Below are 111,462 nucleotides of genomic sequence, written 5' to 3'. Positions count from 1 at the left end.
ATGGTCGTCACCACCGGCCGCTGAACCGCCCCACCTGGACAGCCCCCACCCCACCGGCGCTCCCCCGGCTGATGCACATCGTCGACGCCCCCCAACACACCACCGCCGGAAACCGGTTGGCGAACCGCACGGTCCTCACGGTCCTCCCGGTCCTGCGGGCGACTCCCGGGGCATTGTCTTCGACGGCGAACGCGACATGATGAGATTCAGCGCAGGAGCTGGGTCACGGTCCCCGTGCCGGCGGCACGACCGTGGTGCCGGAAGGCAAAGAACTGGCCTTCCTCCATGGCGACGGGCCGGTCGAGCGTGACCGTCACCACGCCCCCGTGAAGCGGCTGCAACGCGTCTGCTTCCCGGCTCAGCGCCACCACGCCCGGCACCGCAGCGGCGCGGACGTGGAACTGGAGGCGCTCGCCCGTGCGCACCTCGGCAGAGCCGTCTTCCTCGGACAGCAGTGCGATGTCGGCTTCGAAGCCCGCATGTGCGGTGAGCGAGCCGGGCGCCGCGAGGACCTGCCCCTGCTCAGCCGTGCCGGCCACCGTGCCCGGCAGCAGCAGACCCACGTTCATCCCCGCACTCGCCTCGCCGACAGACCGGCCACGGGCCGCCTCTATACCTTCGACGGGAACGATCGCGCCGCCACCGAAGCCGACGATCTCCACCTCGTCACCTGTACGGACCCGCCCTCGCTCGACCCGGCCCGCCAGCATGACCACCCGGCCTTGGTTCCGGGGGAAGACATCCTCGACACACATCAGGAACGACTCGTCCGCCGCGTTCACCCAGGACTCCCTTACAACCACCAGCCGTAATCAGATTGCCGAGGCTAGCAGCGGCTGCAATTGACGTGGCTCCTGCGACAAGGATGTCTCTTCCAGAGATGACCGCAGTTGTTCGTTCAGGGACGGGACGGATGCGGCATCGCACGACACGACCACCACGAGTCTGCCGATTTCTTGAAGAGCAGCCGACAGCCACTTCACATCGCGACGTCGAGAATCGCCCCCAGCAGCCCGCTGCCGAGCGCACACCAAAAGCTGCCCTTGAGGAGCCGTCCCTGGACACGGATGCGTTGCGCGTTCATCGAGCCGCCGTAGATCAATGCCGGGACGCCCACGCACAGGAAGGTCAGTCCGAGACACGTTCCCGCGAGCCAGCCGAATGCGTACGCGGGGTGGACCACGTAGTAGGTCCATGAGGCCTTGGCCACCTCGACCCGGCGCCCCATCGCGTAGTTCGGCTCGACCCTTGCGTGGTGATCCACGATTCGGCCGTCCGACGAACGGAAAGTTCCCTGAGTCGTCACATTGACCCCGCCGCGGCTGCTGGTCGTGTATTCGTGCGTCTCCACCGTGAGCGTGCCGTGGGTACCCGCGATGCCGGCCGCGAACGGGAGGCCGCACGCGCTGAAGCCGCCGACGAGACAGGCGAGCAGCAGCGCCACCACGCCGCCGAACCGCACCTTGGCGGGTGACGCATTCATTCTGGCCGTGTGCCTCATCGCGTTCTCGTTCTCGTTCTCGGGGTGGCCTCCCCCGTGTGCCCCTCATGTACTCAGCCGGCCCGATCGCGGTTCACCGTAGACAGCGGCCGCGGTGCCGCAGTCGCCCAATTCGTCACAAGTGGACGGCCGCATATGCAATCCATATGCAGCCTTGGCTGCACGCCGGTCGTTGATTGACCACTCCTTTACCCGGGCCGACCATCGGCAAAAGGAAAGGCCGCAACAGGTTCATCCCCCGCAGTCACCGGCTCAAGGGCGTCTTCGGCCGGAGCAGGCGACCTGGGCGAGCATGGAAGAATTCACCGAATCGGTGTGCGAGTGCGCTGGTCAACCGGTTCCGGACCCGGGTCAACTCGTCGATGCGCTGGCCGAGTTCGGCCACTCGCTGGATGGTGACTTCGGCGACCGGGCAGTGGCCCGGCCCGCCTTCACCGACCCTTGCGGAGGCCCTGGCCCCGGAGGGTGGCGTGATGTCGAGGACGTGGACGAAGTCCCGTACGTCACCGATCGTCAGTCTCGCGTCCAGCAACTCACGGATGGCACGCAACCGCTCGATGTCGTGCTGCCCGTAGTCGCGATGGCCTGACGGCATACGCCGCGCTGTGAGCAGTCCCCGTTGCTCGTAGTAGCGCAGCGCCCGCGGGGTGAGGCCCGAGGCCGCCGCCGCATCACCGATTCGCATCGTTGTTTCCTCCTCGGGGCCGGGTTCAGAGCTCTACCAGCACTGCTCCCGCATGACGTCCTTCGATCAGCTCGCACAACGCCCTCGGCGCTTGATCAATGCCCGACAGCCGGGTGTGCGGGAGGATGAGGGTGCCGTTGCGCAGCCCACGGCTGAACTCCCGGGACCACTCGGGGACCGCGTCCAGGTGATCGCTGCCGGATATGCCGCGCAAGGTGATGCCCCGCAGGATGAGGGCGCCGGTGTCGATCTCGACCGGTGCGCTCAGGTTGCCCGACATCTGGCCGGACAGCGCGCCGACGAGAGCGACGCGGGCGCCGCGGCGGGCGATGGCCAGCGCGGCCCGTAGCTGTTCTCCGCCGACGTTGTCCAAGACCGCGTCGATACCGCCGGGGGCCGCCTCGCGCAGCTGGTCCTCGATCGGGCCCGCATCGCGGGTGACGACGGCGTCGTATCCGAGTTCCTCGGCCAAGTACTGGCCCTTGCGCCGGGAGCTGGTACTGCCGATGATCCTCGTCGCGCCCCTCAGGCGGGCGAACTGCCCGGCCAGGGAGCCGACTCCACCGGCCGCAGCGGTGACGAGCACGTGTCCCCGGCCCGTACCTCGGCTCCCCGCACGATCCCCAGCCATGCGATCAACCCCTGTGACAGATACGCCGCGGCATCCGGCAGCGCCTCGGGGTCGATGCGCTGCGCCTCCGCCTCGTCGATGAGTGCGTACTCGCGCCAGCCACTGTTGTGGGATGGCTCCTTCGGGTTTGCTGTGCCCGTGGCGCTGGGGATGCCCCTGAGCCTCGAATGAAGGAGAGGATGTCCTCGATGCTCGGCTCGTAGCCGTTGGAGGTGTCGACCTCCAACGTGGGGACGTCAAGAGAGATCGGCACGAAGGAGTCGAGCGAGTACTCCCCCGAGGCGAGGGCCTCCAGGAGCTCGTGGTCCCCGTGGGCCCCTCGGTGGTCGCTCCGCTCAACGCGGTGGGCGATCCGCCGGTGCGCGATGTCCGCTGGGGTGTTGCAACGGATGACGCGGATGTCCGCGAGGGGGACGAGTGGTTCGAGGTGGGGTAGCCACAGCCGGTCCTGGAACGCGGCTTCGATGACGATCGTCACCCCGGCCTTCAGCAACACCCTCGTCATCTCGAAGAACGCCTTCAACGTAGGGTAGTTGAGAGGGTCGTCGCCCCCGGCTCGATATCCGGGGGTGGCCAGGACCATGCCTTGTTTGATCTCGTCACGGATGACGGCGGGGCACCCCAGCCCGCGGGCGAGTTCGTGGGCGAGCGTGGTCTTTCCCGTGCCCGGGGGGCCGCTCACGACGACGAGTGCCGGCGAGGTCATCAGCATGGGGGTGTCGTGGAGCCTGGGCGAGAAACGCGTTGGCCGACTGTCCGGATCGTGATGCGGGAGAACGGTGCCGAGGTCGCCATGGCCGTAGTATCGCGAGCGGGCGGCCGGAGCCGGGTGGAATCCGCGCAGGTTCCCGTCCACGAGCCGTGTCGCTGCCCGCTCCGGCTCCCTCCTCCAGCCCGCCGGGGCATGGCACCGGCACGCCGACATGTACCGGATCGAGGGGTTTGCGAGCGCCGTTCTCCCATGGATCTCCAGGGCGACGGATGCTCGTCCCATGAAGTCACGCAGGAAGACGTCCCGGATCCTCCTGACCGCCTGCGCCGCGTTCGCGCTGGCAGCCGCCCCGGCTGCCGATGCCCAAGCCGCCAGCGGCAGGCTCGACTACGACGCCACGGACGGAACCCACAACGTGATCGCCAACCCGCCGGACGGCGTGTGCATCGACCTCCCCAAGACAGCGGTCGGCGTGGACAACCAGACGGACACGCAAGTCACGCTGTACACCGGCAAGGGCCAGACCGCCCGCTGCACCGGCGCCAAGGAAGTCGTACCGAGGAACACGGGAATCACTTGGGGAAACTACCGCCCCAACAGCATGTGGTTCGGGCCCGGGGCACCGTAGCGGATGAGCGCCATCCCGGGTTCGCCGGCCGGCCGGTAGTGTCCGGCCGGCACTGCCCGGGCGCTTCTCCATGAGGAAAACCGTCGGCCGGGCAGCACCGGCCGACGGTTTGAAGCACCCATGGGCACAGGGCGGTTCAGGCCCGCCCCCAAGGGCGTCCGCTACTTGAACAGGCGGTCGCCGCTCGTAGCCATGCGGTGGGTGCTGCCGTGGCGGTTCACCCAGTCGGTGACGAGCTTGATCGCGTTGGCGCACTGCCAGCTGTTGTCGTACTCACGCACTCCGGTGAAGGCGCCGTAGCCCGCGATGATGCCGTCCACACGGGCGTCGCCCAGCAGTTTGTCGACGTACCACGGGTCGTTGTAGGTGGTCGTCCAGGACAGCGTCGCCGCCAGCCGTCCGGCGGCACGGTCACCGGCGCCCTTCTTCAGCTCCGCGCACGTGTTGTAAGTGGGCTCAGTGCAGTTGCCGAAGCCCTTGGTGATGTCGGAGTCGCCGTAGTCCATCACCCGGCGTCCGGCGGGGAACCCGGAACCGGACCTGTTGAAGGCGCCCACCACCTGGTCGCGGGTGCCGGTGGTCGTGATGCCCTCCAGGCGGCCGAGCTTGCCCTCCAGGCTCTTCCAGCCCCTGCCGCCGACGTCAGGGGTGTTGCCGCCGTGGTACTCGTAGAAACCGTAGAGCACCTGGATCCCGGCGGCCGTCAGCCGCTGCGCCTTGTCACGCAGCCCGGCGACGCTGCACCCGCGGTTCGACGCCTCCCCGCAGTAGTTCGGGTCCTTGATGTCCAGCCAGACCAGCGCCAGCCGTCGCCCCGCCTTGGCGTGGGAGACGATACGGTCGATCATGCCGTCGAAGCTGGGGCCGTGCCGGGTGTCACCGGCCGAGGAGCAGTCGTGATAGGCGCGCCATTCGTTCGGGTTCCACCAGGCGCAGACGTCGATCTCGATGGCGTTGGCGCCATGACCGAGCGCGGCGTCCACGCCGTCCAGGGTGTCGACCCGGTGCGCGATGGCGTAGACCGGGTGACGCTGATCGGCTGCCGCCGCCGGGGTCGTACTGAGCGCGGTGACGCCGATGATCCCGCACAGGGCCGCCAGTAACGCCAGCACCGTCCGAGGGCCCGCGCGGTGGCCGCGATGGCCGCGATGGCCGCGATGGCCGCGATGTCGAAGACGAGTGGTCAAGAAAGGTACTCCTTCATGTTCATGTCGGTGTCCTGAACGCTTGGACCACCTGAGCTTGTGGGGTGGGGCGTCCCGGACGCCACGAAAGCCCGGCACTCCGGGACGCAGGAACGCGAAAGTGGGCTCTGAACAGGGGAGACGCAAGCCGATTGGAACGCTCGAATGGAATGCCCGAACGGAACGCTCCGGGTCGCGGAGCCCTCGGTCACGGAGCCCCGGGCCCCACCGACGGCAGGTAGCGCGGTGCTCGCCACGCCTTCAGCCGGTGCTCCACCGCGGCCCCCAGTGCCAGCAGTTCGGCGTCCTGGTGGTCACCGGCCGTCAGCAGCAGTCCGACGGGCAGCTGGTTCACGGATCCGGCGGGCACCGACAGCGAGGGATAGCCGGCCACGGCCGCGGGGGTGGAGGACGGGATGACGTCGTTGTCGCCCCGCGCGCAGTCGGTGGTCCAGGCAGGCGGGTTCGTCGGGGCGGCGATGGCGTCCAGGCGGTGGGCGGCCATGGTCTCGTCCACGGAACGCCGGGACAGGGTCCTCAGCTCGGCGCGCTTCGCCCGGTACGCCGGGTCGGTGGTGGCGGGCGCGGTGAGGGCCTGCTCGAAGAGTTCCTGGCCTGCGAAGCAGGTGCGCTCCGCCGGGTGGGTCCGGTTGAACTCGATCAGTGCGGCAAGGTCCCGCGGCCCGTCGCGCGTGGCGAGGTAGGCGTTGATGTCCCGGCGGAACTCGCTCAGCAGCGCCGGGAATTCGAGCTCGGCGAGCCGCTGCTGGTACGGCGGCGTCACCTCGACGACCTCGGCTCCCGCGTCACGGAGCCCGGCCGCCGTGCGGGTCATCACGGCGTCCACCTCCGGCCCGAGCGAGGGCAGTCGCCACAGGCCGATGCGTTTGCCGCGCAGCCCGCCGGCACGCGTCGCCCCGTCCGGGAGGACGGGAAGGGTGGTGTCGTCACCGCTGAGGACGGCGAGGGTCAGCGCCGCGTCCGTCACGTTGCGGGCCATGGGCCCCGCGGTGTCCTGTTCGGCCGAGATCGGCACCACGCCCGCCTGGCTGACCAGTCCGAGGGTGGGTTTGTGGCCCACCACTCCGTTCGTCCCGGCGGGGCAGACGATGGAGCCGTCGGTCTCGGTGCCGATGGCCACCTGCGCCAGCGAGGCGGCGAGCGCGGCGGCCGAGCCGGAGGACGATCCGCACGGGTTGCGGTCCAGGACATACGGATTGCGGGTCTGTCCGCCCACCGCCGACCATCCTGATGTCGGTGTCGTCGCACGGAAGTTGGCCCACTCGGACAGGTTGGTCTTGCCGAGGATCACCGCCCCCGCGTCCCGCAGCCGGGTCACCAGGGCGGCGTCGGTGCGCGGCGGTCGTCCGGCCAGTGCCAGGGAGCCGGCCGTGGTCGGCATGTCGCGGGTGTTCACGTTGTCCTTGAGGAGGACGGGGATGCCGTCGAGCGGGCCGCGGGTTTCGCCCCGCCGGTGTCTGGCGTCGCTGGCGGCCGCCTGCCGGAGGGCCTCGGGACCGGTGCGCAGAACCGCGTTGATCACGGGGTTGACGGCTTCGATGCGCCGCAGGTAGACGGCGGTCAGTGCCGAGGAGGTCAGCGAACCGTCCGCCATGCGGGCCTGAAGCTCCGGGATCGTCACCGTGTCGAGGTCGACCCCCGGCAGCCCCGGCGGGGACGCGCTGCCCACGCCGGGGCCCCCGCCGGATTCGGCGGCGTCCGCACGCGGATCGGGCACGCCCGTCAGAAGGAATCCCGTGACCAGAGCGGCGACCAGTGCGGTGGTGCTCCTTTTCGTCATGTGAGGTAGCCGACTACATGCGGAGATCCCGGCGCAAGGGTGCCGCGAGACACGCACGCGCCGCATGTGTGGACACGGGGCTTGAAGCTGCCGCAACGGCAGCTTCTACCGTTCTCATCAAGGCCGGGGAACGACTCCGGTCCACGGTGAACGTTCGTGGGGGCGACGGGATGGCCTGGCCGATTGCGGAGATCGCCCGGATGTCGGGGCTGACGGCCCGTACGCTGCGGCACTACGACGAGATCGGCCTGCTGCGGCCCGCCTGGACCGGGGCCAACGGCCGCCGCCACTACGAGGAGCGTCAGTTGCTGCGGCTCCAGCAGATCCTCGTGCTGCGGGAACTGGGGGTGGGCCTGACCGAGATCGGCCGGATCCTGGCCGAGCAGGTCGACGAGCTGGAGGCCCTGCGCGGCCACCACCGCCGGCTGCTCGACGAGCGCGACCGGCTCGACGCCCTCGCCCGCACCGTCTCCCGCACGATCACCGAACTGGAACGGTCCAGGAAGGACGGTAGCGCCATGACCACCATCAACCGGCCGGAGAACCTGTTCGAGGGCATCCGGCCGCCCCAGCACCGGCAGACCCTGCGGGAGTTCCCCGGGCTCGCCGGAGCCATCGGGCGCCGCACCGCGGTGATGAGCGAGGCCGAGCTCGAGGCCGCGCACCGCGACCGCACGGCGAAGATGATCCGGCTGGCCGAGCTGATGGTCGCGGGCCTGCCCGCGGACGCCGACCAGGTGCGGGAGCACGTCGAAGCCCACTACCGGGAGCTGACCGCGCTGCACCCCGTCTCCGTCGAGGAGTACCGCGCGATCGGGCGCGCCTGTGTGGACAACGAGCAGTGGCACGCGGCGTACGAGGCGATCGCGCCGGGCCTGGCCGCGTACCAGCGCGACGCCATCGAGGCGCACGCCTCCCACCTGGGCTGAGCGCGCTCCCCGGAACGTGACGGGCCCACGCGCCGCCGGCCCGGGCCCGTCACACGATCAGGTGGTACGCGGTGGTGCGGGCGCCCTGCCGGGTCCGTCGGCCCGCGTGCAGACTGGACGGGAGGGCAGGAATGCCGCCGCGGCCAGGCCACCCGTGGCGGAGTCCCCCGGTCCGGGGCCCCGGACCGCCAACTCCTCCGAGGGGAGCCGTACATGAGCGAAGACCGTGCCGCACCGTTCGTCTGCTATCCCACGGCGATCCTCGACGCGCTGTCACACGACCCGGACCGGACCGCCCTGGTGGCGGCCGACGGGCGGCGCGTCACCGCCGGGGCGCTGTGCGACAGCACGTACCGGCTGGCGCGGGAGCTGGCCGGGCGGGGCGTCGGCCGTGGCGCGACCGTGGCCCTGCTCACCGGCAACACTCCGGAAGCCCTCGTCGCGCGCTACGCCGCACATCTGGCGGGCGCCCGGGTGGTCCACCTCTACGAGGGCATGGCCCCCACAGTGCTCGCCCTCATCGCTAGCACCGTCGACACCACTTTGCTGCTCATCGACGCCACCCGGCACACGGCGGCCGGGGAACTGCTGTCCCTCGCCGGGCCGGACGGGATCCCCACCGTGCTCGGACTGGGCGCCGGCCCTTTCGGCGAGGACGTCCTAGCGGCCGCCTCCCGGCACGCGCCGGCGCCCTTCCCGTCCGGGGTCGTCCCCGAGGACGACATGTCCATCACCTTCACCGGCGGCACCACCGGCATCCCCAAGGGCATCCGCTCCACGCACGGCCCGTACCGGCTGGGAATGGAACACCCGGTTCCGGACGCCGGCGACCCGCCCCGCTATCTCGCCGCCACCCCGCTGGCCCGGCTCTCCGGCCCGCTCAGCGACAACGCCCTGATCCACGGCGGTTCCGTCGTCCTGCGGCGTGCCTTCGACCCCGGTGACGTCCTCGCGACGATCGAACGCGAGCGGGTCACCCATATGTGGCTGCTGCCACCGCTGCTGCACCGGCTGCTCGACGACCCCGGCCTGACCGGAACCGATCTGTCGAGCCTCACCCGGATCACCTACGGCGGCTCGCCCGCCTCGGCCGTCCGGCTGCGCCGGGCCATCGACGTCTTCGGGCCGATCCTGTACGGCTGGTACGGCCAGACGGAGGTACCCGCCATCGCCGAGGCACGCCCGCACGACCACTCGGTGACCGGGCGCGGCGGCCGGATCACCACCGGCCGGCCACTGCCCTGGGTCGAGGTGGCCATCCGCGACGGCGACGGCCGGACCCTCCCGGCGGGCGAGGAGGGCGAGGTGCAGGTGCGGTCCCCCGGGATCATGCCCGGCTACTGGAAGCAGCCCGAGCTCACCGCCGAGGTCCTGCGGGACGGCTGGCTGTGCACCGGGGACATCGGCTACCTCGACGAGGACGGCTATCTGTTCGTCGTCGACCGCCTCAAGGACCTGATCATCGTGGTGGGCGGCCACGTCTACCCCACCGAGCTGGAGGAGCTGCTCCTGTCGCACCCCGCCGTCGCCCGCTGCGCGGTCTTCGGCACTCGCGACGCCGACGCCGTCGAGCACGTCCACGCCGCTGTCGTCCCCGCGGCCGGGCGCTCCCCCGGTCTGGACGAGATCCGCGCCTTCGTGACCGGCCGCAAGGGCGCCATGTACGCGCCCGAGGCCCTCCACCTGCTGCCCGACATCCCGCTCACGTCGGCGGGCAAGCCCGACAAGGCGCTGCTGCGCGCGACGCTGGGCGTCTGATCGTCCGGCCGGGGGAAGCCGTGCTGCTTCCCCCGGTTCTTGTCAGGGCTTACGGGGCCATCTCGTACGCGCCCGACAGCGCTTCGACGCGCTCCCAGACGCGTGCCGAGCGGGCCGCGTCGACGACCGGGCGGCGGACCGCGCCGAGGGCCCAGTTCTGCTGCTCCTCGGTGGCGGAGTCCTTGCCGTGCAGCTCGACGGCGTGGGCGGAGTAGTCGCGGACGAGGACGGCGAACAGCTCGTCCAGGACGTCCTCCTCGGTCCCCTTGAGGGCGGCCTGCTCAAGGATCAGCTGGCCGTGGACGACCAGGGCGAAGAGCTGGCCGACGGCCAGGAGCAGATCGAGGTCGCGGCTCTGCTCCTTGTCGGGGGCGGCGGTGGTGACGAACGCGCACAGGGCGTCGGCCTGCTCCCGGAAGCGGGCCACGTTCGGCAGGTGGGCGTAGGCGTCGAAGGCGGTGCGCCAGTCGTGGAAGCGGATGGCACCGAGGCCGCGGGCCGGGCCCTGCCGGAAGAGGAACGCGTCGTCGGCCGCGTCGAGGCGGGTCGGGACGGCCGGGTAGTCGGCCGGGTCCAGCAGGTGGTTGCGCATGAACTTCAGGATGAGCGCGAGGTTGACGTGGACCGTGCCCTCGAGCTTCGGCAGGCCGCGGATCTCGCTGGCGGCCTGGGCGAAGTAGGTGTCCTTCTCGAAGCCCTTGGCGGCGATGACGTCCCACATGAGGTCGATGACCTTCTCGCCCTCGGTCGTCACCTTCATCTTCGTCATGGGGTTGAAGAGGAGGTAGCGGCGGTCGTCGGGGCCGGCGGTGCGGAAGTAGTCGACGGCGCGGTCGCTGAAGAGCTTCATGCCGACGAGGCGGACGTAGGCGTCGGTCAGCTCGCGGCGCACGTGCGGGAAGGCGGTGACGGGGCGGCCGTAGAGGATGCGGTTGTGGGCGTGGGTGACGGCCTCGTACATCGCGTGCTCGCAGATGCCGATGGAGGCGGTGCAGAGGTTGAACTTGCCCACGTTGACGGTGTTCAGGGCGGCGTCGAAGGCGGCCTGTCCGGTGTGGAGGACGTCGTCGGCGGCGACGGGGTAGTCCGCGAGGCGGAATTCGCTGACGTACTTCGAGGAGTCGACCACGTTCTTGACGAGGTGGTACGCCTCGTGGCGGCTGTCGGCGGCGAAGAAGACGTAGCCGTCGGGGCCCTCGACGTCCGTGCGGCGGCCGAAGACGGAGACGAGGCCGGCGGCGTTGCCGTTGCCGATGTAGTACTTGGACCCGGTGGCCCGGAAGCCGCCCTCGCCGTCGGGCTTCAGGAGCATGTCGGTCGAGTAGATGTCGGCGCCGTGGGTCTTCTCCGACAGGCCGAAGGCGAACACCTCGCCCTGGCCGAGCAGCTCGGCGGCGCGGGTGCGGGCAGCGGTGTTGTCGCTCTGCCAGACGGGGCCGAGGCCGAGGATGGTGACCTGCCAGGCGTACCAGTAGTCGAGCCCGTAGAAGCCGAATATCTCGTTGAGGGCGGCGATGCGGGCGGTGTCCCAGCGCTTGTCCGCCGCGTCGGCGGCGGCCGCGGCGGGGGTGAGGAAGGTCGCGAACAGGCCTTCCTTGGTGGAGAATTCGAGGAAGTCGGCCAGCCAGGCGCGGGAGCGGTAGTCCTCGATGAGCCTGCGCTTGCCTCGGGTCTCGAACCAGTCGACGGTGGCGCGCAGCAGTCTGCGGGTCTCGGGGTCGAAGTGCGCGGGGTCGTAGGTGCGCGGGTTGAAGAGAAGCGGGTCGGCCATGGTTGTCCGCCTTTCCGGCTCGGAGTCGGGGGGTGAACGGTTCGGTGTCGCTGTCGGTGGGGTGCGCCCGGGACGCCCGGGCCCGGACACGGGGGTCGGACGCGGGTGTAGGGCGCGGGGATCGGGCGCCGGGAGTCAGCCGCCGGGGCGTTCGCCGGTCCGCGTTCCGGTGGCGTGGGCCGCCCGGATGCGGTGGAGGGTGGCGAGGACGTCGTCGAGCCAGGCGAGGGTCATCCGTTCGTACGCGATGCCGCCGCGCAGCACGACGTGCTGGAGCTCCCGCATCGCGTCCGGCCCGGATTCGTCCGATCCGGATTCGTCCGGTCCGGGTTCGGTGGGCGCGTCGGGCCCGGTGAAATCGCGCAGCTCGCCCGCGAGGTAGTGGGTCAGCCGATCGGAGTGCGCCTGGTGGTACCGCTCGACCTGGCGGATCAGGGCGGTCGGGTCGTCGAAGGCGGCGCCCCGGATCTTCACGGCGAGGTCGTGCCGGACGCTCTCGGGTTCGATGGGCTCGTGGAGCCAGTCGGAGAGGGCGGCCTGCCCGGCAGGGGCGACCGAATAATGCTTCTTATCCGGCTTGCCCTGCTGTGACACCTCATGGACGTCGACCCAGCCGTCGCTCTCCATCCGCTTCAGGACACGGTAGATCTGCTGATGGGTGGCGGTCCAGAAGTAGCCGATGGACCGGTCGAAACGCCGGGCGAGCTCATAGCCGGATCCCGGCTTCTCCAGCAAAGAGACGAGGATCGCGTGCTCGAGCGCCATACGCCGGATCCTCTTATGCAACTCGTTTCATAGGCAAGTGGCCCGAGCACGGTGAGACACGGCTCACGCCCGCGACCTGGAGGCCAGGTCGATCGCCTCGTCCAGGACGTCTCGGGCGCGGATCAGGTCCATGATCAGCCGGTCTGTCCGTTCGCGTTCCTTGGCGAGCTCCGCGACGAGCCGTTCGGTCGCCCGCGCGGACGGGCCGCCGTCCACGTCACGCATACAGGGGAGCAATTCGGCGATCTTCGCGCTGTTCAGGCCCGCGGCGAAGAGTGCCTGGACGCGGATGACCCGGTCGACGGCCCACTCGCCGAACTCGCGATGGCCGCCGGGCGTGCGCTCGGCGGTGAGCAGACCCTGCTTCTCGTAATAGCGCAGCGAGCGTTCGCTCACCCCCGTGCGCTCGGCCAGTTCCCCTATCCGCATCTTTCCCCCTGCCCCATGGCATCCGGGCGCACCCCTGCCCGGACTTGAACCTGACACCGGTGTCAGTTCCTACCGTACGGGCATGACGCAGACGACCGTACGCCCCGACCTCTTCCAGCCCACCCGTCTCGGCCCGCTCCATCTGCCCAACCGCCTGGTCATGGCCCCCCTCACCAGGAACCGGGCCGGAGCCGACGGTGTCCCCGGAGCCCTGATGGCCGCCTACTACGCCCAGCGGGCCTCGGCGGGCCTGATCATCGCCGAGGGCACCACCCCGAACGCCGTGGGCCGGACCTACCCCAACATCCCCGCGATCCACAGCGAGGCCCACGTGGCCGGATGGCGACGGGTGACCGATGCCGTGCGCTCGGCCGGCGGAAGGATGTTCCTCCAGCTCCAGCACGGGGGCCGGGTCGGCCACCCGCTCAACAGCGGGCTGGTGCCGCTCGCCCCCTCCCCCGTCGCGCTGCCCGAGACGATCCACACCCCCGACGGCCGCCGGCCCTCCGTCGTACCGCGTGAGATGACCGCCCAGGACATCCGGTCCACCGTGGCCGACTTCGCCCGGGCCGCCCGCAACGCCAGAGCGGCGGGCTTCGCCGGGGTGGAAGTGCACGCGGCCAACGGTCAGCTCCTCCACCAGTTCATGGCGCGCAACACCAACCACCGCACGGACGCCTACGGCGGCTCAGTGGCGAACCGCATCCGCTTCGCGGTGGAGGTGACCCGCGCCGTGGCCGACGCGATAGGCCCCGACAGGGTGGGCCTGCGCATCTCTCCGGCCAACACCGTCAACGGCATCGAGGAGGACGACACCGAGCGGCTCTACCCCGCGCTCGTCGACGCCCAGGCGGACGCCGGTCTGGCCTACCTGCACATCGAGTTCGCCGACCCGACCGACCCCCTCTTCATGACTCTCCGCGACGCGTGGCCCGGCACCCTCATGGCCAACCCCGATCTGGGATGGCCGGGCCCCCTGCCCGCCGACGGCGGACAGGCCGCCGGGGAACGCCTGCTGGCCTCGGGAGCCGACCTGATCTCGCTGGGCCGCGCGTTCATCGCCAACCCCGACCTCGTCGCCCGTCTGGACACCGGAGCGCCCCTCAACCCGGTGCGCGAGAAGTACACGATGTACGTGGGAGGGGCCACCGGATACACCGACTACCCCGCGTTGACCGCCTGACCGGCCGAAGGCGACGGGGAGGGCGAGGACGAAGCCGGCTTGGTGACCGCGTTCGCTATGCGCAGCACCATTTCCATCTGGGACTTGTCCCGGTGCGTGGGGGTCCAGGAGTACACCACCTTGCGCTGGAGGTCCCGCGTGGCGACCACCGCCGAGTTGTAGCCGTACCGCTCTCCCGACTTGCCCCACAGGGTCACGCCGTTCACCGTCACCGACTGGAGGCCCATGCTGTAGGAGGCCGGGGAGCCGTCCACCATGCGCACGTCGGCGCCCGGCAGCGTGAACATCTTGTCCAGCGTCGCCTTGGGCAGCAGCTTGCCGGGGGTGAACAGGGCCGTGACGAAGCGGTCCAGGTCACCCGTCGTGGAGATCAGCTCGCCCTCGCCCCAGGCCTCGGACTGGTCGAAGTCCGTCGCGTCCTTCAGCGTGCCGTCCGCCATCGCCAGGTATCCGTGGACGTGCGGGCCGTGGATCTTCGTGTCGTTGCCCGGGAAAGAAGTGTGGCGGAGGCCCACCGGGCGCAGGACGCGCTCACCGATCGCCTTGGCGTACGGCTTGCCCGTCACCTTCTCGATCAGCATCGCGGCCAGGACGTAGTTCATGCCCCGGTACTCCTGCTTCGTGCCCGGCGTGAACTTCATCGGGCCGTCGGGCAGGGTGGCCACGATCTTCTTGGGCGTCCACCGGTCGTAGCGGTGCTCCAGGATCTGCTCCGGGGTGTCCCGCCGCGGAATTCCGGCGTCGCTCTCGTTCGGCAGGCCGCTGGTGTGATTGAGAAGCTGCGAGACCTTGATGGGCGCATAGCTCTTGGGGAGCAGGCCGGGCAGGTAGTCCTGGATCGGCTTGTCCAGGTCCACCCGGCCCTCCGCCGACAGCTGGAGCACCACCGTGGCGACGAAGACCTTTGTGATGCTGCCCGCCCGGAAGGCGTCGTCCGCCCGGACCGGCGCGCCCGTCCTGATGTCCGCCACGCCCGCCGTGCCGTACCACTGGCCGGCCTTACCGCTGACTCTCAGCTGGGCGGCCGTCGCCTGGGGGTGCTCCAGGTCGGAGATGGCCGCGCGCAGGGCCGCCGTGTCGAGGGGCGGCACGGCGGGCGTCGCCTGCCCGGCCGCCGAGGATGCCTTGGGCGGCCGCGTGGCCGCGAACGCCGCGGGGGCGGTGACGCCGGCGAGGAGAGCGGTGGTCAGCGCGGCGCCCACGAGGGCCTGGGTGGTGCCCACGAGGGCCCGGCGGGAAAGGAATGTCGAAGTCATGACGATCATGATTCCGGCCCCCGGCCGGGCCCGGCATCCGGTAACGCCCCCTATCCGCCCCTGACACGCCCCTGACCCCGGGCCCGGGGCCCGACCCTGACGCCCTCTCAGGGGATCCCCGACTCAGGGGGCGACCTCGACCGTTCTCGAGGCGCACGTCAGTTGACGCAGGGAATACCGCCCTCCTTCACCGACTCGCCCGCGAAGCCGCCGTCCGGCGCCGACGACTCCGGTCCCGGCCCCGGCCTCGGCCTCGGCCCCGGGGAGGACGCCCCTCCGCCACTCCCACCCTGCGACGGGGACGGGGACGAGGACGAGGATGGGGGTGAGGAAGACGGCGGCGCCGAGGACGGGGCGGACCGGCCGATCTTCGCCTGTACGAGGGCCCGGATCTTGCCCTGGTCGACGAGTTCCACCTCCTCGCGGTTGCGCGTGGCGGATCCCTCGGTCGGCACGGTGTTGAACTCGACGTTGCCTCCGGTGAGGTTGCCCGCCTGCCGGGCGAAGTCGATCACGTAGAGTTTGCTGTCGACGACCAGGTCCTTCTTCATCACCCCGAACAGGCCCCGCAGCTTGCCCAGGTCGTCGAAGACGCCCTGGGTCTTGAGCTTGTGGGTGACGGAGGAGAGGAACGCCTGCTGCCGGTGGGTCCGGTCCAGGTCGCCGCCGTCCAGCCCGTGCCGCTGGCGGACGAAGGCCAGCGCCTGTTTGGGGTTCAGCTCCTGGAGGCCGGCGGGGAAGTCGGCGCCGGAGTAGCGGTCGCGCACCGGGTGCTTCAGACAGACCTGGATCGGCTGGAGCACCTTGGCGATGTCGTAGAAGCCCAGCAGGTTGACCTCGGCGAAGTGGTCGATCGGCACCCCGAGGAAGTTCTGCACGGTGGCCAGGGTCGCCTCCCGGCCGGCTTCCCGGCTCCCCGCCTCCAGATCGTTGCCGCGCACGCCGTCCCGGTAGAGCCGCTCGCGGGCGCCGGTGTAGGCGTTGGAGTACGCCTCCTTGATCTTGAAGTGTCCCTGGGACGAGCCGTCGCCGTTGAGGGTCTGGACGTAGTCGTCGCGGGGGATGGAGAACGCCTGGACCTTTCCGCCGTCGGCGGGGATGTGCATCAGGATCAGGGTGTTGGTGTTGTAGTAGCCGATGTCGCTCGATCCCGCGTGCAACTGGTCCTGGACGAATTCCTTCGGCAGGTCGTTGCCGTTCATGTCCTTGCGGGAGTCGAGGCCTATCAGCAGCAGGTTGACCGAGTTGTCGAGGTGTCTCGGCGCGTTCCGGCCGACCCTGTCGAGGGCATCGGAGGTGTTCAGGCCGCCTGTGACCCAGCGGTACGCGGCCCAGGAGACCCCGCTGGTCGCCAGGACGGCGGCGGAGGTGAGGCCGACGACGATCCGCGTGGCCACGACCGTGCGGGGAGTGCGCCCGCCACCCCGGTGCCGGGCCGCCGACCTGCCACGGGCGGGGCCATCCGTCCTCCGCCCACCGGCCCTGTCGGCGCCGTGCCGTGCGGCGCCCTGGTCCTCACGCATTGTTCCTCCTCGTGCTCCGCCGGGACCGGATCCATCGCGCGGCCAGCACGACGAGGAGGGCGGCCTCGGCCGCCGCCATCGCCGGGAAGGCGTCGACGGCCCAGTGCACCGCCGCGGTCACGGTCCCCTTGCCGTGGCCGTCCGCCGTGCCGCCGCCCAGCCCCTCGGCGACCGCCGTGATCGGCGCGACCACCAGCGGCGGGGCGTACGCCACCCACCAGGCACCCGCCCGTGAGCAGGTCATGGCCGCCAGAACCGCGCCGACGACCGCCGCGGCCACGAAGGCCCGGCCGGGCACGGAACCGGTCAGCCCGTCCACGGCGATCCCGGCCACTGGCAGCACCAGGGCGGCCACGGCGATCAGGGCCGCCCTGCGGGACCGCACCCGCGATCTGCCGCGTCTCCTGCCGTGCGCGGCCGCCGCCCGGCCCCTGGGGGCCGGCACCTGCCGCGCCTCTTCCTTGAGGGGGCGCGGCGCGGCCGGGTCGTGCGAGGGGGTGGACCGGTGGTCTGCCGTGGGCATTCCGGGTTGCATAGTTGCGCAATATAGCAAGTGTGAGTGATGCGGGAGCGTGCCGGGCCCCTGGTGGAGGTTCCCGGTGGAGGTCCCTGACGGAGGTCCCTGGCGGAGCCGATCCTGCCGCGTCCCGCGCCCGCGTCACACGGGGCTGATGTCCGGGGCGGCCGCCTCCAGGTCGTCGACGCTCCCCGACATGATCGTGCGCACATGCTCGGTGATGTGCTCGGCGGGCCAGTCCCACCAGGCCACCGCCAGCAGGCGGGCGACGTCCTCGACGCTGTAGCGGGTGCGGATGAGGCGGGCCGGGTTGCCGCCGACGATCCCGTAGTCGGGCACGTCCGCGGTGACCACCGAGCCTGCTCCGATGATCGCGCCGTGTCCGATCCGTACGCCGGGCATCACTGTCGAGCCGTACCCGAACCACACGTCGTTGCCCACGACCGTGTCCCCTCGGTTCGGCAGCCCGGTGAGCAGGTCGAAGTGCTCGGCCCAGGAGCCGCCCATGGTCGGGAAGGGGAAGGTGGAGGGACCGTCCATACGGTGGTTGGCGCCGTTCATGATGAACCGCACGCCCGTGCCCAGGGCGCAGAACTTGCCGATGACCAGCTTCTCCGGCCCGTAGTGGTAGAGCACGTTGCGCGTCTCGAACGCGGTCGCGTCGTCCGGGTCGTCGTAGTAGGAGTACTCCCCCACCTCGATCAGCGGGGACTCCACCAGCGGCTTGAGCAGCACCACCCGCGGCTGGCCAGGCATCGGATGGAGCACGGTCGGATCGGCGGGAACAGGCATGGCAGGCGATTCCTCAGGAGTTGCGGTTGCGGGCCGGCGATTCCATTTCATGATCGCAAACACTTCGTCGTCCGGGACAGCGGTTTACCGTCCGCCCGGCATACTCACAGCATGGCGGCCCGTCCCATGGCCGCCGGGGGAAGCGGGATCCGACGTCGGGGGGCTCGGAGATGGACGGTCACATACCGGAACGGCGAGGGCAGCGCTGGAGCCTGGAGGAGTACGAGAAGCTCGTGGCCGGCATCGTCGAGGGGCTGACCGCCGAGGAGTTGGCCGCCCGGCATCAGCGGAGCGTGGCCTCCATCGGGTGGGCCGCCCGGTCGCTGGTTCCGGCCGAGGAGGCGGTGGACGGGGCGACGGCTCTGGCCCGGCTGACCGAGCGGCTCACCGGCGGCGGGGCAGACGGCACGTACGACAGCAGGGCTGACGGCACATACGACAGCGCGTACGAGGGCAGGCCCGACGGCACGTACAACGCCACGTACGACTGGCGGGCCCGGCTCGCGGACGTCCTGCGGACGCGGGCGGCCACCCGGAAGACCAGGGAGGCACGCGGCCGGCGTGAACGCCCGCGACAGTGCGAGCCCGACACGATAGCGGCGTTGTGGCAGGAGGCGACCGCGCACCGCCTGTCGCCGGAGCGGCGGACCGAGTTCCTGGCCCGTCAGCCCGTCAAGGCACTGACGACGTACACGGAGGACGCGCTGCGCCCCGTCGCCGCGCGATTGTGGCGCGCCCACGGGCGGCTCCTCCTGGAGGAGTGGCTCCTGGAGGCCAAATGCCCCGGCCACACGGCGGCCGACCTGTCCTGGGAAGCGGTCGCCGAGGGTGACACCGATGCGACGACCGTGCTCCACGACCTTTCGGCAGCGGCTGTCGACGAGTTGCGCGACGTGCGCGCCCACGCGGTCCTGTGCCGCCGGCTGGGGCTCGACGGCCACGACCCCCGGACCCAGTCGGCGATAGGGCGGGAGTTCTCCCTCACGCGACAGCGCGTCAGTCAGCTCCAGGCACGGGGCTTCGTCAGGATACTCGGCAGCCGGGATCCGGCCACCGTCGCGCTTCGCGAGGCATTGCGCCTCCTGCTGCACGACGGGGCACCGGGAGAAGGGGCACCGGGAGAAGCGGAGAGCGCCGAACGGCTCCGGGCCGTGGCTGACGTTTCCTTCCCCGGTGCGCCGCTCAACCCCGCCGGCCTGCTGCTCGCCCGTCTCTCCGGCAAGAGCGACGACGAGGCCAAACGGCTGCTCGGCGTGATCAGCGCCCTGGACTCCCAGCGGCGCAAGGAGGAGCGGCAGCGGCACCACCTGGAGGCACGCGCCGCACGCGCCTCCGCACGCTGGACCGACCTGGCCGCGGCGGCCGACTGGTCCGGCACCCCGGGCCCGGCTCCCGCCCCGGAGGAGCTGTCGGCCCTGCGCGACGTCAACCCGCGCGAGCATTCCGGGTCGTGGTTCAGCACCAAGCTGGGGCGCGAGGTGCAGTACGAGTCGACGACCGAGCTGCAGGTCCTGCAACTCCTCGACCACGCACGCCAGATCGCCTACTACCAGGAGCAGCCGCTCGCCATCGGCTACACCTACAGGGGCCGCCCGCGCACCTACTACCCGGACTTCCTGGCCGTCACCACCCGGGGCCATGCCGTGCTGATCGAGGCCAAGCCGCAGTACGCCATCCCATTGGCGATCAACGAGGCCAAGTACCGTGCCGCCGCCGGTTACTGCGCGGGCCGCGGCTGGGGTCTCCTGGTCACCGACGGCTCACGCACCCGGGCCGGCCTCGCGCGGCACACGGTCGACTCCGAGCTGGAACGGCGATTGCTGGCCGCCGTGACGGAAAGGGAACTGACCTGGCCGGACATCCGCGAGATCGGGCACGGTATCCCCTTCACCTCGCTCGACATCGCGGCGCTGGTGCTGCGACACCGGTGGACGTGGGAGCTGGGCCCCTACCGGCTGCGCTCCACCTGAGGCGAGCCGGACTCCACCGGCTCCGCGTCACCCCGCTCCCCGCGCGTCGCGCGATACCAGCGCCCCCAGGCGTCGAGCTGGTTCGCGATGGCGTCCAGGCTCCGGCCCGTCTCGGTGAGCGTGTAGTCCACGCGCGGCGGCACCTCACGGTGGACGGTCCGTATGACCAGCCCGTCCGCCTCCAGCTCCCGCAACTGGCGCGTGAGCATCCGCTGGGTGATCCTCGGCAACGCGCGCTTGAGCTCGCTGAACCTCTTGGTGCCGTCCAGCAGTTTCTTGAGGATCGCCAGTTTCCAGCGGCCGCCGAGCACTTCCATCGCCGCCTCGACGTCGCAGTACTCCGGAGTGTCCTCGATGTCGCCCCGCACGGAGCCCACCTCCCCAACTCGGTATACAGAATGGCACTATGGCACATTCATGACCGTACTTGTCCTGTGCGTCAGTAGCGGCCCATAGTGCCGTCATGCCCCGAAGCCAGACGCCGACACGTACGGATCCCCCCACGGCCGTGGACCAGCCCTTCCCGCCCGCGCGGCGCTGGGCGGTCCTGGCCGTGCTCTCCACCAGCCTGCTGCTCTGCGGCATCGACCTGACCGTGCTCCATGTGTCCGTGCCGAGCATGACGAGGGACCTTCATCCCAGCGCGGTGGAACTGCTGTGGATCGTCGACGTGTACTCCCTGACGCTGGCCTCCCTGCTCGTGACGTGCGGGACGCTGGGCGACCGCATCGGCCGCAAGCGCATGGTGCTGAGCGGTTTCGCGGTCTTCGGCCTGGCGTCCGCCGGTGCCGCGTTCTCCGCGACCACGCCCCAGCTCATCGCCGCGCGCGTTGGGCTCGGGGCCGGCGCCGCGATGATCATGGCGTCCACCGTCGCCGTGATCCGCGTCGTCTTCACCGACGACCGGGAGCGGGCCGTCGCCATCGGCGTCTGGACCGCGGCGCACAGCGTGGGCGCGACCGTGGGTCCGCTGGTGGGCGGGCTCGTGACCGAACGCTGGGGGTGGGGAGCCGTCTTCCTCGTCAACGTCCCCATCGTGCTGGTCATCCTGGCCGTCGGCGCGCGTGTCGTCCCCGAGTCGAGGAACCCCGCGCCACGCCGCTGGGACGTGGCCAGCGTGGCCCTGTCGGTCGTGGGCCTGGCGGGGGTCGTGTTCGCGCTCAAGCGCGCCGGCGAGCACCTGACGGTCGACGCCTCCGTCGTCGTCACCGCCCTGGCCGGCGCCGGCCTGCTGGTGCTCTTCGTGCGGCGTCAGCGGCGCCTGGCCGAACCGCTCCTGGACGTCGCCCTGTTCAACGACCGCCGCTTCTCCACCTCGACCGTCTGCGTGATCAGCTGTTTCGGCTCCTACGTCGCCCTGCTGTTCTTCCTCACCCAGTGGCTCCAGCAGGTCGGGGGCTACTCACCGCTGGGCGCCGGGCTCGCCCTCGTGCCCCTGGCCGCCGCCAACGCGGTGGGAGCCGCGACCGCGCCCTGGCTCTCGGCGCGCTGGGGCAACCGCTGGTCGCTCACCGGCGCCCTCACCGCATGCGCCGCCGCCTTCGCCCTGCTCGCCCTGATCGGCGACGCCGGCCACTACGCCACCCTCGTCGGCACGATGCTCGTCGTCGGCTACGGGGCCGGCGTCGTGATGACGCTCGGCGCCGACTCCATCATGGGCGCCGCCTCCCCCGAACGGTCGGGTGAGGCCGCCGCGATCCAGGAGACGTCCTTCGAGCTCGGCGCCGGCCTGGGCGTGGCCGTGCTCGGCACGGTCCTCGCCGCCGCCTACCGCACGGGCCTCCCCGGCCTCCCCGCGCTGGGCCCGGACGACCGGTCCAGCGCCGGGCAGTCCTTCGGCGGGGCCGAGGACGTCGCCGACCGTGTCGGAGCGGTGGCCGCCCGGCAGGTCATGGCGGCCGCCCGGCACGCCTACGACCACGGGTTCACGGCCGTGGCCGCGGTCGCCGCCGCGGGGCTCGCCCTCACCGCCCTGCTCGCGGCCCTCGTCCTGCGCCCGCGCGGGACGGACGGCTGAGCGGCCGCCCCGAAGGGGCGCGGGACAGCGTCGGTATGCGGCTACCGCCGCGTGGGCGCGACCAGCCACGACGCACCAGCAGACGACCTACCGGACTTCCAGCGGAGCGCTCAGGCACGCGCCGAGGCCGACGCGTGCCCCGCCGCCGGCGGAAAGGCCTGCCGCATGCGTGCGAGGAGGGCCCTGGCCGCCGGGGCGGCCGGGCCGTCCGCCGGCCAGGCGAGGGCGACCCGGCCACGGAGGCGAGGGCCGGTGATGGGGAGGGTGCGCAGGCCCAGCGCCGCGGCGCCCCCGGGCGGCAGCTCGGGGAGGATGGCCACCCCGAGGCCACGGGCGGCGAGCCGGGCCAGCAGCTTCGGGGCGGCACCCTCGAAGGCTATGCGGGGCTTGAACCCGGCCTGCTCACAGGCGCGTTCGAGCACCGCGCGCAGGCCCGTGCCGCGCGGCAGGCTGATCAGCGAACGGCCGGCGAGCGCGCTCAGCGGGAGCGCGGCGCGGCCGGCGGGTGCGAGCAGCGGATCGTCCGGGGCCATGGCGGCGACCAGCGGGGTGTCGACGACGACCTGGAGATCGATGCCCGGCAGGGGTTCCCCGCCGGCGAGGCCGACGACGGCGAGGTCGAGTTCGCCGAGGCGCAGGGCCGCGAGCATCCGCTCGGAGGTGTCCTCGGTGAGCGCTATCTCGACCCGTGGGTGGTCCTCGTGGAAGTCGGCCAGCACGGTGGCCACGTCGAAGCCGTCGGCGACCGCGCCGGAGACGAGTCCTATGGTGACCTGCCCCCGTACGAGTCCGGTGAACTCGTCGACCGTCTGCCGCAGCCCCTCGACGGCCGCGAGTGCCGCCCGGGCGTAGGGGAGGACCGCCTCGCCCACGGCGGTCGTGGTCACGGTGCCGCCGGAGCGGTCCAGCAGGGCCTGCCCGAGCTCTCGTTCCAGTTGCCGGATCTGAGCGCTCACTCCCGGCTGGGCGAGGTGGAGACGGGCGGCGGCGCGGGTGAAGTTGGCCTCCTCGACGACGGTGAGGAAGTACTTCAGCTGGCGGAGCTCCATAAGCGGGGATTCTAGTGGCGAGAAATACCGGCTCTTGGACTTCTGGCGGGCGCTCGATCAGGCTGGTGGCCATGGAGAGCGCGACGGTGGATGTGCGTACGGCGATAGCGGCGGAGCGGCGTGAACTCGCCGATGTCCTCGACAGCCTGACTGAGACCCAGTGGAACGCGCCGTCCCTGTGCGCGGGGTGGCGGGTGCGGGAGGTCGCCGCCCACATGAGCCAGGGGTTCCGGTACTCGTTCGGCAGGACGGCGCTGGAGCTCGCCCGGGCGGGCGGCAGCCTCCACAGGATGACGGACCGGCTCGCGCGCCGCGACGCCGCTGCCCTGTCGCGGCGCGAGATCGCCCAGGCGCTGCGGGACAACGCCCACCACCCCTGGAAGCCCCCGGTGGGCGGGCTGCCGGCGGCGCTCGGGCACGACGTGGTCCACGGCCTGGACATCACCGTCCCCCTCGGGCTCGGCCGCCGGGTCCCCGAGGAGCGCCTGCGGATCGTGTTCCGGACCGTCCAGCCGAGCACGCTCCGGTTCTTCAGGGCGAGGCTCGAAGGCGTCGAGCTCCGCGCCACCGATCTGGAGTGGTCGTACGGCTCGGGCAGGACTCTGACGGGACCCGCCCAGGAGCTCCTGCTGCTCGCGTACGGGCGTGAACTTCCGGCGGGGCACGCCACAGTGACCCTGAACTGAACGGCCTTGTGCGAGCGCCTGCATGGCCGCCCACTCCTGGATGACAGAGCGTCACTTTCCGTTGCCGCCCCGGGTGATGGATGCCCTCAAGAAGGGTGGGTGAATGCCGTAAAGGTGACGCATCACATTTAACCCGTCACCCCTCCTCCGGTCGGCAGTTAACTCGAAGTGAAAGTACGCCGGTCATACGTGCGCCGGCGTCGACTGGAGGGGAATCCTGTGGGCATCATCCAGCGGGTCGCCGCGGCCGCCACGCTCGCCATCACCACCATCGGAGTGGGTTGCGGGACGGCCTCGGCCGCTTCGGGGCACGGCGAGGGTTACACGAACATCTACTGCAACAACCCGTACAACGCCAGCCTGGTCGACGCCTCCGGAGGAACCGCGGTGGTGCGGCAGGCCCAGGACCTGCTGGGTGTCGGCGTGGGCGGTGACGGGACGGGCGGCTCCGGCTCGGGAGGCACCGGCTCGGGAGGCAACGCCTCCAGCGGTGACGCCAGCGGTGGTGGGGCCGGGGCCGGCGGTGGCGGCAGCGTCTTCGGCGGCGGCAGCCCGGACGCCACGGGCGGCAGCGGCACCAGTGGCCCCGCCTCGGGCGGACCCGGCACGGGCGGCCTCGGTGCCGGAGGCACGGGCAGCGGCGGCTCCGGCTCGACCAACGGCGCTCAGCACCAGGGGGCGACGGCCAACGGCGGCAAGGGCGGCACGGCGGACCTCTCCAACGTGCAGCAGGCCAACCACAACCGTTGCGGGCAGACCTCGGAGTCCCAGGTCAGCACCACGGTCGACAAGAGCACCACGATCGACAACAGCACGTCGGTCGACAAGTCCGTCAGGACGAACAACCAGCGCTTCGACCGCGTCGGCCGGCACCCGCAGCACTGAATCGCGCTGAGGCGCCACTGGCCGAGGCGCGACTGACGGGCCGGTAGCGAGTCCTCGGGGGTGTTCCGCCGTGACGAACACGGTGGAGCACCCCCGCCCTCATCTCATGGCCGGGCGCCGTCGATCCGCCACCCCTCGTCCCCCGCCAGCAGCGTCGCCGCCCCCGCCAGGGCCGCGGCCGCGGCGAGGGTGAGGACGGGCAGCGGCGGCAGGACCGATCCCGCGCCGCGGCCGCCGTCCAGTTCGAGGGTGAGGGTGACGACGGCGATACCGAGGGCGGTACCCAGGGCCCGGGCCGTGTTGACCATGCCGCCGCCCGTGCCGGACAGCCGGCGAGGCACGGCCCGCATCAGGGTTTCGTTGTTGGACGGGGTGAACAGGCCGAGCCCCAGGCCCAGCACGGCGAGCCAGCCGATCAGCCACCGGTCCGCAGGGCAGGCGAACGCCAGTCCCACCAGCCCCGCCATGGACAGCGCGGCTCCGGCCAGGGCTCGGCGACGGCCGTCCCACCGCCGGGGAAGCAGGTGCTCCTGAAGGTTGGAGGCGAGCGCGAAGGCCGCGGGCAGGGCCCCGAGCAGCAGACCGGCCCGCATCTCGCTCTCCCCGTGCCGCGTCAGCACCAGGGGGACGAGCACCAGCGGCCCGAACAGGACGAGGTACCCGGCCAGGGCCCCCACCAGCCCCCATCCGATCCGCCGGTCCCCCAGCAGCGACAGCGGCACCAAGGGCTCGGGAGCGTGTGCCTCGCGCCGCGCGAAACCCCAGGACGCCGCCGCCGACACCGTAAGGAGCACCACGCCGGACCAACCGGGCAGCGGCATGCCGGAGAACACCGAGACCCCGCCGAGCAACGTGGCCGACGCCACCGCGAGCCAGGCCGTCCCCCGCAGGTCGAAGCGGGCGCCGCCGGCCCGTTCGACCGTACGGGGCAGCAGGTAGCGGCCGAGCAGCGTCGCCAGGACGCCGACCGGCACGTTGATCCAGAACACCCAGCGCCAGCCCACAGTCGACACCAGCACCCCGCCCAGCGTCGGCCCGGCCGCCAAACCCAGCGCCTGCCCTCCCGCCTGCATGCCCAGCGCGGTGCGCAGCTTCTCGCGCGGGGCCACCAGGCTGACCAGGGCCACGCTGTTGCCCGCGAGCATCGCCGCCCCCAGTGCCTGTACGGCGCGGAAGCACACCAGCGCCGTCAGGTCCGGGGCCAGGGAGCAGGCGGCGGAGGAGAGCGCGAACAGGGCGAAGCCGTAGAGGTAGACCAGTTTGCGGCCCACCACGTCCGACACATGGCCGACCGCGACCAGCACCGCCGCCGTGACCAGCATGTACACCAGTGACACCCACTGCACGGCGGCCAGCCGCTCGCCGAACTCCCGCTCAAGGCTCGGGTAGGTGAGGGTGACGATGCTCGCGTCCAGTTGGCTCATGAAGCCGCCGAAGCAGACCGTCAGCACCGCCAACTGCCAGGAGACGGGCGACTCCCGCACCCATCGCGGCCGCGCGCGCTCGCGCAGCACCCGGGTTCTCCATCCCGTGGGCCGGTCGTCCATGGAGAACACTGTCGGCGCGGGCGGACGGGAACGTGCGGCCGGGCGCACACACGGGGTGCCGGGTTCACCGGTTCGGCGCAGATGTCAGCCGAGGCGGGCGCGGGCCTTGAGGTCGTAGGGGCACTGGGGGCGGAGGCCTGCGCGTTCGCTCAGCAGGGTGCGGGCCAGGTCGTGGCGTCCGGCGCGCAGGGCGGATTCGACCAGGGTCTTCTGGAGGGCGTCGCGCTGGGCGTGGCTGCCGCCGAAGGCCTGGAAGCGGCGCCGCAGCGGGAGCAGCTCGTCGACGGCGTCGGCGTAGCGTCGTCGTCCGTACGCCACGAGGGCGCGGCAGACCGGGAGTCCGATCTCGGCGGTCATCGCGACGTTGGACACGCCCGCTCCGGTGCCGGCCCCTTCCAGCCAGGTCCGCCGGTCGTGGATGAGGCGTTCGGCGTCGGACAGGCGGTCGGCGCCGACGTAGGCCATGACGGCGTGGACGTCGTTGAAGGCGTAGTACGGGCCGTCGTGCCGTGCGGCCCAGGCGTCGGCCAGTGCGGGCCAGCGGCCGCCCGTGTCGGTGCCCGCCAGGTACAGCCGCCAGAGCAGCGCGGCGGCGTCCAGGAGTTCCATCGCGACCCCGGCGGAGCCGTCGTGGTGGAGGGCGGCGTCGTAGACGGCCAGGACGTCGTCGGTGCGGCCGGTTTCGAGGACGTAGAGGGCGTAGTGCCACCAGTTGTGCACGGTGAGGTAGTTGCCGGTCGACCAGTCGCCCGTACGGGTGTCGAGGAAGCGGATGCCGTCCTCGTACCGGCCCTGCATCTCGTAGGAGTGCACCACGGCGTGGATGCCCCATACGTCGCGCGGGTTGCGTTCGACGGCTTCCAGGCCCACGTGTTCGGCGCGGGTGTAGTGGCCCGCCTCCTCCAGGCCGAACGCGTACATGCCCTGGAGGAGTCCGTAGTGCGGATCGTGCTCGTCCCAGGCGGACAGCGCGCCGCCGATACGGTCGCGCAGCAGCGTGGCATTGCCGGTGAAGAAGTCGGTCTGGTGTCCGACCGCGAGGGCGAGGGCGTCCTTGGGGTACTCGACGACGAGCTCGGCGAGGAGGCGGCCGGCCTCGTGGAAGTCGCCGCCCAGCCAGGAGGAGGCCGCCTCGACATGGACGCGTTCACGCGGGGTCAACTCGGCGACCGGTACCTCCTTCCGGTAGGCCGCGAACGCCGTGGCCGCCTCGGCCGCGTCCTTCTCCTCCGTGCCCAGCAGTCCCAGATAGGCCCGGAGGACGTTCCCCATGGCGGAGCGGGGCGAGGCCTCGAGCGTCGCCCCGGCCTCCGTGGCCGCCTCCTCGCGGAAGAGGAGGAGGCTGTCCAGCGCCTTCTCGTAGTGCCGTACCGCTTCGGCGCCGGTGTGGGTCATCGCGTGGGCGTGCCGGTCCGTGGCCACTCGTCGTCCTTCCGCCGGGTCACTTCCGTCCGGCCGGGATCCCTGCCCCGATCAGGAGCGGTGGACACAGGCGTCCTTCCTCCCTTGGGGGGTTCCTTGAACCCGCAGGCCACGACCACCCCGACTCTTGCTACATTGCGCAACTGTACAACTGACGGGTGGGGCGAGCCGGCCGTTCCCCGGTAGCCACGCGGACGAAAGCGCACATATGACAGGCACATCGGTGGCCCCCCGGCGCCAGAGCCGGCAGGCCATCCGTATCCGGGAGCGCCGTCGCGGCCGGGTGCGGCTCGTCACCGCCATATCGGCGTCCACAGCCGTGCTGATGGTGGCCGCCGGGGGCTGGCTCTACTTCGAGTTCGACGGCGACATCGACAGCTTCGGCGCGGAGGGCCTGTCGAAGAACCGGCCCGCAGCCGGATTCGGGGGCCAGAACGTCCTGGTCATCGGCTCGGACTCGCGCTCCGGGGACAACGCGCGGATGGGCGGCGGAGGCGATGACTTCGGCCGCTCGGACACCGCCTTCCTCCTGCACGTCTACGGCGACCAGAAGCACGCCGTCGCGGTGTCCATCCCCCGCGACACCCTGGTCGACATCCCCTCGTGCCGGCTCCCCGACGGTACGTGGACGGCTCCCCAGAGCAATGCGATGTTCAACTCGGCCTTCTCGGTGGGGCGTACCGCGAAGGGCAATCCGGCCTGTACGCAGAACACGGTGGAGAAGCTGACCGGTCTGCGCGTCGACCACACCGTCGTGGTGGACTTCGTGGGGTTCTCGAAGATGACGTCCGCCGTCGGGGGCGTGAACGTCTGTCTGCCCAACGACGTCTACCAGGGCGACCTCAACCCCAATCTCGGCTCGAAGGGCCGGCTGATCTTCCCCAAGGGCCCCCGGACGGTCTCCGGCCAGGAGGCGCTGGACTATGTGCGGCTGCGGCACGGCATAGGGGACGGTTCCGACATCGGCCGGATCAAGCGGCAGCAGGCGTTCGTCGCGAGCCTCATCAAGAAGGTGAAGGGTCAGGGTTTCGATCCCACCACCCTGCTGCCGCTGGCGGACGCGGCCACCAAGTCCATGACGGTCGACCCCGGCCTCGACTCGGCCCGCAAACTGCTCTCCTTCGCCATGTCGTTGAAGGACGTCGACCTCCACAACACCAAGTTCGTCACGCTCCCCTGGCGGTACCAGGGCAACCGGGTCTCGATCGTCCACCCCGACGCGGACGCCCTCTGGGAGGCGATCAGGAACGACCGCACCATCGACGGACAGAACGCGCGCGGCAAGCAGGACGACAAGCCGCCCGCGCCGACCACCGCCACCCCGTCCCCCGTGTCCGGCTCGGGCATCGACGTGGCCGTGCACAACGGCACCACGACGCCGGGCCTGGCCGCCCGCGCCGCCGAGATGCTGAAGGGCAGCGGGTTCACCGTCACGGGGACCGCGAACAGCCGCTCCCACCAGGGGGCGGCCACGGTCGTCTCCTACGGCTCCGGGCAGCGCGACCACGCGCAGACCGTCGCCCGTCTGTTCCCCGGAGCCGAACTGCGCCCCTCCGGCACACCCGGCATCACGGTCATCCTGGGCCAGGCGTACGCGGCCGCCCCGGCCGGGCCGGCGCCGACGACGCCGGCCCCCGCGCCCACGGCCGTGCCCACCCAGGTGGCCGGCACCGCCCGGTCGGCGGACGACGACGTGTGCTCCAACCTGTCCTACGGATGACCGGGCGACCGGAGCCGAACACCCAGACAGGATTGCGGAGTTGCGCAATTGGGCAAATGTTGTGCGCCGGGCACACGACCGCACGAAGGGGGCGGCAATTGGCGCAGGGCAGGACGACATCGACAGGTGGTACCGACGTGCGCCTCGGGGCGGTCGTGTCCGAGATCGAGGGACTGTACACCGCCCTCCACGCCACACCCGCCGGGCCGCGCCGGGACCGGATCCTCGCCGACCTGGCCCGGGCCGGCCGGCGCCTCACCGCCCTCGCTCTCGATCCACGGCGCGACCGGGGCGGCGTACCGCCCCGCTCCCGCTGGGAGCGGCGGCGTCATCTCGCCGCGCGCGGGGCCGAGTTGGTCTCGGCGTTCCTCACGGGATGGGCCGAGGGCAGGCGGTCCGGCGAACAGGAGCCGGCGCGCACGGCGGGGAGCCGCCACGGCTGAGGCCGGTACGGGCCCCGACGCCGCCGTCGGCGCTCACACACCGTCGTCCGGGCGCAGGTGCCGGGCGATGAGGCCCAGAAGGCGCCGTACGGCCGCGTCCGCGTCGGGCCGGTGGACGGCGGCGACGGTCGTACGGAGGTAGGGCGAGGAGTCCCGGAGCGGCACGAAGGTGATGCCGGGGACCGCGAAGTCGCGCAGGTCCTCCGGCAGGAGGCTGACGCACAGGCCGGCGGCGACGTAGCCGACCAGGCCACTGAGATCGTCCGCCTCGGCCCGGCGGCGGGGAGTGAACCCCGCCTCCTGGCAAGCGCGTTGGGCCTGGAGGGCGAGCCCGGGCAGGGCCGTCGCGCTGAGGAGCACGAAGTCCTCGTCGCGCAGGTCCGCGAGGGCGATCGACGCGGCTTTGGCCAGGCGGTGCCCGTCCGGCACGGCGGCGACGGCGCGTTCGACGGAGAGGGCGTGGACTTCGAGGCCGTCCGGTATGGGTGACGGGTCACGGAGGAAGGCGAGGTCCAGGGCCCCGGTGCCGATCATCTCCACGAGCGCGGCCGTGGAGTCCTGGCGCAGGTGGACGCGCAGGCCGGGCAGCTCGTCGGCCGCGGCGCGCAGCAGCCGGGGCAGATGGCGGTGGCTGAGGATGCTCACGTACCCCACGCGCACATCGCCCTCCAGGCCGTGCGCGACGCGCCGCACCCGCTCGACGGCGGCGGCCTGGGCGTCGAGCAGCCGCCGGGCCTCGACGGTGAAGGCGGCTCCCGCCGGGGTGAGGCGTACACCACCCGGCCCCCGGTCCAGCAGCGTCACCCCGAGTCCCCGCTCAAGGCGCTGGATCGCCTGACTGAGCGGGGGCTGGCTCATCGACAGCCGCTCCGCGGCACGGCCGAAGTGCTTCTCCTCGGCCAGCACCAGGAACTGCTCCAGCAGGCGTTTCGTGAATTCCATATGGTCAACCATATCGAATGCTTAGGAAACATATATTGGACAGAATCGGTGCCGGAGGAGTGAGGTGGTTCCAGGCCCGGGTTCCAGGCCCTGAAAGGAAGCCACCATGCACATGAACGACGTCGCGCGGCTGTTCACCACTCCGCTGGACGCACCCGCTTTCGCCCCCACCCGGTACCGGTTCACCGACCGCGAGTACCTCAACATCACCTACCGCACCGACCCGGAGGCCCTGCGCCGGGTCGTCCCCGAGCCGCTGAAGGTTCCCGAGCCGCTGGTGCGCTTCGAGATCATGCGGATGCCGGATGTGACGGGGCTGGGCGACTACACGGAGGCCGGCCAGGTCGTCCCCGTCGAGTACGCGGGTGAGCGCGGCGAGTACAACCTGGCGATGTACCTCGACAGCGTTCCGGCGATCTCCAGTGGCCGGGAGCTGAGCGCCTACCCGAAGAAGGCCGGGTCGCCCAGGCTCTACACGGACTCCGACACCCTCGTCGGCACGCTCGACTACGGCTCGCTGCGGGTGGCCACCGCCACCATGGGCTACAAGCACCACCCGATGGACCTCGACGAGGCCCGCGCGGAGATCTGCGTCCCCACCTTCATGGTCAAGGCGCTGCCCGGCTACGACGGCCGGCCGCGCATCTGCGAACTGGTCCGCACCCAGATCACCGACATCACGGTCAAGAGCGCCTTCCGCGGCCCGGCCCGGCTGGAGCTGTTCGCCCACGCGCTGGCGCCGCTCGCGGACCTGCCGGTCCTCGAAGTCGTCGCCGCCAGCCACATCCTCACCGACCTCACCCTCAGCCCCGCCGAAGTCGTCCACGACTACCTGGCGGGCTGACGAACCCTCCCGATCGAGAAGAACGGGTGCACACACCATGAACACACATACAGCAGCCCCGCGTCCCCGCGGCCGCGTCGCGGTCATCGGCGGCGGCGTGATCGGGATCTCCTGGGCCGGGCTGTTCCTGGCCCACGGCCTGGACGTCGTCGTCAGCGACCCGCGCCCCGAGGCGCCGGAGCAGGTCCTGGCCGGGCTCGGGGAGATCGCCCCGGCCCTCGCGGAGCTCGGACTGCCCACCGAGCGTCTGACGGACCGGCTCCGCTTCGAGCCGGACCTGGCCGCCGCGGTCGCGGAGGCCGACGTCGTCCAGGAGAACGGCCCCGAACGCCTCGACGTCAAGCGGGAGATCTGGCGGACCGTCGAAGAGGCCGCCCCCGCCCACGCGCTGCTGGCCACGTCGACCTCCGGCATCCCCGCCACCGCGATCGCCACGGCGATGCGGCAGCCGGAACGCCTGGTCGTCGGCCACCCCTTCAACCCGCCGCACCTCGTCCCGCTGGTGGAGATCGTCCCGGGTGAGCGGACCTCCGCGGAGACCCTGCTGCGGGCCCGTGACTTCTACGCGTCGCTGGGCAAGAAGCCCCAGATCCTCCGCAAGGAGGTGCCCGGCTTCGTCGCCAACCGCCTCCAGGCCGCGCTCTTCCGCGAATGCGTGCACCTGGTGGCCGAAGGCGTGGTCACCGAGGCCGAGCTCGACGACATCGTCACCGATTCCATCGGGCTGCGCTGGGCGGTCGCGGGCCCCTTCCGCACCTTCCACCTCGGCGGCGGCCCCGGCGGTCTGCCGCACTTCCTCGGGCACCTCGGCCGCGCCATGGAGGCGAGCTGGCCCGGCCTGGGCGAGCCGTCGTTCGACGAGCCCACCGTCGCCCTGCTCACCGCACAGGCGCAGGAGGCGTTCGGCCGCGAGCCGGTCGGTGAACTCGCCGCCCGCCGCGACCGCGCCCAGATCGCCCTGATGCGCGCCCTCGCCGAGCCCGCCCACGCACAGCCCGTCCAAGCACAGCCCGCCCAGCACTGACAGGCAGCACCATGAACCTCACCGACAAGATCAAGGCCGCGCTCGACAAGCCGGTCACCGGCGAGTCCGGGGACGACTTCGACATCCACGCCGCGCTCGACGACGTCCTCGGCGGCGTCGGCATGAGCGAGCGGGACGCGGGCGGCACGGTCTCCTTCACCGGCGCCGACCCCGTCGTCCCCTCCACCCTGCGGCTGGCCGCCGCCCCCGCCCTGGGCCTGACCGCCAAGTCCGTCGCCCTGGCCAAGCTGTGGCAGCACCGCGGCGGCCCCGGCCAGGACATCGGCATGGACCTGCGCAAGGCTCCGCACCGGCTGTGCCCCTTCTACGACGGGAAGTGGGAGAAGCTGGGCGGCTACCCCGTCGTCGCCCCCGACGACCCCTTCGCCCTGTCCTTCTACCGCGCCGGCGACGGCCGCTGGGTGATGCCCCTGAACGTCTACCCCGCGCTCAAGTCCCGCACCCTGAAGCTGCTGGGCACGCCCGACGACGCCCTCGCCGTCGCGAACGCCGTCTCCCGCTGGGACGGCGCCGACCTGGAGCGGGCCGGAGCGGACGCCGGGGTCGTCATGCCCATGCTGCGCGGCACCCGGGAGTTCCTCGGCACCCGCCAGTACCGCGACGTCCTGGCCGACCTGCCCCTGATCGAGATCGAGAAGATCGGCGACAGCGACCCCGAGCCGCTGCCGCCCGGCGCCACCCAGCCCCTGGACGGTGTGCGCGCCCTGGGCCTGGGCCATGTCATCGCCGGCGCCGCCATCGGCCGCACCATGGCCCAGCACGGCGCCGACGCCCTCAACATCTGGCGCCCCGGCCAGTTCGAGAACGACATCCTCTACTACACCGCTCAGGTCGGCGTGCGCTCCGCCACCCTCGAATACGCCCGCGACCCGCAGGCCGCGGCCACCCTGCGCGAACTACTGCGCGGCTCCGACGTCTTCTACGCCAACCACCGAGCCGGCTACCTGGAGCGCATGGGTCTCAGCCCGCAGGAGGCCGCCGCGATCCGGCCCGGCATCATCCACACCACCGTCAGCCTCCACGGGCAGCACGGGCCCTGGGCGAACCGCGTCGGCTTCGACCAGACCGCCGGCTGCGTCGCGGGCATGATGAACCTGGAGGGCACCGACGACAACCCGGCACTGCCCCCGATCAAGGTCGTCAACGACTACCTCGTCCCCTGGCTCGCCACCACCGGCGTCATCGCCGCCCTGATCCGGCGGGCCACCGAGGGCGGCAGCTACCGCGTCCACGTCTCGCTCACCCGCGTCGCCCTGTGGATCCTCAGCCTCGGCGTCCTGGACAAGGACTACGCCCGTGAGCTCGCCGGCACCGGTGACCGCCACGCCTACCTCGACCCCGACACCTTCACCGCCGACACCCCCTGCGGCCGCTACCAGGGCGTCACGGACCAGGTCGTGATGTCCGAGACTCCCGGCGCGTTCCGCACCGTCCTCGTCCCGCGCGGCTCGGGCCGCCCCGAGTGGCTCGCGCGGTAACCGGCGCACCCCAGGGGGCCGGCGATGCCATCGCCGGCCCCCTCCCCGTGCCGCCCGCCCTGACCGGGCGTCATTCCCGGGCGACGGTCAGCTGTGCCACCGTGGCGGTCGTCAGCTCGGTGGCGAGCACGCTGTTCTCGAGCGGCAGCAAACGATGCGCCTTGCACATCTGCGTCGGCAGCGCCGCGTACTCCTCCTCGACGATCCGCGTCCACGACGGGTCGAACCGCACCCGGATGACGAGATCCCGTGCGTCGTCGGAGACGATCGACGACGCCAGCAGCCACAGCACGGGCTCCCGCCCGCGCCCCGTCGGCCCGAAGGCCAGGTGCAGCAGCGACGCCGAGCGGCCCAGCGGGGCGCGCAGCCGGTGCCAGGCGATCCCGCCGTCCTCGTCGATCCGGCCGAACGTGCCGGTCCCGGCCTTCTGTGTGCCGAGCAGCACCACCCAGACCCCGCCCGCTCCGCCGATCAGCCCGACCGGGGTGCTGCCCCGCTCGGCCGGGACCGGCAGTTGCGTGGTGCGCCCGCTCCTCGGGTCGATCCGCAGGATCGTGCTCGCGCTGTCCTGGCTGACGTAGAAGTCGCCGCTGGCGGGGTGCCGGGCGGCGAAGATGGGGTGCGGTTTCGCCTCGAACAGCCGGAAGCGTTCCGGGCTGGTGTGGTCCAGGGCCAGGACCTGGTCGCTCCCCTTCAGCGTCACCCACAGCGTGTCGCCGTACTCGTTGACGTAGTGCGGGCCGCGGCCGCCGCCCGGGATGCCGATCTCCCGCTCGACGCGCGGCGCGGCATCGGGCTCGTCCGCCCTCGGATCGACCAGCAGCAGCCTGTTCCCGCCCTCGTGCGTGGCCCAGATCCGTCCGGGGTGGCGCTCCGAGATCGCCAGTCCGTGCAGCATCGCGTCCTTCGGCCCCAGCGCGAACGCCTTGACGCCGGTCACCTGTTCGGTGCTCGGGTCGAGGCTCAGCTTCACCAGATGGCTGTTGGACATCTGCGACACCAGGGCCAGCGGCTCGCCGGGGATTTTGACGATCTCGTGCGTCTCCTCGGCGGGCGGCAGCTCGTACTCCACCACCGATCGCCGGGGTGGCACCTCCTCGCTGCCCGGCCCGGCCCGACGGACCGGCGCGGCGGCCGCGCTCCCCCACGCCCCCGGCAGCGCCCCGGCCGCCGTCAGGCTCCCCAGCGAAAAAAGTCGGCCATGAAACGTACGGCGGTCCAACCGGCCCTCCCGAATGCGCGCGCGACTTCCCGACGACGGGTCCATGGAAGCGGTATCGCCCGACAATCAGATGGCGGTTTTGACGGATTCATCCGTGTGGGCGACGGGATGGCCATTTCGTGTCCCTGGCCAGGCGGACGAGGGCGAGGGCGCCGAGGAGCCAGAAGGCCAGCCCCAGCAGGGGTCTCAGTACGGTCGGCAGGTAGTCGGCATGGGCCGAGTTGTAGACGAAGTGGGCCAGCATGAAGGGCCATACGATCCGGGTCCGCCGGTAGACGAGGAGGTATCCGCCCATCCAGATCAGGCAGAGGGCGAACGCGCCGTACCCGTAGTAGAGGTGGAACGGGACGCGCAGGGCGGTCAGGACCGCGAGCTGGGCCCACCACGGCCAGAGGAGCCGCGTCATCACCGCCATGGGCAGGGCGAGCAGGAGGGTCTCCTCGACGAGGGCGCTGTGGAGGTTGGCCAGCAGTTGCTCGCCGGCGCCGGTTCGGCCGGTGGGGGCATATCCGGGTGACGGGAAGAGCCGCATCACCTCGAAGCCGGTCCACATGCCGAGGTAGGCCGCCCCGGCGGCGCCGAGTCCGCCGTAGGGGAACCGGTGGCGGGGGCGTGCCGCCAGGCCCAGGTCGGCGGCGCTGTGGCCGAGCCACCGGTGGGCGAGCGCCATCGCGACGGCGGCGACCAGGAAGCCCGCCTTCATACCGGGGAGATGGCGAACGGCCCGGTCGGGGAGATCGATGTGCCCGGTCAGCAGGATCTGTACGGCGACGGCGCTCGACAGCCCGAAGGCGAGCAGGAACCCGGCGACGACCAGGCACCAGTCACGGGCGGCGCGGGGCGCCCGCGTGCCCCGGGCGCGGGAAGCGGATGAGGGGGAACCCATGGTTACCTCGTTCCGCGCGAGCGGGGATCGCCATCGGTACGCGGAAGGCCTCCACCGTATCGGTGGAGGCCTTCCGTCTCGGAGCCCCAAAACGGAATCGAACCGTTGACCTTCTCCTTACCATGGAGACGCTCTGCCGACTGAGCTATTGGGGCCGGCGACAGGAAAAAGCATACCCCATGGTCATACGGGTTTTTGACCGCCCGGAGGAGCCGCGCCGGGCGGTCATCGCGCTGCCTACCGCCGCACGCGCACGGTGGTCTGCCAAGGAACGACCGCCTGCGAGCACGCGTGGCCGGGCTCATTGGCGACACACCTCAGCTGGGAGTCCAGGGTGGTCGTCCCGTCCGCCTGGGCGTGGAAGACGGCCGTGGTGTCGCCGTTCGGGGCCGTGCCGGCGCCGCCGCGGCGCAGCACGGCGCCGTCGGCGGCCGTGGGCACGCTCCACGCCCAGGTCGAGCCGGGCGTCCGCTCCCCCGAGAGCCGGACGGTGATCTCGTCGCCCTTGTGCACCGTGAAGGACTGTCTGTTGTCCTGGTTGGTGATGCGCAGATGCCTCTGCTTCGGGGGCTTCGGGGCCGCGGACGGTGTCGTCGCGGACGCCAGGGGTGCGGTGGTCAGGGCAAGGGCCGCGGTCAGGGCAGCTGTCAGCAGCCGGGTCGTCGTCATCGCTCCACCTCGTGGCCGGTCGTGTCGGGTTCGGGGGCCAGCCTTCCTCCTTCCCGTCGCGCGCGGGTGCGGACCGTCGCGAACCTCACCGGTGTGGGTGATGGCCGCCCGGCGCCTCCTCCGTCCCCGGCCCGGCTTCCCGGGCCCGTCGGCGGGCCCGGCAGGCGCGCAGATTGGCCGCGTTGCCACAGGACTTGACCTCGTGCCAGACGCCGCTGTTGTTGCGCGAACGGTCGTAGAAGGCGATGTGGCAGCGCGGGGCACGGCAGGTCTTGAGGCGGCACCATGTGCCGTCCCGCTGCGCTTCGAAGACGGCCACCAGGACGAGGGCGGCCAGGAGCCGTCGGCCCGAGCCGCACGGCTCCAGGCGGACGACGCCGTCCTCGCCGAGCCGCAGCGCCGCCGAGCCGCGGTGCGGGACCGCCGCGCGGAGGGCCGCACCGGGCTCGCCCCCGGCGCCTTCGGTGATCAGCCGTCGCAGGTCGTCGCGGAACGCCCGCAGCTTGTCGGCCTCCTCGGCGTCGAGGCGCACGGGGGGCACCGGCTGCCCGGTGACGGCGGTCCACCGTGCGGTGGCCGCGTCGGCCCACGCCCGCGCGTCGTCGGGGGCGGCGAGGAGGTCCACGGAGCCGGGTGCCTCGACGGCGGCCGTGTTGAGCAGGTCCTGGACGAGGCCGAGGCCGCCGGGAGCCGCTTCCAGGCCGTAACGTGCCGTCGCGGGCCAGGTCATCGTGTGAACCGTCCTTCCGGGAAGCCGGTGCGCCGGCGGCGCCGGGGTCAGACCAGTGTGCCCAGCTGCGAGACGTGGTAGGGAACGGCCTCGTGGAGCCGGTCCGTGAGGGCCTTGGCGGGCCACTCGGCGTCAGAGATGAGGGCCCGGCCGATGGCGACGGCGTCGAACTCGTCGCGCTCGAGGCGGTCCAGGAGCGGCTCGATGCCGGTGACCCCCGCGTGGTCGGTGCTGTTGCGCGCGCCCCTGAACTCCTGGTCCAGGCCCACCGAGCCGACGGTGATGGCGGGCTTGCCGGTGAGCTTCTTCGTCCAGCCCGCGAGGTTGAGGTCGCCGTCCGCGAACTCGGGCAGCCAGTAGCGCCGGGTGGAGGCGTGGAAGGCGTCGACGCCCGCCGCCGCGAGCGGGGCGAGCACCTGCTCGAGTTCCTGCGGGGTCTCGGCGATCCGGGCGTCGTAGTGCTCGGACTTCCACTGCGAGAGGCGGAAGACGATGGGGAAGCCGGGCGAGACGGCGGCGCGCACCGCCGCGACGATCTCGGCCGCGAAGCGGGCGCGGGAGGTCACGTCGCCGCCGTAGGCGTCGGTGCGCTTGTTGGTGCCGTGCCAGAGGAAGGTGTCGATCAGGTAGCCGTGGGCGCCGTGGAGCTCGACGCCGTCGAAGCCGGCGCGTTCGGCGTCGGCGGCGGCCCGGGCGAAGGCCGCGACCACCGCGTCGATGTCGGCCCGCGTCATCTCCTTGCCGTGCGGGCGGCCGTCGAGGTCGATCCCGGACGGGGTGTCGGCCGGTACGCCCAGCGGTGCGGCGCCGTCGGGGCGGGCCACGCCGGTGTGCCACAGCTGGGGCATGATGCGGCCGCCGGCCTCGTGCACCCGTTCGGCCACCCGGGCCCAGCCCGCCAGGGCCTCCTCGCCGTGGAAGTGGGGCACGCTGTCGTAGGCCGCGGCGGCGTCGCGTCCCACGTAGGTGCCCTCGGTGATGATCAGGCCCACGCCGCCGGCCGCCCGTCGGGCGTAGTACGCGGCGACGTCCTCGCCCGGCACCCCGCCCGGTGAGAAGCGGCGCGTCATGGGCGCCATCACCATGCGGTTGGCCAGGGTGACATCGCCCAGGGCGAGGGGGCGGCCCAGCAGGCGCGCGGCTCGCGAGGGCAGCTCGGTCGCGCCGGAGGTCGCGGGTGTCGTCGTGGTCATGGGAGATCGTCCTCCACTCGGTACGCCATATCGATGACATAGCCGTAACCGGTGTTGGCTATGTCGCATTCCCGGGGCGCGGAAACGGCCGCACCCCTGAGCTCCGGGTGCGGCCGCCGTGTTCTCCCGTTCGCGGGACGTCAGCCCTGCGTGCCGTTCTGGTCGACGGGGTACAGGCCCAGCTTGCCCTCGGGGTCGGCGGGGTCCGCACCCTTGACGTCACCGACGTAGAGGCTGATGCGCGCCTTGAAGCGGTCCAGGGCGGCGCGGTCGCTCATGAACCGGCCGAGGCCGAGCGGGTTCATGTTGTCGTAGTCGAAGATGTTCTTGCGCCCGGCCGGGGTGGCGACGTCCGTCCGTGCGCTCCAGCGGCCCTCCTGCCCCTGCTTCGACAGCAGCCAGCTCAGGTACAGCTTGGCCGCGGCCTTGTGGGGGGCGTCCTTGAGGATGGCGCCGGTCTGCGGCCAGGCGACCCAGGGCGACTTCTGCGGGGTGCTCGTCTTCGACAGGCCGCTGGAGCTGCCCGAGCTGCCGAAGTTCGCCACGTAGCCGCCGGTGCCGACCGTTGCGGAGGCGTCGGCCGTGCCGCGGACGAACTTGGGGTTCTGGGCGAGGAGCTTCTTCAGGTAGTCGAAGCCGTACTTGTCCGTGAGCTGCTTGAAGTAGTAGAGGACGGCGTCGTCGTCGTTGGGGTAGGTGAAGACGAGCTTGTTCTTGAACTCGGGCTTGAGGAAGTCCGCGGCCTCGACGGGCGCGTTGTCGCCGAGCGTGGTGGCGGTGACGTTGGCGAAGGCGATGAAGAACAGGCCGGTGTAGTAGCCGTCCTTGTCCTTGATCTGGTCGTAGACCTTGTTCCAGCCCACCGGCTTGTACTGCATGAGCGCCCCTTCCTTCTTCCAGCGCGGGAAGTCGTCGAGGGTCTGGAGGTGGACGACGTCGGCCACGACCTTGTGCTCGGCTATCTGGTTGTCGAGGCGCGCGTCGTGGTTCTTGCTGAAGTCGACGACGGTGTCGACCTTCATCTGGGGGAACTGCTTGAGGAACGCGTTCTTGAGGTAGTCGGCCTGGCCGGGCTTGTCGCCGCCCGCGTAGACGACCAGGCGGCCGCCCTCGGCCAGAGCGTCCTTGTACAGCTTCTGGAGCTGCTGGTCCTCGCTCGCGCTCTTCGTCGTGGGGTGAGCGGAGGGGGTGGCGGCGGCGACGGTGGCTCCGCTCGCGGCGAGCACGCCGAGGGCGACGGCCGTGGCCCAGGCCTTCCGGGTGGACTTCACAACGACTCCTTCATGAGGGGGGAACGGGACTTCTTGAACTTTCAAGAAGTTGCCCGGAGCTCACCCTAGGCCGGTGTCATTGAACTTTCAAGAAAGCTGTTCGCCGCCCTCGCCGCGCTCCGCGACGCGGCGGCGGACCTGGTCCTCCTGCGCGAGCCGGCGCAGCAGCTCCAGCACCGGGGCGGAGAGGGCGAAGACGATGACCGCCCGTTCGGCCACGGCCTCCGGATCGTCACCGAAGGTGGCCGCGCGCTCCAGGTCCAGACGGGCGATGGAGTTGGCCAGTGCCGCGTAGGCGGCGAGCTCGCCCGGCCGGTAGTCCGCGTCGACCCGCCCGAGGGCCTTCAGCGCCTCGGTCAGCCCCCGTACGTGCGGGGAGGTCTCGGGCGTCTGCCAGTCCATGGCCGCGATCAGGTCCGCCACCTCCGCCTCGGCGGCCGCCTGGTCCGCCGCGGCCTGGCCGGAGTCCGCGACGGGCGGCTCGGCGACGGGCACCGGCAGGGCGTAGCTGATCGCACCGAGCTTCCCCTCGGTGGTGTGGGCCTCGCCGACGGCCGTCAGGACGTCCCGGGTGGCGGCGATGGACAGCCCTCCCAGCGTGGTCAGCGCCTTGATCAGCCGCAGCCGCTGGACGTGCTCCTCCCCGTACTCGGCCAGCGTCGCGGCCGTCGCCCGGCCGGCGGGCAGCAGGCCTTCGCGCCGGAAGTACTTGATGCTGGCGACCGGCACGCCGGCTCTGCGGCTGAGCTCCGAGATCTTCATGCGGCTTCCTCGCTGATGGTGCGAACCGGGTATCCGCATTCAACGATTGGACACCCCTGTTAGATACTGCCACTATCTAGCACCTGGATACCTTCGATATCTAGCTACTCTGCGTCATTACTCCGGAGCGCCCATGCCTTCCCTCCCGTCCCCGTCCGTGCTCCGCAGCCCACGGCTGTGGATCGGCACGGGCCTCATCCTCGCGGTGGTCTCCACCTTGTTCGCCCTGCTGTACGTGGGCGGCAACGTCAACCCCAAGGGCAACCTGCGCGACCTTCCCGTCGCCCTGGTCAACAGCGACAAGGGGCTCGACGCCAACGGCAAGCACCTGAACTTCGGCGAGCAGGTCGTCTCCGGTATCAAGAAGTCCGCCGAGGGCAACAAGAGCTTCGACTGGCAGGTCCTCAGCCGCCAGGAGGCCGACAAGAAGCTCGGCCAGGGCAAGCTCTACGGCGCGATCGTCGTCCCGCAGAACTTCACCGCCGCGGTGAGCGGGCTGACCAGCCCGCAGCAGCAGGCCCAGCCGGCCCGTCCCGCCCTGACGGTGCTCACCAACCAGTCGGCGGGCAGCTTCGGCTCGTCCATGGCCAGCCAGGCCACACAGAAGGCCGCCCACGGCGCCTCCGCGCAGCTCGGCAAGCAGCTCCTCGACCGCGCCGCCGCCCAGAAGGCGCCGCTCGCCCCGGCCGCCAAGCTGATGCTCGCCGACCCCGTGTCCGTGCAGGTCGCCGACGGCCACCCGCTCGGCACGCACAGCGCCATGGGCCTGAGCGCCTTCTACTACGCGCTGGTCCTGGTCGTCTGCGGCATGCTCGGCGCCAACGCGATCACCAACCAGGTCGACACCGCGCTCGGCTACCTCCACTCCGACTTCGGCCCCTTCCGCATGCGGCAGCCCCTGCGGCACACCAGCCGCGTGCGCACGCTGGCCATCGGCTCCCTCCTGATGCTCGCCTTCTCGGTGGTGATGGGCTCCATCGTCGAGGGCGCCACCGTCGGCATCCTCGGCATGGACGCCTCCCACCTCGGTCTGCTGTGGGTCTACTCCGTGGCCACGATCGCCGTCGTCGGCATCAGCGCCCTGACGCTCCTCTCCGTGTTCGGCGTCCCCGGCATGCTGCTCTCGGCCATCGTCTTCGTCGCCATGGCCGTCCCCTCCTCCGGCGCGACCGTGCCGCTGGAGGCGCTGCCCGGGTTCTTCCGCTGGCTCTCCGAGTTCGAGCCGCTCCGCCAGATCACCGGCGGTATGCGCTCCATCCTCTACTACGGCGCCCAGGCCGACGCCGGCCTGACCCGCGCCTGGATCTCCATGGGCATCGCCCTGGTCGTCGCCCTGCTCTTCGGCTTCGGTGTCACCCGGTTCTACGACCGCAAGGGCCTGGACCGCATCCCCCGTCCCACCGAGCCGGCCGACGAGGCCGTGCCGGCGGCCGCGGCGGCCTGATGTAGCGCCGAGGGCACACAGTGAGGGCGGGGTCCGAAAGGACCCCGCCCTCACTGTTTTCTCACACCAACTGGTGTTTTTTCCAAGGCAGTTGAGAATAGGCCAAGATGCGGCACCCACGGCCGGCTCCTTCTCCGCGCGTGTCCCCGCCCCCTCCTCGCTCCCCCGCGTCGCGGCCCCGCTCGACACGGCGGTTCACACCCGACGGCGGTGTCCTGTTCCCTGTCCCACCTCCACGACGCGGGGTTGAGCCGCCTCGGCGGGATCCGGGAACGTGGGCCGCCGCGAACCCGAGTGAGGAGGCATCCCATGCCCCGGAACACCGGCAAGACATGGACCGCACAGCAGCTCGAAACCCGCTACCAGAACTCGTTCGGACGGGCCGCCGGCTATCTGCCGAAGAACCGGGCGGCACTCGACGCGTGGCTGGAGGAGTTCAGCCGCGGCGTCCACGAGAGGCGCGCCCGGAACGCGATCGTCCGGCGTCGTTCCGTCGACGATCTGGCGCGGCTGATCGAGCGGGACGGGATCGTCCGGATGTATGTGAGCCGGATGATCGACGACGCGAACGAGAAGCACCCCGAGGCCAAGCACAAGGTGAACGACGTCCCCGACCTGCTCGATCACCTGGACTGTATCGTCACGTCGACTCCCCGGTACCTCCCGCAGGGCGACCCGGAACGCAACTTCTTCCCCATGTCGTCCCTGTTCGTCTACATGATGATGACGGAGCCGGGGTACGCGGTCTTCCGCGACCAGGGCTTCAACAGGGCGCTGCTCGGCATCCTGCGCGAGTGGTGCGCGCACCTGGACAGCGCGGACAGCCAGGACGTGCTGAACCGGATGGACGGCTGGCTGTCAGCGGCGGCCTGGGACGAGCTGGGGCTCGACCAGTTCCGGATCGACCCGGAGGACCCCCACGGCGGGTTCCCTTCCTTCAACGCGTTCTTCCACCGCGAACTCAACGACGGCGCCCGGCCCGTCGACGGCAAGGACGACCCCCGCACCATCGTCTCCGCGAACGACGGAAAGGTCGTACGGATCCGGCGGAACATCCAGCGCACCGACAAGTTCTGGGCCAAGGGGCAGTACTACTCCCTCTCCGACATGCTCGACGGCAGTGACCTGACCGACTCCTTCATCGGCGGCGACGTCTTCCAGTCGTTCCTCTCGGGCGGCGACTACCACCGCTGGCACGCTCCCGTGACCGGCGTCGTCCACAGTGCCCGCGTGGTCGAGGCCCTGATGTTCACCGAGCTGGAAGGGGTGGAGGAGCCCAACGCGGGCACCCAGTCACAGGTCTACGGGGCGTCGGTGAACACCCGGGGACTCGTGTTCATCGAGTGCCCCGCGCCGATCGGCATGGTGTGCGTCATGCCCCTGGGCATGACCGAGATCTCGTCCGTCACGCTCACGGTGCGCCCCGGCGACCAGGTCACCAAGGGCGACCAGCTCGGCTACTTCAGCTACGGCGGCTCCAGCCTGTGCCTGCTGTTCCAGAAGGGGGCCATCGGCGAGTTCCTCGTGCCGGACAACACCACCGGCGACATGGAGAAGGGTGCCCCGATCAAGGTCAACGCCAAGATCGCCCGCACCGGCGACAAGGCATGAGGGGCGACGAGAGGGGAGGTCAGGCCATGGAAGCGAACCTCTGCGGCCGGCCGACGACGGGCGAGGAGCTCCACGTCTGCATGGGCCTCAACTCCTGCGCGGGCCAGGACGCCGACAGGACCGCCACCATGGCGGGCACCGGCCAGTGCGCCACCGTGCAACACGTGTGCCACGGCGAGGGAGCCTGCCGGGGGCAGGGCGGATGCGGCTACGCCGGTGACGACTTCGAGCAGTTCCACCCCGGCGAACAGGCCTGCCGCTACAACGGCAGCTGCGCCAGCCCCATCAACGAGAGCCGGGTCTTCTCCGGCGGCCCGATGAAGGGCAAGAGCGTCTGGCAGCAGGCGCGCCGCCTCTTCGAGGCACGGATGTACGCGGCGGGCAAGGCGTTCGGCCCCGCCCCCGGGCAGGGCGTCCCGGACGACCGCTTCCCCGAGTACGACCGTCTCACCCCGCCCCAGGCCGGTACCTCCGACAAGGTCACCGCCCTGTTCCGGGCCTCCGCCGACAACCCCCGCGCCCACGAGGGGGTGCGTTTCCCGGACCTGGTGGCCATCGCCCGCAACAGCGTCGGCAGGCATCTGCCCGGCGCGCGGATCACTTTCACCATCCCGGCCGAGGACGCGGCCGTCCTGTACTTCAAGCCCGACGGCCGGCCACAGAGTGCCACTTCCACGGTCACCACCGACAGCGACGGGGTGGCCACCGCCGACCCCCTCTACGCCGGACACACGAGCCCCGGCGACCAATGGGTGACCGTGACGGCCGAGGACGACGACGCGCGGTGCGAGTTCCACGTGACGGTCCTGGCACCCCAGGGGCAGCAATAGCGCCGGGGAAGACGGACGGCACAGCGGCGCGACCCGAGCGCGCGACCCCTCACCCGGGGTTCGGGCTCGGGCTGCGGGGGCCGCACATCCCCTACATCCGCGCGCACCGGCCGCCCGTCGACTTCTTCGAGATCATCTCCGAGAACTATCTGGAACCCGGCACCGACCGCCGACGCGTCCTGGACGAGATCACCGAGCACTACCCGATCGTTCTCCACGGGGTGTCGCTGTCCATCGGCAGCACCGACCCGCTCGACCGCGACTACCTGCGCCGACTGAAGCGGCTGGCGGACGCGGTGGACACGCCGTGGGTGTCGGACCACGTGTGCTGGACCGGAGTGCTCGGCGTGCACACCCACGACCTGCTGCCGCTCCCCTTCACCGAGGAATCGCTGCGGCACGTCGTACGCCGCGCCCGGACCGTGCAGGAGGTGCTGGAACGCCCGCTCGTCCTGGAGAACCCGAGCAGTTACGTGGAGTTCCGCGCCTCCACCCTCACCGAGTGGGAGTTCCTGAGCCGGCTGGCCGAGGACGCGGACTGCGGGCTGCTGCTCGACGTCAACAACGTGCACGTCTCCGCCGTCAACCACGGCTACGACCCCGAGGTATACCTCAAGGCCCTTCCGCACGACCGGGTGAGGCAGATGCACCTGGCCAGGCACACCGACTACGGCACCCACCTCATCGACACCCACGACGCCGAGGTGCCCGACCGGGTCTGGGAGCTCTACCGGCTCGCCGTGGAGCTCACCGGGGGCGCCGCCACGGTCATCGAACGGGACGACAGCCTGCCGCCCTTCCCCGTCCTCCAGGCCGAGCTCGACAGGGCCAGGGCGGTGGCGGCGGCATGCGACGGCGTCCCGAGGGGCGGCGACCATGGCTGACGTCCCGCGATCGCTCGCGGAGATACAGCGATGGATGCAAGCGGCCCTGCTGCACCCCGGCAGGGCCGAGCATCTGGAGGAGGTGTTCACCGCCTCGGGACGCATGTCGGCCGAGGAACGCTTCCGCGTCTATTACCGCGGCTACCGGCTCCGGCTACTGGGGTGCTTGCGCGGCCAGTACCCCGCGATGGTCCACCTCCTGGGGCGCGAGCTCTTCGACGGGTTCGCCATGGAGTACCTGGACGCGCATCCGTCCCGCTCCCCCACGCTGGACGGCCTCGGCGCGGGATTCCCCGATCACCTGGCCCGTACCAGGCCGGACGCGGCGTCGGAGGGCACTCCGCCCGAGGCCTGGATCGATCTCCTGATCGATCTGGCCCGGTTCGAACGGGACTTCGCCGCCACGCTCGACGCGCCCAGCACCGGATCCGACACCGGACGGCTCTTCGAGGCCCGGTTCCCGGTCCACCGCTACGCGGCCGCCGTCCGCCGCGGCGAGGAACCGGAACCACCCGACGCCGAACCGGTGTTCCTCTCGCTCACCCGCCGCGACGGCACCGTGGTCGTCCACGACCTCGCCGCGTCCCGGCCGCCACCGGCCGCCTGACACGGAACCGAACGCACTGGAGGAAGCACATGCCCCACCTCACCACCCGCTCGGCCGTCCGGGCGATCGACGGCATCACCACCCGCGACGAGCTGGCCCGGCACCTGGCCGACGCGGCCCGCATCGAACTCTCCACCATCCCGCCCTACCTCTACGCCGCCTACTCCATCAAGACCTCCGGCTACTCGCAGTGGGCCCAGGGCGCTTCGGCGCAGCGCACCCTCATCGGCATCGCCATCGAGGAGATGCTGCACATGGCCCTGGTGCGCAACGTGATGACCGCGACCAAGTGCGAGGTGGTCGACGGGAAGGAGTTCCGCTTCTACTCCGAGGCCACGATCCCCACCTACCCCGGTGACATGCTCCACCGCGTCCCTCCCCTGACGCTGCACTTGCAGCGCATCTCGACGGCCGCCGTCGAGGGGTTCATGGAGGTCGAGCTTCCCGAGACCAGGCAACAGCAGGCCTCCAAGCCCTCCGACGACGAGTACCACACGCTGGGCGAGCTGTACGACGCGATCGGCAAGGGCATCGTCACCCTGAGCGACCAGATCAAGTGGGGGCCGGAGAACACCCGCTGGCAGCAGCAGTACCAGCGCGGCTACTGGAACCAGTGGGGCGGGCCGCCCAAGCCTCTCCCGGTCGTGGACGAGGGCAGCGCGCTGGACGCCCTCTACATCATCGTCGAACAGGGCGAAGGCGCCCCGGACGAGAACGAGGACTCCCACTACCAGAAGTTCACCCGCGTCCGCGATCACGTGGACGGCATCGGCGTCGTGTACGACGACTCCGGAAAGCAGAAGTACACCATCGACAGCGGGGACGACGCCGTCTGGCCGGTGGTGACGGACCCCAAGGCGACGGACTGCACCGGCCCGGTACAGACGCTGGCGCAGCTCTCCGACGCCGCCTACTGCTACGTCCTGGCGCTGCTCGACAAGCTCTACCAGACCCCGGCGGACGACCCCGCGCCCCACACGGCGGACCCGAAGTCCGTCCGCTACGGCCTTGAGCGCGGCTTCGTCGCCGCCATGCAGGGCGTCCTCTCGCCCGTCGCCGGACTCCTGGTCAGTACGCCCCTCGACGGCGGGAACGCCGGTCCCACGTTCGGCTACCACGATCTGGGAACCTCGCCCAAGCAGGCCCTCATCGACCTGTGCACCGACTCCAAGCTGATGGCCGCCTACCCGCAGCTGGGCGGCGCCGACGGAGTGCTGCACCAGATCAAGCTGCTGCCCGAGTTCACCATCTAGACAGCCCGCGCCGGCTCACGCCCCGATGTCCTCGCCGAACTCGACCACGGGCTCGTCGGGCACGATGTGCATCGCCGCCTCCTCCGCGGAGGCCGCGCCGCCGTCGATGCCCACGTCCCGGGCGAAGACGTCATTGCGCCGGGGCGGCATGGCGTCGATGGTGGCGGTGAGCCGGCCGGCCCGCGCGTCACCGACCTCCTCGTCGATCGGCTCGCCGTCGCCGCCGGGCTGATCGCCGATGCCGTCCCCGTCGGGCATCGTGATGTCGGGGACCTCCTCGGCGAGCCGCTGGTCGAGGCTCTCGCGCTCCCGCTGCTCCCGGGCCGTGGTGCCGTGGTGGCCCACGCCGAGCGGCCTCTCGGGGGGCGAGTAGCCCGCGTCGAGCACCTCGTCGAGGAGGTCACCGTCGAGGGCGTTCTCCAGGTCCAGGTCACCGGGGTTGTCCCGGCGGTCCGAACGGGCCGGCTGATAGACCTCGTCACCCATCACGTCGTCGGACATCGTCCCCTACCCTTCCTCCTCCCGCGCGCTCCCGGGACTACGGCACACCTCCAGTCTCCCCTGTCCGGCCGCCCCGCGCTCCTCGGAGGGCGACAGGGAGTAAGTATCACTTTCAACCACTGGTTGTTCTGCCGCGAAAGGTGCGGCGATAGGTGTCCGGGGGCACGCCGACCGTCCGGTTGAAGTGCCGGCGCAGCGAGGCGGCCGTGCCCATGCCGGTGGCCTCGGCGATGGCCTCGACGCTGTCGTCGGTGGTCTCCAGGAGCTCCTGGGCGCGGTGGATACGGTGGGTGCGCAGCCAGCGCAGCGGGGTGGTGCCGGTGACGGCGTTGAAGTGGCGGGCCAGGTTCCGTGAGCTCATGTTCGCCTGGCGGGCGAGGTCCTCGACCGTCAGCGGCCGGTCGAGCCGCGCCAGCGCCCAGGCGAACAGGCCGGAGAGCGCGTGGGAGCGGGGTTCGGGCGCCGGGGTGGTGACGAACTGGGCCTGACCGCCCTCCCGTTGGGGCGGTACGACCAGGCGGCGGGCCAGCGCGTTGGCGACGGCCGAGCCGTGGTCGAGCCGGACCAGGTGGAGGCACAGGTCCATGGCCGCCGCCTTGCCCGCGGAGGTGAGCACGCCGCCGTCGTCGACGTAGAGCACGTCCGGGTCGACCCGGACCGCGGGGTACCGGGCGGCCAGGGCGGGGGCGTGCAGCCAGTGCGTGGTGGCCCGCCGGCCGTCCAGCAGGCCGGCGGCGGCCAGCACGAACGCCCCCGTGCACAGCGAGACGATCCGCGCGCCGGCCCGGTGTGCCGCGCGCACGGCGTCGACCAGTTCGCCGGGCGGGTCCTCGTCGATGTCCGCGCAGGCCGGGACGATCACCGTGTCCGCGCGCACCAGCCGCTCGAGCCCTTCGTCGGGTTCGAGCCGGAACCGGCCGCCGACCCGTGCGCCGGCGGGCCCGCAGACGGTGAGTTCGTACCACGGGTCGGCGAGGTTGGACCAGTCGACGCCGAACACCTCGCAGGGCGCGGCGAGTTCGAAGTGGCTCACCCCGTCGGTGACGGCCAGCGCGACGGTAGTCATGTCCGAAACTGTACGAGGCGTGGCACTCCCGACACTCGCCGCCCCCGCCCGCCGCGGGAGAGCCTGTCCCGGTCGATGGATCACGTCGATGGATCACCGGAACATGAACGACGACGGGGAGCACTCATGGGAACGACGGGAACGAGCGGGAAGGTGGCCGTCCTCGGCGCCTACGGACACACCGGGCGCTTCGTGGTGGCCGAACTCCTGGACCGCGGCCTGCGGCCGGTCCTGTGCGGCCGTGACACCGGCCGGCTCGACGCGCTGGCCGGCCACCGTTCCGGCGTACGCCCCGGGCTCGACGTCCGGCCGACGGTGGCCGACGACCCGGCCTCGCTGGACCGCGCGCTGGCCGGCACGGACGCCGTGATCAACTGCGCGGGCCCGTTCGCCGGGACGGCCTCCCCCGTGATCGAGGCGGCGCTGCGCGCCCGGATCCCCTACGTGGACGTCGCGGGCGAGGTGGAGGCCGTCGCCGACACGTTCACGCACTTCGCGGAGCGGGCACGGGCCGCGGGGATCGTGGTCGTCCCGGCGATGGCGTTCTTCGGCGGCCTGGGAGATCTGCTGGTGACCGCCGCGCTGGACGGCCGGCGGTCGGCCGACGAGGTGTCCCTCGCCTATGCGCTGAGCAGCTGGCACCCCACCGCCGGGACCCGCGCCTCGTCCCGGGTCTCCAGGGAACGCCGCGGGGGCCGTCGTCTCGTGCACGCGGACGGCCGGCTGGAGCTGCGGACCGATACGGCGCCGACCGGCCGGTGGTCCTTCCCCTCGCCGGTGGGGAGCCAGGCGGTGGTGGAGGAGTTCACCACGGCGGACAGCGTGACGATCTCACGGCATGTCACCGTGCCCGTCATCCACACCTGTATGACCTCCGGCGCCGTCACGGACGTACTGGCCCCCGGCGCACCTGCTCCGGCCCCGGTCGACGACCGCGGGCGCTCGGCCCAGACCTTCCTGGTCGAGGCGGTCGTACGGTCCGGCGGCACCGAACGCCGCGCCGTGGCCCGGGGCCGGGACATCTACGCCGTCAGCGCGCCCCTGGCGGTGGAGGCGGTGAGCCGTGTCCTCGACGGGCGGACGAGGACGGCCGGGGTGGCTTCCCCGGGGGAGCTCTTCGACGCGCGGGACTTCCTGGTGTCGCTCGCCCCGCACGTCTCGGTCGAGTTCGCTCACTGACCGTTCGATCCCGCCGCCGTCGACGGCCGCACCGGATCCCGGCGCGGCCGTCACGCCCTGGTTCGCCTCTCAGCAGGCGCGGGCGATCTGCGATCGCGCGAAGACCGTCGGACCGTCGTCCGGGTGCGCGTGGGGGTCGTTCTGGGGAACGGTGAACTCGTCGACGACGCCCTGTTCGAAGACCAGGGCCATGCTGGACCCGCCGTAGCTGAAGTACCCCAGCTCCTGGCCCCTTCGCACCTCGTCGCCCACACCGACCGACCAGGAGACCGACGAGACCTCCTCCATGCCGATCACCACGGCGCAGACCATGCGCCGGCCGAGTTCCTCGCCGCACTCGATGAACGCCAGCCCGCGGGTGTTCACATGCGCCTGGTAGCTCTGCGAGTGGGTCCACGTCGTCGGGTCGGGCGACTCCTTCCAGGCGGCGCTGAACATCAGGCCCGGCACGATCTCCAGGTGCTTGACCGTCCCGTCCACGGGCACGGTCCACCGGTGGAAGCTGTTGACGGAGAGGAACGACTGGTACACGTCACCGCCGACGAAGGTGCCGACGTATTCGTCCCCGCACTCCGGCGCGCGCAGCATGTCGCTGAGCGAGTACTGCTCCTTGAGCCAGAAGTCCGTCTCCCTGGCCGCTCCGCGCTGGATGTTGTAGACCGTTCCGTCGTTCGGGGCGACGATGACACCGGGATCGCCGTTCCCGGCGAGCGGCCGGAGTTCGTCCTTGATGCGACGGTGGAAGAAGTCGTTGAAGGACGTGAACCCCCAGTGCTTCTCGTCGCGCCGGTCCCAGCATTCGTACTCGTACAGCTTGTTCATCTCGACGGCGGGCTGTGAGAACCAGCCGCTTTCACGGCTGTTCAGCACATGGGCGCTCTCTTCGCTGTTCAGGTAGGCGCACCACTTCCGGAGGACCGGCCGGAGCTTGTCGTTGAACTGCGGCATACGGAACACGACGGAACCCGACGGCGTCAGCCGCATGTACCCGAACAGTGCCGACAACGGCAGGAATATCTGGTGGAGCGGGTTGCGGTTGTACGCGGGCGCCCACCGGACGACGACGTTGAGGTGCTCGATGAGGTCGTCCACGGTGTGGATGTGGCGGTGCGCCTCCGGGACCTCGAGGAGCATGTTCTTCACATACATCCGGGTGGTGAGGTCGGAGTGGATGAAGTCCGCCAGCTCCTGCACGGTGGGGTCGAGGTCCTTCTTGAGGTCCGCCGCCCGCTGGGCGATGCCCCGGTGGAATTCGTCGATCGCCAGCGGGTTTCTCGGCAGATAGCCACCGGCCCGGCCGAAGGTCTTCTGGTAGCGCGTGTGGAGTTCCTGCGGGGTGATGACAGCGGTCATGGCCGCACTCCCTAGTGCTCCTGGGTCTCCGGATCAGCGGGACACATCCTCCAGGGCCGGGAATCGTCTGCGAATCGCTAATCAAGCCATCTCGGACATGGCTGTTTGCCTTCGAACACCGAGCCGGGAGAGGCCCGCCGCGACGCGGCGGGCCTCTCCCGCCCGCGTCAGCCGCCGAGGGCCCCGGGGGCGGGCAGGATCCGGGTGGCCGCGGTGGGGTTACCCATCAGGCCGGTGACCGTGTGGGTGAGCCCGGCGAGCACGCGGTCGGCGGGCGTGACCTCACGGTTCTTCCCCGTGCCGTCGGTGGACGTCGAGGACCCGTCGGCCGCACTGGCGCTCGTGGCCATGCCGCCGCACAACAGGCCGGCCGTGAGCGCGGTGAGGGCCAGCGCGCGGATGCGGCTCGCGCGCTTGGAGCTGAACATAGGAACCTCCGTGACATCGCCGGTGATTTCTTGGCTAGCGACGGTTCCACGGCACGTCCGGCCGTGTGCGGGCTTTCCCGGAAACCACCCTCAACGGCGAACGGACGGACACATGAGCTCCGCGGCGCCTGTCGTCGGCATCCCCATGACGGAAATACACGGATATATACCTGTAACACACCTCTACTACAGTCGCTTCCTCCAGAAGGGAGCGACACATGGAGCACAGCACCGCCGTAACAGCCGGAACGCGGATCCGGCCGGGGACCGAAAGCCATCTGAAGCAGCTCACCGACATCTACAACCACTATGTGACCAGCACCCCCATCACCTTCGACATCGAGCCCGTCACCGTCGAGGACCGGCGGCAGTGGCTGGCCGACCATCCCGCCACCGGGCGCCACAGGCTGCTGGTCGCCGAGGAAGCCGGCACCGTGCTGGGGTACGCCACCAGCGGCCCGCTGCGTGCCAAGCAGGCCTACGAGACGTCGGTCGAGACGAGTGTCTACCTCGCTCCGGAACACACCGGCCGCGGCCTCGGCGGCATGCTGTACCGCGCCCTGTTCGAGGCCCTGGCCACGGAGGACGTCCACCGCGCCTACGCGGGCATCACCCAGCCCAACGAGGCGTCGATGCGGCTCCACGAGCGCTTCGGCTTCCGGCCGGCGGGCGTCCTCCACGAAGTGGGGCGCAAGTTCGGCACGTACTGGGACGTCGCCTGGGTCGAGAAGCCGCTGCGCCAGGGGCCCGCGGGGGCCCCTGGCGTCCTATAGGCGCTCCGTCGACGGCTCTCAGCCGTCGTTGCGCTCCTGCCAGGAGCGGTAGACCTCCACCGCGTCCTCGCGGGGCTCGTACCGCAGGGGCAGCCGGCGCTCGTCCCAGTTCTTGGCGAACTCGTCGTAGAAGGTGCTCAGCTCGAAGTACTTGCGGTCGTCGACGTAGTACGGCTCGTAGGCGTCGCGGGTCGTCAGGAAGACGACCTCGTCCGGCGAGCAGTAATACAGCGAGCCCAGGCACATCGGGCAGGGGTGGGCCAGCACATAGATGGTGGTACCGGTCAGGTGCTCGGTGCCGAGCTTCGTACAGGCCTCGCGGACGGCGAGGATCTCGGCGTGCGCGGTGGGGTCGTTGGTCTGCGCCACCTTGTTGGCGCTCTCGGCGAGGATCTCGCCGTCCTTGACGATGACGGTCGCGAAGGGACGGCCGCCCTCGGCGACGTTCCGGCGGGCGAGGTCGATGGTGCGTTGCGCGAAGTCCATGGGGCTCCTTCGGAAGGATGTCACTACGGCTGCGTGACGGACCGGGGTCAGAAGGGCTTGGTCGGCAGGTACTTGCCGTCCAGGGTGATGACGGCGCGCTCGCCGCCCTCGGGGTCGGCGACCTTCTTCACGTCCAGCTTGAAGTTGATCGCGGAGATGATGCCGTCACCGAACTGCTCGTGGACCAGGGCCTTGAGGGTGGTGCCGTAGACCTGGAGCATCTCGTAGAAGCGGTAGATCGTCGGGTCGGTGGGGATGCCGCCGGGGATCGAGCCGCGCGTGGGGACGGTCCCGAGCAGCATCGCCGCGTCCTCGTCGAGGCCCAGCAGCTCGGCCACGGCCTCGGCGGAGGCCTTCGGCAGGGGGTGCTGGCCGAGGACGGCGGCGGTGGTGAAGGCGACCGACAGGCCGGAGGCGTCGGCGATCTGCTGCCAGGTGAGGTCCTTGCGGACCTTGGCCTCCACGGCCTGGACGGCCAGGGCCTGGCGGGCGGTGGGGTCGAACTGGGCGTGCACCATGAGAAGGGCTCCTTTTCGGGGGGGTGCCGGTCCTCGCGGGAGACCGCGGGAGCGGCGGGTTCTTGGGTGTGGCGGGTTCGTGGGTGTGGTGGGTTCGCGGGTGTGGTGGTCCAGGCCGCGGTCAGGACGCGAGGGCGGTGCCCGTGCCGGTGGGTTCGAGAGCCTCGACGCGCCCGGTGGCGATGTCGAAGACCCAGCCGTGCAGCGTCACCTTCCTCTCCGCCAGCGCCCGGGCGACCGAGGGGTGGGTGGTCAGGTTCGTCAGCTGCGCGTACACGTTCTGGCGGACCAGGGCGCCGACCTTCTCCGGACCGGCCGCCAGGTCGGCGGTGCGGGCCACGGCGGCGTCCGCGTGCCGCAGCCAGTCGGCGACCACCGGCGCGCCGGACAGGTCGTGGCCTTCGGCCAGGGCCGTCATCGCGCCGCAGGCTGCGTGCCCGCACACCACGATGTCGGTCACGCCCAGCACGGCGACGGCGTACTCGATGCTGGCCGTCACCCCGTTGGCACCGGGGGTGTAGGCGGGGACGAGGTTCCCGGCGGTGCGGATGACGAACAGCTCACCCGGCTCGCCCTGGGTGATCAGCTCGGGTACGACGCGGGCGTCGGAGCAGCCGATGAACAACGTGTGCGGTGTGTGGTGCGCGGCAAGGTGGGCGAACAGCTCCGCCTTGGCCGGGAAGACGTTCCGCTGGAAACGCGCGACGCCTTCGGCGAGGTCTGGCATGGGTCACTCCCTTCGGTGTGGCCGACCCCGTGGGGCCGACGGGATCCACCATGCACGACCTGCACCTATAGAGTCCAATAGTCATTGACCATGACTCTTATAGCTCGCATCTATAGTTGCTTCCATGGCCCTGGAACTCCGCCACCTGCGCTATCTGCTCGCCGTCGCCGAGCACGGCAACTTCACCCGTGCCGCCGAGGAGCTGCACATCTCCCAGCCCACCCTGTCCCAGCAGGTCAAACAGCTGGAGCGCACGCTGGGCGTGCAGCTCCTGGACCGCACCGGCCGCACCGTACGGCCCACCGACGCCGGTGAGGCCTATCTGCACCACGCCCGGCGGGCGCTGCGCGACCTCGCCGCCGCCGAACGCGCCGTGCACGATGTGCACGACCTCTCCCGGGGCCACCTCCGCCTGGGGGTCACCCCCACTTTCACCGCCTATCTCGTCGGCCCGCTCACCGCCGGGCTCCACACCCGCCATCCCGGTATCACCCTGTCCGTGACGGAGGCGCCCCAGGACCGGATCGAGTCCGCGCTGCTCGCCGACGACATCGACCTGGGCATCGCCTTCACCGGCTCCCATCTGCCCGGTGTCACCGCCGCGCCCCTGTTCACCGAAACCCTCGTCCTCGTCACCGGCGGCGCGCCCACCGCTCTCTCAGCTCCCCCCACGCCCATGCCGGCCGGGGAGCTGAACAGCCGTCATCTCGCCCTGCTCAGCGCCGACTTCGCGACCCGGGGCCATATCGACGCCTACTTCACCCACCACCGCGTCCACCCCCGTATCGCCGTGGAGGCCAACTCGATCCAGGCCCTCACCGAGATCGTCCAGCGCACTCCCCTGGCCACCGTCCTCCCGGACGCCATCACCCACGACCACCCCCACCTCACCCCCGTCCCCCTCGACCCGCCACTGCCCACGCGCACCGTCGCCCTGCTCACCCGCGAGGGCACCTACCGCAGCGCGGCGGCCGAGGCCTTCACCCGGCTCACCCACGACCTCGTGCGCAGCCGCGGGTACGCCCCCGCGACGTGACCCGCCATGGCTCCCCGTGGGCGCGCGCCGCACCCGTACGGCCGCCCCACGGCTGGCAGCCATGATCGGACCCGAGGATGCTGGAGCGTGACGTACGGCTCGTACTCGCGGGAGAGCGGAGCGGCCACGTGAAGGCACCGAGCACGGGGCGCACGGAGGCGCTGCGGTGGTTCCTGCGCCACCTCCAGGCGCTGCCGCTGCTCCTGCTGATCGGTGGTGCCGTACTCGACTACAACACCCCTCCCCGGTTCAGCGCCGAGGCCTTCTACACCGCCGCGCCGATGTCGGCCGCCGCGCTGCTGTCACTGCGCGCGACGATCCTGTCGGGCATCGGTGCCATCGCCGCCGACTTCGCCCTGCTCGCCCATTTCGGCTTCATCGGGGACGCCAGCGGGTGGAGCGAGCTGGCCACGGTGACGACCGTGTCGGCGTTCGCCGTCGTCGTCAACCGCCTGATGCACTACCGGAACGTTCGGCTGGAGTCGGCGCGGGAGGTGGCCCTCGCCGTGCAGCGTGCCGTGCTCCCCCACCCGCCGACCTCCATCGGATCGCTGCGGATCGCCGTGCGCTACCAGTCGGCCACGAAGGAGGCCCAGATCGGCGGTGATCTGTACGGAGTGCAGGACACCCCGTACGGCGTGCGCTGTCTGGTGGGCGACGTGCGGGGCAAGGGCATGGGGGCGGTCAAGGCGGTGGACGTGGCGCTGGGGGTGTTCCGGGAGGCGGCCGAGGAGGAGCCCACGCTCGCCGACATCGCGGCCAGGCTCGAAAGGGCGCTGATCCGGGAAGCGGCACGACGGGCGGGGCTCGAGCGCACGGAGGGTTTCGTCACCGGTGTGCTCGCGGAGATTCCCCACTCCGGCGACGAACTGCGCCTGTTCAACCGCGGCCACCCGCCGCCGCTGGTGCTGCGCCCCACGGGCGAGGTGCGCGGCGCGGAGCCTTCCGTGCCGGCTCTTCCCCTGTGCCTGTCGGAGCTGGGCCCGGGCGACGGCGTGACCGATACGGTGCCGTTCCCGCCCGGGTCCTGTCTGCTGCTGTACACGGACGGTCTCACCGAGGCCAAGGACCGTTCCGGGGCCTTCTACGACCCCGTCGCGGCGCTGACCGGGCAGGAGTTCTCGGGCCCGGACGACCTGCTCGACGCCCTTCTGGCCGATGTGGGCCATCACACGGGCGGCCGTATCACCGACGACATGGCGCTGCTGGCGATCGCCCGGGTGCGGGGCCCCGGGGGCCCCGCACCCGGGCGGTGACGATCGCGCGGTCGGTGAACAGGGGCGGCTCAGGCGGGCAGGACGGCTTCGATGGCGGTGGTGACCTCGGCGGCGTCCGGCTCGATCCGGGGCGAGAAGCGGGCGGCGACCGTGCCGTCGGGGGCGATGAGGAACTTCTCGAAGTTCCAGCGGATGTCCCCGGTGTGCCCCTCGGCGTCCGCGGTGCCGACGAGCCCGGTGTACAGGGCGTGGCGCCCCTCGCCGTTGACGTCGGTCTTCTCCGTCATGGGGAAGGTGACGCCGTAGGTGGCCGAGCAGAAGGTGACGATCTCCTCCGGGGTGCCGGGCTCCTGCCCCATGAACTGGTTGCAGGGCACGCCCAGGACCGTGAAACCGCGCGAGGCGTACTGCTGCTGGAGCTTCTCCAGTGCGGCGTACTGCGGGGTCAGGCCGCACCGGGAGGCGACGTTCACCAGCAGGACGGCCCTGCCCTTGTACTGGGCGAGGTCGGCCGGGCCGCCGGTCAGGGCGCCGATCTCCACATCGAAAACAGACATGCCGCTCCTTCTGATCCTTGAAATATGTGAAACATGTGCTGGGCAAGCAGAGTAGACGTGTGCCGGGTGTTTGGTGGCCCCGGCCCGGCCGGCCGGGCTACGGCCGGTGCGCGAAGACGTAGCGCGCGTCCCGGGCGGCGAACGAGGGGGACAGCGGGCGCCCGTAGTCCGCCGCGGCCTCCGTGGCCGCCACCTCGCGCACGCTCCAGCCGAGACCGGCCAGGCGGTCCGCCGGCGCGGGCCGTTGTTCGGTGTGGATCAGGTCGCGGACGTCGACCCCCAGGGTGCGGACGCCGTCGTTCGCCGCGGTGCCGGCGAGGCCGGCCGACAGATCGCCGATGGTCTCCACCGCGAGCCGGCTCCCGGGGGCGGAGATCCGGTGGATCTCCTGGAAGAGACTTTCCTCGGCCTCCGCGGGGAGGTAGGGCAGCAGGCCCTCGGCGAGCCAGGCGGTGGGCCGCGCGCGGTCGAAGCCCGCCGCTTCCAGCGCCGTCGGCCAGTCCTCCCGGAGGTCCGCTCCCACCGGCCGGTGGACGCCGCCGGCGGTCGCCCCGTGTTCGCGCAGGACCCGCAGTTTGAAGTCCAGGACGAGGGGCTGGTCGATCTCGTATATGACGGCGTGCTCGGGCCAGGGGAGCCGGAACGCCCGGCTGTCCAGCCCCGAGGCCAGCAACACCGCCTGGGTGACGCCGGCTTCGGCGGCCCGCCGGAAGTAGTCGTCGAAGGCTCTGGTCCGCACGGCGACGTAGGTGGTCGCCTCCAGCCAGTACCCCTGTCCGTCGAACGCCGCGGCTTCGACCTGGGACGTGGGCAGCTTCACCGGCGCCCGGGCCGCCTCGACGAAGCCGAGCGCGTACGGATCCTCGGTCAGGGCGTCGGGACGGCTGGTCTCGACGGCCCGGGCGGCCGCCACCGCCAGCGCCGTGACGCCGACTCCCGAGACCACGTCCCACTGCCGGCCCATGCTCACGAACGCCTCCCGCTCCCCTGGCCGCCGCTGCTTTGCGGAGGCACCCTCACCCTCCGACCCTAGTCACGCGCCCGGCCACCACGCCAGGCCGGTCCGGCAGTTGTCGGGAATCTCCTGGACGCTATTCTGGTACAACGTACGAGAACCAGCACGGGAATCATTCCCAGGGGGAGCGATGACAACCAACGCGCACACCACCGTTTCGAGGACCGCCTGGACGCCGCCCACCGGACGGCCTCCACTGTCCTCACGGATGATGAGAGCCACCTGGCGGCGTCTCCCGGCCGGGCGGTACCGGGCCGGGTGGGAGCCGGGGCTGGTGGTCCCGGCCGCCGACGGCAGCCCGCTGCTCACGGACCATTACTTCCCCCGCGCCGAGGGCGACTTCCCCACCCTCCTCGTGCGCTCCCCCTACGGCAGGGGACTGCCGTGGTCGTCCCTGTACGGCGTCCTCTTCGCCGAGCAGGGCTTCCACGTCGTGATCCAGAGCTGTCGCGGCACCGGCGGCTCGGGCGGCCGGTTCCACCTGTGGCGCAACGAGGCGGCGGACGGCCTGGCCACGGTGGCATGGCTACGGGAACGCCCCTGGTTCGACGGAACACTGGGCACGGCCGGCCCCAGCTACCTGGGCTACACACAGTGGGCCCTCGCCCAGGACCCGCCGCCGGAACTCAAGGCGATGGTGGTGCAGTCGGGCCTGCACGACCCCCATGGCTATTTCCACGCCCACGGCGCGCTCCACCTGGAGAACGCCCTCATCACCTGCCTCGGCATCACCCACCAGCACCGGGGCCCCGTCCCCTTCACCAAGGCCGTGCTGCGGCTCCGGCGCCATATGCGCCGCATCACCACCGCTCGGCCACTGCGCGGCGCGTACGCACCCGCCCTCGGGGACGAGGCGTCCTGGCTGGACGACGCGTTGGCACACCCGGACGCCGACGACCCGTACTGGTCGGGCGCGCGCCCGGACGAGGCTCTGGACCGGCCGAGCGTGCCCACCGGTCTGATCACGGGGTGGCACGACGTCCTGGCCGGCCAGTCCTTCGAGCAGTACGCGCGGCTGCGCCGGGCCGGGTGCGAGACCTCCCTGCTCGTCGGCCCCTGGACACACAACTCCGCCTTCCAGCAGGGCTGGACCGAGGTGTTCACCGAAACCCTGGCCTGGTTGCGCGCCCACCTGTGCGCCGACCGCTCCGGCCTGCGTCCCGCGCCCGTGCGCGTGCACGTCGGCGGTGAGGACGCCTGGCGCGAGCTCGACGCCTGGCCGCCGTCCACGGCCGCCGCGTCATGGTTCCCCTCCCCGGGCGGCCAGCTCATCCGCCAGGCCCCCACGGACTCCGCGCCGCTGGCGTCCTTCCGCTACGACCCGGCCGCGCCCACCCCGTCCCTCGGCGGCCCCCTCCTCTCCCCCACCGCCGGCTCCCGTGACAACAGCGCCCTCGAAGCCCGGGACGACGTCCTGACCTTCACCGGCCCACCGTTGACGGAGTCCCTGGACGTCCTCGGCCCGGTCTCCGCACGGCTGACCGTCTCCTCCGACACGGGCCACACCGTCGTCTTCACCCGCCTGTGCGACGTGGACGCACAGGGCCGTTCCGGCAACGTCTGTGACGGGGTCGCCCGGATACGGACCGCCGGGCACACCCCCACCGAGGTCACCGTGCCGATGAGCGCCACCGCCCACCGCTTCGCCGCCGGGCACCGGCTCCGCTGGCAGATCAGCGCGGGCGCCCATCCCCGTTACGCCCGCGACCCGGGCACCGGCGAGTCGCCGCTCGACGCCTCCGTGTTCGTACCGGTCGTGGTCACTCTGCACGCGGACTCGGCGTTGACCCTCCCCCTGGCCACCGGGCCCGCGCGCCCCGACGACGCGGAGCGCCCCGACGCGTAACCGGTCAGTGGCCGGCGGTGAGTTCGCCGTTCGCGGCGAACCGGTCGATGGCCGCGAGCACGTGGTCGCTCGTCGTGGCGCCGCCCAGGTGGCCCGCGTCGTCGACGACGATCAGCTCCGCGCCGGGCCAGGCCCGGGCGAGTTCCCAAGCCGTGTCGAGAGGGCCGGCCAGGTCGAGCCGGCCATGGATCAGGACGCCGGGGATTCCGGCCAGCCGGTGCGCGTCGCGCAGCAGCGCGCCCTCCTCCAGCCACGCGCCGTGGGAGAAGTAGTGGGAGCAGATGCGCACCAGCGCGATCCGTGCCCTGGGCGGCCGGTCGCCGTAGGGGCGGGCGGCACCTCGCGTCTCCCCCGACAGGACCGCGTCCTCCCACGCGCACCAGTCGGCCGTCGCCTTCTCGCGCACCGCCGCGTCGGGGTGCGCCATCAGCCGTGCGTACGCCCCGACGACGTCCCCGTCGCGCGGGGTGCCCGGGGCTCCGGCGAGGAAGCGCTCCCACGCCTCGGGGAAGAACCGGCCGGCGCCCCGGTAGAGCCAGTCGATCTCCGAGCGCCGGGTGGTGGTGACAGCGGAGACGACGATCTCCGAGACCCGTTCGGGGTGCCGCTGGGCGTAGGCCAGGATGAGTGTCGAACCCCATGAGCCGCCGTACAGCAGCCAGCGGTCGATGCCGAGGTGCCGGCGAAGCCGTTCCATGTCGGCGATGAGGTGCTCGGTGGTGTTGTGCCGCATGTCGGTCGTGGGGTCGGCGGCGTGGGGGGTGCTGCGGCCGCAGCCCCGCTGGTCGAACAGTACGACGCGGTAGCGGCCGGGATCGAAGTACCGGCGCGCCCCCGGGCCGCAGCCGGAGCCCGGGCCGCCGTGGACGACGAGCGCGGGCCGGCCTTCCGGGTTGCCGCAGACCTCCCAGTACACGAGGTTGCCGTCACCCACGTCGAGCATGCCCTTGTCGTACGGCTCGATCGGCGGATACAGCTCCCTCATGGCGGGACTCCCTCATGTCCGGCGTCAAGGACGTGCAAACGTTACGGCATCCCCGGCACACCGCCGGGCCCGTAAGTGACGCGCAGGCGCGGCGGGGACGGCGAGCCGGGCGGGCGGCCGCGTACGGGCACGTTCCACCCATGGGCGGGGGGCCTTCGGTGGCGTCGCGCCCGTATCCGGAGAGGCCCGGGCCGAGTCCTTCCCCGGGGAGGTACCGGCCGGGCAGGTGCAGGGGCTCGTTCACGACGTCCGGGGAACCGGCCGGGCGGTGGACGACGCTGCGGCGTTGCTGACGCTGATTCATACGGCGGTCGATGCTGTCGGCGGGCCAGTCGCGGCTGACCTTGTCGGCGGAGATGTTGCGGGCCGCCGCGATGTCGGCGACCTTGACGCCCCGGTCGCGGGCCTGCTGGACGATGGCGGCGTCCAGGTCCTGGAGGTCCTTGCAGGCCTCCGCGCTGCCCTTGAGGAGGGCGAGGGCCTGGGAGCGGGGGGAGTCGGCTCCGGTGAGCCCGGTGCGGTCGGCGTGGGCGAGGTCGCGCAGCCGGTCGATCCGCTGCCAGAGTTCATCGAGGATCTGCTGGACGTACCGGTCGTGGCGCTCGGCGTCGGGGGAGACTCGGCGTGCGGGGCTGATGCGGTAGTACGCCTTTCGGCAGGCGTCGCTGCAATATATCCGGGGCCTGCCGTGCCGGGTGGAGGGTACGGGTTCGGAGCACGCCGGGTTGCGGCAGATCGCCGTACTGCCCACGCCGTTGGTCATCTCGGGGGTAGCCCTTTCGGGGTGCTGTCCTGTGGAGTTCTGTCTCGCCGGTGGCGGTGCGCGGTGCCGCCCGGACCGTGCGTCCCCTCCCGTCGGCCCGGGCGGCTGACGGCATCTCACATACCGCTCAGCCGCCGGTAGCGGAGGCAGGAGCGGCCCGCGTACGGCAGCGCCGTGAGGACGGCCGCCGCGGCGGCGGGCAGGACGTCGGGCGAGAAGATGAGCACCAGTCCGGTCACCGCCAACGCCACGAACGCGCTCGCCTGGAGGTCCACCGTCAGGTCACGGACTTCCCGGACTCCGGCGACGCCGGAGCGCGGGGTGTTACCGTCGGTCGAGTGCCGCGCCGTGCCGGGAACGGCTTGTCGCGGCATGTGGTCAGGAGGCATGACGCCCTCCGGGGTTCGAAGTGAACAAGAAAAGGGGCTCTGGCACTGCTTGACGGCCAGCCAGGGCTCCCTCGTTTCCACGGACGCTACCGGGCCATCACTTCGATACGCCAACATTACGAACCGTAATGGGCAGCGTTGCCCGAACGAGCGAAAAATTCTCAAATCCGGGCAGGGTCAGGGTCGTTTTCGATCTCCGACCCACCACTTCATGCCAGTAGTGGCCATCCGCTCCCTCCCCGCCAGGGAGTCCCTGACGTGCCCGAGCCGCACACCGAAAGGGGAACTTAGGTTAGCCTAAGCTCTCTTCGGCCGAACGGCTCGCCGGATCCGCTTGTGAGGACGGACAGCATGCAGCGACAGCACAGCCAGGGCACCCCCGGTAGCGCACGCACCCGCGACGGCCGCGAACTCTTCTTCATGGAGCACGCGGGCCCCGCCGGCGCCGCCCCGTTGACGGTGGTGTTCGAAGGCGGTCTGGCGGCGACCCGCTCGTACTGGGCGCTCGTCCAGCGGGACGTGGCCCGTTCGGCGCGCGCGGTGGTCTACGACCGGAGCGGCCTCGGCCGCAGCGCCCCCGATCCGTCGGGGGTGCGCGACCTGCGGCGGCTCGCCGACGATCTGGGCGATCTCCTCGACCACCTCGGGCCGGGGCCCTACGTGCTCGTCGGGCACAGCTGGGGCGGGCCGGTCGTCCGCCTCGCCGCCGCGGACCGGCCCGAGCGGATCGCCGGGCTGGTGCTCGTCGACCCCACCGACGAGGCGTGCGAGCTGCTCTTCGACCGGTCCATCCGCAAACTGGAGAAGAGCCGTCTGCGGGTGGCCCTGCTGCTGGCGCGCCTCAAGGTGTTCGGGCTCCTCTTCCGCAAGGTCACCGCCGCCCTGCCGCCGGACGCCGCGGCCGACATGCGCGCGGAGGCCTTCACCGTCGCTGCGGTGCGCGCCATGGGCGCCGAACAGGCGGGCATCGAGGCCGACTTGCGGTACCTGCTGGAGCACCCGCCGGCCCTCGGCGACATCCCGCTCACGGTCATCTCCGCCACCCGGCGCACCCCCGGCATGAGCGACAAGGCCCGCGCGTCCATCAACGCCTCCCACGCCCACCGCGCCCGGCAGTCGCCGCACGGGCGGCACGTCCTCGCCCGGTGGGCCGACCACATGGTCCCGACGGCCGAGCCCGAGGTGATCGCCACCGAGGTGCGCAGCCTGCTCACCACCCCGGAAACCACCGCCGGGGCCTCCCCGGAGGCCGCCCCGGAGCGCTGACCCGGAGCGCTGACCCGGAGCGCTCACCCCTCCCGTGCAGGCTGCTCAGCCGGGCGCCGGGGCCGGGGTCCCCGGGGCGGCGGACGGGGGCACGCCGCCCCGGAGACGTGCGCGGGACCTCAGTGGCCGAGGGCGAGCTGCGCGATGCGGACGATCACCAGGATCATCGCGGCGAGCAGATAGACCCGCAGGGCGGTGAGGCCGATCTTGCGGCCGGTGGAGACGACGGGCGCGGGCAGTTCGTCCAGCGGCGGCATCCGCCAGTTTTCCTTGCCCGCGCGGTCGACGGGCGCGGCAAAGGCCCAGCCCTTGCGGCGGCGGCGCGTCTCGGCGTAGCCGAGGGCGAGGATGCCGGCGACGCCGCAGATCCCCATGATGTCGAGGATCGCCCCCGAGGTGATGCCGGGGAAGACGACGGCGGCGGTCAGGATGACGGACAGGGTGACGAGGACGGCGACGACGACGGAGGTGAAGATGTTCGTCGCGCGCCCGTTGACCCACGGGCCCAGGACGGACTTGTCGTTGCAGAGCAGGAGCAGGAAGACCGAGGCGGAGGGGAGCAGGACGCCGGCGAGGGTCTGGACCCCCTCGGTGAGCAGGCCGAGCGGTGAGCCGGGGATGACCACGATGACGGCGGCGGTGAGGATCAGACCGGCGAAGACCGCGTAGAACCCCTTGGCGCCCCGGATGCCGCGGTGCAGCGAGTGCTTGAGCCCCATGACGTCGCCGATGGCGTAGGCCGTCGACAGGGAGACGGCGGAGGCGCCGATGATCGAGGCGTCGAGCAGCGCGACGGCGAACAGCACGCCCGCTGTCCTGCCCGCGTACTTCTCCAGTCCGGATGCGACACCGGCGGCGTCGGTGAAGCCGCCGGATCCGGCGTGGCCGGTGAAGGCGGCGGCGGTGAAGCCCATCATGGCGGCGGCGCCGATGACGACGATGACAATGCCGAGCCACAGATCGGCCTTCTCGTAGCGCATGAAGCGGGGAGTGATGCGCTTGTCGATGACGTACGACTGCTGGAAGAACAACTGCCAGGGGGCGACGGTGGTACCGACGATCGCGATGATCAGCAGCATGACGTCGGACAGCTGCGAACCGTGCGGCATGCCCGGCACGACGAAGTCGTGCGCCATCCGCCCGGCCGGCGGGTGGGCGATGAAGTAGATCGGGATCAGCAGCAGCGAGCCCGCGCACAACAGGATCGCGGTGCGCTCGAAACGGCGGAACGAGCCGGTCGACGCGGCGGCGACGACGATCACGGCGGCCAGCAGGACGCTCGGTACCTTCGGCAGTCCGAGGTAGCCGACGGCCAGGGTGATGCCGATGAACTCGGTGACGATCGTCAGGGCGTTGAGGAGGAAGAGGTCGATGACGGAGAACGCGCCCCAGAACTTCCCGAACCGCTCCAGGATCAGCCGCGCGTGCCCGACGCCCGTCACGGCGCCGAGCCTGAGGACCATCTCCTGATTGACGTAGAGCACGGGTATGAGCAGAAGAAGCGTCCACAGCAGGCTGGTGCCGTAGTTCTGCCCCGCTTGGCTGTAGGTGCCGAAGGCGCCGGCGTCGTTGTCGCCGACCATCACGATCAGGCCCGGTCCGATGATCGCGAGGAGTGTCTTCAATTTGGCGGACAGGCCCTGGCGGGATGCCGTGTCGCCGCTTTTGATGGTGCCCAGGGCGCCGCGGATGTCGCCGACGTGGGCGTCGTCGAGCACGGCGGTGCGCGGCGCGGGGACGGCCGGTGCGGTGATGCCCACGGCGGTGGTGGTACTTGCGGTGGCGGTGCCTGCGGTGATGGTGCCTGCGGTGGCGGTGGTCAGGTCGGTCATGACAGCCTCCCGGTCCCCCGTCCGGGGGAGGTTCTGGGGCACGCGGCAGCGATCCTCCCTGCGAGCGGGCAGCACGAGGACCCGAAGCGGCGGATCGCCGCACGGGTGCCGGCTGCGAGGCTGTGGCGCGCGGCGCGCAGGGAAGGTGGTTACCGCGTACCGGTGGTCGACGAGGACATGCGGATACGGGGCCTACTGTGACCCGGACTGTGGCTGCTGCCGTCCATGTCTCTCGCCTCCTCCCGGCCGGGGCGCGCGCGGGCGCCGTGACGAACGCGGCAAGGGCGTCTCTCGACGTCGAACCATCGCGAACGTGGAGCAGCATAGCGCGTTACTTGCACGTTTACGCAAGTAGTTGACCCAAGCTTGACGCCCCACGACGGTGCGCCGCCTCCTCGCTTAATTCCGTTGCCGTGTCCACCGGTTCCCCGTATGTTGCTCCTGTTCCTTGTTGCCGCCGATCGGAGTAGGACGTTGCTCGTCTGAGGTCCGGAGACACCGCGCCACGCAGCCGCGCCGCCACAGTGCCGCCGCTGCCCGCGTTCGTGTGCGACCTCGACGCTTGAGCCGTCCCCCCGCCGGTCCCGGGTTCCTCGATCGTTCCCCCGCCGGCCCTGGTCGCCCCCTGGTGTCCCCACGCGTCGCACCTGACCGCATTTCCCAGCGACCACCGGAGGCCCGCATGGCTGCTCCGTCTTCCTTCATCACCTGCACCTCGCTTTCCTACGCCTGGCCGGACGGCACCGCCGTCTTCGACGACCTCCAGGTCTCCTTCGGCCCGGGCAGGTCCGGGATCGTCGGGCTCAATGGCTCGGGCAAGTCGACGCTGCTGAAGCTGATCGCCGGGGAACTCGCCCCGGCCGAGGGCGCCGTGCGCGTCACCGGCGACATCGGGTACCTGCCGCAGAACGTCACGCTCGGCACCGCGCTCCGCGTCGACGAGGCCCTCGGCATCGCCGCCACGCGCGCGGCGCTCCACGCCATCGAGGCGGGCGACGCGCGCGAGGAGCACTTCACAGAAGTCGGCGACGACTGGGACGTCGAGGAACGCGCTCTCGCGGCGCTCGACGGACTGGGCCTGGGCCGCATCGGCCTGGACCGCACCCTCGGCGAGCTGTCCGGCGGGGAGTCGGTACTGCTGCGTCTGGCGGCGCTGCTGCTGCGCCGCCCCGACGTCCTCCTCCTGGACGAACCCACCAACAATCTCGACCTGTACGCGCGCCGACGGCTGTACGCCGCTGTCGACGCGTGGCCCGGCGTCATGGTCGTGGTCAGCCACGACCGTGAACTCCTCGACCGCGTCGACCAGATCGCCGATCTGCGGGGAGGCGAGGTCACCTGGTACGGGGGCAACTTCTCCGCGTACGAGGAGGCGCTGGCCGCCGAGCAGGAGGCGGCCGAGCGGATGGTCCGGGTGGCCGGGGCCGATCTGCGCAGGCAGCGGCGCGAACTGGCCGACGCCCAGGTCAAGCTGGCCCGCCGCAAGCGGTACGGCCAGAAGATGTGGGACTCCAAACGCGAGCCCAAGGTCGTCATGGGCGAGCGCAAGCGGCAGGCCCAGGTCGCCGCCGGCAAGCACCGCATCCTGCACGAGGAGAGGCTCGCCCAGGCGAGGGAACGGCTCGACGAGGCGGTGGAGGCCGTGCGCGACGACGATGAGATCCGCGTCGACCTCCCGCACACCGCGGTGCCGCCGGGCCGGTCCGTCCTGACCCTGCGCGACCTCGTGCTCGCGTACGGGGCCCGGGTGGAGGGCGAGTTCGAGCTGCGCGGCCCCGAGCGGATCGCACTCGTCGGCCGCAACGGCGCGGGCAAGACGACGCTCCTGCGCACCGTCGCGGGAGAGCTGGAAGCGCTCTCGGGCGAGGCCACGGCCCATGTGCCGCTGCGGTTCCTGCCGCAGCGCCTCGACGTGCTCGACGAGGAGGCCACCATCGCCGAGAACGTGGCGCGGTTCGCCCCGGAGGCCACCGGCAACAGGATCCGGGCCCGCCTGGCCCGCTTCCTGTTCAAGGGCGACCGGGCCGGACAGCGGGTCGCCACCCTGTCGGGCGGCGAGCGCTTCCGGGCCACCCTGGCGGCCCTGATGCTCGCCGAGCCCGCGCCCCAGCTGCTGCTCCTCGACGAGCCGACCAACAACCTGGACATGGCGAGCGTCCGCCAGCTGACCACGGCCCTCGAGTCGTACGAGGGAGCGCTGATCGTGGCCGGCCACGACATCCCCTTCCTCGAGTCCATCGGCGTGACACGCTGGCTGCGCCTGGACGGCGAGCTCCGGGACACGACGGCGGAGGAGGTACGGGATGAGACGGCCGACGTCTGAGCGACCGCCCCTCCGTCACTTCGCACGACCCGTCACTTCACACGATCGGAACCCCATGACCGACGACACGTTCCTCGACCACACCGCCGACCGGCTCGCCACCCTGCCCTCCGTACGCGCCGTCGCGCTCGGCGGCTCGCGCGCCCAGGGCACCGGGACCCCGGACAGCGACTGGGACCTGGCCCTGTACTACCGGGGTGCCTTCGACCCGGCCGACCTGCGTGCCCTCGCCCGCGCCCAAGGGTGGGACGGCGAGGTGTCCGGCGTCGGCGACTGGGGCGGCGGTGTCTTCAACGGAGGAGCCTGGCTCAGCGTCGACGGCCGGCGCGTCGACGTCCACTACCGCGATCTCGACGTGGTGGAACACGAACTGGCCGAGTCACGGCAGGGCCGTTTCCACTGGGAGCCGTTGATGTTCCACCTCGCGGGCATCCCCAGCTACCTCGTGGTCGCCGAACTCGCCCTCAACCGCGTGCTGCGCGGTTCGCTGCCCCGGCCCGGGTACCCGGCGGCGCTGCGCGAGGCCGCCCCACGGGTGTGGCGCGACCGGGCGGCCATGACGCTCCGGTACGCCAGGGCCGCGTGCGTCCCGCGCGGGCAGGTCACGGAGGCCGCGGGCGCGGTGGCCACCGCCGCCATGGAGACGGCGCACGCGGTGCTGGCGGCACGCGGCGAGTGGGTCACCAACGAGAAGCGTCTCCTCCAGCGGGCGGGGCTGCGCGGCGTCGACGCGATCGTCGCGGGGCTGCGGCCGGATCCCGGGGCCTTGACGGCGGCGCTGGCCGAGGCGGAGGCGCTGTTCGAGAAGGCCGTCTGAGATCCGGCGCCGAGCTCACGGCACCGTCAGGGTCTCCGGCCCGCTGATCAGCTCGACGCCTGTGCGCGAGGCGCACTCCAGTGGGCTCGCCGAGAGCTGGATGCCGGGCGAGAGGACGGAGCGGCCCTTGTACCTGCCCGCGATCACCTTGCCGGGGGCGGGGGCGACGGTCTGGCCCGCCACCGCCACGGTGTCCGGCATCCCGTAGACGACCTTGCTGTGCTCGCCGGTGTTCCAGGTGATGTCCTCGACGGCGGAGGCGTTGTTCGACAGGCAGCCGACGAGGCCGCTGCCCTGGATGACGGACGTGCCCCATCGCAAGGCGGGGTCCGTGCCGGTACAGCTGTAGTGGGCGGCGCCCCGGACATGGGTGGGCCTGGCCTCCAACGTCATGCCGGGAGAGAAGCGGAGGGCCTGGGTACCCGCGCATACGACGAGGGCGCCACCGCCTCCGCCTCTCCCCTGCGCCGACGCGGGAAGCCCCGCCAAACCCGCCACCAACGCCGCGGACGCGGACGCACACGCCAGCTTCCTGCCCCAGGACCACACCATGCCCAGCCCCTCCCCAATCGGAACCACTCGGTCGACAGGTCATCGTGCCGCCTGACGCACAGTCGGCGGAAGTCGCCGCCGAAGCACCCGGCACAGCGAAGGCGCGGGAGGACGGTGCCCGCGCCCCCGTGGGACACCTGACTCTGACGGGTCGTCCGGCGGAGCGTCCGTGGCCGGATGCGGATGCCTGGTGCCGTCGGCGGTGGCTCGCCCGCGCCGCTCTGGGTAGCGTCCCGGCTCACCGGCACGGAAAGGTTTGCCATGCACGAGGGACAGGCCCGGGAAACGATCCGGGAAACGAACCGGGCAAAGCCCGCCCTGCGGCCCGTCGTCTGGCGGCCTCCGCGCCGCCCCGCGCGGGCCCGGGCCAGGCACAGCCGTATTCCCCTGCCGCCCGTCCACCGCGTTCCGCTCGACGGTACGGGGCCGGAGGACGTACGGGTCGACGCCGAGGGGCGGATCCTGACGGGCGTTTCGGACGGGCGGATCCTGCGGCTGGACCCGGCCGGGCGCCGTGCGGGCGCGATCGCCGAGACGGGCGGGCGGCCGCTGGGGCTGTGCCCGCTGCCGGACGGCCGACTGCTGGTGTGCGACGCCGATCGCGGGCTGCTGCGGGTGGATCCCGCCTCCGGGCGCGTCGAGACGCTCCTCCGGGAGGCGGCGGGCCGTCCTCTCCGCGTGTGCAGCAACGCGGTCGTGGCGCCGGACGGCGCCGTGTACGTCACCGACGCCAGCGGCCGTTTCCCGCTGCGCCACTGGATGGGTGACCTGCTGGAGCACTCCGGTACCGGCCGGCTCATCCGGTACGAGCCGGGCGCGGGAACGGCGGAAGTGGTGCTCGACGGGCTCCAGTTCGCCAACGGAGTGGCCCTCGCGCCCGACGGCTCGTTCCTCGTGGTCGCCGAGACCGGCGCGTACCGGCTGACACGGCTGTGGCTCACCGGTCCCAGGGCGGGCGCGAGCGATGTCTTCGCCGACGGTCTGCCCGGTTTTCCGGACAACCTCTCCACCGGTCCCGGCGGGCTGATCTGGGTGGCCATGGCCGCTCCGCGGCAGCCGGCGCTCGATCTGCTGCACCGCACTCATCCCGTGCTGCGCCGGGCGGCATGGGCGCTGCCGGAGGTGCTCCGGCCGGGCCCGGGGGCCACCGCCTGGGCGATCGCCCTGGACTCCGCCGGCCGCCTGGTGCACGACCTGCAACGCCCCGGCAGGGACTTCCGCATGGTGACCAGTGTGTGCGAGCACGACGGCCGCCTGTATCTGGGCAGTCTGACGGAGCAGGCGGTGGGCGTCGTACCGCTCAGCCGTGGCCGCTGACCACGCAGAACAGACCGCCCTCCGGGTCGCGCAGCGTGGCCGTACGCCCGAAGTGGGTCGGGCTGGGCTCTCCGATGGCCTGCCCGCCCAGCTTCTCCGCCAGCTCCATCGCGGTGGCGACGTCGGCGACGGAGAAGAACACATGCCACCGGGGCCGCAGCCGGGGATCGACCGTTCCCTCCACCGCTCCGCCGTACAACGTCGCCACCGTCCGGTCGTCGATGTCGAGGATGACGCGGTCCTCCTCCCAGCGGACGGTGTAGGGCGGGGAAGGCCTGCGGTCCCAGTCGAAGACGCCTCCGTAGAACATCGCCGCCTCGAACGCGTCCCGGGTGCGCAGCTCCACCCATACGGCGTTTCCTCCCACGCCGGACGGCCGGAGCCGTCCGGGTTCGGCCTGGCACTCCAGCACGCCGAAGGAGGCCCCGGCCGGATCGGCCGCGAGCGCGAGGCGCCCCTCGTCGGCCGACAGCGGCCCGACGGCGACGGTGCCGCCGCGCTCCTGGACGCGGCTGACGGCGGCGTCCGCGCTCTCCGTGCCGAAGTAGGTGGTCCAGGTGACCGGGAGCTCCCATTCGTGGGCCGTCGCGTTGATGCCGGCGACCGGCGTCTCCCCCGCCAGCGCGTGGACGTAGGAGCTCCGCATGCCGGGCACCGTCTGGAACCGCCAGCCCAGCAGCGGCCCGTAGAAGTCCTTCGCCCCGTCCAGGTCCCGCGCGGCCAGGCTCACCCATGAGGGAACGCCCGGCAGACACGCGCATCTCGTGCCGGTCATGCCCGTCCGGCCCCGGCCTTCGCCCTGCCCATGATCGCCACCTCCTGGAGGCGCCCTTGTCCCTCCAGCTCACTCCCCGTCCGCGGCATCCGCAACCGGGGCCCTTATCCCGTATCCCGGAAGACCGTCGACGGAAATCCCTTCTCCGTATTCCGCCTATAGCTTTCCTTCACTATTGTCCATTTTGCAAACATTCCACCTGTTCGTATTTTCAGTCGCCTTAAATGCAGGTATGTTCATGTCTCCACTCGACTGAGGAGACGTTGCGGCTGTGAGTGAAGAGAAAGCTCTGAATGTCGGCCCGTCAGCCATCGAAGTGGCCTACGAGCGCTTCGGCGACCCCAAGGCACCGCCCGTGCTGCTGGTGATGGGCGGTGGAGCACAAATGATCCACTGGCCGGAGGGGTTCTGCGCCGAACTCGTCGACCGCGATGTGCAAGTGATCCGGTTCGACAACCGGGACTCCGGCCGGTCGTCGCATTTCCATGACGCGCCGTCACCGGACATCCAGGCCGCGATGGCCGGGGACTACTCGTCGGCTTCCTACACCCTGTCGGACATGGCGGCCGACGCCGTAGGGCTCCTCGACGTCCTCGGCCTCGACAGCGCCCATGTCGTCGGCGCGTCCCTGGGCGGCATGATCGCCCAGATGATCGCCATCGAGCACCCGGACCGGATCCGTTCGCTGACCTCGATGATGTCCACCACCGGCGACCGGGCCGTGGGCCAGCCCGACTTCACGGTCCTGGGCGGGCTGGGGGCGCCGCCCGACGACCGTCAGTCCTTCATCGGCTGGCAGGTCCGGGCCATGAGGGCGATCGGGTCCCCCGGGTACAAACCCGACGACGCCAAGGTGGCCGAGCGGGCCGGCCGCGCCTACGACCGGGGCCACGACCGCGTGGGCATGCTGCGCCAGGCCATCGCCGTCCTGGCCTCCGGGGACCGCACCGAGCGCCTGCGGTCGCTCCGGCTGCCCACGCTGGTGATCCACGGCGCGGAAGACGTCATGTGCGACGTCAGCGGCGGGCGGGCCACCGCCGCGGCCGTCCCCGGCGCCACGCTCGAGATCTTCGACGGCCTGGGCCACAATTTCCCCCGCGAATTGTGGCCGGTCATCGCCACTCTGATCGCCGAGCTCGTCCACCGCGCCGAGGCGGCCCCGCCCGGCGACTGACCCGTCGGCCGCCCTAACCCCTGCCGGCGGCACCGCCGTCGGCGGCGGCGAGGCGGCCGTACTCGGGCAGGGCGATGTCCCCGGCCTTGGCGAATTGCGCGGCCATCAGGTTCTTCATCGGCCAGTGGTGCATCGCGCGCATCGAGAGGTTCCGCAGCCCGATGGCCAGCGCACTGGAGGGCGCGTACCCCGAGGCGCCGCCGGGGGGCAACTGCTGGGCCTGGCTGATGTACGGGCGCATGACCTCGTCGTACTTCCGGAAGGCGATCCGGTGGTCGCCGGCGGCGGAGGCGAGTTCACCGGCCAGCACATAGGCGCCGACCAGGGCCAGACTGGTGCCCAGGCCCGTGATCGGCGTCGCGCAGTAGCCGGCGTCCCCGACGAGCGCCGCCCGGCCCCTGGACCAGTGTTCGAGACGGACCTGGCCCATGGAGTCGAGGAAGAAGTCGGGCGCGGAGCGCATCGCCTTCAGCAGCCGCGGCACCTCCCATCCGGCGCCGGCGAAACGCCGGGCGATCAGGTCCTGTTGCGCGGAGACGTCACGCCGGTCGTAGGTGAGGGGTCCCGACCGGAAACTGAGGCCCGCCTTGACCTCACCGGGGAGCCGGCCCGGGCGGGCCGAGGCGACGAGTCCGCCGGGCTCGTTGTACATCTTCATCCAGCCGTCGAGCCCCAGGTCCTCGGTGACCGTGAACCAGGCGTTGTAGACGTTCAGCGGCCGGACGCAGTCCCGCTCCGGGCCGAAGGCCAGGGCGCGGACGGCGGAGTGCAGCCCGTCCGCGCCGACGACCAGCGCGAACCGGCGCGGGGCGGCCTTCTCGAAGGTGACGGTGACCCCGTCGTCGTCCTCGTCGAGCGCGGTGACGGTGTCGTCGAAGAGGTACTCGGTGTCCGGCACGGTGGCGTCGTACAGCAGACGGGCGAGGTCGCCGCGCAGGATCTCGATCTCGGAGATGATTCCCTCACCACCGAAGCTGTCCGCCGGCATCCGGGCGGTGATACGCCCGGAGCCGTTGACGAAGGCGAATCCTCGCTGGTCGACGCTGAGCTCCCGCGCCCGGTCCATCAGGCCCATCCGCGTGATCACGGTGCGGCCCGCACCCCGCAGATCCACGGTCTGGCCGCCCGGGCGGAGTTCCGGCGCGCGCTCGACGACGGTGACGGCGAAGCCCGCGCGACGAAGCCAGTAGACCAGGGCGGCGCCGCCGATACCGGCGCCGGAGATGAGTATGTCGGTGTTTCGCATGACACTGAATGTACGGCGTACGCAGCGCACTACGCAAGGGCAATTCCCATTACGAGCAGGCACTTTGCTCACCTGGCGCACTAGTGCCCCGGCGGCTCGGGCGCGCTGCCGGGATGCTGCGCGGGCGCGACGGCTAGGATGACGCGCGTCCAGGTGCACTAGTGCGGAGGGAAAACCGGTGAACGGGCAGGCAGCGCCCCGCTATACCCGGATCGTCGCCGAACTGCGGCAGCGGATCGAGACGGGCGAGCTGGCACCGGGCGACCGGGTGCCCTCGACCCGCGAGATCACCCGGCAGTGGGGGGTCGCGATGGCGACCGCGACCAAGGTGCTCACCGAGCTCCGCCGACAGGGCCTGGTCCGTGCCGTGCCGGGTGTCGGGACGGTCGTCGAACCCGGCGTACGACCTGAGCAATCTGAGCAGTCTGAGCGACCGGAACGTGTGGAACACCCGGGCCGGCCGGCTCCCGCCCACCGGTCTCCCACCGCCGCGCGCCGCAGGAGCACCGCGGACCAGGCGCTCACGCCGGAGCGGATCGTCGGGGTGGCCATCGCGGTGGCCGACGTGGAGGGGCTGGCGGCCGCCTCGATGCGGCGGGTCGCCGCCGAGCTCGAGGTGGCGACCATGTCGCTGTACCGGCACGTGGCCGACAAGGACGCCCTGTTGCTGGAGATGATGGACTCGGTGTTCCGCCAGTGGTCGTTCCCCGAGGAGCCCCCGGAGGGCTGGCGGGAGCGGCTGGAGCTCGTCGCCCGGATGCTGTGGGAGATGTTCCGCCGCCATCCCTGGCTCGCTCCGACGCTCTCGGTCACGCGGCCGCAGATGGTCGCCGGCGCACTGCCGTTCAGCGAGTGGACGCTCATGGCCCTGGACGGGCTCGGTCTCGATCCCTCGACGGCGTTCACCGCCCATCTCACGCTGTTCAACTATGTGCGCGGCACCGCCGTCAACGTCGAGATGGAAGCGGAGGCGGAGGCGCTCAGCGGCCTGGACGCCGAGGAATGGATGGCCAGTCAGGAACCCGCGCTCCACGCGATCCTGGCCACCGACCGGTTCCCGAGGCTCCGGCACCTCGCCACGACCGGGTACGACTTCGACCTCGACGGCCTGTTCGAGTTCGGCCTGCAACGCCTCCTCGACGGCCTGGCCGTGCTCTTCGAGGAGGTGGCCCGGACCGCCGCCCCTGGGAACCCGTACGGGTGAGGTGGGGTGTGCACGGGCCGGTTCCCGGAAACGGTGCCAGTGTCCATGCCCGCGCCCAGGTTCCGGAAGGTCGCTTCATGCGTACGCGCGCCGTCGTCGCCACCATGGCACTCGCCCTCACCGGTGGTGGGTTCCTCGGAACCCCCGCCTCCGCCGCCTCCGCCGGGTCTCCGGCCCAGGAGTGGGTGGTGAACAACCCGCGCGCCGTCATCGTGCAACGGACCAGTGGGCACTGTCTGACGTCACCGGGCGGTGCCGACAGTGCCGCCGTCACCCGGGGGTGCAGCAACGCGCCGGGCCAGCGGTTCGTCCTGGAAGGAGGGGAGATCCGCAACCAGTCCAGCGATCTGTGCCTCACGGCCACCGGCCTCGACAAGCCGACGGTCATGCGTCCCTGCAACGGCTCCGCCGGTCAACGGTTCTCCGTCCAGGGCCCGGACATCCGCAGTCAGGCCAGCGGACGGTGCCTGACGGCCACGGGCCCCGACAAGCCGGTACTGCTGACCCCGTGCCGGGCTTAGGCCCTCCGCTGGAAGTCCGGTACGTCATCCGCTGGTGCGTCGTGGCTGATCGCACAGTTCCCCTCGCCCCTTCGGGCCGCTACCGGACCGCACCGGGCTTCGCCAAGGCCATCTAGCGATCGAACGTGCCGGGCACGGGCAGGGTGGCCCACCGGGAGACCGGCCAGGCGACGACGACGGCCCTGCCGATCACATGGTCCACGGGTACGAACCCACCGCCCGGCTCGTGGACATGGGCACGGGAGTCCCGTGAGTCGTCGCGGTGGTCGCCCATCACCCACAGGTGGTCCTCGGGCACCTTCACCGTGCCGACCGGCATGTCGTCGCACGGGGTGGCGCCCGGGTGGATGTACGGCTCGTCCAGGGGCTTGCCGTTGACCTTCACCGGCTCGCCGCGCTTGCACTCCACCGTATCGCCGCCGACCCCGATCACCCGCTTGATCAGGTCCTTCTCGTCCGCCGAGGGCATCAGGCCGATAAAGGTCAGTGCTTTTCGCGTCCCTCGCTGAAAGGCGTTGCTCCGCTGTGGAGGCTGGTCGGACAGCCAGCCGCCCGGGTCCCGGAAGACCACGACCTCACCCCGGTGCGGTGTCCCTCCGAACCAGGGCGTGAGCTTGTCGACCAGGACCCGGTCGTCCGTCCGGAGGGTGTTCTCCATGGAGCCGGAGGGGATGGAGAACGGCTGTACGAGGAAGGTTTTGATCACGAGTGCGAGGACGATGGCCGCGCCGATCAGGAGGGGTATCTCGCGCCATCCCGAACGCTTCTTCCGCGTACGACGGGCGTCACTCCGCCCGTCCGGCGCCGTGCTGTCCCCGTTCTCCCCGTTCTCCTCGTTCTCCCCGCTGGTCATCGCTCGCCCCTCTCCCCTTGGCCGTACCGGGGCCGTGATCGGTTCCCGGCAGTGACTCAACGAACAGAGGTTCCCGTGAGTGGTGTCCGGAGCGCGTTCGCGGTGGCGCGGGCGAAGGCTTCGGGGTTGTCCAGCATGATGTTGTGCCCGCAGTCCGGAATCGGTGTCACGGTCACCCCGGCCTCGGCGAGCGCGTCGGTGCCGGGGAGCGGACCATCCGCCTCCGGCAGCAGAAAGGTGCGCGGAATCGTGAGTTCCATGAGGATTTCTCGTATGGTGGGCACGCTCCCCCGGGTGAGGTGGACCGCGCTGCGGTGCAGCGCTTCGAGGCCGGCCAGCCGCATGGTGGACCACCAGTGCGCGCCGGCCCGGTCGCGGACCTCTCGCCAGCCGCCGGCCAGGAATTCCTCCTCCGTGTAGGCGGCGATGCCGCGGCTTCCGCCGGAGCCGGGCGTGGGCGGGATCGGGTCGAGGTTCGCGTCCACGAGGACCAGCCGGGAGACCAGGTGCGGGTGGCGGGCGGCCAGGACGACGGCGACCGAGCCGCCCATGCTGTGCGCGATCACCTCCGCGCCGCCGGCGCCCGCGGCGGTCAGCGCCTCGGCGAGCGCGTCGGCGTGCGCCTCCAGGGTGTAGTCGAAGGTGACGGGCCGATCGCTGACTCCGTGACCGAGCAGGTCGACGAGCAGGGACCGGTGACCGGCCAGCAGCGGGTGGGCCGCGACGCCCGCGAAGTAGGCGGGCGACGTGGCACCCAGGCCGTGCACATAGACACGGGTGGGTTCCCGGCCCGGCAGTTCGGCCCAGCGGATCCGGTCGCCTTCGGTCGTCACGACGGCGTCGCGCACAGTTCTCTTCCCCCGGACTCGAGTTCGATGAATCGTCAGGTGGAAGAGAGTAACGGGCATCAGGCGAGGGAGACCAAGTCCCGGTATCCCTCGTTCCACAGGTCCTCGTTCGCGTCGGGCAGGAGCAGGACGCGGTCGGGGCGCAGGGCGTCGATGGCGCCCTCGTCGTGCGTGACCATCACGATCGCGCCGGGGTACGAGCCGACGGCGGCCAGGGCCTCGTCGCGGGAGGCGGGGTCGAGGTTGTTGGTGGGCTCGTCCAGCAGCAGGACGTTGGCGCCGGAGTGGACCAGCCCGGCCAGGGCGAGGCGGGTCTTCTCACCGCCCGAGAGGACTCCGGCGGGTTTGTCGGCGTCGTCCCCGGAGGAGAGGAACGCTCCGAGGACGCGCCGTATCTCACCGTCCGTCAGGTGGGGTGCCGCGTCGGCGAGGTTCTCGCGGACGGTGCGTTCCCGGACGAGGGTGTCGTGCTCCTGGGCGAAGTAGCCGAGCCGCAGCCCGTGTCCGTGCACGACCCGCCCGCTGTCCGGGCGCTCGACTCCGGCGAGGACGCGGAGCAGGGTGGTCTTGCCCGCGCCGTTGAGGCCGAGGACGACGAGGCGGCTGCCGCGGTCGAGGGCCAGGTCGACGCCGGAGAGCACGTGGTGGTCGCCGTAGGACTTGGTCAGGCTGATCGCACCGAGGGGCATCCGTCCGCAGGGCTCCGGTTCGGGCAGGCGGATCCTGGCGACCTTCTCCGCGTGCCGGGCCGGTTCGAGGCCGGCGAGCATGCGGTCGGCCCGGCGCGCCATGCTCCTGGCCATGACGGCGGTGGCGGGTCGCGCCTTCATCTTGTCGGCCTGCGCGTGGAGGGCGGCGGCCTTGCGTTCGGCGTTGGCCCGTTCGCGTGCCCGGCGCCGCTCGTCGGCGTCCCGCTGGGTCAGGTAGGTGGTCCAGCCGGTGTTGTGGATGTCGATGGTGGCGCGTCGCGGGTCGAGGTGGAAGACGCGGTTGACGACGTCGGCGAGGAGGGAGGTGTCGTGGCTGATGATCACCAGTCCGCCCTGGTGTGTTCGGAGGAAGGCGCGCAGCCAGGCGACGGAGTCGGCGTCGAGGTGGTTGGTGGGCTCGTCCAGCAGGAGGGTGCCGTCGTGTCCGGCGAAGAGGATGCGGGCGAGTTCCACGCGGCGTCGTTGCCCGCCGGAGAGAACGCCCACGGGTTCGCCCATGACGCGGTCGGGCAGCCCGAGCCCGGCGGCGACGCGGGCGGCTTCGGCTTCGGCCGCGTATCCGCCCGCCGCCTGGAAGGCGGCCTCGGCGCGGGCGTAGCCGTTCATCGCCCGGTCCAGCGCGCCGGGGCCGGTGGCCTCGGCCATGGCGGTCTCGGCCGCGCGCAGCCGGCGCAGGGTCCGGTCGAGGCCACGGGCCGAGAGGATGCGGTCGGTGACGGTGACGGCGGGGTCGGCGGTACGGGAGTCCTGGGCCAGGAAGCCGACGGGGCCGGTGTGCGTGACGCTGCCGGCGGCGGGGCGCGCCTGTCCGGCGAGGGCGGTCATGAGGGTGGTCTTGCCCGCGCCGTTGCGGCCGACGAGGCCGACGCGGTCGCCGGGCGAGACGGTGAAGGAAACGCCGGACAGCAGGAGGCGCGCGCCCGCGCGCAGGTCGGCATCACGAACGGTAATCATGGAATGACGCTCCGAAAAAGCAAAAGGACACACTTCTGGCGTGGAAGCGGGTCCTCAGCTAGGAAATTCGGGGCGTAGACATGGGGTCACCGTAACCGGCCGCCCATGACCGGCGCATCCGGTTTTCTCAGCGCGCGCCGGGGGTGGCACCCCGTACACGCCACAGAGGTGGCCGGTGCCGTCCGGGTGCGACGGTGCCGGCCACCTCTGCTCGGGTGGGGGGACGTGCTGGGCCGTGACCTTGGGAAAGGTCAGGGCTGCTTACTTGTTGATGAGCGCGTTGCCGTGGGAGCTGTTGAGGACTCCGACGACCGAGATGACGTTGCCACCGACGTTCGGGGAGACGCGGGGCGCGACCTGGGCGACGTTCCCGGCGGCGACGCCCGGGGACTTGGAGGCGGTGCCGTGCGCCTGGTCGGCGGTAGCGGCGGTGGCGCCGGCGCCGATCGCGGCGGCGGCCATCACGGTGACGGCGGCGGCGTTGCGGATGCTCATGTGCTCTCTCCTTGATGTGTGGGGGAGGCAGTGCAAAAGCTCTGGCAAGAGAGAGTCTTGCGTATGAAAAACCGCTGACGCGACAGATGGCGATATGTTCATCCGCTCTGATGATCACACGCTCGCCCTTGACCCCTTGTGGGTGTCCCTAGCCCTCAACGACGACACATATCAGGGGAGTTGAGCCACTGGAGCCAGGCTCCTCGCCCAGTCCCGCAGGTCGGGTGCGGTCAGGCCGGTGCCCAGCCAGTCGTGATCGAGGTCCGTTCCCGGGAGGGACGGCACGACCGCGACATAGAGCCCGGCGGCACGCGCCGCGGCGATGCCCGTCGCCGAGTCCTCGAAGGCGACGGAACGCGCGGGAGCCGCGCCGAGTGCCGCGCACGCCGTGAGGTAGAGCTCCGGCGCGGGCTTGGGGTGACGCACCTCGTCGGCGGCGAACGAGTGGGTGAAGCACTCGGCGAGGCCGGCCGATCCCAGTGCCGCGTCCAGCAGTTCCCGGGGGCTGTTGCTGGCCACGGCGACGGGGACGGCCGCCCGGCAGGCACGCACCAGTTCCGCCGCCCCGGGGAGCGCCGCAGCACCCTGGGCGAGCTCCTTGCGGACCCTGCGCAGGAGTTCGTCGGCGATCTCGGCGCCGGCGCCTGGACGCCCGAAGTACCCGGCCATGGCCTCGCCGGCGGCTTCCAGGGTGCGGCCGATGACCAGCGCCTTCTGTTCGGGACCGAAGGGGTGGCCGTGCGCCGCGAAGACGGCCGTCTCCGCGACGGTCCAGCAGGGCTCGGTGTCGACCAGCAGGCCGTCGCAGTCGAAGACCACCGCCTCGACGCCGGTGGGGAGCGAACGCATGCGGCTGTCCTTTCGCTTGGGCTCGAACACAAGCGATCACCCTAGGCACAGGGCCATGAAACATCCACGCTTCTGCCCGAAATCGGGCAGGAAACCGGCGGATGGAGGGCGCCTGGCGGCGTTCATCCACTTGGACGCCTCCGGGAGCCGACTCGGCGCGGAGGCTGTCCACTGTGAGGAAGAGCGTTCCGGCCGGATGGAGGGACTTCCCGTGGCCAAGGACAAGGACAAGGACGACAAGCGTCAGCAGCTCTCCGACGACGCCAGGTTCTTCCTGAGCGGATTGCCGAGAGCGGACCGTGAGAAGGCGCTGCGCGAGAGGACCCCCAAGCAGCTCGACGAGGCCGGCAAGGAGGTGCGCAGCGCCCTCACGGAGGAGCAGTAGCCCCGGTGCGTGTCAGACGCGGTCGGCGGCGATGAGCAGGTAGTGGAAGCTGCCTTCCTTGTACGCGGTGAGGAACGCCTCCTCGATGCCCGTGGCCACCTCCGACTTCGCGCGCAGCTCCCAGTACGGGATGGTCGCGGGGGTGAGGTCCACGACGTTGATCGGCGTCAGGCCGTTCGCGGCCAGGGCCTTGAAGTACGTGCTGCGCGGGTGGATGTTGCAGGTGTAGTGCTCGTCGATGCGGCTGACCGCCTTGGAGCGCAGGCCCTTGACGTCGTTGGAGCAGCCGGTGATGCACACGTACCGGCCGCCGAACTCCAGGAGCCGGGAGAACTCGCCGAACAGCTCGAAGAGGTCCACGTACATGGTGGTCTCGTTGGTCCAGATCGCCCGGCGGGAGGCGGTCGCGAAGCCGGTGTCGAGCATGTTGCGGAAGTGGAACTTCACGCTGTCGTCGATACCGCGCTTGCGCGCCTGCTCGTTGGCGAAGCCGACCTGGTACTCCGAGATCGACACGCCGTCCACCGCGCAGCCGAAGCGCTGATGGGCCATGACGCTGGTGCCGCCGCGGCCGGAACCGCCGTCCAGGAGGCGGTCCTGCGGGGTGACGGTACCGAGGTGGTCGAGGAGGACGTCGGCCTGGGCGGTCTCCAGGCGGTGCATCTCCTCGATGATCCGCTGCTCCCGGGTCTCCGCGGGCCCCTCCAGGACCGAGGGGTCGTAGTCGCCGAGCCCGTAGTGGTGGTGGTAGAGGTCGTCGACCTCGCCCAGGCGCAGGTTGACCGGGTCCTGCTGGTTGGTGTTCCAGTACGCGGCCACCGCCTTCTGGAACTCGGTGCGCAGGACTGCGGGGGCGGAGGGCGTGGTGGTCAACTCGTGTTCTCCTTAAGGGTTTGTGAATGGCGATGTACGGCCTTGCGGCTCGCCGCCTACGACGTGCCGTAGCGCGCGGTGCCCGCGTGCCAGGCCTTGTTGCCGCCGAGCCAGGCCCAGACGCCGGCCAGGAAGCGGCGCAGGGCCGGGGAGCCGGTGAGGCTGAGGGCGGCCGCCTCCCTCTCGAAGGAGCGCACGAGCTCGTCGTGGATCGCGGCGCTCCGCTCGATGGCCTCCCGGAGCGAGCACTTCTCCTCCGCGACGATGGCCGCGGGCAGGTTGAAGTTCAGGCCGGTGGCGTCCTTCTCCTTGGCCATCGAATAGAGGTCGTTGACGAGCGTGCTGGCCGTGCCCGCCATGGTGACGGCGCGGCGCACGCGCGGTTCGGCGTACTCGGCGGCGGACAGCGGGTGTCCGTCCATCACGTCGACGAGTGCGATGCAGGGCAGGAAGCTGTTGAAGCGGCGGTGGGTGAGGTATTCCCACACCGCGGGCATCTTGCCCGTGCTGCGCCAGGAGCCCTCCTGCCCGTACCCGACGAACAGTCCGCCGATCTCCTGGCGGACCCGGGCCAGCTGGCCGGGGTCGGCGTAGCGCGCGAGGTGTGCGAAGGCGGAGCGGAGGGCGGCGCGGACGGGGTCCGCGCGCAGGGCCGCGTCGAGTTCCGAGGCGTGGGGCTCGGGGAGGTGGGCGGGGTCGACGGCCGCGAGGGCGTTCCCGAGGTGGGCGCCGAGGTGGGCCGGGGAGGAGCCCATGGTCTCGTCGTCGCAGTAGTAGTCGTCTGTGGCCCATTCGGCGAGCGCGCACCGGGCGGCCGCGAGCAGCCGGTCCGGGTCGTCGGTCTGGGGGTGGACGAGCATCGTCATGCGCCCGAGGTCGGTGCTCCGGACGCGGTCGAGCCGATCCGGGTAGATGCCGGTCTCCTCGGCCCAGGCGATGAGCCGGTCGTTGACCTCCTCGCCGAGGGCCCGGTCGTCGCGGAGCGGCGGCGGGCAGTAGAGCTCGGGGACGAGGGCGCCGGACGTGCCGGGCGCCCCGGTCGGCGTCCCGGCGGCGGGCCGGGTGGCCGGGATCCGGAGGCCGGAGGTGCCGAGGCCGGTCGGCCCGGTGGGCACGGTACGGCCCGCCTCCACCGCGCGCCGCCGGGCGTCGCCGTGTGCGGCGCGGGCGCCGGGCACGAGGGGGGCCGTCCCGCTCCGGTGGGACAGCAGTGTGGCCACCAGCCTCGCCACGTCGTGGCTGGCCGAGGGTGCGGACATGCGGGACAGCAGCGACACCGGTTCTCTCCGTTCCTCTCCGTTCTCGGGTGCGGCGGTGTCAGGAAGGGGCGCCGGCGATCTGGACGTTCTCGAGCACGCCGAGGGCGTCGGGCACGAGCACGGCGGCGGAGTAGTAGGTGCTGACCAGGTAGGAGATGACGGCCTGGTCGTTGATGCCCATGAAGCGGACGTTCAGGCCGGGCTCGTACTCGTCGGGGATGCCGGTCTGCCACAGGCCGACCACGCCTCCCGCGGATTCGCCGGTGCGCATGGCGAGGATCGAGGAGGTGCCCTCGTCCGAGACGGGTATCTTGCCGCAGGGCAGGATCGGGACGCCGCGCCAGGCGGGGATGCTGTGGCCGTTGACGTCGGCGGTGTCGAAGGCGAGCCCGCGCTTGTTGCACTCGCGGCCGAAGGCGGCGATGGCCTTCGGGTGCGCGAGGAAGAACTTGGTCTGGCGGCGCATGCTCAGCAGCTCGTCCATGTCGTCCGGGGTGGGCGGGCCGGAGTGGGTCTGGACGCGCTGGCTGTAGTCGACGTTGTGCAGCAGGCCGAACTCGCGGTTGTTGACGAGCTCGTGCTCCTGGCGTTCGCGCAGGGCCTCGATGGTCAGGCGCAGTTGCTGCTCGACCTGGTTCATGGGGTCGTTGTAGAGGTCGGCGACCCTGCTGTGCACCCGCAGGACGGTCTGGGCGACGCTCAGCTCGTACTCGCGCGGTTCGAGCTCGTAGTCCACGAAGGTGCCCGGCAGCACCGGCTCGCCGGTGTGCCCGGCGGCGAGGGCGATGTCGGCCTCACCGCGCTTGTTGCGGGGCAGTTCGCCCTCCTCCTGGCGCCGCCGGACGTGGGAGCGCAGCGACTCGCTGCGGCCGGCCACCTCCTCGTACGCCGCGCGCGGCAGGGCGAGCACCGTGCACGCGGTCAGGGCACGGGCCGTGAAGTCCCAGCCGCCGGGCTCGGCGGCCACGGTCCGCCCGCCGAAGAAACCGCCGTCGGCCAGCATGCCCCGGCGGGTGTCCTCGCCGTAGTGGCCGGTGCCGAGCTTCTCCACCTTGCCGTGCGCGATCAGGTACACGTGATCGGTGGGGCGGCCGGCCTCCGCGATGACCTGGCCGGGCTCGTACTCGCGCTGCTCGAAGCGGTCGGCGAGGGCGCGCAGGACGCCCATGTCGGCGAAGCCGCGCAGCAGGGGCAGCTCGCCGAGCTCGGCGGGGACGACCCTGACGTTCGCGCCTTCCTGGACGAAGGTGACGCGGCCGTCCCCGACCTCGTACACGAGCCGCCGGTTGACCCGGTAGGTGCCACCGCTGACCTGGAGCCAGGGCAGCATGCGGATCAGCCAGCGCGAGCTGACGCCCTGCATCTGCGGCACGGACTTGGTGGTGGTCGCGAGGTTCCGCGCTGCCGCGATGCCCAGGCTGAGCTGTGCCTGGGCACCGGTGTACTCCTGCTGCTCCGGCTGGTCCGGCAGCGCTGCGGTCGACATCCCAGGTCCTTCCGTCTCGGGGCCCGTAACGGCCTGCGAGCGCCGGTGCCCACCTCGGTGACCTGCGGTGACGGCGCTCCGGCGGGGAGTGAACCAGGCCGGGGCGGCGCCGGTCGAAAGCGGGCGGCCGGGTACGGCGCATTCACGCCACTTGCGCATCGAAGGACCCTGTGGCCACTTGAGTCACTCCGGTCGGGGTGTCAAGGGCCTTTCGGGGGCGAATCGTTGGGCCGTACGGGCCCGTTGGTTCACCTCCGGCAGCGGGGTCGACGCGTCCGGGGCGACGACGTGGGGGCCGTGCGGGAGCTGGGGTGTGCGGTGTCCGAGGATGACGAGATCTCGTCGTCCGGCGGCGGGACGACCATCACCGGGCAGTCGCAGTGTCGCAGGCAGTAGCGGCTCACCGAGCCCTTCAGCAGGCGGTGCAGCGCCCCGTGCCCGCCGCCGCCCACGACGAGGACGTCCCCGTCCTCGCCCGACGCCTGCACCAGCAGGGGCGCCGGCGGTCCGAGGGCGATGGCGGGAGCGCAGCGGACGTCGGCGGGCAGACCGCCGAGGACGCGCTCGCAGGAGTCGACGAGGCGCCGGTACGCCGCGCGGTCGAGCTCGCGGGCCGTGCGGGGGTCCGGCGGCCAGAGCGTGTCGATGTAGTCGCCCATGGGGGACGAGTAGACGAGGACGGGACGGAGCGTGGCGTGGTGGCGCCGGGCCTCCTCCGCCGCCTTCCGCAGGGCGGCGAGGCTGTTGGCCGATCCGTCGACCCCGACGACGACGCGACGTATTGTGCGGCTCATTTCTCCTCCGTCCCTCCCCCCTCTCCCTCCGGATTCGTGCCGTCCACGCTACGAACGCCGTGCGGGGCGCGGTATCGGCCGATCGGCCCACGAGGCGGAGGCACTCTCCCCGGCCGCGACCACCAGCACCGGGCACGCCGCGTGCCGGAGGCAGTGGCGGCGTGCCGAGCCGTACCGGAGCCGGTGCAGCGGGCCGTGGCCACCGGTGCCCATGACCAGCAGGTCGGTGTCGTGCCGGGCGCAGGCGACCAGCGCCGGGCCGGCGTCCGCGCGTACGACCACGGGGACGACCCGCGGCCGGTCGCCGGTCTCGCGCAGCGTCCTGCCGCAGGCCTCCTCCAGCCGTTCCCGGGCCTGGCCCTCCCAGATGTGCCGGACGTCCTCGGGTGCGGGGTTCATGGCGTCGAGGGCCTCACCGCCCGGGGGCCGCCAGGCCAGTACCGGGCACAGCTCGGCACGGTGGCGGACCGCCTCCCGCACGGCCAGTTCCAGGGCCGCCCGGCTTCCCTCGGAACCGTCCACTCCGACGACCACGCGCTTGACGAGCCGCGACATCTTTCTCACCGGCTTCCTGTAGCGAGTGCCGAGTGCGTCGCTCTCCACACTGGTCACGCCGGTGGGCGTGAGGCATCCACCGTTCGGCCGGTTCAGCCTGTTCGCCGTTCCTGCCCCGCGGGCCGTCCGTGGCCGGTCGCGCAGTTCCCCGCGCCCCTTTGGGCGCGGGTCGTCACTCGACGACGAGCTCGACCGGGATGTTGCCGCGGGTCGCGTTGGAGTAGGGGCAGACCTGGTGGGCCTGCTCGACCAGCTTGCGGCCCGTGGCGGCGTCGACCGCGTCGGGCAGCTCCACGCGCAGCGTGACCGCCAGCGCGAAGCCCTCGCCCTCCTTGCCGATGCCGACCTCGGCGGTCACCGCGGCGTCGCCGAGGTCGACCTTCGCCTGCCGGCCGACGAGGCCGAGGGCGCTGGCGAAGCACGCCGCGTACCCGGCGGCGAACAGCTGCTCCGGGTTCGTGCCCGCGCCGTTGCCGCCCAGCTGCGCCGGGAGGGCCAGCTGGACGTCGAGGAGGCCGTCGGAACTGACGGCGCGGCCCTCACGGCCGTGGGTGGCGGTGGCGACGGCGGTGTACAGGGCTTCCATGGGAACCATCCCTCTCGAAGATCGCGGCGGTGGCCGGGTCCGGACCGCCTGACGACCATCACGGTAGTGCACGATTAAGTTGTGCGCAATTAAATGCCCGTCGAGATACCCTGGGGCCCATGACGAAGCCGCCGACCGCCCCGACGCCCGGGAACGCGCCCCACGAGGACTACCTCCGCCTGGACCGGCAGCTCTGCTTCTCCCTGAACGCCGCCTCCCGCGCGTTCGGCGCCGTCTACCGCACTCTCCTGAAGGACCTCGGCCTGACGTACCCGCAGTACCTGGTCATGCTCGCCCTCTGGGAGCACACCGAGCTGCCCGTGAAGAGGCTGGGCGAGCTCCTGCGCCTGGACTCCGGGACGCTCTCCCCGCTCCTCAAGCGCCTGGAGGCGGCCGGGCTCGTGCACCGCGAGCGCAGCGCGCAGGACGAACGGTCCGTCCTCGTCCGCCTCACGCCGGCGGGCACGGCACTGCGCGAGGAGGCGGCCCTCGTGCCGGTCCGGATCGCGGCGGCCACGGGCTTCACCGCCCAGGAGGCCGGGGAACTGCGCGTGCTCCTCGAGAAGTTGACGCTCGCGCTCGACGGCGCGGCCCTCGACGGCGCATCGCTCTGCGACTGACCCGGAGCCGGCCGGCTCGATTCCGCACCCGGCCGGAGCCGGGTGCGGCGGCGGAGCGGCTCAGCCCCGCGAGTCGGTGCGCAGGGTGGCGAAGAGGCCCCGGGCGCGGGTGCCGTCCTGGAGCTGCCACCAGCCCAGGACATGGCCGGCCGCGCCCTCGGGCGGGGTGTCCGGACCGGGGCGCAGCACCCGGTGCAGACGGAGCGCCACACCGTGCGGCGCGTCCGTCAGCTCGGTGGACTCCGCGTCGTCGGTGACGGAGGCGAAGGCCGCGGTCACGGGGCCCCGGCCGCTGAAGGAACGGGCGATCTCGTGGTCGGGGGTGTCGTTGACGCTCTGGGCCTGGGCCTGGGCCCGGCCCTCGATCAGGGCGAGGAGCCCGGCGGTGAACACCGGGTCGTGGCAGCCGTCGTAGGCCCAGCGCTTGCCCAGCACGCCGTGCTCCATGGTCCCGACGAGGGCGTCCTCCGCCCCCTCCAGCGGGGCGCCCCGATAGGTGAGCGGCACCAGGTAGGCGACCGGTTCCGGGCCCGCCGTGTCGGTCGTCACCATGAACTCGATCCCGACCTCCCCGGCCGGGTCGTCCAGCCGGAAGCCGCCCGCCTTGCTCAGCCGCGGCGCGCCGGTTCCGGGGCGGTACCACGGCCGGGAGGGCAGCCAGGAGGTGAGCAGCTCGTCCTTGGTGGGGGTGAGGGTGGTGCGGTGGATGACAGCCATGCCTCTGGGTTCTCTTTCGTCGAGCGGTGGTTGAGCGGTGTATGACTCCTCATCATGTGCGACGTCAGTCGTCGACCGGAAGGCCTCGCGGCTCCTTGATCCGCTTCATGATGATCTGCGAGTTGACCTCGGTGATGCCCGACAGCGTGGTGAGGCGCTCGATCCACAGCCGCTCGTAGGCGGTGATGTCGGCGACCGCGATGCGCAGCAGACAGCCCGGGCTGCCGAAGAGGCGGTACGCCTCGATCACGTCGGGGATGTCCTGGAGCGCGGCCTCGAACTGCTCGACCGCCTCGCGGTCGCGCTTGACCTCGATGGAGACGAGCACTTCGAAGCCGCGTCCGACGGCCTCCGGGTCGATGACCGCCCGGTAGCCCTGGATGACTCCGTCCTGTTCCAGCTGGCGGACGCGGCGCATACAGGGGGACGAGGTGAGACCCACGCGCTGGGCGAGGTCCTGGATGGTCAGCCGCCCGTCGTTCTGGAGCTCACGCAAGATATTCCTGTCGATCTGATCCATTGCGCAATTATCCACCACGCAATGGGCGTCACCGCGCTCGACATGGCAAACCGATTGCGCCCGATTCGTCATATCGTTGCCCCGTCCAGAACCGGCGTACGCCCCCGGCGCGCGCTGCGGTGACGAACTACGAGCAGAAGTGAGCCGACGTGGGACAGGTCGTCGTCATCAGCACAGGCGGAACGATCGCCAGCCGCTGGCAGGGGTCGGGCTTCGCCGCCGACGCCAAGGGCGGGGACGTCCTCGCGACGGCCGCCGTGCCCGACGGCGTGACCGTGCGGGTCGTGGACCTGATGAGCGTCAACAGCGCCCGGCTGACCAGCGCCGACCAGCTCGCGCTGCTGCGCACGGTGCACGAGGTGCTGGCCGACCCGGACGTGGACGGCATCGTCGTCACCCACGGCACGGACACCCTGGAGGAGTCCGCCTTCTTCGTGGACCTCCATCACGGCGACCCCCGCCCGGTGGTCTTCACCGGCGCCCAGCTGCCCCTTGAGGACCCCACCGGCGACGGGCCGCGCAACCTCCACGACGCCCTGCTGACCGCCTCCTCGGTCCGCGGCCTCGGTGTGCTCGTCGCCTTCGACGGCCAGGTGCACGCCGCGCGCGGCACGATCAAGGTGCGGACGCTGGCCGCCGACGCCTTCGCCGACCCGTCCGGGAGCCGGATCGCCGACGTGGGCACCGGCGGTGTCGTCGTCCACCGGCGGCCCGAGCGGCCGGAGCCCCTCCCGCTGCCGGCGGCGGACGGGCCGCTCCCCCGGGTCGACGTGGTCATGCACCACTGCGACGCGGACACGCTTCTGTTCGACACCGCCGTCGGCGCGGGCGCCCAGGGCATCGTCCTGGTCGCGACCGGCGCGGGCAACGCCACCCCCGAGATGGCCGCTGCCGTCGCCGGCGCGGCCTCGCGCGGTGTGCTCGTCGCCGTGTCCACGCGTGTGCCCAGCGGGCCGGTCGCCGAGATCTACACCCACGGCGGTGCCGTGGACCTCGTCGCCGGCGGAGCCGTGCTCACCGGCACCCTGCGCGCCGGCCAGGCCCGCATAGCCGTCCTCGCGGCGACGCTCGCCGCCACCGACCCGGCCGCGCGCGACCGGGCCCTGCGCCAGGCCCTCGGCTCCCCCGCGCCGGCCGCCGAGGCGCACGCCGGACCGGCGGCCGAGGCGCACCCTGCGCCGTACGCGAACGCCTGATCACCCCCACCCCCACGGTCTCCCCCCACCGCCACCGCACCCGATCGGACCCTGATGACGGCCTCCGTCCCCCACCCCGCCACCGCACCCGACAGCGCCCCGTTCCGCAGCGAGCACGACCTCCTCGGCGACCGGGACGTCCCCGCCCACGCGTACTACGGCGTCCACACCCTGCGGGCCGTGGAGAACTTCCCCATCACGGGGACCCCGATCGCCGTCTACCCCGACCTGGTCACCGCCCTGGCCGCCGTCAAGCAGGCCGCCGCGCAGGCCAACCGCGACCTGGGCCTGCTGCCCGGCGACAAGGCGGACGCCATCGTGCGGGCCTGTGAGGAGATCCGCGCGGGCCGCCTCCACGACCACTTCGTCGTCGACGTGATCCAGGGCGGCGCCGGCACCTCCACCAACATGAACGCCAACGAGGTCATCGCCAACCGGGCGCTGGAGCACCTCGGCCACGCCAAGGGCGACTACCGTCGCCTCCACCCCCTGGAGGACGTCAACGCGGGGCAGAGCACCAACGACGTCTACCCCACCGCCGTCCGGCTCTCCCTCCAGCTCGCCGCCGACCGGCTGCTGGAGGCCATGGAGACCCTGCGCCTGGCCTTCGCCGCCAAGGCGGAGGAGTTCGCGGACGTCCTCAAGATGGGCCGCACCCAGCTCCAGGACGCGGTGCCCATGACGCTGGGCCAGGAGTTCGCCGCGTACGCCGTGATGCTGGCCGAGGACCGGGCCCGCCTGGAGGAGGCCCGCGCCCTGCTCCGGGAGATCAACCTCGGTGGCACCGCCATCGGCACCGGCCTCAACGCCCACCCCGAGTACCCGGAGCTCGCCTGCCGCCACCTCGGCGCGATCACGGGCGTCCCGCTGAGCGTCGCCGGTGACCTCGTCGAGGCCACCCAGGACATGGGCGCGTTCGTCCAGCTGTCCGGCGTGCTCAAGCGGATCGCCGTCAAGCTCTCCAAGACCTGCAACGACCTGCGGCTGCTCTCCTGCGGCCCGCGCGCCGGCCTCGCCGAGATCAACCTGCCGCCGGTGCAGGCGGGTTCGAGCATCATGCCCGGCAAGGTCAACCCGGTGATCCCCGAGGTCGTCAACCAGATCGCCTTCGAGGTCATCGGCAACGACGTGACCGTCACCATGGCCGCCGAGTCCGGCCAGCTCCAGCTCAACGCCTTCGAGCCGGTCATCGCCCACAGCCTCCTCAAGAGCATCGCCCACCTGAGCTCCGGCTGTCTGACGCTGGCCGAGCGGTGCGTCACCGGCATCACCGCCAACCGCGAGCACCTGGCCCAGCTGGTCGGGCAGTCCATCGGCCTGGCCACCGCCCTCAACCCGCACATCGGGTACGAGAAGGCCACCGCCGTCGCCCAGGAGGCCCTGACCACCGGCGCCTCCGTCCGTGACCTCGTCCTGGCCAAGGGCCTGCTCACCCCGGAGCGGCTCGAGGAGATCCTCCACCCGGACAACCTCGCCCGCCCCCACTCCGTGGCCGTCCACGGCTGATCGCCGCGGCCCGCTCCGTACTCCGTCCCAGAAACAGAAAGAAGAAGTACCCCCATGGCAACGGCGCCTAGCGTCTCGTATTCGATGACGGTCCGGCTGGAGGTTCCCGTGTCGGGGACCGCGGTCAGTGAGCTGACCACGGCCGTGGAGTCCTCCGGTGGGTCCGTGACCGGTCTGGACGTGACCGCTTCCGGGCACGAGAAGCTGCGTATCGACGTCACCATGGCCACCACCTCGACCGAGCACGCCGACGAGATCGTCGAGAAGCTCCGCGGCATCGAGGGCGTCGTCCTGGGCAAGGTCTCCGACCGCACCTTCCTGATGCACCTCGGCGGCAAGATCGAGATGGCCTCCAAGCACCCCATCCGCAACCGCGACGACCTCTCCATGGTCTACACCCCCGGTGTCGCCCGCGTGTGCATGGCCATCGCCGAGAACCCCGAGGACGCCCGCCGCCTGACCATCAAGCGCAACAGCGTCGCCGTGGTCACCGACGGCTCCGCCGTCCTCGGGCTGGGCAACATCGGCCCCAAGGCCGCCCTGCCCGTGATGGAGGGCAAGGCCGCCCTGTTCAAGCGCTTCGCCGGCATCGACGCCTGGCCGATCTGCCTGGACACCCAGGACTCCGACGCCATCGTCGAGATCGTCAAGGCCATCGCCCCCGGCTTCGCCGGCATCAACCTCGAGGACATCTCCGCCCCCCGCTGCTTCGAGATCGAGGCGCGGCTGCGCGAGGCGCTGGACATCCCGGTCTTCCACGACGACCAGCACGGCACCGCCATCGTCGTCCTGGCCGCCCTGACCAACGCGCTGCGCGTGGTGGGCAAGAACATCGGTGACGTACGGGTCGTCATGTCCGGTGCGGGCGCGGCCGGTACGGCGATCCTGAAGCTGCTGATCGCGGCCGGGGTGCGGCACGCGGTGGTCGCCGACATCCACGGCGTGGTCCACACCGCCCGCCCGGACCTGGTCTCGGCCGGGCCCCAGTCGGCGCTGCGGTGGATCGCGGACAACACCAACCCCGAGGGCGTCACCGGCACCCTGAAGGAGGCCGTGCGCGGCGCGGACGTCTTCATCGGCGTCTCCGCCCCGAACGTCCTGGACGGCGACGACGTGGCCGCGATGGCCGAGAACGGCATCGTGTTCGCGCTGGCCAACCCGGACCCGGAGGTCGACCCGGGCATCGCCCGCAAGACCGCGGCGGTGGTGGCGACCGGGCGTTCGGACTTCCCGAACCAGATCAACAACGTGCTGGTCTTCCCCGGCGTCTTCCGCGGCCTGCTGGACGCCCAGTCCCGCACCGTCAACACCACCATGATGCTCGCCGCCGCCCGCGCCCTGGCCGACGTCGTCGCCGAGGACGAACTCAACGCCAACTACATCATCCCCAGCGTCTTCAACGCGAAGGCGACGGAAGCCGTGGCCTCGGCGGTCAAGCGCGCGGCGCTGGCCGTCGGCCAGGAGCGGTAGCAAACGCAACGGTCCCGGGACCGGCCACATGGGCCGGCCCCGGGACCGGATCAGCGGATCAGGCCTCCACTCCGTAGTACTGGGCGAGGAATCCGGTCACGTCCGCCGCGTGGGGGCTCAGCTCGGGCAGGTGCGTGGCGAGGGCCGTGCGCACGGCCTCCGTGAGCCCGGCCAGGCTGGTGGCAGCGCCCTTGACGTACGGGTCGAGGCGGCGGACGAGCTCGTAGTTGCTCTCCACGTCGAGCTGCCGCATGGCCCGCTCCAGCGGCGGGGCCTCCGCCCCGGCCACCGGCGGCAGCAGCCGGCTGACGAACGTGACGCGGTGCATCACGCGCCAGCACGGCGGCTTGCGGTCCGACTGACGCGCCTGGCGCAGCGCGGCCGCGTTGGGGTCGGTGCCGTTCTCCAGCCAGGTGGGGTCGACGACCTTGTGGAAGAAGGTGTCGAAGTGCTCGGTGTCCTCGCCCAGGTAGAAGCTGAGGAACCGGTAGGCGTCCACCTTGCCGGCCGCGTTGACGGGCTTGCCGTCGGCGTCGAAGACGGGCTTGCGGTTGGCGTCGTACTGCTGGACGTTGCCGGACGGTGAGCAGGTGACGTTCAGTCCGAAGGAGCGGGTGGCCTCCTTGCCGCGGGCCCGGGTGACGGACATGCCGCCGCCGACGGCCGCGTCGAGCTGGGCGTTGATCCCGACGCCCATGATGTCGAAGGACGTGCCGACGGACGCGCCCACCGAGCCGGACAGTGAGTACGAGCCGGAGGTCGTCTCGCTGACCGCGTCGGTGGTCTCGGTGGTCTCGGCGAAGAATCCGCCGTCGGCCGTCCAGACATAGGTGTTGACGAGATCGCGCCGGGAGAAACCGTCGCCGGTGGTGTTCCCGGCGGTGTCCCGGCCCTTGCCCGGCGCGGTGTCGCCGCCGATCGCGCCGCCCAGCACCCGGCCCGCCCGCTCGGCGGTGGGGTCGGGGGCGTGGGTCTCGGTCGACACGGACTCGTAGTAGCCGCGCAGCCGCTGCTGTTCGCGCTGGATGCGGCGCTTGACGGCGTAGGCCTCGCGCGGCTTGTAGTAGCTGTACTCGCCGTGGTCCCGGGCGCCCGCGTAGTCGGGATCGAGGACCTTGCCGCGCTCGTCGTAGCCGACCGCGCCGTCCAGCGTGCCCTGCTTGGTGTAGCGGGGGTTGATGGGGAAGGGGACGACGTTCCAGTCCTTGGGGATGTCCGGGTTGGGCTGGATGCGGTAGGCGACGAGGGAGCCGCTGTGCGCCAGGCGCAACGCGAAGACGTCGGCGGTCTGGGACTGGACGAGCGCGAAGCCGGTGTTGACGGGGATGTAGCGGCGGCCGAGCGCGGCGTTGAGGGGCTTCAGCGGGTCCTCCCAGCTGCCGGAGAGGTCGACCTTCATGGCGCGGGAGGTGTTCTCGCCCTGGGAGACGGCGGTCTCGTCGGCCCAGCTGTTGGAGAACTCCAGGCTGCCGCGCACGCCCACCGACACCTTGGCCTTGGCCATGGACTTGGCGACGCCGAAGCCCAGCGGTGCGGCGATCATCCACATGTCGACGTCGACCTCGTTGGAGAGGGCGAAGCTGAACGCGGCGTCGACGCTGCGTTCCTTGGCCGACGACAGCGAGTGGACGACCTGTTCGGCCTGGGTGAACTCCACCGACGCCACCCCGTCGTAGGTGGCGCGGTCGGGGTCGACGGTGTTGGGGGTGAGGTTCTCCGACGGCACCGGGGGCGCGCCCTCGATGTAGCCGACGAGCTGGGGGGCGAACTGCACCTGGCTGACCCATTCGCTGACCAGGTCGCCGACCTTGTAGCCGGTGACCAGGTGCCAGCGGCCGTCGCGCAGGTAGCCGTACGCGCGCTTGAGCACGCCGAAGGCCTCGCCCTTGGCGGTGTACTGCATGTCCGCGTACTCGGCGACGGCGGGCGCGCCGGAGACCGTCTCGTGGAAGGGGGTGCGCATGGCGGCCAGGGCCGAGCGGACCTGGGCGGTGTCGCTGGAGACGGGCGCGGTGGACAGGACGGCGGCGGGGCGGCGAGGGGCGGCGGCCAGGGTGAGGTCGTTGCCGCGCAGGCCCTCGTCGCGGACCAGGTTCGCGCTCTCGTCGGTGGAGGCGCGGTCGAAGGACCAGTAGGCGATCAGGTCCTCCTTCTCGCCCTTGAGCCGGGTGAAGAGGTTGTCGAGGACCTGTTCCTGGGTGCGGGCGGTGCGCCAGAGGCGCACCTCCTCCAGGATGCCGTGGAAGGGCTGGGTGATCTCGCCGTCCTCGATCCGGGCGCCGAGGGAGAGCTGGGTGTCGCCGTAGTCGGTGAAGTCCTTGCCGTCGAGGGGGTCGCAGGCCACGGAGACGCCGTTGCGGTAGATCCGGAAGGCGCTGCCGCGCGGGTCGGGGTTGCGGGTCCAGCGGGCGCCGCGCAGCCGGGCGGGGTGCGAGCCGGTGGTGTCGGCTGCGGTGTTCCCGGCGTTCTCCTCGAAGCGCCATTGGGCGGTCAGGCCGCGGTCGCGGGCGGAGACGGGCGTGCCGAGCTGCGCGGCGTCACGGGCGAGGCCCCACAGCCGGACCTCGGCGACGACGCCGGTGAAGGAGTGGACGTCCAGGCCCGTGCGGGCCCGGCCGATGTCGAGCGTGCCGGTGTTGCCCTTGGCGCCGGGCCCCTCGTAGCGGGCGGAGCCGGCCTCACGGCCGTCGATGAAGAAGCGGATGTCCTGCCACTCCTGGACGTCGACGGACTCCACGAGCTCGACGGTCTGCTTGACGGGCTTGCCGTCGGCGCCCGCGCCCGTGATCTCCTTGTTGCCCTTGCGCTCCTGCATCGACCGGCCGCTCTTGCGGACGACGGCGAGGCGGTGGAACGTTCCGGCGGCAACGGCCTCGGTGGAGGTGAAGCGCACGAGCCTGCCGTCCGGCTCCTCGAAGCCGAACTCCAGCTTTCCGTCGGGCAGGACGAGCAGCCGGTACGGGACGCTGCCGCCGGAGCCGTCTGCCGTACGGCCCTTGGAGAGCAGGCCCTGCGTCGCGCCGAGGGCGGCGACGCGGCAGAAGACCTCGACGGTGAGGTCGCCGGCGATGTCGAGCGCGTCGTTGTCGGGCGTCTCCAGATACGCGCCGTCGGAGAGCTCGACGGCCCAGGACTGCTCGTAGGCGGCGGCGAGGTGGGTCCACTCGTGCGGGGCGAAGGTGTCGCGGGTGGCCACCAGCCGGTCACCGGCCCCGGCGACGACGCGGTACGTCGTGTCCACGGCCTGCTTGATCTCGGCGGTCGTGGTCGCGGTGGTGACGCCGCCGCGCAGGTAGACATGGCGGTTGTTGCCGGAGCGGTCCAGGACGCCGGGCTTGCCGCCCACCTGGTCGAGCGGGTCGCCGCAGGGCCAGTAACCCATCAGGCCGGGCTCCTTGCCCGTCAGTCGTACGTTCTTGCGGTCCCGGATCTCCGCGGCGGTGCGGGCGGTGCCCCAGAGCCGGACCTCGTCCATCTCCACGGCCGCGTAGTCGGGCACCCAGCCGCCGAAGTGGCTGCCGAAGCTGAAGAGGCCGTCGCCCTGGTACGTGCCCGTGGCGATGCGCCGGTCCTCGGCGACGCCGTCCCGGTAGATCACCTGCTCCCGGGTGGTCGCGTCGAAGACGCAGGCCCAGTGGTGCCAGCCCGCGTAGTCCTGACCGTAGGTGGTGGTGAGGTCGTCGCCGTAGAAGCCGAAGGTGAAGGCGCTGCCCTCGCGCCAGCCGATGTGCAGGGCTCCTCTGGTGGTGCCCTGCGAGGTGCCGTGGCCGACGACGTACTGCGCCTTGCCGTTCCATTCCGTGGTGCGCCGGGCCCAGAACTCCACCGTGAAGGACTGGCCGGCGAGGCTGAAGCCGTTCTCGGTCATGGCCACGCCACTCCTGCCGTCGAAGGCCAGGGCGGGCACAACGGTCGCCGCCGGGGCGAGCAGGCCGAGGGTGTACGGGACGTCGCCGGTGCCGGCGTGGACGATCCTGGCCGCGCCGGACACCGACTCGGGGTTGACCCACGCCTCCAGCGTCAGGTCGCGGGCCACGGCCACCCGGTCCAGCCGCTCCTGCGGCAGGGTGAGGACGTTCCGCTGCCCGTCGAAGGAGTACGCCCGGCCGGGCTTGTCGGCGCGCCAGCGGCAGCCGTGCCCGGCGACGAGGTCCGAGACCTCACCGAGCGGGACCTCCCGGGCCGTACCCGGGTCGGCCAGCACCAGCCGGGAGCCCGCCGAGAGCGGGACGCCGGGGCGGTTGGAGGAGGCGCGGCGGTGGTCGTGGCGCAGCCGCTGGACGGGCTCGCCCGGCTGCGGCTCGGGGCCGCCCTCGCCGGCGTCCAGCCGGAGCGTGGTGGCCCCGGACGCGTGCCGGCCCTCGGTGAGGTAGAGGTGGCCGCCGACGGTGACGGGCGTGCCGACGGGCAGGGCGACGGAGAGGGGTTCGGCGAGCCGGAGCTCACCGCCGATCACGTCGCCGGCCTTGCCGCCGGACAGGAGTCTGCTGGTCGCGTCGAACGACTTCACCGCGCCGATCGTGACGGGCTCCTCCGGCGTGCCGTTGACGATGGCGGCGAAGTCGGCCGCGTGGCGCGGCAGCCCCTCCCAGGTCTCGCGCTCCTCGCCCCGCTCGATGGTCATGTCGCACAGGCCGGGTCCGTCACCGGCGGTGACGCGGATCGTGACCGAGCCCAGGCCGGTGCCGGAGTCGCGGGCGGTGAAGGTGACACCCTGGCCGTCGCCGGCCGTCAGCCGGCGGGAGGAGCGCAGGACCGTGGTGTCGTAGTAGGTGGCGAAGAACTGCCCGTTGGTGCCGCGGAAGTACAGCACGACGTTGCCGGTGGCGCTGTCCAGGAGGTACGGCCGGTCGGCCGAGCGGGCGAAGGCCAGCAGCGCGCCGGAGGCGCTCAGGCCGGTGCGGTCGAGGGAGAGCTGGGGTACGGGCAGCGCGATGTCGTCGGCGCCCTTGAGGCCGCCGGTGAGGCGGGCGAGCTCGTCGCGCTTGGCGGTCAGCTCGGCCTGGTCGGCCTCGATCTCGCGGCGGCGCCGCTCCAGCAGTTCGCGCTGCGGGCGGAGCTCGGCGAGCTGGGCGTCGAGGGCCTCCACGCGCTTGCCCGCGTCGCGGATGTCGGGGCTGCCGAGGTCGTGGAGGCGGACGCGCTCGAAGGCGAGGAGCCCTTCGCCGGACTCGGTGACGGTGGCGGAGTCGTACTGGACGACGCGGTCGCCGAGCCGGTCGGGGGCGCAGACGGTCTTCCCGCTCTTCCGGTTGACCAGGGCGCTGTAGCCGTCGGGATCGTAATCGAGGGTGAAGAGGCTGTTCGAGGCACCGGCTTCCCGGCGGTAGATGATGAGCTCACCGTCGTTGGCCGTGCTCGCGCCGGAGACGTTCATGTCCTTGCCGGTGTGGAGGTTGAGCACGTGGTAGGGGGTCGGCCCGCTCCAGGACGGTGGGAACTGGAGGGTCCAGAGTGCCGACTTCGCGTCCTTGTCGCCGGTCCGGATCAGCGGCGGGTAGTCGCCCTGGCCCTGCCCGTCGCCCTTGACCGCGAGGTACTGCGGCTTGCCGTCCCGGGTGTTCTTGAAACGCAGGCGGAACGCCCAGCCGCTGAGGTCCTGCGAGTACTGGTAGTACATCTCGCGCTGGAGCTCCAGCTCCGGCACACCCGCGGTCTGCCGGCCGAGCTCGCCGACCTCGGTCTCCTTGGCCGTGATGTCCCGGACCAGCTCCCGTATCCGGGCGTCCAGCTCGCTGATCGTCTCGACGTCGGCGCTGCCCTCCGGCGCGGCGAGCACCGGCAGCGCCAGCTCGTCCGGCACCTGTGCGAGGCGACCGTCGCGCCCGACGCCGAAGTCGACCGTGGCGAGGTACGCGTCCCCGGTCTCCGCGCCCGTCCTCGGGTCGGGTCCGGTGGTGGCGTACGACAGCAGGACGCGGGCCTGGCGCTTGGCGGGCTTGGGCTCCTGGCCGTAGCCGGTGGTGGTCTCCTCCTGCTGGTGGTACAGGACGGCGGAGAGCCCGGAGACGGTCTTCCGGCCGGCGACGGCGAAGCTGTCGCGGCGCACGCCGGGGTGGTCGCCGATGGGGGCCTCGGAGGTCACCCACTTCGGGCCACCGAGGAGTTCGCCGTGGCGGGCGTGGTCGGTCTGGTCGTGGAGGCGGGTGCCGGAGCCCTCGTCGAAGCGGTAGTAGGCGACGAGGCCGGGGTCGTTGCCTATGAGGCGGACGCTCTTGTCGCGGTTGAGCTCGTCGGCGGTGCGGGCGCGGTCCCAGATCCGTACCTCGTCCAGCTCGGCGCGGGCGCCCTGGGCGAGGGCGCGGCCCAGCAGCAGGGCGCCGGTGCCGGTGTAGCCGCCGTCCATGGTGCGGCTGCCGGCCTGCTCGCCGTCGCGGTAGACGGTCTGCCTGAGGGCGGCGTGCTCGTAGACGCAGGCGTAGTGGTGCCAGGCGGTGTCCTCGGTCCGTACGTCGGTGTTGAGGTCCTCGGCGTAGAAGGCGAAGGTGAAGCGGTTGTCCTCGCGGAAGCCGATGTGGAGGGAGTTGCGCGGGCTGCCGGCCTCGTCGCCGTGGCCCACCAGGAACTCCTGGCGGCCGTGGGCGGTGCGCCGTGCCCAGAACTCGACGGTGAAGTCGCGCCCGGCGAGCTCGGGTCCCTGCGGGATTCGCACGTGGGCGTCGCCCTCGCCAAAGGCCAGCGCTGTCTCGGCGTGGCCCTCCGAGCTCACGACCGGAATCAGGGGCAGGCCGGTGAACGGGCAGGTGCCGGGGCCCGGTTCGTAGACGGCGTCCCGGTGGGCGGGGTCGGGGCTGGTCCAGGCCTGGGTGCCCTGGAGGTTGAACAGGCCGTCCTTGCCCTGCTCGACGTTGAAGGAGTCGACGCGGCCCGTGGCGTCGTTGTGCGCGAAGATCTGCCAGCGCTGCTGTCCGTGGACGGCGGTGGGGACGAGCAGGGCGGTGAAGCGCCCGCCGGTGAGGTGGCGGACGAACGACAGCTCCTGCGTGGGCTCGTGGAAGGGGCGGCCTTCCATGTCGGTGGTGCCCAGGCTGTCCTTGGCGGAGTCGGGCCGGGTGCGGTGGCGGCTACGGCGGTAGCGGGCCTCCAGGACGGGCTTGAGCTCGCCGCCGACGAGTAAGAACCGGTCGCACAGGAGGGTGTCGGCGACGAGGGGCACCTTGGCCCCGGTGGCGTCCTTGACGTAGTCGGTGCGGTCCGGGTCGCCGGAGGAGGCCCCGCCGGTCAGCTTGTGGACGGCGTCGGGGTGACCGGCGGCGACGGACTGGCGCAGGACGACGATGTGGGTGCCGTCGGAGAGGGCGTGGAAGGGGGCCGGGGCGGTGAGCCGGGCGGTCGTGGACAGGAAGGGGTCGGTCTCCTCGGCGTCCAGCCGCTCGCCGGGCGCCGCCTCCACTCTGCCGCCGTTCTTGACGACGGGCAGCGCGGTGGTGCCGACAGCGGCGAAGCCCACGTCCGTGATCTCGGAGGGGAAGCGGAGCGGGAGCGGGTTCTCCGACCAGTAGGCGGCGTCGAGCTCGCCCTTGGCCTCGTCGTGCCGGGCCAGGTCCAGCACGGTGTAGACGATGCGCCGCCGGTCGTCCATGGCCAGGGCGACGGTGGTGCCCTGGTGGCGAACGGTGGTGGTGTGGACGTAGGAACGGTCGCTGTAGACCTTCAGCAAGTGCTGCTCGCCGGACAAGAACTCTCCTCGGGAGGGCGTGCGGCCGTGCACGCCGGAAGTCGTGGGGCAAAGGGCCGACCGGCCCCTTGCGGCCTGCGCCCGCTCCCCCGGGCGTGCGCGGCCGTCACACGATTGACCAGCGGGAATTCCCCGTCAAGGGAGTCATCGCGCCACTGTGTCCGGAAACGGCGCCGGTAACGACGTCCGCCCGGTGCCCGCGAAGGCAGGCTTCGCGGGCACCGGGCGGAGTGGGGGTCGTTCCGGTCGGCTCAGTGGTCGTGGGAGCCGGGCCGGTGGACGGGGCCGTGGGTGTCCTCGGCGTGCGCCCGGTGGCCCGTCGGGGCGGCGGCGATCTGCAGGAGTGCCTCCTCGTCCCGGTCCTCGCCGAGGTGGTCGACCTGGAGGGTGGCGTGGGTGATGCCGTAGTCCTCGCGCAGCTGGTGCTGGAGGCGGCGGCGCACGGTGTGGCAGTCGCCGTCGGGGGTGACCAGGACGTGGGCCGACAGGGCTGGCTGGCCGGAGGTGATCTGCCAGATGTGGAGGTCGTGGATCTCTACGACCTGGCCGGCGGCGGCCATGCGGTCGCCGACCGCGTCGGGGTCGATGCCGGCGGGGGCGGCCTCCAGGAAGATCCGGCCGGAGGCCCTGATCAGGCCGATGCCGGCCTTGAGCATGAGGACGACGACGGCGAGGGTGGCGATGGCGTCGGCGCGGGCGAAGCCGGTGAGCATGACGACGAGTCCGGCGACGGCGGTGCCGATGAAGGCGTAGAGGTCGTTGAGGATGTGCTGGAAGGCGCCCTCGACGTTCAGCGAGCTGCGGTTGGCCTTGGAGATGCACCACGCGGCCACGATGTTGACGACGATGCCGACGAGCGCGGTGGCGAGTACCAAGCCGCCCTCGACGTCGGGCGGGTTGATCAGGCGGCGCACGGCCTCATAGCCGAGCCAGGCGGCGAGGAGGACGAGCGTGAGGCCGTTGGCCTGGGCGGAGAGTATCTCGGCGCGCTTGAGGCCGTAGGTGTAGCCGCCGCGGGCGGGCCGGGCCGCCAGCCGCATCGCGATGAGCGCGAGCACGATCGAGGCGGCGTCGGTGAGCATATGGGCCGCGTCGGAGATCAGCGCCAGGGAGCGGGCGAGGATGCCGATGGTGACCTCGGCGGCCATGAACACGGTGATCAGCGTCAGGGCGATGGTCAGCCACCGGCGGTCGGCGTCGGCGGCGACGCCGTGGCTGTGGCCGCCGTGCCCGTCGTGCCCGGAGCCGTGGTCATGGCTGTGGGCGCCTCCGCCGGGGGCGTGATCATGGGTATGGGTGTGGCCGGGCACGGTGCCTCCTGGCTGCCTCGTCGGGGGCTTCGCCAGCGAGTGAACAACATGGATCGCGGGGTGTGCAAAGGCTGCAACGGCATCGGTTTCCAATACCGTTAACACCCATCTGACCTGCGGTTTTATCCCCGAGAAGCGAGGCTTGCGATGCAGCTGGTAATCGCTTTCAGAACCATTCGGCGAACACCGTGCCGGCCACCCGCTGCCGCCCTCACCCCCGGCGGCCGGGCTTGCCGCGCTTGGCGGTCCGGGAGGCGGCGGAGCGGGAGCCGCCGGAGGCGCCCCGGGTGCCCTTGGCGCCCGCGCCGCTCCTGCCCGCCGTCTTCCCCGCCGTCTTGCCGGTCGCCGGCTTGCGCCGGGCGCCGCCCTGCTCCGGGCGCTTCTCCTTGCGCTGGTCCTTCGGCTGCTCGGCCGCGCCGGGGCGGCGGCCCCGGGAGCTGTTCACGGTGCGGCCGCGGACGATCCCGATGAAATCGTCCACCATGTCGGTGGTCCGCTCCTCGGGCCACGACAGCGCGACGCTCGACTGCGGGGCGTCCGTGACCGTCCGGTACGTGAGGTCCTTGCGGTGGTGCAGCCGGGCGAGCGACTGCGGCACGAGGAGCACGCCCACGTTCGCCGCGACGAGCTCGATGGCGTCACCCGTGGTGGCGGGGCGCTCGATCGCGGGGCGGCCCGGCAGCCCGTTCTCCCAGTCGAGGGTGTCGTCGAGGGGGTGGAACACGATCTCGTCGGCCAGGTCGGCCAGCGCCACCTCCTCGAACGCCGCGATGAGGTGATCCTTGGGGATCACCACCACCGTGGTCTCGGTGTAGAGAGGGATGGCGCTGAAGTACTCCCGGTCGACGGGCAGCCGGACGAGCCCCGCGTCGGCGTCACCGCGGCGCAGCACGTCCGGTACGTCGGCGGCGGGCGTCGCCATGAGGTCCAGCGGGGTGTCCGGCAGTCGCTCGTTCCAGATCCGCACCCATTTGGCGGGGGTCGCGCCCGGTACGTAGGCGAGCCGGAACGGGGTAGGGGGTACTTCCGAGCCTGTCACCCGGCCAGGTTACCGGGCGTGGTCGGAAGGGGCGCACACGCTCGATATCCTTGACGGCATGACGTCGCACCAGAGCACCCAGACCATGAAGCCCGCGACCGCGGCGAAGAAGCTGGGTGTGTACCTCGAAGCCACCCCCACCGAGTTCCAGGAGGGTGTCGTCACGCGCGACGAGCTCAACGCTCTTCAGGCCGACCCGCCGGAGTGGCTGCGCGAGCTGCGCCAGAACGGCCCGCACCCGCGTCCGGTGGTCGCGGCGAAGCTCGGTGTCTCGATCTCGGGTCTGGCCCGCGGCGGGATCACCGAGGCGCTCACCACGGAGCAGATCGAGGCGCTGAAGCAGGAGTCCCCGGAGTGGCTCCAGAAGGAGCGCGCCACCCAGGCGGACGTCCGCAAGGAAGCGGTCCGCATCAAGGAGAAGAACAAGCAGAAGCAGGAGCAGCAGGGCCGCTGACGGTCCTGGTCCATGCCTCCCGGAGGGCGCCCGGCCGTATGCGGCCGGGCGCCCTCCGCTCGTTCACAGCCAGCTGACGCGGGCGCTGGTGAGGTTTTCCCCGGCCGGCGGGCGGGCCAGCTCGCCCTTGGCCACGCCGTCGAGCAGCTTGCGCACGGCCGCGATGATGTCGGGCGTCGCGTTACGGAGTTCCGCCGCGTCGTGCGGGCCGGCCTCGTCCGCCGCCACCCCGGACTCCGCCAGCAGGGCGTCCAGGTTCGTCAGCTTCCCGGCGACCCAGTCCAGGGGCGCGGCCGACAGTTCCTCGTCGAAGACCCGCGGGCCCGGGCTCCAGCCGTCGAACCTCGGGTGGTGATGGGCGCGGTCCAGGCTTCCGGCGGGGCCGTCGGCCGACTCCAGGAGGTCGGCCCGCCATACGGGACGGTCGACGACGATGGGCCGCGCGGCGTAGATGGTTCCCGTCAGGGGCTCTCGCCGGAGCAGCCGGATCTCCAGGCGCACTCCGTGCTCGGCGCCTTCCTGCCCCGGCGTGGGGTGGGGGTCGATGAAGTAGAGGTCACTGGCCACGACGCCGATCCGCTCGAATCCAAAGGCGTACAGCACGAATCCTCCTCCGGCTGTTCCTGGCGACCTATCAGGTGGCTGCGCTTCGGTCAGCGTGCCACGGCGCGGCCCCCGGGGCCATGGTGAGGATGCCCTGGGCGACCGCGCGGTACGTCGCGGTGGGAGCTTCCGGTCCCCGGCGGCGGGCCGCCGGGGACCGGAGGAAGGCGGCCGGGGTCAGACGCGGTCGGCGGCGATCAGCAGGTACTGGAAGCTGCCGTCCTTGTACGCGGTCAGGAACGCCTTCTCGATGCCCGTGGCCAGCGGCGACTGGGCGCGCAGCTCCCAGTACGGGATCGTGGCCTCGGTGAGGTCCACGACGGCGGCCGGGACGAGCCGGTTGGCCGCCATCTCCTTGAAGTAGCTGCTGCGCGGGTGGATGTCGCAGATGTAATGGGCGTTGATCTCGCTGACGGCGCGGGACGGCAGTCCGTAGGTGTCGTTGTAGCAGCCGGTGATGGTCACGTAGCGGCCACCGTGCCGGAGCATCCGCGAGTACTCCGGGAACAGCTGGGAGAGGTCCACGTACATGGTGCTCTCGTTGTTCCAGATGGCCCGGAAGCGGCTGCTCTCGAACCCGGTGTCCAGCATGTTCTTCAGGTGGAAGCGCACCTTGTCGGACACGCCGTGCTTCTCGGCCTGCTCATTGGCGAACGCGACCTGCGTCTCCGAGATGGAGACGCCGTCGACATGGCAGCCGAACCGGCGGTTGGCGACGAGGCTGCCGCCGCCGCGCCCCGACCCGGAGTCCATCAGACGGTCGTCGGGGGTGACGGTGCCGAGGTGGTTGAGCAGGATCTCCGCCTGGGCGCACTCCAGGCGGTGGAGCTCGGCGGTGATCCGCTCGTCGCGGGTCTCCTCGGGCCCCTCCAGGACGGACCAGTCGACGTCGCCGACGCCGTAGTGGTGGTGGTAGATGCCGTCCACCTCGCCGAGCCGGAGATTGACCGGGTTCTTCTCCCGGTTCCAGTAGTCGGCCACGGACCGCTGGTAGGCACTGGCGAGAACCGAGGCGGGGCTGATCTCCTGAATGGTCACCGTGTCTTCTCTTTCCGCTTGCTGATTCCGCTTGCTGATGAACTGCTGGGGATTCACTGGGGCTGTACGCCGTGGTACCGGGGACTGGTCGCGTGCCACTCCTTGCTCCCGCCCATCCAGGCCCACAGCCCGGCGAGATAGCGCCGGAGCTCGGGGGAACCGGCCGCGCTCAGGACGGCGCACTCGGCCTCCACCGTGTGCATCAGCTCGTCGTGGATGCACGCCGCGCGGTTCACGGCCTCCTGAAGCGAGCAGTTGTCCTCCGCGGCGATGAGGTTGGGCAGATTGGTGTCGGTGGGGTCTTCCTTGGCCATCGAGTAGAGGTCGTTGAGCAGCACGTTGGCCGTACCGGCGTACAGATACGTGCGGCGTACGCGCGCGTCGGCGAACTCGGCGGCGGGGAGCTCGTAGCCGCCGACGGGGTCGATGAGGACCATGCACGGGTAGAAGGCGTTCTCGTAGCGGTGCAGCAGGTACTCCCACACGGCGGGCCGCCGCCCGGAGCCGCGCCACTCCCCCTCCTGGTTGTAGCCCACGAACATCACGGCCAGTTCGTGGCGCAGCCGGGCCACCTGGGTGGGGCTGGCGATGCGGGCCAGGTGGTCGAGGCAGGAGCGGAAGGCGCGCAGGACGGGCTCCTTGCGCACGATGTTCTCGAACTGCGCCAGGTAGCGGGCCGGGAGGCGGACGGGGTCGACGACGGCGTGGGCGAGGGCCAGGCGGGATCCGATCAACTCGGGCGAGGTGTCCTCCCCTTCGTCGACCCAGTGGTCGTCCACGGCCCATTCGGCCAGTCCGCAGCGGGCGGCGGTGAGGATCCGCTCGGGGTCGTCGGTGTCGGGGTGGGCGAGCATGAACAGCCGCCCGAAGTTGTGGGAGCGCAGCCGCTCCAGCCGGCCCCGGAAGATGCCGACCTCCTCGGCCCATTCGACGAGCCGGTTGTTCACCTCCTCGCCGAGGGCCGGGTCGTCGCGCTCGGCGTCGGGGCAGTAGAGCGGCGGTACGCGCACGGAGGCGCCGGAGGCGCCCGAGGAGTCCCCGGAGCCGTCGGAGTGCCCTTCCGCGGGCTGCTCGGGGGCGGGGGCGGAAACGGGCGGCGCGGGCGGGGTGAGGTCCGCGCGGAACAGGCGGGCGGCCGACGTGCCCAGCCCCGTCGGCCCGGCGAGCAGGCCGCGCAGCGCGTCGACGACGGCCGGTGCCGCCTCGGCGGCGTCCGCGGGGTCGTCCGGGCGGGGGGCGGTCGGCGCACCCGCACCGAGCGGAGCAGCGCCGTTGAGCCGGTTCATCCGGGGGTCCCTTCGCTACGCGTGCGGACACCGTGAACGACCGTTCGCGGTGCCGGAGTTCTCGGGTGCGACACCCCGTCCGACGGCGTGCGGACATGACCGTCACCCCCATCGGCCGCCGTGCCACCCCCCGACCAGGCCACGCAGCAGAGTGGCGGACTCATGGGCGTCCGCGCAGCATCGGCGGCGCACGTTCATCCGTACGTAGCTGAGTATGTTTATAGGGTCGAAGTGTGGTGCAGATACGGCGGAAGGGCCTCGCGCCCATGAGGGGCGCGGGCCCCTTCCCGCCGGGCGGGGTTCAGCCCGTGGCCTTCTTGAGGAGGCCGCGCAGCCGGATGGCGTGGAAGATCTCGAAAACGCCCATGACGACGAGGAACACCCCGGTCACCACGGTGAGCACGGCGATCGACCGGAAGGGCAGGTCGATCATCACGATCCCGGCCAGGACGTTGAGGAAGCCGACGAACACCTGCCAGCCCCGGGCGGGCATGCCCTTGGTCGACAGCGCCACGCCCGCCAGCATCACCCCGCGCAGCAGCCAGCCGAACCCGATCCACAGCGCGAGCAGCAGGATCGACCGGGCGGGCTCGCGGAAGCACAGCAGCCCGAGCAGGACGCACAGGGCGCCGCTGACGAAGCCCAGCACCCGCAGGGCGCCGGGGACGTACACGCTGAAGGCGCCGGCGAGCTGGAAGGCGCCGATCACCAGCAGATAGAGGCCGAAGAGGACCCCGACGACCAGCAATGACGCCCCGGGCCAGGCCAGCACGATCGCGCCCAGGGCCACCGAGGCGATGCCGGCGCCCAGCAACGTCTGCCAGCCCGCGTGCGCCAGCCGGCTGAGGTCTTCGCGGAGTCCTTGGGATTCGTTGAGGGGGAAAGTCATGACATACGCTCCCCAGTTGATCGTCCCTTCGTCCAGATTTGCACAGATATCGCATATCGACAACGCGACGGGGAGGGACCGGCCCTTTCCGGTTCCTCCCCGTACGGCCCCCGGCCCGCGGCCCGTCAGTCGCAGGTGTCGAGCATCGCGATCAGCTTCTCCCTCTCGGGCTGGGTGACGCTCAGCCCGTACACGCTCTTGATGTGCCCCCAGGACCGGGAGTAGGCGCACCAGAAGTCCTGGTTGGGCGGCGCCCACTGGTCCGGCGACTGGTCGCCCTTGGAGCGGTTGGAGGAGGCGGAGACGGCGTACAGCTGGGGGTTGTCCAGGTCGTTGGCGAACGCCTTCCGCCGGTCGGTGGTCCAGGTGTCCGCGCCGCTGCGCCACGCGTTGGCCAGCGGCACCATGTGGTCGATGTCCACCTTGGACGCCGAGTCGAGGGTCCTGTCGTCGTACGCGCTGTACCAGCTGCCCGTCACGGCCCGGCACAGCGAGTCCTGGGTGACGTTCGATCCGTCCCGCGAGAGGACCACCTCACGGGTGTCGCACTCCCCGTACTGCTTGATCCAGTGCGGGAACCTCGCCCGGGAGTAGCCCGCCATCGAATGCGGCGGTTCCACCTTGAGGCCGTCCAGCTCGGTGCGGACCGCGTCCGCCGCCGGGGGCTCCGGCGGTACGCGGTGGGTGGACACCGAGGGGGCGGAGACCGCCGGCGCGGCGACGGGCGGGGCCATGGCGGCGGCCAGGCCCAGGACAGCGACGGCGGCGCGCCGCCAGGCGCGAGTAGTGATCATGCGCAAACACTTAGTGGCCCCACCGCGCCCGCCCGGCCCATTCGCCCTTCCGAGGGCGCGCTGGCATGTTCAGACACATCGTCACACCGCGTACGATGCCGTCGTGATCGCGTATGCCCCCGCAGCTCTGTTCCTTCTCCTCTTCGGCATCGGCGTATTGCGCGACCGGCGACGCTTCAGCAACGCGGTTCATTTCGGGCTCACCTGTATATGCCTGCTGTTCGGCCTGCTGTTCAGCCTGGTGCGCGCGGCCGCGGCGGGTGGCGACCGCGGTGTGCACGCGCTGGAGTGGATCGCGGCCGGGCTCCTCCTGATCCCCTTCCTCGGTGCCTTCGTGCTGCCGGCGCTCCTGCTGGCCAACGGTGTGAAGATGATCCGCAAGGAGGGGCGGCGCCCCGCCAATCTGATGTCCTTCCTCACCGGTCTCGCCATCTTCGGCCTCATCGGCCTGACGATCGCGTCCGCCGCCACCCGCTCCCGGAACCTGACGATCGTCACGGGCACCACCCTGATGATCGCCGCCTATGTGTCGTTCCTGTTCTTCTGCTTCATCGGATACGCCTTCCTGTACGGCTGGATGCGGCCGCGCCGGAACGTCGACTTCGTGGTGGTGCTCGGCTCCGGCCTCATCGGCGGGACGAAGGTGCCGCCCCTGCTCGCCAGCCGGCTGGAGCGCGGACGCAAGGTGTACGAGCGGCAGGCGGCGCGCGGCAAACCGCCCGTCCTCATCACCTCGGGCGGCCAGGGCCCGGACGAAGAGCTCCCGGAATCCCACGCCATGGCCGACTACCTCACCGACCGCGGCTTCCCCGCCGAGCACGTCCGGCGCGAGGACAAGTCCCGTACCACCGAGGAGAATCTCCTCTACAGCAAGGCGATCATGGCGGAGGCCAGGCCCGGCTACCGCTGCGTGATCGTCACCAATAACTTCCACGCCTTCCGGGCCGCGCTCATGGCCCGCAAGACCGGCGTCAACGGCCAGGTCGTCGGCTCCCCGACGGCCGCGTACTTCTGGCCGAGCGCGACGATCCGCGAGTTCGTCGCGGTCTTCCTCAACCACAAGCTCGTCAACTTCACCATCTGCGGGCTGCTCGCCCTCTTCGGCCTCGCGGCCGTGTGGATCCGCTGAGCCGGCGGACCGCTTCCCGGGCGCCGGCGGTCAGCCCCAGTCCGTGGCGGGCCGGGCCTCGTGGAGGACGGCGTGGTAGTACCCCTCCGCCTCGCGTCCGGCGGGGTCCAGCCCGGCCGCCGCGAGGCTCTCCAGGGTGCGCCGCTGCTCGTCCGGGTCGGTGAAACGGCGCTGCCGGTGGGAGGCCTCGGACGGCCGTGTGACCAGTCCGTACCGTCGTAGCACTGCCTCGACGGGCCGGAAGTCGACGGGCCGTACCGCGAACGCCGCCACCCACGCCCGCCCGCCGGACGGGGCGAGGACGGTGTCGAACGTGCGCGGCCCGATGTAGCTCAGCCCGCCCGTGACGGTGATCAGGCCCGCCGGGGCGAGCGCCTCGGTCAGGGCGGCGCCCGCCGGCACGGTCTCCAGGTTCGCGGCGAAGGCGGCGTCCAGCAGGCCGACGGCCGCCGCGTAGCCGACGGCCCGGGGCGACGCGTCGATGCCGACGACGGGGACCGCGTCGGCGCGGCGGCGGGTGGCGTAGAACTCCTTGTCCACGGCGATGAGTTCCTCCAGGGACAGCCCGGCCGTCGGCGGGCTGGTGTAGTGCTCGTAGAGTTCCCGCAGCGTGAGGTCGTGGTTGACCAGGGCGGCGTTGATGCCGTACGAGCAGCACAGGTCCACCATGGTGACCGGCTCGCCGGGGTGGACGCGGGCCCGGTCGGCGAGCACGGCCCGGAAGACGGGCTGGGCGTGGTGGGGGATCTGATACCGCAGGGGTGCCAGCCGGGCGAAATACGACCGGGGGTCGGGCCGGTCGTAGATGTCGTCGAAACTGCTCTTGCCCCAGTGATCGGCTCTGCCCGCGATGTCCGACGCCATTCCCCGGCCCTTCTGATCGCCTTCCGGTCCGCGTCATGCTTCCCCCTGCCCGCACGGCGCGGAACACGATGGGGGGCGATTCCGGCCGTCCGGGTCATGCGCCCGCCGTCGTGCCGTCAGCCGTCCTCACCCGGAAGGCGGTCGGCGGCGCTCACCCGGTGGAGGTGGATCAGGGCGTCGAAGCTGCGGCCCAGGGCGACCTGGAGCGGCGGCGTCGGGTAGGCCGTGCCGATGCTGTAGGTGGGCCGGGCCCGGCGGAACCAGTCGCGGGCCGCAGCGGGCGCGGTGCGCAGGTCCAGGAAGTAGTCGCGCTCGCGTACGCGGTCGAGGGTGTGCTCGTTGCTCCCCGGGGCGGCGGGTCCCACGGCGAACTTCTTGACGTTCTTCCCCAGCGGCTGATCGTCCGGCCCGGTCGCGTTGAACGACCCCCGGCCGAAGGAGAGTCCGATGGCGACATAGCGTTTTCCGAGCTGGTCGTGCAGGAAGGCCCCTTGTGACTTCGGGTAGTTCACGGGGTCGTTGCTGACATAGCCGATGTGGCCGTTGTGGGCGGAGAGCAGGACCTTGTCGCCGGTGTTCCGCTGCCACCAGGTGGTGTTGTCGGCCATGACCTGGTCACGGAAGCGCATGGCCGCCGTGACGCCGTCCTGCCGGCCGAAGTCGAAGGCGTACTGGTCGGCGGTCTGTCGCAGCGTCAGCGCGTTCCGCACGGCCCATCGGTACGCCTCGCCCGCCTCCCGGCCGGGGCTCGGCCGCTGCTTCCGCAGCAGGTCCAGGGCCCGCTGGGCGCGGGCGGCCTTCTCCTTCCGTTCGGTGAGCGGCCGCTCCAGACAGGCGCGCATGTACGGGCCGGTGGCCGTCGTCGGGCGCAGGTCGCCGTAGAGCCCGGCGAGCTCGGGCAGCAGGGCGGGGTGGGCGGCGCGGACGTAGTCGAGGACCCGGTCGTAGAGGTCCGGGCCGGAGTAGGAGACGTCGTTGCCCATGAACCGGACGGGGTCGCCGGGGTGGGCGACGTTCCAGGAGCGCATCCACTGGACGAGGGAGAGGTACTCCCGGGTGTTCCAGAAGAGGTAGGCGTCCTGGAAGTCCTCGCGCAGAACGCGCTCCGGGTCGCCCTTTCCGCGCAGGACGTAGTCGTTGAGCCTGAGGCCGGTGCTCCAGGGGGCCTCCAGGGCGTAGGTCCGGAAGCCGCGGTCCTCCACGAGGTGGCGGAAGACGCGCTGTTTGAGGGCGAAGAACTCGTGGGAGCTGTGGGTGGCCTCGCCCATTCCCACGACGCGTGCGTCGCCCACCATGCGGTCCAGGGGGCGCAGGTCGTCCGAGGGGCCGGACGGCTCGGTGGACCGCAGCGGGTGTGCGACGCGCTCGACGGCCCGGACGACGCCGTCGTCGTCACGGCCGGTGTCCGCGATGGCCGGGGTGGTGGCCGCCGAAGCGCCCAGGCAGAGGAAGAGGGTCAGAAGGGCGGTCGCTTGACGGCGTTTCATTGGTTTCACGCGTCCCAGCCTCCGTTCCGAGGAGGGTCCGGGGCCATCGGGTACGTCCCCGTCTTCCGGGTGGGGCTGGCCCCACCTTGCCGCCCCAGTAGCCACGGAAGTCAACCTGTATAACAGCGTGTATGAGACACATGATCTTACGCCGTTCCGCGTCCCTGGCCCTCGCCGTCACCGCGATGCTGGGCCCGGCGACCGCCGCCACCGCGGTCGCGCGGCCGCAGGCCGCCCCGTCCTCCGCCACTGCCGCGGCCGAGGCGCCGGACCGTAAGGTGGTCGCCGGACTGGACCGGTACGCCCACCGGCTGCGCGGCACCCGGCCGGGCGGGCCGGACGCGGACCTGGAGGCCTTCGGGAAGGCGACCCGGGGCGCCACCGTTGTCGGGCTCGGCGAGGTCTCGCACGGCTCGGGGGACGTCTTCGCCCTCAAGGACCGGCTGCTGCGGCACCTGGTCACGCGCGAGGGGTTCTCCGCCTTCGCCATGGAGATCAACTGGTCCGCCGCCGCCAGGCTGGACGCCTACGTCCGCACCGGCGAGGGGGACCTGCGGCAGATCATGCGCGACGAGTTCCAGGACGCGTACGGCCTGGACGACACGGAGGAGTACCTGCGGCTGTTCAGCTGGGTGCGCGAGCACAACCGCACCGCCGCGCGGCAGGTCCGGATCGTCGGCATGGACTTCTCCGACGTCGACCCGGGGCAGTACGACGGCATCCTCGCCTGGGCCGGCAGGAACACCCCCGCGCTCGTCCCCGAACTGCGTGAGCGGTACGCGGCGCTCCGCGCCCTGCGCGGCGGGGTCGCCGAGCGGCTGGCCGCGTACGGCGCCCTCCCGCTCGCCGAGCGCAAGAAGATCGCCGAGGACGC

Annotated in this window: 103 protein-coding genes, 1 tRNA gene and 2 pseudogenes (2 of these 106 only partly in view); 40 read left to right on the top strand and 66 right to left on the bottom strand. The window is 71.6% G+C overall.

Annotated features, from left to right (window positions below):
• Positions 1-24, top strand: a pseudogene (locus tag ACFYZR_RS25470) (alcohol dehydrogenase catalytic domain-containing protein) (it extends 782 nt beyond the left edge of the window).
• Between the two features lie 182 nt (positions 25-206).
• Here the strand turns inward: ACFYZR_RS25470 and ACFYZR_RS25465 are convergent.
• The 5 genes and pseudogenes from ACFYZR_RS25465 to ACFYZR_RS25445 form a co-directional block, all read right to left on the bottom strand.
• The gene (locus ACFYZR_RS25465) at positions 207-782 is read right to left on the bottom strand and encodes a hypothetical protein (RefSeq protein ID WP_391914075.1); all 576 of its coding nucleotides are present in this window, start codon (positions 780-782) and stop codon (positions 207-209) included.
• A gap of 197 nt (positions 783-979) precedes the next feature.
• The gene (locus tag ACFYZR_RS25460; protein ID WP_391914073.1) at positions 980-1,483 is read right to left on the bottom strand and encodes a hypothetical protein; all 504 of its coding nucleotides are present in this window, start codon (positions 1,481-1,483) and stop codon (positions 980-982) included.
• A 262-nt stretch (positions 1,484-1,745) separates the two neighbouring features.
• Positions 1,746-2,186 (bottom strand): MerR family transcriptional regulator, encoded by a 441-nt coding sequence (locus ACFYZR_RS25455; RefSeq protein ID WP_391914071.1) that lies wholly within the window; start codon positions 2,184-2,186, stop codon positions 1,746-1,748.
• Positions 2,187-2,211: 25 nt separating this feature from the next.
• A pseudogene (locus ACFYZR_RS25450) lies at positions 2,212-2,927 on the bottom strand (MDR family NADP-dependent oxidoreductase); the annotation flags it as partial.
• A complete protein-coding gene (locus ACFYZR_RS25445; protein WP_391914175.1) occupies positions 2,822-3,523 on the bottom strand; it encodes an AAA family ATPase in 702 nt (233 codons plus the stop codon). The pseudogene ACFYZR_RS25450 and the gene ACFYZR_RS25445, both read right to left, overlap by 106 nt.
• A gap of 286 nt (positions 3,524-3,809) precedes the next feature.
• Between ACFYZR_RS25445 and ACFYZR_RS25440 the strand changes: the two genes are divergently transcribed.
• On the top strand, positions 3,810-4,157 hold the full coding sequence (locus ACFYZR_RS25440; RefSeq protein ID WP_391914069.1) for a hypothetical protein: 348 nt from the start codon (positions 3,810-3,812) through the stop codon (positions 4,155-4,157).
• A gap of 161 nt (positions 4,158-4,318) precedes the next feature.
• Here the strand turns inward: ACFYZR_RS25440 and ACFYZR_RS25435 are convergent, their stop codons facing one another.
• Positions 4,319-5,269 (bottom strand): phospholipase, encoded by a 951-nt coding sequence (locus ACFYZR_RS25435; protein ID WP_391914067.1) that lies wholly within the window; start codon positions 5,267-5,269, stop codon positions 4,319-4,321.
• Positions 5,270-5,549: 280 nt separating this feature from the next.
• Complete coding sequence (locus tag ACFYZR_RS25430) at positions 5,550-7,142, bottom strand: amidase (protein ID WP_391914065.1); 1,593 nt, start codon at positions 7,140-7,142, stop codon at positions 5,550-5,552.
• A 170-nt stretch (positions 7,143-7,312) separates the two neighbouring features.
• On the opposite strand from ACFYZR_RS25430, the gene ACFYZR_RS25425 reads away from it, so the two are divergent.
• A complete protein-coding gene (locus tag ACFYZR_RS25425; RefSeq protein WP_391914063.1) occupies positions 7,313-8,071 on the top strand; it encodes a MerR family transcriptional regulator in 759 nt (252 codons plus the stop codon).
• A 213-nt stretch (positions 8,072-8,284) separates the two neighbouring features.
• The gene (locus ACFYZR_RS25420; RefSeq protein ID WP_391914061.1) at positions 8,285-9,829 is read left to right on the top strand and encodes an AMP-binding protein; all 1,545 of its coding nucleotides are present in this window, start codon (positions 8,285-8,287) and stop codon (positions 9,827-9,829) included.
• Between the two features lie 49 nt (positions 9,830-9,878).
• On the opposite strand, the gene ACFYZR_RS25415 is transcribed toward ACFYZR_RS25420, so the two are convergent.
• The 3 genes from ACFYZR_RS25415 to ACFYZR_RS25405 all read right to left on the bottom strand — a co-directional run bounded on the left by ACFYZR_RS25415 (position 9,879) and on the right by ACFYZR_RS25405 (position 12,794).
• Positions 9,879-11,600 (bottom strand): acyl-CoA dehydrogenase family protein, encoded by a 1,722-nt coding sequence (locus ACFYZR_RS25415; RefSeq protein WP_391914059.1) that lies wholly within the window; start codon positions 11,598-11,600, stop codon positions 9,879-9,881.
• A gap of 135 nt (positions 11,601-11,735) precedes the next feature.
• On the bottom strand, positions 11,736-12,365 hold the full coding sequence (locus ACFYZR_RS25410) for a PadR family transcriptional regulator (RefSeq protein ID WP_391914057.1): 630 nt from the start codon (positions 12,363-12,365) through the stop codon (positions 11,736-11,738).
• Positions 12,366-12,428: 63 nt separating this feature from the next.
• The gene (locus tag ACFYZR_RS25405; protein ID WP_391914055.1) at positions 12,429-12,794 is read right to left on the bottom strand and encodes a MerR family transcriptional regulator; all 366 of its coding nucleotides are present in this window, start codon (positions 12,792-12,794) and stop codon (positions 12,429-12,431) included.
• A gap of 82 nt (positions 12,795-12,876) precedes the next feature.
• Here ACFYZR_RS25405 and ACFYZR_RS25400 point away from each other — a divergent pair, with 82 nt between their 5' ends.
• Positions 12,877-13,977: an alkene reductase gene (locus ACFYZR_RS25400; RefSeq protein WP_391914053.1), complete on the top strand. Its 1,101-nt coding sequence runs from the start codon at positions 12,877-12,879 to the stop codon at positions 13,975-13,977.
• Here ACFYZR_RS25400 and ACFYZR_RS25395 read toward each other — a convergent pair.
• The 4 genes from ACFYZR_RS25395 to ACFYZR_RS25380 all read right to left on the bottom strand — a co-directional run bounded on the left by ACFYZR_RS25395 (position 13,956) and on the right by ACFYZR_RS25380 (position 18,065).
• Positions 13,956-15,233 carry a serine hydrolase gene (locus tag ACFYZR_RS25395; RefSeq protein WP_391914051.1) on the bottom strand — a complete coding sequence of 426 codons (1,278 nt, stop codon included), beginning with the start codon at positions 15,231-15,233 and terminating at the stop codon, positions 13,956-13,958. The two genes, ACFYZR_RS25400 and ACFYZR_RS25395, sit on opposite strands and share 22 nt — an antisense overlap.
• A 158-nt stretch (positions 15,234-15,391) precedes the next feature.
• On the bottom strand, positions 15,392-16,756 hold the full coding sequence (locus ACFYZR_RS25390; RefSeq protein WP_391914049.1) for an LCP family protein: 1,365 nt from the start codon (positions 16,754-16,756) through the stop codon (positions 15,392-15,394).
• The gene (locus ACFYZR_RS25385) at positions 16,749-17,279 is read right to left on the bottom strand and encodes a DUF6542 domain-containing protein (protein ID WP_391914047.1); all 531 of its coding nucleotides are present in this window, start codon (positions 17,277-17,279) and stop codon (positions 16,749-16,751) included. The genes ACFYZR_RS25390 and ACFYZR_RS25385 overlap by 8 nt, the downstream gene beginning before the upstream one ends.
• A 135-nt stretch (positions 17,280-17,414) precedes the next feature.
• Positions 17,415-18,065 carry a CatB-related O-acetyltransferase gene (locus ACFYZR_RS25380; protein WP_391914045.1) on the bottom strand — a complete coding sequence of 217 codons (651 nt, stop codon included), beginning with the start codon at positions 18,063-18,065 and terminating at the stop codon, positions 17,415-17,417.
• Between the two features lie 170 nt (positions 18,066-18,235).
• Between ACFYZR_RS25380 and ACFYZR_RS25375 the strand changes: the two genes are divergently transcribed.
• The gene (locus tag ACFYZR_RS25375; RefSeq protein WP_391914043.1) at positions 18,236-20,035 is read left to right on the top strand and encodes a TnsA endonuclease N-terminal domain-containing protein; all 1,800 of its coding nucleotides are present in this window, start codon (positions 18,236-18,238) and stop codon (positions 20,033-20,035) included.
• Here ACFYZR_RS25375 and ACFYZR_RS25370 read toward each other — a convergent pair.
• Positions 20,014-20,403: a winged helix-turn-helix transcriptional regulator gene (locus tag ACFYZR_RS25370; RefSeq protein WP_391914041.1), complete on the bottom strand. Its 390-nt coding sequence runs from the start codon at positions 20,401-20,403 to the stop codon at positions 20,014-20,016. The two genes, ACFYZR_RS25375 and ACFYZR_RS25370, sit on opposite strands and share 22 nt — an antisense overlap.
• A 95-nt stretch (positions 20,404-20,498) precedes the next feature.
• Between ACFYZR_RS25370 and ACFYZR_RS25365 the strand changes: the two genes are divergently transcribed.
• The gene (locus ACFYZR_RS25365; protein WP_391914039.1) at positions 20,499-22,052 is read left to right on the top strand and encodes an MFS transporter; all 1,554 of its coding nucleotides are present in this window, start codon (positions 20,499-20,501) and stop codon (positions 22,050-22,052) included.
• A gap of 110 nt (positions 22,053-22,162) precedes the next feature.
• Here the strand turns inward: ACFYZR_RS25365 and ACFYZR_RS25360 are convergent, their stop codons facing one another.
• Positions 22,163-23,101, bottom strand: a complete 939-nt coding sequence (locus ACFYZR_RS25360; RefSeq protein WP_391914037.1) for a LysR family transcriptional regulator — start codon at positions 23,099-23,101, stop codon at positions 22,163-22,165.
• 71 nt (positions 23,102-23,172) lie between these two features.
• Between ACFYZR_RS25360 and ACFYZR_RS25355 the strand changes: the two genes are divergently transcribed.
• Together ACFYZR_RS25355 and ACFYZR_RS25350 are read left to right on the top strand one after the other, a co-directional pair.
• On the top strand, positions 23,173-23,787 hold the full coding sequence (locus tag ACFYZR_RS25355; RefSeq protein WP_391914035.1) for a maleylpyruvate isomerase family mycothiol-dependent enzyme: 615 nt from the start codon (positions 23,173-23,175) through the stop codon (positions 23,785-23,787).
• 219 nt (positions 23,788-24,006) lie between these two features.
• A complete protein-coding gene (locus ACFYZR_RS25350) occupies positions 24,007-24,672 on the top strand; it encodes a hypothetical protein (protein WP_391914033.1) in 666 nt (221 codons plus the stop codon).
• 104 nt (positions 24,673-24,776) lie between these two features.
• Here ACFYZR_RS25350 and ACFYZR_RS25345 read toward each other — a convergent pair whose 3' ends face one another.
• Both ACFYZR_RS25345 and ACFYZR_RS25340 read right to left on the bottom strand, forming a co-directional pair.
• The gene (locus ACFYZR_RS25345; RefSeq protein ID WP_391914031.1) at positions 24,777-26,219 is read right to left on the bottom strand and encodes an MFS transporter; all 1,443 of its coding nucleotides are present in this window, start codon (positions 26,217-26,219) and stop codon (positions 24,777-24,779) included.
• An 84-nt stretch (positions 26,220-26,303) separates the two neighbouring features.
• Entirely contained in the window at positions 26,304-27,641 is a 1,338-nt protein-coding gene (locus ACFYZR_RS25340) for a tetratricopeptide repeat protein (RefSeq protein WP_391914029.1), read from the bottom strand.
• A gap of 208 nt (positions 27,642-27,849) precedes the next feature.
• Between ACFYZR_RS25340 and ACFYZR_RS25335 the strand changes: the two genes are divergently transcribed.
• Together ACFYZR_RS25335 and ACFYZR_RS25330 are read left to right on the top strand one after the other, a co-directional pair.
• Positions 27,850-29,361, top strand: a complete 1,512-nt coding sequence (locus tag ACFYZR_RS25335; RefSeq protein ID WP_391914027.1) for an LCP family protein — start codon at positions 27,850-27,852, stop codon at positions 29,359-29,361.
• A 137-nt stretch (positions 29,362-29,498) separates the two neighbouring features.
• Positions 29,499-29,804 (top strand): hypothetical protein, encoded by a 306-nt coding sequence (locus tag ACFYZR_RS25330; protein ID WP_391914025.1) that lies wholly within the window; start codon positions 29,499-29,501, stop codon positions 29,802-29,804.
• A 33-nt stretch (positions 29,805-29,837) separates the two neighbouring features.
• On the opposite strand, the gene ACFYZR_RS25325 is transcribed toward ACFYZR_RS25330, so the two are convergent.
• The gene (locus ACFYZR_RS25325) at positions 29,838-30,746 is read right to left on the bottom strand and encodes a LysR substrate-binding domain-containing protein (protein WP_391914023.1); all 909 of its coding nucleotides are present in this window, start codon (positions 30,744-30,746) and stop codon (positions 29,838-29,840) included.
• 106 nt (positions 30,747-30,852) lie between these two features.
• On the opposite strand from ACFYZR_RS25325, the gene ACFYZR_RS25320 reads away from it, so the two are divergent.
• The 3 genes from ACFYZR_RS25320 to ACFYZR_RS25310 are packed head-to-tail and all read left to right on the top strand — an operon-like array spanning position 30,853 to position 34,113.
• A complete protein-coding gene (locus ACFYZR_RS25320) occupies positions 30,853-31,590 on the top strand; it encodes an acetoacetate decarboxylase (protein WP_391914021.1) in 738 nt (245 codons plus the stop codon).
• Positions 31,591-31,627: 37 nt separating this feature from the next.
• On the top strand, positions 31,628-32,614 hold the full coding sequence (locus ACFYZR_RS25315) for a 3-hydroxyacyl-CoA dehydrogenase family protein (RefSeq protein WP_391914019.1): 987 nt from the start codon (positions 31,628-31,630) through the stop codon (positions 32,612-32,614).
• Positions 32,615-32,625: 11 nt separating this feature from the next.
• Positions 32,626-34,113, top strand: coding sequence for a CoA transferase (locus ACFYZR_RS25310; RefSeq protein ID WP_391914017.1), 1,488 nt, complete (start codon positions 32,626-32,628; stop codon positions 34,111-34,113).
• Positions 34,114-34,183: 70 nt separating this feature from the next.
• Here ACFYZR_RS25310 and ACFYZR_RS25305 read toward each other — a convergent pair whose 3' ends face one another.
• The 8 genes from ACFYZR_RS25305 to ACFYZR_RS25270 form a co-directional block, all read right to left on the bottom strand.
• A complete protein-coding gene (locus ACFYZR_RS25305; RefSeq protein WP_391914015.1) occupies positions 34,184-35,206 on the bottom strand; it encodes a hypothetical protein in 1,023 nt (340 codons plus the stop codon).
• 217 nt (positions 35,207-35,423) lie between these two features.
• Positions 35,424-36,221 (bottom strand): CPBP family intramembrane glutamic endopeptidase, encoded by a 798-nt coding sequence (locus ACFYZR_RS25300; protein ID WP_391914013.1) that lies wholly within the window; start codon positions 36,219-36,221, stop codon positions 35,424-35,426.
• A gap of 82 nt (positions 36,222-36,303) precedes the next feature.
• Positions 36,304-36,376 (bottom strand) — tRNA-Thr (locus ACFYZR_RS25295).
• Positions 36,377-36,458: 82 nt separating this feature from the next.
• The gene (locus ACFYZR_RS25290) at positions 36,459-36,890 is read right to left on the bottom strand and encodes a hypothetical protein (protein ID WP_391914011.1); all 432 of its coding nucleotides are present in this window, start codon (positions 36,888-36,890) and stop codon (positions 36,459-36,461) included.
• 85 nt (positions 36,891-36,975) lie between these two features.
• Entirely contained in the window at positions 36,976-37,620 is a 645-nt protein-coding gene (locus ACFYZR_RS25285; RefSeq protein ID WP_391914009.1) for a CGNR zinc finger domain-containing protein, read from the bottom strand.
• A gap of 47 nt (positions 37,621-37,667) precedes the next feature.
• Positions 37,668-38,813, bottom strand: coding sequence for an NADH:flavin oxidoreductase (locus ACFYZR_RS25280; RefSeq protein WP_391914007.1), 1,146 nt, complete (start codon positions 38,811-38,813; stop codon positions 37,668-37,670).
• Positions 38,814-38,953: 140 nt separating this feature from the next.
• A complete protein-coding gene (locus tag ACFYZR_RS25275) occupies positions 38,954-40,084 on the bottom strand; it encodes an ABC transporter substrate-binding protein (RefSeq protein ID WP_391914005.1) in 1,131 nt (376 codons plus the stop codon).
• Between the two features lie 87 nt (positions 40,085-40,171).
• Positions 40,172-40,846, bottom strand: coding sequence for a MerR family transcriptional regulator (locus tag ACFYZR_RS25270; protein ID WP_391914003.1), 675 nt, complete (start codon positions 40,844-40,846; stop codon positions 40,172-40,174).
• Between the two features lie 133 nt (positions 40,847-40,979).
• Here ACFYZR_RS25270 and ACFYZR_RS25265 point away from each other — a divergent pair, with 133 nt between their 5' ends.
• The 6 genes from ACFYZR_RS25265 to ACFYZR_RS25240 all read left to right on the top strand — a co-directional run bounded on the left by ACFYZR_RS25265 (position 40,980) and on the right by ACFYZR_RS25240 (position 47,475).
• Positions 40,980-42,290, top strand: a complete 1,311-nt coding sequence (locus ACFYZR_RS25265; protein ID WP_391914001.1) for a YhgE/Pip domain-containing protein — start codon at positions 40,980-40,982, stop codon at positions 42,288-42,290.
• A gap of 309 nt (positions 42,291-42,599) precedes the next feature.
• Positions 42,600-43,901 (top strand): phophatidylserine decarboxylase associated domain-containing protein, encoded by a 1,302-nt coding sequence (locus ACFYZR_RS25260; protein WP_391913999.1) that lies wholly within the window; start codon positions 42,600-42,602, stop codon positions 43,899-43,901.
• A 26-nt stretch (positions 43,902-43,927) separates the two neighbouring features.
• A complete protein-coding gene (locus ACFYZR_RS25255; RefSeq protein ID WP_391913997.1) occupies positions 43,928-44,731 on the top strand; it encodes a hypothetical protein in 804 nt (267 codons plus the stop codon).
• Positions 44,686-45,615, top strand: coding sequence for a DUF692 domain-containing protein (locus ACFYZR_RS25250; RefSeq protein ID WP_391913995.1), 930 nt, complete (start codon positions 44,686-44,688; stop codon positions 45,613-45,615). The genes ACFYZR_RS25255 and ACFYZR_RS25250 overlap by 46 nt, the downstream gene beginning before the upstream one ends.
• The gene (locus tag ACFYZR_RS25245; protein WP_391913993.1) at positions 45,608-46,222 is read left to right on the top strand and encodes a DNA-binding domain-containing protein; all 615 of its coding nucleotides are present in this window, start codon (positions 45,608-45,610) and stop codon (positions 46,220-46,222) included. Before ACFYZR_RS25250 ends, ACFYZR_RS25245 begins: the two co-directional genes overlap by 8 nt.
• Before the next feature lie 29 nt (positions 46,223-46,251).
• Positions 46,252-47,475 (top strand): ferritin-like protein, encoded by a 1,224-nt coding sequence (locus tag ACFYZR_RS25240; RefSeq protein WP_391913991.1) that lies wholly within the window; start codon positions 46,252-46,254, stop codon positions 47,473-47,475.
• Positions 47,476-47,490: 15 nt separating this feature from the next.
• Here the strand turns inward: ACFYZR_RS25240 and ACFYZR_RS25235 are convergent, their stop codons facing one another.
• Together ACFYZR_RS25235 and ACFYZR_RS25230 are read right to left on the bottom strand one after the other, a co-directional pair.
• Entirely contained in the window at positions 47,491-47,976 is a 486-nt protein-coding gene (locus ACFYZR_RS25235) for a DUF5709 domain-containing protein (RefSeq protein WP_391913989.1), read from the bottom strand.
• A gap of 112 nt (positions 47,977-48,088) precedes the next feature.
• Complete coding sequence (locus ACFYZR_RS25230) at positions 48,089-49,042, bottom strand: GlxA family transcriptional regulator (RefSeq protein WP_391913987.1); 954 nt, start codon at positions 49,040-49,042, stop codon at positions 48,089-48,091.
• A gap of 126 nt (positions 49,043-49,168) precedes the next feature.
• Between ACFYZR_RS25230 and ACFYZR_RS25225 the strand changes: the two genes are divergently transcribed.
• A complete protein-coding gene (locus tag ACFYZR_RS25225) occupies positions 49,169-50,221 on the top strand; it encodes a saccharopine dehydrogenase family protein (protein ID WP_391913985.1) in 1,053 nt (350 codons plus the stop codon).
• 69 nt (positions 50,222-50,290) lie between these two features.
• Here ACFYZR_RS25225 and ACFYZR_RS25220 read toward each other — a convergent pair whose 3' ends face one another.
• Entirely contained in the window at positions 50,291-51,574 is a 1,284-nt protein-coding gene (locus ACFYZR_RS25220) for a phosphatidylserine decarboxylase family protein (protein ID WP_391913983.1), read from the bottom strand.
• Between the two features lie 167 nt (positions 51,575-51,741).
• Complete coding sequence (locus tag ACFYZR_RS25215) at positions 51,742-52,002, bottom strand: hypothetical protein (protein ID WP_391913981.1); 261 nt, start codon at positions 52,000-52,002, stop codon at positions 51,742-51,744.
• Between the two features lie 218 nt (positions 52,003-52,220).
• On the opposite strand from ACFYZR_RS25215, the gene ACFYZR_RS25210 reads away from it, so the two are divergent.
• Positions 52,221-52,775, top strand: coding sequence for a GNAT family N-acetyltransferase (locus ACFYZR_RS25210; protein WP_391913979.1), 555 nt, complete (start codon positions 52,221-52,223; stop codon positions 52,773-52,775).
• Between the two features lie 18 nt (positions 52,776-52,793).
• On the opposite strand, the gene ACFYZR_RS25205 is transcribed toward ACFYZR_RS25210, so the two are convergent.
• From ACFYZR_RS25205 to ACFYZR_RS25195, 3 genes are all read right to left on the bottom strand, one after another.
• Complete coding sequence (locus tag ACFYZR_RS25205; protein ID WP_391913977.1) at positions 52,794-53,261, bottom strand: nucleoside deaminase; 468 nt, start codon at positions 53,259-53,261, stop codon at positions 52,794-52,796.
• Positions 53,262-53,308: 47 nt separating this feature from the next.
• Positions 53,309-53,779, bottom strand: coding sequence for a cyanase (cynS, locus tag ACFYZR_RS25200; protein ID WP_391913975.1), 471 nt, complete (start codon positions 53,777-53,779; stop codon positions 53,309-53,311).
• Between the two features lie 121 nt (positions 53,780-53,900).
• Positions 53,901-54,506, bottom strand: a complete 606-nt coding sequence (locus ACFYZR_RS25195; RefSeq protein WP_391913973.1) for a carbonic anhydrase — start codon at positions 54,504-54,506, stop codon at positions 53,901-53,903.
• Positions 54,507-54,630: 124 nt separating this feature from the next.
• Here ACFYZR_RS25195 and cynR point away from each other — a divergent pair, with 124 nt between their 5' ends.
• Both cynR and ACFYZR_RS25185 read left to right on the top strand, forming a co-directional pair.
• Complete coding sequence (cynR, locus tag ACFYZR_RS25190) at positions 54,631-55,542, top strand: transcriptional regulator CynR (protein WP_391913971.1); 912 nt, start codon at positions 54,631-54,633, stop codon at positions 55,540-55,542.
• Positions 55,543-55,670: 128 nt separating this feature from the next.
• On the top strand, positions 55,671-56,798 hold the full coding sequence (locus ACFYZR_RS25185; protein ID WP_391913969.1) for a PP2C family protein-serine/threonine phosphatase: 1,128 nt from the start codon (positions 55,671-55,673) through the stop codon (positions 56,796-56,798).
• A gap of 29 nt (positions 56,799-56,827) precedes the next feature.
• On the opposite strand, the gene ACFYZR_RS25180 is transcribed toward ACFYZR_RS25185, so the two are convergent.
• The gene (locus tag ACFYZR_RS25180; RefSeq protein WP_391913967.1) at positions 56,828-57,316 is read right to left on the bottom strand and encodes a glutathione peroxidase; all 489 of its coding nucleotides are present in this window, start codon (positions 57,314-57,316) and stop codon (positions 56,828-56,830) included.
• A gap of 97 nt (positions 57,317-57,413) precedes the next feature.
• Positions 57,414-58,280 carry an SAM-dependent methyltransferase gene (locus tag ACFYZR_RS25175; protein ID WP_391914173.1) on the bottom strand — a complete coding sequence of 289 codons (867 nt, stop codon included), beginning with the start codon at positions 58,278-58,280 and terminating at the stop codon, positions 57,414-57,416.
• A gap of 262 nt (positions 58,281-58,542) precedes the next feature.
• Here ACFYZR_RS25175 and ACFYZR_RS25170 point away from each other — a divergent pair, with 262 nt between their 5' ends.
• A complete protein-coding gene (locus ACFYZR_RS25170) occupies positions 58,543-60,177 on the top strand; it encodes a CocE/NonD family hydrolase (protein WP_391914171.1) in 1,635 nt (544 codons plus the stop codon).
• Between the two features lie 4 nt (positions 60,178-60,181).
• Here ACFYZR_RS25170 and pip read toward each other — a convergent pair whose 3' ends face one another.
• The 3 genes from pip to ACFYZR_RS25155 all read right to left on the bottom strand — a co-directional run bounded on the left by pip (position 60,182) and on the right by ACFYZR_RS25155 (position 62,299).
• On the bottom strand, positions 60,182-61,162 hold the full coding sequence (gene pip, locus ACFYZR_RS25165; RefSeq protein ID WP_391913965.1) for a prolyl aminopeptidase: 981 nt from the start codon (positions 61,160-61,162) through the stop codon (positions 60,182-60,184).
• Positions 61,104-61,925: a hypothetical protein gene (locus tag ACFYZR_RS25160; RefSeq protein WP_391913963.1), complete on the bottom strand. Its 822-nt coding sequence runs from the start codon at positions 61,923-61,925 to the stop codon at positions 61,104-61,106. The genes pip and ACFYZR_RS25160 overlap by 59 nt, the downstream gene beginning before the upstream one ends.
• Before the next feature lie 116 nt (positions 61,926-62,041).
• Positions 62,042-62,299, bottom strand: coding sequence for a hypothetical protein (locus tag ACFYZR_RS25155; protein ID WP_391913961.1), 258 nt, complete (start codon positions 62,297-62,299; stop codon positions 62,042-62,044).
• 366 nt (positions 62,300-62,665) lie between these two features.
• Between ACFYZR_RS25155 and ACFYZR_RS25150 the strand changes: the two genes are divergently transcribed.
• Entirely contained in the window at positions 62,666-63,580 is a 915-nt protein-coding gene (locus ACFYZR_RS25150) for an alpha/beta fold hydrolase (RefSeq protein ID WP_391913959.1), read from the top strand.
• A 119-nt stretch (positions 63,581-63,699) separates the two neighbouring features.
• Here ACFYZR_RS25150 and ACFYZR_RS25145 read toward each other — a convergent pair whose 3' ends face one another.
• Positions 63,700-65,412: an NRAMP family divalent metal transporter gene (locus ACFYZR_RS25145; RefSeq protein ID WP_391913957.1), complete on the bottom strand. Its 1,713-nt coding sequence runs from the start codon at positions 65,410-65,412 to the stop codon at positions 63,700-63,702.
• Between the two features lie 682 nt (positions 65,413-66,094).
• Here ACFYZR_RS25145 and ACFYZR_RS25140 point away from each other — a divergent pair.
• Positions 66,095-67,735 (top strand): ABC-F family ATP-binding cassette domain-containing protein, encoded by a 1,641-nt coding sequence (locus ACFYZR_RS25140; protein WP_391913955.1) that lies wholly within the window; start codon positions 66,095-66,097, stop codon positions 67,733-67,735.
• Between the two features lie 55 nt (positions 67,736-67,790).
• A complete protein-coding gene (locus tag ACFYZR_RS25135) occupies positions 67,791-68,552 on the top strand; it encodes a nucleotidyltransferase domain-containing protein (RefSeq protein WP_391913953.1) in 762 nt (253 codons plus the stop codon).
• Between the two features lie 15 nt (positions 68,553-68,567).
• Here the strand turns inward: ACFYZR_RS25135 and ACFYZR_RS25130 are convergent, their stop codons facing one another.
• Positions 68,568-68,945 (bottom strand): hypothetical protein, encoded by a 378-nt coding sequence (locus ACFYZR_RS25130; RefSeq protein ID WP_391913951.1) that lies wholly within the window; start codon positions 68,943-68,945, stop codon positions 68,568-68,570.
• 420 nt (positions 68,946-69,365) lie between these two features.
• On the opposite strand from ACFYZR_RS25130, the gene ACFYZR_RS25125 reads away from it, so the two are divergent.
• Positions 69,366-70,421 carry an SMP-30/gluconolactonase/LRE family protein gene (locus ACFYZR_RS25125; RefSeq protein ID WP_391913949.1) on the top strand — a complete coding sequence of 352 codons (1,056 nt, stop codon included), beginning with the start codon at positions 69,366-69,368 and terminating at the stop codon, positions 70,419-70,421.
• On the opposite strand, the gene ACFYZR_RS25120 is transcribed toward ACFYZR_RS25125, so the two are convergent.
• On the bottom strand, positions 70,405-71,196 hold the full coding sequence (locus ACFYZR_RS25120; protein ID WP_391913947.1) for a VOC family protein: 792 nt from the start codon (positions 71,194-71,196) through the stop codon (positions 70,405-70,407). The genes ACFYZR_RS25125 and ACFYZR_RS25120 overlap by 17 nt on opposite strands.
• A gap of 271 nt (positions 71,197-71,467) precedes the next feature.
• Here ACFYZR_RS25120 and ACFYZR_RS25115 point away from each other — a divergent pair, with 271 nt between their 5' ends.
• Positions 71,468-72,370, top strand: coding sequence for an alpha/beta fold hydrolase (locus ACFYZR_RS25115; protein ID WP_391913945.1), 903 nt, complete (start codon positions 71,468-71,470; stop codon positions 72,368-72,370).
• A gap of 13 nt (positions 72,371-72,383) precedes the next feature.
• On the opposite strand, the gene ACFYZR_RS25110 is transcribed toward ACFYZR_RS25115, so the two are convergent.
• Complete coding sequence (locus tag ACFYZR_RS25110; RefSeq protein WP_391913943.1) at positions 72,384-73,616, bottom strand: FAD-dependent monooxygenase; 1,233 nt, start codon at positions 73,614-73,616, stop codon at positions 72,384-72,386.
• 178 nt (positions 73,617-73,794) lie between these two features.
• Here ACFYZR_RS25110 and ACFYZR_RS25105 point away from each other — a divergent pair, with 178 nt between their 5' ends.
• Together ACFYZR_RS25105 and ACFYZR_RS25100 are read left to right on the top strand one after the other, a co-directional pair.
• Entirely contained in the window at positions 73,795-74,820 is a 1,026-nt protein-coding gene (locus ACFYZR_RS25105) for a TetR/AcrR family transcriptional regulator C-terminal domain-containing protein (RefSeq protein WP_391913941.1), read from the top strand.
• A 77-nt stretch (positions 74,821-74,897) separates the two neighbouring features.
• The gene (locus ACFYZR_RS25100) at positions 74,898-75,341 is read left to right on the top strand and encodes an RICIN domain-containing protein (RefSeq protein WP_391913940.1); all 444 of its coding nucleotides are present in this window, start codon (positions 74,898-74,900) and stop codon (positions 75,339-75,341) included.
• Positions 75,342-75,453: 112 nt separating this feature from the next.
• On the opposite strand, the gene lepB is transcribed toward ACFYZR_RS25100, so the two are convergent.
• From lepB to ACFYZR_RS25075, 5 genes are all read right to left on the bottom strand, one after another.
• Complete coding sequence (gene lepB / locus ACFYZR_RS25095) at positions 75,454-76,194, bottom strand: signal peptidase I (protein ID WP_391913937.1); 741 nt, start codon at positions 76,192-76,194, stop codon at positions 75,454-75,456.
• A gap of 56 nt (positions 76,195-76,250) precedes the next feature.
• Positions 76,251-77,042 carry an alpha/beta fold hydrolase gene (locus tag ACFYZR_RS25090; RefSeq protein ID WP_391913935.1) on the bottom strand — a complete coding sequence of 264 codons (792 nt, stop codon included), beginning with the start codon at positions 77,040-77,042 and terminating at the stop codon, positions 76,251-76,253.
• A 59-nt stretch (positions 77,043-77,101) separates the two neighbouring features.
• A complete protein-coding gene (locus ACFYZR_RS25085) occupies positions 77,102-78,706 on the bottom strand; it encodes an ABC-F family ATP-binding cassette domain-containing protein (RefSeq protein ID WP_391913933.1) in 1,605 nt (534 codons plus the stop codon).
• Positions 78,707-78,967: 261 nt separating this feature from the next.
• Positions 78,968-79,201 (bottom strand): chaplin family protein, encoded by a 234-nt coding sequence (locus ACFYZR_RS25080; protein ID WP_391913931.1) that lies wholly within the window; start codon positions 79,199-79,201, stop codon positions 78,968-78,970.
• Positions 79,202-79,372: 171 nt separating this feature from the next.
• Entirely contained in the window at positions 79,373-80,050 is a 678-nt protein-coding gene (locus ACFYZR_RS25075; protein ID WP_391913930.1) for an HAD family hydrolase, read from the bottom strand.
• A 211-nt stretch (positions 80,051-80,261) separates the two neighbouring features.
• Here ACFYZR_RS25075 and ACFYZR_RS25070 point away from each other — a divergent pair, with 211 nt between their 5' ends.
• Positions 80,262-80,435: a hypothetical protein gene (locus tag ACFYZR_RS25070; RefSeq protein WP_391913928.1), complete on the top strand. Its 174-nt coding sequence runs from the start codon at positions 80,262-80,264 to the stop codon at positions 80,433-80,435.
• A 12-nt stretch (positions 80,436-80,447) separates the two neighbouring features.
• Here the strand turns inward: ACFYZR_RS25070 and ACFYZR_RS25065 are convergent, their stop codons facing one another.
• The 6 genes from ACFYZR_RS25065 to ACFYZR_RS25040 all read right to left on the bottom strand — a co-directional run bounded on the left by ACFYZR_RS25065 (position 80,448) and on the right by ACFYZR_RS25040 (position 85,988).
• On the bottom strand, positions 80,448-81,308 hold the full coding sequence (locus tag ACFYZR_RS25065; protein WP_391913926.1) for a geranyl diphosphate 2-C-methyltransferase: 861 nt from the start codon (positions 81,306-81,308) through the stop codon (positions 80,448-80,450).
• A gap of 56 nt (positions 81,309-81,364) precedes the next feature.
• Positions 81,365-82,585: a family 2 encapsulin nanocompartment cargo protein terpene cyclase gene (locus tag ACFYZR_RS25060; RefSeq protein WP_391913924.1), complete on the bottom strand. Its 1,221-nt coding sequence runs from the start codon at positions 82,583-82,585 to the stop codon at positions 81,365-81,367.
• Positions 82,586-82,625: 40 nt separating this feature from the next.
• Positions 82,626-84,053: a family 2B encapsulin nanocompartment shell protein gene (locus ACFYZR_RS25055; protein WP_391913922.1), complete on the bottom strand. Its 1,428-nt coding sequence runs from the start codon at positions 84,051-84,053 to the stop codon at positions 82,626-82,628.
• Positions 84,054-84,301: 248 nt separating this feature from the next.
• Complete coding sequence (locus ACFYZR_RS25050; RefSeq protein WP_391913920.1) at positions 84,302-84,847, bottom strand: universal stress protein; 546 nt, start codon at positions 84,845-84,847, stop codon at positions 84,302-84,304.
• Positions 84,848-84,895: 48 nt separating this feature from the next.
• Complete coding sequence (locus ACFYZR_RS25045) at positions 84,896-85,402, bottom strand: universal stress protein (protein ID WP_391914169.1); 507 nt, start codon at positions 85,400-85,402, stop codon at positions 84,896-84,898.
• Between the two features lie 172 nt (positions 85,403-85,574).
• Positions 85,575-85,988 (bottom strand): organic hydroperoxide resistance protein, encoded by a 414-nt coding sequence (locus tag ACFYZR_RS25040; RefSeq protein WP_189456210.1) that lies wholly within the window; start codon positions 85,986-85,988, stop codon positions 85,575-85,577.
• A gap of 119 nt (positions 85,989-86,107) precedes the next feature.
• On the opposite strand from ACFYZR_RS25040, the gene ACFYZR_RS25035 reads away from it, so the two are divergent.
• A complete protein-coding gene (locus tag ACFYZR_RS25035; RefSeq protein ID WP_391913919.1) occupies positions 86,108-86,608 on the top strand; it encodes a MarR family winged helix-turn-helix transcriptional regulator in 501 nt (166 codons plus the stop codon).
• Positions 86,609-86,668: 60 nt separating this feature from the next.
• On the opposite strand, the gene ACFYZR_RS25030 is transcribed toward ACFYZR_RS25035, so the two are convergent.
• Positions 86,669-87,325 carry a 1,4-alpha-glucan branching protein gene (locus tag ACFYZR_RS25030; RefSeq protein ID WP_391913917.1) on the bottom strand — a complete coding sequence of 219 codons (657 nt, stop codon included), beginning with the start codon at positions 87,323-87,325 and terminating at the stop codon, positions 86,669-86,671.
• A gap of 64 nt (positions 87,326-87,389) precedes the next feature.
• On the bottom strand, positions 87,390-87,845 hold the full coding sequence (locus ACFYZR_RS25025) for an Lrp/AsnC family transcriptional regulator (protein WP_391913915.1): 456 nt from the start codon (positions 87,843-87,845) through the stop codon (positions 87,390-87,392).
• A 149-nt stretch (positions 87,846-87,994) separates the two neighbouring features.
• On the opposite strand from ACFYZR_RS25025, the gene ACFYZR_RS25020 reads away from it, so the two are divergent.
• Genes ACFYZR_RS25020 through ACFYZR_RS25010 form a run of 3 tightly spaced genes read left to right on the top strand, consistent with a single transcriptional unit; the run spans position 87,995 to position 92,017 of the window.
• Positions 87,995-89,041: an asparaginase gene (locus tag ACFYZR_RS25020; RefSeq protein WP_391913913.1), complete on the top strand. Its 1,047-nt coding sequence runs from the start codon at positions 87,995-87,997 to the stop codon at positions 89,039-89,041.
• 54 nt (positions 89,042-89,095) lie between these two features.
• Positions 89,096-90,547, top strand: a complete 1,452-nt coding sequence (aspA, locus tag ACFYZR_RS25015; RefSeq protein ID WP_391913911.1) for an aspartate ammonia-lyase — start codon at positions 89,096-89,098, stop codon at positions 90,545-90,547.
• A 54-nt stretch (positions 90,548-90,601) separates the two neighbouring features.
• The gene (locus ACFYZR_RS25010; protein ID WP_391913909.1) at positions 90,602-92,017 is read left to right on the top strand and encodes an NAD-dependent malic enzyme; all 1,416 of its coding nucleotides are present in this window, start codon (positions 90,602-90,604) and stop codon (positions 92,015-92,017) included.
• A gap of 58 nt (positions 92,018-92,075) precedes the next feature.
• Here the strand turns inward: ACFYZR_RS25010 and ACFYZR_RS25005 are convergent, their stop codons facing one another.
• The 3 genes from ACFYZR_RS25005 to ACFYZR_RS24995 all read right to left on the bottom strand — a co-directional run bounded on the left by ACFYZR_RS25005 (position 92,076) and on the right by ACFYZR_RS24995 (position 102,044).
• Positions 92,076-99,695, bottom strand: a complete 7,620-nt coding sequence (locus ACFYZR_RS25005; protein ID WP_391913907.1) for a LamG-like jellyroll fold domain-containing protein — start codon at positions 99,693-99,695, stop codon at positions 92,076-92,078.
• 251 nt (positions 99,696-99,946) lie between these two features.
• Positions 99,947-101,005 carry a cation diffusion facilitator family transporter gene (locus ACFYZR_RS25000; RefSeq protein ID WP_391913905.1) on the bottom strand — a complete coding sequence of 353 codons (1,059 nt, stop codon included), beginning with the start codon at positions 101,003-101,005 and terminating at the stop codon, positions 99,947-99,949.
• Between the two features lie 211 nt (positions 101,006-101,216).
• Positions 101,217-102,044 (bottom strand): LysR family transcriptional regulator substrate-binding protein, encoded by an 828-nt coding sequence (locus ACFYZR_RS24995; protein WP_391913903.1) that lies wholly within the window; start codon positions 102,042-102,044, stop codon positions 101,217-101,219.
• Positions 102,045-102,102: 58 nt separating this feature from the next.
• Here ACFYZR_RS24995 and ACFYZR_RS24990 point away from each other — a divergent pair, with 58 nt between their 5' ends.
• A complete protein-coding gene (locus ACFYZR_RS24990; protein ID WP_391913901.1) occupies positions 102,103-102,498 on the top strand; it encodes a DUF5997 family protein in 396 nt (131 codons plus the stop codon).
• Between the two features lie 63 nt (positions 102,499-102,561).
• On the opposite strand, the gene ACFYZR_RS24985 is transcribed toward ACFYZR_RS24990, so the two are convergent.
• The 5 genes from ACFYZR_RS24985 to ACFYZR_RS24965 form a co-directional block, all read right to left on the bottom strand.
• Positions 102,562-103,101: a hypothetical protein gene (locus ACFYZR_RS24985; RefSeq protein ID WP_391913899.1), complete on the bottom strand. Its 540-nt coding sequence runs from the start codon at positions 103,099-103,101 to the stop codon at positions 102,562-102,564.
• Positions 103,102-103,278: 177 nt separating this feature from the next.
• Positions 103,279-104,139: a geranyl diphosphate 2-C-methyltransferase gene (locus tag ACFYZR_RS24980; protein ID WP_391913897.1), complete on the bottom strand. Its 861-nt coding sequence runs from the start codon at positions 104,137-104,139 to the stop codon at positions 103,279-103,281.
• A gap of 53 nt (positions 104,140-104,192) precedes the next feature.
• The gene (locus ACFYZR_RS24975) at positions 104,193-105,425 is read right to left on the bottom strand and encodes a family 2 encapsulin nanocompartment cargo protein terpene cyclase (protein WP_391913895.1); all 1,233 of its coding nucleotides are present in this window, start codon (positions 105,423-105,425) and stop codon (positions 104,193-104,195) included.
• A gap of 301 nt (positions 105,426-105,726) precedes the next feature.
• Positions 105,727-106,314, bottom strand: a complete 588-nt coding sequence (locus tag ACFYZR_RS24970) for an HdeD family acid-resistance protein (RefSeq protein WP_391913893.1) — start codon at positions 106,312-106,314, stop codon at positions 105,727-105,729.
• A gap of 125 nt (positions 106,315-106,439) precedes the next feature.
• Positions 106,440-107,108, bottom strand: coding sequence for a DUF1524 domain-containing protein (locus ACFYZR_RS24965; RefSeq protein ID WP_391913891.1), 669 nt, complete (start codon positions 107,106-107,108; stop codon positions 106,440-106,442).
• 103 nt (positions 107,109-107,211) lie between these two features.
• Between ACFYZR_RS24965 and ACFYZR_RS24960 the strand changes: the two genes are divergently transcribed.
• Positions 107,212-108,237, top strand: coding sequence for a YdcF family protein (locus tag ACFYZR_RS24960; protein ID WP_391913889.1), 1,026 nt, complete (start codon positions 107,212-107,214; stop codon positions 108,235-108,237).
• A gap of 30 nt (positions 108,238-108,267) precedes the next feature.
• On the opposite strand, the gene ACFYZR_RS24955 is transcribed toward ACFYZR_RS24960, so the two are convergent.
• Positions 108,268-109,101: a hypothetical protein gene (locus ACFYZR_RS24955; protein ID WP_391913887.1), complete on the bottom strand. Its 834-nt coding sequence runs from the start codon at positions 109,099-109,101 to the stop codon at positions 108,268-108,270.
• A gap of 116 nt (positions 109,102-109,217) precedes the next feature.
• A complete protein-coding gene (locus ACFYZR_RS24950; RefSeq protein WP_391913885.1) occupies positions 109,218-110,588 on the bottom strand; it encodes an erythromycin esterase family protein in 1,371 nt (456 codons plus the stop codon).
• Positions 110,589-110,719: 131 nt separating this feature from the next.
• On the opposite strand from ACFYZR_RS24950, the gene ACFYZR_RS24945 reads away from it, so the two are divergent.
• Positions 110,720-111,462, top strand: partial view of an erythromycin esterase family protein gene (locus ACFYZR_RS24945; RefSeq protein WP_391913883.1) — the 5' portion only. 634 nt of this gene lie beyond the right edge of the window; only the first 743 of its 1,377 coding nucleotides appear in the window; its start codon is at positions 110,720-110,722; the stop codon falls past the right edge of the window.

It is taken from the genome of Streptomyces sp. NPDC001678 (assembly GCF_042892945.1).
Lineage (GTDB): Bacteria > Actinomycetota > Actinomycetes > Streptomycetales > Streptomycetaceae > Streptomyces.
This window is presented reverse-complemented; position numbering and strand designations above follow the sequence as displayed.

Coding starts and splice junctions, on each gene's coding strand:
- ACFYZR_RS25420 (WP_391914061.1), top strand. CDS start 8,285: ATGAGCGAAGACCGTGCCGCACCGTTCGTCTGCTATCCCACGGCGATC.
- ACFYZR_RS25235 (WP_391913989.1), bottom strand. CDS start 47,976: ATGTCCGACGACGTGATGGGTGACGAGGTCTATCAGCCGGCCCGTTCG.
- ACFYZR_RS25455 (WP_391914071.1), bottom strand. CDS start 2,186: ATGCGAATCGGTGATGCGGCGGCGGCCTCGGGCCTCACCCCGCGGGCG.
- ACFYZR_RS24965 (WP_391913891.1), bottom strand. CDS start 107,108: ATGATCACTACTCGCGCCTGGCGGCGCGCCGCCGTCGCTGTCCTGGGC.
- ACFYZR_RS25375 (WP_391914043.1), top strand. CDS start 18,236: ATGGACGGTCACATACCGGAACGGCGAGGGCAGCGCTGGAGCCTGGAG.
- ACFYZR_RS25025 (WP_391913915.1), bottom strand. CDS start 87,845: ATGGATCAGATCGACAGGAATATCTTGCGTGAGCTCCAGAACGACGGG.
- ACFYZR_RS25225 (WP_391913985.1), top strand. CDS start 49,169: ATGGGAACGACGGGAACGAGCGGGAAGGTGGCCGTCCTCGGCGCCTAC.
- ACFYZR_RS25425 (WP_391914063.1), top strand. CDS start 7,313: ATGGCCTGGCCGATTGCGGAGATCGCCCGGATGTCGGGGCTGACGGCC.
- ACFYZR_RS25365 (WP_391914039.1), top strand. CDS start 20,499: ATGCCCCGAAGCCAGACGCCGACACGTACGGATCCCCCCACGGCCGTG.
- ACFYZR_RS25445 (WP_391914175.1), bottom strand. CDS start 3,523: ATGACCTCGCCGGCACTCGTCGTCGTGAGCGGCCCCCCGGGCACGGGA.
- ACFYZR_RS25045 (WP_391914169.1), bottom strand. CDS start 85,402: ATGTCGCGGCTCGTCAAGCGCGTGGTCGTCGGAGTGGACGGTTCCGAG.
- ACFYZR_RS25120 (WP_391913947.1), bottom strand. CDS start 71,196: ATGACCGGCACGAGATGCGCGTGTCTGCCGGGCGTTCCCTCATGGGTG.
- ACFYZR_RS25335 (WP_391914027.1), top strand. CDS start 27,850: ATGACAGGCACATCGGTGGCCCCCCGGCGCCAGAGCCGGCAGGCCATC.
- ACFYZR_RS25030 (WP_391913917.1), bottom strand. CDS start 87,325: ATGGCTGTCATCCACCGCACCACCCTCACCCCCACCAAGGACGAGCTG.
- ACFYZR_RS25400 (WP_391914053.1), top strand. CDS start 12,877: ATGACGCAGACGACCGTACGCCCCGACCTCTTCCAGCCCACCCGTCTC.
- aspA (WP_391913911.1), top strand. CDS start 89,096: ATGACGGCCTCCGTCCCCCACCCCGCCACCGCACCCGACAGCGCCCCG.
- ACFYZR_RS25135 (WP_391913953.1), top strand. CDS start 67,791: ATGACCGACGACACGTTCCTCGACCACACCGCCGACCGGCTCGCCACC.
- ACFYZR_RS25345 (WP_391914031.1), bottom strand. CDS start 26,219: ATGGACGACCGGCCCACGGGATGGAGAACCCGGGTGCTGCGCGAGCGC.
- ACFYZR_RS25195 (WP_391913973.1), bottom strand. CDS start 54,506: ATGCCAGACCTCGCCGAAGGCGTCGCGCGTTTCCAGCGGAACGTCTTC.
- ACFYZR_RS25390 (WP_391914049.1), bottom strand. CDS start 16,756: ATGCGTGAGGACCAGGGCGCCGCACGGCACGGCGCCGACAGGGCCGGT.
- ACFYZR_RS24955 (WP_391913887.1), bottom strand. CDS start 109,101: ATGGCGTCGGACATCGCGGGCAGAGCCGATCACTGGGGCAAGAGCAGT.
- ACFYZR_RS24975 (WP_391913895.1), bottom strand. CDS start 105,425: ATGAACCGGCTCAACGGCGCTGCTCCGCTCGGTGCGGGTGCGCCGACC.
- ACFYZR_RS25040 (WP_189456210.1), bottom strand. CDS start 85,988: ATGGAAGCCCTGTACACCGCCGTCGCCACCGCCACCCACGGCCGTGAG.
- ACFYZR_RS25220 (WP_391913983.1), bottom strand. CDS start 51,574: ATGACCGCTGTCATCACCCCGCAGGAACTCCACACGCGCTACCAGAAG.
- ACFYZR_RS25300 (WP_391914013.1), bottom strand. CDS start 36,221: ATGGGTTCCCCCTCATCCGCTTCCCGCGCCCGGGGCACGCGGGCGCCC.
- pip (WP_391913965.1), bottom strand. CDS start 61,162: ATGAGGGAGCTGTATCCGCCGATCGAGCCGTACGACAAGGGCATGCTC.
- ACFYZR_RS25010 (WP_391913909.1), top strand. CDS start 90,602: ATGGCAACGGCGCCTAGCGTCTCGTATTCGATGACGGTCCGGCTGGAG.
- ACFYZR_RS25405 (WP_391914055.1), bottom strand. CDS start 12,794: ATGCGGATAGGGGAACTGGCCGAGCGCACGGGGGTGAGCGAACGCTCG.
- cynS (WP_391913975.1), bottom strand. CDS start 53,779: ATGGTGCACGCCCAGTTCGACCCCACCGCCCGCCAGGCCCTGGCCGTC.
- ACFYZR_RS25130 (WP_391913951.1), bottom strand. CDS start 68,945: ATGACGTTGGAGGCCAGGCCCACCCATGTCCGGGGCGCCGCCCACTAC.
- ACFYZR_RS25310 (WP_391914017.1), top strand. CDS start 32,626: ATGAACCTCACCGACAAGATCAAGGCCGCGCTCGACAAGCCGGTCACC.
- ACFYZR_RS25125 (WP_391913949.1), top strand. CDS start 69,366: ATGCACGAGGGACAGGCCCGGGAAACGATCCGGGAAACGAACCGGGCA.
- ACFYZR_RS25100 (WP_391913940.1), top strand. CDS start 74,898: ATGCGTACGCGCGCCGTCGTCGCCACCATGGCACTCGCCCTCACCGGT.
- ACFYZR_RS24970 (WP_391913893.1), bottom strand. CDS start 106,314: ATGACTTTCCCCCTCAACGAATCCCAAGGACTCCGCGAAGACCTCAGC.
- ACFYZR_RS25410 (WP_391914057.1), bottom strand. CDS start 12,365: ATGGCGCTCGAGCACGCGATCCTCGTCTCTTTGCTGGAGAAGCCGGGA.
- ACFYZR_RS25210 (WP_391913979.1), top strand. CDS start 52,221: ATGGAGCACAGCACCGCCGTAACAGCCGGAACGCGGATCCGGCCGGGG.
- ACFYZR_RS25180 (WP_391913967.1), bottom strand. CDS start 57,316: ATGTCTGTTTTCGATGTGGAGATCGGCGCCCTGACCGGCGGCCCGGCC.
- ACFYZR_RS25050 (WP_391913920.1), bottom strand. CDS start 84,847: ATGAGCCGCACAATACGTCGCGTCGTCGTCGGGGTCGACGGATCGGCC.
- ACFYZR_RS24950 (WP_391913885.1), bottom strand. CDS start 110,588: ATGAAACGCCGTCAAGCGACCGCCCTTCTGACCCTCTTCCTCTGCCTG.
- ACFYZR_RS25270 (WP_391914003.1), bottom strand. CDS start 40,846: ATGAAGATCTCGGAGCTCAGCCGCAGAGCCGGCGTGCCGGTCGCCAGC.
- ACFYZR_RS25280 (WP_391914007.1), bottom strand. CDS start 38,813: ATGACCACGACGACACCCGCGACCTCCGGCGCGACCGAGCTGCCCTCG.
- ACFYZR_RS25320 (WP_391914021.1), top strand. CDS start 30,853: ATGCACATGAACGACGTCGCGCGGCTGTTCACCACTCCGCTGGACGCA.
- lepB (WP_391913937.1), bottom strand. CDS start 76,194: ATGACCAGCGGGGAGAACGAGGAGAACGGGGAGAACGGGGACAGCACG.
- ACFYZR_RS25110 (WP_391913943.1), bottom strand. CDS start 73,616: ATGCGAAACACCGACATACTCATCTCCGGCGCCGGTATCGGCGGCGCC.
- ACFYZR_RS25140 (WP_391913955.1), top strand. CDS start 66,095: ATGGCTGCTCCGTCTTCCTTCATCACCTGCACCTCGCTTTCCTACGCC.
- ACFYZR_RS25145 (WP_391913957.1), bottom strand. CDS start 65,412: ATGACCGACCTGACCACCGCCACCGCAGGCACCATCACCGCAGGCACC.
- ACFYZR_RS25085 (WP_391913933.1), bottom strand. CDS start 78,706: ATGATTACCGTTCGTGATGCCGACCTGCGCGCGGGCGCGCGCCTCCTG.
- ACFYZR_RS25440 (WP_391914069.1), top strand. CDS start 3,810: ATGAAGTCACGCAGGAAGACGTCCCGGATCCTCCTGACCGCCTGCGCC.
- ACFYZR_RS25260 (WP_391913999.1), top strand. CDS start 42,600: ATGCCCCGGAACACCGGCAAGACATGGACCGCACAGCAGCTCGAAACC.
- ACFYZR_RS25075 (WP_391913930.1), bottom strand. CDS start 80,050: ATGCGTTCGCTCCCCACCGGCGTCGAGGCGGTGGTCTTCGACTGCGAC.
- ACFYZR_RS25150 (WP_391913959.1), top strand. CDS start 62,666: ATGCAGCGACAGCACAGCCAGGGCACCCCCGGTAGCGCACGCACCCGC.
- ACFYZR_RS25215 (WP_391913981.1), bottom strand. CDS start 52,002: ATGTTCAGCTCCAAGCGCGCGAGCCGCATCCGCGCGCTGGCCCTCACC.
- ACFYZR_RS25080 (WP_391913931.1), bottom strand. CDS start 79,201: ATGAGCATCCGCAACGCCGCCGCCGTCACCGTGATGGCCGCCGCCGCG.
- ACFYZR_RS25240 (WP_391913991.1), top strand. CDS start 46,252: ATGCCCCACCTCACCACCCGCTCGGCCGTCCGGGCGATCGACGGCATC.
- ACFYZR_RS25395 (WP_391914051.1), bottom strand. CDS start 15,233: ATGACTTCGACATTCCTTTCCCGCCGGGCCCTCGTGGGCACCACCCAG.
- ACFYZR_RS25315 (WP_391914019.1), top strand. CDS start 31,628: ATGAACACACATACAGCAGCCCCGCGTCCCCGCGGCCGCGTCGCGGTC.
- cynR (WP_391913971.1), top strand. CDS start 54,631: ATGGCCCTGGAACTCCGCCACCTGCGCTATCTGCTCGCCGTCGCCGAG.
- ACFYZR_RS25360 (WP_391914037.1), bottom strand. CDS start 23,101: ATGGAGCTCCGCCAGCTGAAGTACTTCCTCACCGTCGTCGAGGAGGCC.
- ACFYZR_RS25255 (WP_391913997.1), top strand. CDS start 43,928: ATGGAAGCGAACCTCTGCGGCCGGCCGACGACGGGCGAGGAGCTCCAC.
- ACFYZR_RS25155 (WP_391913961.1), bottom strand. CDS start 62,299: ATGCCGCGACAAGCCGTTCCCGGCACGGCGCGGCACTCGACCGACGGT.
- ACFYZR_RS25460 (WP_391914073.1), bottom strand. CDS start 1,483: ATGAATGCGTCACCCGCCAAGGTGCGGTTCGGCGGCGTGGTGGCGCTG.
- ACFYZR_RS25265 (WP_391914001.1), top strand. CDS start 40,980: ATGCCTTCCCTCCCGTCCCCGTCCGTGCTCCGCAGCCCACGGCTGTGG.
- ACFYZR_RS25415 (WP_391914059.1), bottom strand. CDS start 11,600: ATGGCCGACCCGCTTCTCTTCAACCCGCGCACCTACGACCCCGCGCAC.
- ACFYZR_RS25285 (WP_391914009.1), bottom strand. CDS start 37,620: ATGACCTGGCCCGCGACGGCACGTTACGGCCTGGAAGCGGCTCCCGGC.
- ACFYZR_RS25175 (WP_391914173.1), bottom strand. CDS start 58,280: ATGGGCCGGCAGTGGGACGTGGTCTCGGGAGTCGGCGTCACGGCGCTG.
- ACFYZR_RS25230 (WP_391913987.1), bottom strand. CDS start 49,042: ATGACTACCGTCGCGCTGGCCGTCACCGACGGGGTGAGCCACTTCGAA.
- ACFYZR_RS25245 (WP_391913993.1), top strand. CDS start 45,608: ATGGCTGACGTCCCGCGATCGCTCGCGGAGATACAGCGATGGATGCAA.
- ACFYZR_RS25205 (WP_391913977.1), bottom strand. CDS start 53,261: ATGGACTTCGCGCAACGCACCATCGACCTCGCCCGCCGGAACGTCGCC.
- ACFYZR_RS25160 (WP_391913963.1), bottom strand. CDS start 61,925: ATGACCAACGGCGTGGGCAGTACGGCGATCTGCCGCAACCCGGCGTGC.
- ACFYZR_RS25385 (WP_391914047.1), bottom strand. CDS start 17,279: ATGCCCACGGCAGACCACCGGTCCACCCCCTCGCACGACCCGGCCGCG.
- ACFYZR_RS25380 (WP_391914045.1), bottom strand. CDS start 18,065: ATGCCTGTTCCCGCCGATCCGACCGTGCTCCATCCGATGCCTGGCCAG.
- ACFYZR_RS25170 (WP_391914171.1), top strand. CDS start 58,543: ATGAGAGCCACCTGGCGGCGTCTCCCGGCCGGGCGGTACCGGGCCGGG.
- ACFYZR_RS25035 (WP_391913919.1), top strand. CDS start 86,108: ATGACGAAGCCGCCGACCGCCCCGACGCCCGGGAACGCGCCCCACGAG.
- ACFYZR_RS25055 (WP_391913922.1), bottom strand. CDS start 84,053: ATGTCGACCGCAGCGCTGCCGGACCAGCCGGAGCAGCAGGAGTACACC.
- ACFYZR_RS25325 (WP_391914023.1), bottom strand. CDS start 30,746: ATGGAATTCACGAAACGCCTGCTGGAGCAGTTCCTGGTGCTGGCCGAG.
- ACFYZR_RS25430 (WP_391914065.1), bottom strand. CDS start 7,142: ATGACGAAAAGGAGCACCACCGCACTGGTCGCCGCTCTGGTCACGGGA.
- ACFYZR_RS25355 (WP_391914035.1), top strand. CDS start 23,173: ATGGAGAGCGCGACGGTGGATGTGCGTACGGCGATAGCGGCGGAGCGG.
- ACFYZR_RS25290 (WP_391914011.1), bottom strand. CDS start 36,890: ATGACGACGACCCGGCTGCTGACAGCTGCCCTGACCGCGGCCCTTGCC.
- ACFYZR_RS24990 (WP_391913901.1), top strand. CDS start 102,103: ATGACGTCGCACCAGAGCACCCAGACCATGAAGCCCGCGACCGCGGCG.